This is a genomic window from Luteibacter aegosomatissinici (assembly GCF_023078495.1).
Classification (GTDB): Bacteria; Pseudomonadota; Gammaproteobacteria; order Xanthomonadales; family Rhodanobacteraceae; genus Luteibacter; species Luteibacter aegosomatissinici.
The window spans coordinates 461,374-576,305 of sequence record NZ_CP095742.1 but is presented as its reverse complement, the minus strand read 5'-3'; the positions used below and the strand labels follow the sequence as shown (position 1 = coordinate 576,305).

Genomic DNA, 114,932 nt, shown 5'->3' with positions numbered 1-114,932 from the left:
GCGGCGGCATCGTCACCGGTACGGCCAAGGCCGTGCACCTGGGCCGCACCACGCAGGTGTGGGAGATCCGCATCGAAGAGGAAACCGGCAAGCTGGTGTGCCTGTCGCGCCTGACCATGGCGGTGATCCCGTCGCCCGGTGGCGCGCCCGGGAACCTGCGCTCGTGACCCAGGCAGCGCCTTACGCGGCGCTGTCGCCCGACGTCGTGCTGGCCGCGGTGGACGCGACCGGTACGTGGAGTGACGGCCGCCTGCTCACGCTGAACAGCTATGAGAACCGGGTGTTCCAGGTCGGCCTGGACGATGGCGGCTTTGTCGTTGTGAAGTTCTACCGGCCCGGGCGCTGGAACGATGCCGCGATCGGCGAAGAGCATGCCTTCGCCCTGGAACTGGCCGCCGCCGAGATTCCGATGGTGGCTCCGCAGGTGTTCAACGGGCGAACCCTGCTGCGCCACGACGGCTTCCGCTATGCCGTTTATCCGCGCCGCGGTGGCCGGGCGCCTTCACTGGAATCAGCCGACCAGTTGGAATGGCTGGGCCGCCTGCTGGGGCGTATGCACGCGATCGGCGCGCGCGAGCCCTTCCACCACCGCACGACGCTGGACCGCGCCACGATGATCGATGGTCCTGCCCGGGCAGCACTCGGTTCGGACCTGCTCCCCGCGCATCTGTTCGATGCGTATCGCGCTGCCGTCATGCGCGTCGATGACGCGGTCTCCGGGCGTTTCGAAGCCGTGGGGCCCGTGCAGCGCCTGCGCCTGCATGGCGATTGCCACCCGGGCAACGTGTTGTGGACCGATGCCGGCCCGCATTTCGTGGACCTGGACGATGCGCGCATGGGGCCCGCCGTGCAGGACCTGTGGATGCTCGCCTCCGACGACGCCATGTTCGAGGCGCTGCTGGAAGGCTACGGCCAGTTCCGCGATTTCGACCCCACCGAGCTCGCGCTGGTACCCGCGCTGCGCGCCATGCGCCAGGTGCATTACGCCGGGTGGATCGCCGAGCGCTGGCACGATCCGGCATTCCCCGCCGCCTTCCCTTTCGCCGCCGAGCCGCGATGGTGGGAACAGCACATTACCGACCTGCACGAGGCCGCCGAGGCACTCTGAACGGCCGTTCGGCCAGCCGATAGCGCGGGCGGCCATAATGCGCCGTCCGCTACCTGGGAGTTTGCATGCATTCGTTCTTCACCCGCGTCATTGCCGTGTTCGAGATTGCCGGCGGCCTGTACGGCCTGGTGCGCCAGGTAGACCACCTGCTCGGATCGCGCATGAGTGGCCTGGATGCGGTGGTCACCGTGCTCGGCGTGCTGCTGTTCGCATTCATCCTGGTGGCCGGCGTGCTGCTGGCCAGCAACGACGCGCGCGGCACCCAGATGTCGATCTGGGCCCAGTTCCTGCAGGCGCCGCTGGTCGCCACGTCGTTCTTCAGCTACGCCCTCTCCTCGGGTGCCTATGCGAACCTTTCCATGACCCTGCAACGCTCACCGCGGCTGGGTTTTGACTGGGCGATCGCCGAGCACGGGTGGCTGCTGGCCCTGGGCGGGCCCTCCGCGGCGCACATCGGCATCAACCTGCTGGCACTGGTTTCCTGGCTCATCCTGCGCTTCGGGCGCTGAGGGCCGGTATCATTCACCGATGAATACCGCCGCAATCCCCCAGATCCAGCTTAAATCCGACCGCGTCCCCGGCCATCCGTGGGTGTGGTCCGCCCAGGTCCTGAAGCCCGCCGAGCGTATTCCGCCCGGCAGCGTCGTCGATGTGGTCGACGCGAAGGGCCGATTCGTGGGCCGCGGCTTCTGGAACGGCCACGCCCGCGTTGCCTTGCGCCTGCTCACCACGTCGCCGGATGAAGCCATCGACGCGGCGTGGATCGCGGCCCGGATCGCCCGCGCGGTGGATCTGCGCCGCCACCTGCTGCGCCTGGACGAGGTAAGCGATGCCTGGCGCGTCGTGCATAGCGAAGGCGATGGCCTTTCGGGCCTGGTGGTGGATCGCTACGCCAACCACCTGGTCGTCGAGTATTTCGCCGCGGGCATGTGGCGCTTCCGCGACACCATCCACGCCGAGCTGGAAAAGCATTTCCCGGGCGCATCGCTCTACTGGTTCGCCGAGCAGCACGTGCAGCGCCAGGAATCCTTCGACGTGCGCTCCAACGATGCACCCGCGGCGGTGGATGTGCACGAGCATGGCCTGGCGTTCCATGCGGCACCGGGCCTGGGGCACAAGACTGGCTTCTTCGCCGACCAGCGCGACAATCGCCGCCGCTTCGCCGAACTGGCGCGTGGCCGCCGCGTGCTCGATCTGTGCTGCAATGCCGGCGGTTTCGCGGTGCACGCCATGAAGGCCGGCGCGCTGGAAGCCACCGGTGTCGATGCGGACGCGGCGATCCTGGAAGTAGCCCGCGAGAACGCCCGCATGAATGGCGTGGAAGCACGCTTCGAACAAGGCGATGTCTTTGAGTGGCTGCGCGCGGCCATCGCCCGGGGTGAAACCTGGGATGCGGTGGTGCTTGATCCGCCCAAGCTCACCCGCGATCGCAACCAGGTGGTCAACGCGCTGAAGAAGTACTTCGCCATGAACCGCACGGCGCTCGATGTGCTCGCGCCTGGCGGCATCCTGCTCACCTGCTCGTGCACCGGCCTGGTGGGTGAGGACGATTTCCTCGAGATGATTCGCCGCGTGGCGCTCAACGCCGGGCGTGATATCCAGATCCTTCACGTGGATGGCGCTGGCGCCGACCATCCGGTAGCGAGCAACGTCCCCGAGAACCGCTATCTCAAGGCAGCATTCTGCCGGGTGGGCTAGTGCCTGACGGCGCGTTCACCGCGCCTTGATCGCCGGCCGGCACACACTGCCGGCCATGTCCCGACGACCTCCTGCCGATGCCCTCGTGGTGGCAACCGATGAGCGGGCCCACGCGAAAGCGGCGGGCCTCGTTTACGTGTGCGATACCGACGATGGCATCACCCGGTGCAGGCGCGGCAAGAGCTTTCAGTACATCGGCATCGATGGCAAGCGCGTCACCGATGAGGAGGTGCTGACCCGGATTCGCTCCCTCGCGATCCCGCCTGCTTACACGCAGGTATGGATTTGCCCCCATCCGCGCGGCCATTTGCAGGCCACTGGCAGGGATGCCCGGGCGCGCAAGCAATACCGCTACCACGCAAAGTGGCGCAGCGAGCGTGACCGCGGAAAGTTCACACGGATCCTCGAGTTCGGTGCCGCCCTGCCCGCGTTACGCCGCCGCCTGCGCAAGGACCTCTCGCTACCGGGGCTGCCCCGCAACAAGGTATTGGCGCTCGTGGTCAGCCTGCTTGAAGAAACCATGATCCGCGTGGGCAATGACGCGTATGCACGGCAGAACCACTCGTTCGGACTGACGACGCTGCGCTCCCGGCATGTGGAGGCGCGACGTGGGCGGATCGAGTTCCACTTCCGCGGCAAGAGTGGGCAGTGGCGTGACGTCGTTCTGGATGACCGGCGGCTGGTCAAGGCGGTGCGGCGGGTGCAGGAGCTTCCCGGCCAACGGCTTTTTCAGTATGTGGATGACGAGGGCCAGCGACAGCCCATCGATTCGGGCATGGTGAATGATTACCTGCGGGACGTGACGGGCGGGGAATTCACGGCGAAGGATTTCCGTACCTGGGGCGGCACGGTCCAGGCCGTCGCGGTGCTTGCCGCCACGCCCATACCCCATGAAGGCGGCGAGCGGGCGATGAAAGCGGCGCTTGCGCAGGCTGTGAAGGATGTGGCGGCGGTTCTCGGCAATACCCCTGCGGTTTGCCGCGCCTCGTATATCCACCCGGAAGTATTCCTGGGCTGGGCCGATGGCGAATTGCACCGCCAGGTTGCCCCGGTTGGCCCGCACCAGCCGCGCAAGTTGGAAGCGCTGACCCTGGCTTTCCTCCGCCGACGACTGCGTGCCGGCAAGCGCTCCCCATGAGGCATATGGACGGCTATAGTGCGCGCACGGGGTTCGCGTTCGATCTTGCAGGGGTTTTGGAAACGATGTGGCGGTGGAGTGTGATTCCCGTGCTGCTGGCCTTGTGCGTGGCCAGTTTTTCCGTGGGCGCGCAGGGCGCCCCCACGGCACCCCCGCTCGTGCCGGTGGATGCGCAGACCCACCGCGGGGTGGTGGACGATACCTGGATCATCGCGCCACGGCGCCTGGCCGATGCCACGCTCGAGGCCGTCAAGAACTACGCCGACGAGGGCGACATCGCGGCGGGCGTATCCCTTCGCTACGGCATCGACCATGCCGAGTGGGTGATCGCGGACGTGTTCATCTACCCGGCCGGCCAGGGTGATGAACCAAAGATGCTTGCGCAGGCCGTGCAGGATTTCCGCGAATCCGTAGCATTCGCGGAGCGCCAGGAAATCTACCGCAACGTATGGTGGGGCGACGAATCCCCCTACACCGCGAAGCTGGCCGGTGGTCGCCACCAGGATGGCCGCTTCCTGCCTATCGTGTTCGACGCGCAGCGCGACATGCTCACCTCGCGCACCTACCTGTTCTATCGAAAAATGTACTTCGTGAAGGTGCGCCTAAGCACCACGGTGGAAGCGGTGGATTCGCTCACCGAGAATGCAGACCGGTTCATCGCCAGCCTGCTCGATGGCATCGACATCATCAGCGTCGGCAGCTGCGGCCGCAAACTGGACGTGGTGGGGCTGGATGGGGGGCAGTCACCGCCTGCCGATATGCCGGACGGGGTAAGTCCTGATGGCTACCGCGTGGCGCTGAAGACAACGAAGGCCGGAACCCCGGTCTACGGCCCGCAGACAACGAAGACGATGGCACTGGCACTGAAGCGCCAGGTGGCCACCGGCTGCACGACGCTGCAGTACAACCCACCGCTGGAAGACGATAACCGGACGGTGCTGCACCTGCAGTTCAGTGCCGATGACTGGGGCGCCTCCGCGCACCCTTCGAACTGAAGCGGCCGGGACGCGTCCCACGCCCCGGCCGCTGCCGGGCAGTACCCGGTGGCCCACCCCTATCCGAGAGTGAACCACCGGGCTACGACGACCCGCGCATGATGCGGTGTCATCGTGCTTATTGGCTATGGAAGTATTCTGAAAAACGCGTCGGATTAATCTGGCACGAAGTCATCCAGCGTCACGGTCACCCTGTGGCCGTTCGCCATGCCCAGCACGACGCGATCACCCTGTTTCGCCCGGTCGAAACGGTCGCGCAAACCCCAGTTGCCCAACGTCGCCGCTGGCACCCCATCCACGCTGAGGATGGCGTCGCCAGCGCGGATGCCTGCTTTCCATACAGGGCTGCCGGTCATCACCGTAGCGACCGTGAAACGATCCGCGGAGGCCTCCTTGCGGGCGGCACGCATGCCGGGTTCGACGTGCGCGGGCGAAGGCGCGGTGCGCGGCGCGAGGTACATGGCGCCGCGGCGGTAGTTGACGTTGACGAGAAACCGCGAGAGCACATCCTGGCCGATGTTGCCGGCCTCGGAAACGTTGGCCGTCGCGCCCGCATGGGGCGGCGTCAGCTGCACCAGGTATCCCTTCACGCTGACCGGCCCGATATCGAGCTGGCGCGAACGCGACAGTCGCGAGACAAACGCGCCGCCCACGCCGCCACCCGCCGCGATCGGGAGGCCCTTGCGATACCGGTCCAGTAGGCCGCGCCGCTCTGCCCATTGCGGAAACACCAACAGGTAGCCGCTATTTCCCGTATCGATACCGAACACGCCAGGCTGACCATCCAGCGCGCCATCAACGACTGGCATATCGAACGTGAAGCGCAGCGGCACCGGCTCCCCGGCGCCTGGCAATGTGGGTTGCAGATCGAAGGGCACCAGTGAAAGCTGGCCGCGATCGTAGTCGAAGGTGGTGGCGAAACGCTCGAAGACCTCCAGGCCCAGGATCCCGGCAATCGGTTCGCGCGCACCGCGATCTGAAAAACCAAATCCAAAGGGCATGATCAGGAAGGTCTGGTCGGCGATGCTCGCTTCGCCCAGCCCAAGGTTCTTCACCTTCGCATAGGTGATCGACATCGAACCCGGGCCGGATCCGGTGCTCACGCCCTTACCCTGCCCCTGGATGCCCAATGCCCTGGCGGCAGCCTCGGTGAGGATCGCGTGGCCACCCGTATCGAGGATGAAGGGCATGGGCTTGCTGCCGTTGATCGATGCCTGGACCAGCAAGGCACCGCCCTCGAGAAGCATGGGAACCGACGCGACCCTTGCCGTGCCGCGTATCGTCACGTCTCCGGGTAACGCGGGGGGACGCGCCAACGAGGTCGCCAGCGTGCCCATCGACGGCGATGTGTACGCCGTAATCGTCACGGTTTCGCGGCTGTCTTCCGTGCCGCTGTCGATCGTCGTTGTGGTGTCCACGCGATACGGCAACGCCACGCCACCCGTATCCCGGTAATCCGCGAACTCGCGCGTCGCGGTGAGGAACGAGGTTCGCCAGCTGGCGCGCACGAGCTGCCCTGTGGTCTGGTCGAACCACAGGGTTACCTCCCGCCCGCCCTCCGGTTTCGCCACCGTTCGGCGCAGATCCATGCCGCGCTCGCGCGTCACCACCGATGGCCCCATGGCGACGCTATTCGTGTCGAGCCAGCCGAAGCGCAGTAGCCACGCCTCGGTGATGGCCACGGCCTTGGCTTCATCGGAATCCAGTGGATGCACGCCACCGGACATATCACGGTGCCAGCGGCCCGCCGCGTCGGCACCATCCGCGTAGGACCGGGCGGGGTGCGTCACATCGATACGCCAGGCCCCGCTTACCGGGTCGATGGTTTCGTGCCAGGCGCTGTCCAACCCTTCGCTGGACAGCGTGCCCCGGGCGTCGAGCGCACCAGGCAAGGCATTTCCGGCAGCGCTCGCCACGGCGGTGAGGCTGGCCAGCGCAAGGAACGTCAGGATGCGGTGCATTGGGGGGCGCCTTTGCCTGGGTCTGGGCCGATTCTAGAAGGCCTGCCGGCTATGCCTATCGGCCAGATGGTCGGGTATATGGCGCGAACCTACGAAATATCTCAAACTCCGCCCGCGGGACCTTCAGGGGAGGCAGGTCCGCGCCGGCGTCACGTACCAGGGGGTATGCGGGCCGCCACCACGCTTCCATGTCGCCTGCAACCGGCCCGCCACCGTGCCGGCACGGTCGCATGCGCTTATTTATCGAGGGAATCGCAATGAATCGTCTATGGAAGCACGGCATGGTCGTGGCGTGCGTCGCCAGTATCACCGCGTGTGCATCGATCACCGGCGGCCGCTACCAGAAGGTGGATGTGCACAGCCAGACATCGTCCGGCGTACCCATCACCGGTGCGTCGTGCGCGCTCACCAACAACTACGGCACCGTGAACGTCACGACGCCTGGCACGGCGAAGGTCCACCGCTCCGCGACGCCGCTTTCGGTGAACTGCACGAAGGAAGGCTCGGTCGTCGCGCAGCAGGTGTTCCCCGCCTCCATCCGCGGCATGGTCTGGGGCAATATCCTGATCGGTGGCCTCATCGGCATCGTCATCGATTTCTCGAACGGCGCGGCGCACCACTACAACAACCAGTTGCAGGTGCTCGGCACCGACGCCGGTGGCGTCGCCTCCGCGGCCACGCTGCCGGGTTCGCCCATGGCAGCGGCGCAGGCCGTCGATACGAAGCCCGCCACCGAGGCGCCCATCCCGGCCGACGCGCCGCAGCCGCATGAAGCGCAGATCGCGACGGCGCTGCCGCCGGGCGGCATGGCCAGCCTGGATCCGCGCGTGGGCAAGTCCATGTTCAACGCCGCGCAGGACGTGGCAGCCATCCAGCAGTGTGACCGCGGCATCCGCGTGCTCGAAGTGGACGGCCAGCATGCCGTGTTCTTCACCCAGTGCGACGGCCGCGCACAGAAGCTGCATATCGAGTGCAATGGCGCGGAATGCGTTCCGCTGTTGCCCCCGCAGAGCTAAGCGGCATGGACGGTGGCGAGCCCAACGGCTCGCCACCGTCGTACACGGATCGGGGTCAGCCGGCCACGCCCACCACGCGCTCCCGGCTCCACGCGCGCCAGCCCATGGCGGCCAGCACGACGAAACCCGCGTACAGCACCGCGGTAATGGGCAGCGATTTGTACACGTACTCACCCACGTAGATCACATCGACCGCGATCCATAGCCACCAGGCGGCGGCGTGACGGCGTGCCTGCCACCACTGGGCGACAAGGCTGAATGCCGTCAGTGCCGCATCCAGCCACGGCAACGATGCATCGGTCCAGCGATGCATGGCATAGCCGAGGGCGAGTGCGGCGGCCGTGCCGACAGCGAGGTGCAACGTGGCGCTGCGCGTATCCAGTGAAGCGACGCGCACATGGCCACTGTCATCCAGGTTGCGCAACCAGCGGTGCCAGCCGTAAAGGATGAGCAACGCGAAAACGACCTGCAGTAACGTATCGGAATACAGCTTCGCGTCCACGAAGATCCACGCGTACGCGATGACCGAGACCAGGCCCACCGGCCAACACCACGGACTGCGCCGCGCGGTAAGCCATACGCCTGCCGCGCTCACGATCGCGGCGGCCAGCTCGAAGAACGAAAGCTCAAAGTTCATACGTCACCGACAACCGGGCGAGCCGCGGCATGCCGGGGAACAGGTAGCTATCGCCGCCTGAGCTGCCCGTGTCGCGCCAGTAGAAGTGATTGAAGACATTGTCCACGTTGACGCGCCAGGTCATCGCATGGCCGCTGAGCGAGGTGGTGAACCGCAGGCCTGCATCGAACACATGGTAGGCCGGTACGCGGGTGGCGCCATCGGGTGTGGCCACGTTGCTGCTGGCATACCGCCAACCGCCCAATACGGCAAGGTTCGGCGCAAACGGCAGGGTGTAATCCGCGTAAACCGCCGTGCGGTAGCGCGGCACATTCACCACCTGGTGATCCTCGTACGACGGCGTACCGGTGTTCTCCGCACGAGCGCGAATCACGTTGGCGCTGGCCGTGAGCCGCAGGTTGTCGGTGACCCGGCCGGCGAGGTTCAACTCGACACCCGTGTGCACTTCCTGCCCACGCTGCACGAACGTAAACCCTTCGGCGGTGTTATCCGGTTGCGCGAACTGGTACGGCTGGCGGATGCGATAGACCGCTGCCTGCAGGTCCAGCGCGTCGCTGACCGCGTACTTCACACCGGCTTCCAGTTGGCGCGAGTGCAGCGGCGGCAGGGTCGTGCTTCCGTTGGAAGTCCAGTACGGTGCTTCGCGCCCGAGCGAGAGCCCTTCACCGTAGCTGACGTACGTGGTTAGTGCCGAAGCCGGCTGCCACAGGATCGCGGCCTGCGGCAGTGTCTTCGTCATGCGCGTATCGCGCTCGAGCACACCGCTGTCATCGTAGGCACGCTCATGCAGCTTCACGAATCGCGCGCCCGCCAGTACCTGCCAGGTGTCCGAAAGGTGGACACGATCGATCGCGAAGAGCGTGTGCTGCCAGTCGGTCAGGCGCCGTTCGGAGGGGCCGGGCTGGTTGGGCGACGAGGGAAATACCGGAACCACCTGGTCATCGATGTTGGCGGTGCCGACATAGTCATACACATACGCGCGCTGGTCGACCGTCCGGCGAAACGCGGTGGTGCCTACGTTGAGTTCATGATCGATGCCGCCCGTGGCGAACGTGCCCGTCAGCGACGCGCGTACTTCATCGTTCTGCCGGGTATCGTCCGGGCTACGGTAATCGTACACATCGTAATCGCCGTTCGGCGCGAAGAAGTACCCCGGCGTGACGCCGCTGGCACACGATTCGGCATAAAAGCAGCCGTAGGCGAACGCAACGTTGTCGTCGATCACGGTGTGGCTGTGACCCGCGGAGACCTGCGCGTTCCACTGGTCGCTGAAACGGTAGTTGAAGCGCAGCGTGGTGTTGCTGGAGTCGATGCCGACGGGTCGTTGCCAGGGCTGGTAACCCAACAAGCGTGTACGGCTGGGGTGCTCGGGAATCGCCGTGCCACCCAGCAACTGGTAGCCGGATACCGAGCGTCCGCCGCTGGTCTGGTAGTCCGTATCCAGCAGCAGGGTGGCCTGGTCGGTGATCTTCCAGTCCGCCGAGATCGAAAGGAAACTGCGGCGGGCATCGGTATGCTCGACCACGCCATGCGTACGCTCGTGGGCGGCGTTCACGCGCACGCCGAACGTCGGCGTGAACCAGGTGCCAAGGTCCAGTGCTTCGTACGCCGAACCATGTGAATCGGTACCGAGGGTCACGTTGCGCACCTCGGCCGGGCGCTTGCTGACGTAGTTCACCAGGCCGCCTGGCTCCACGACGCCGGCCTCCAGGCCGCCAAGGCCCTTCAGCACTTCCACGCGTTCCTTGCCTTCCAGCGCCATCAGCTGCTCGGCCGACATGATCATGCCGTTGAAGCGAAAGCCCGTCGCGAGATCGAGCGGGAAACCACGGATCGACACATCCTGGTAATAGCCCGCCGGCGCGTAGTTGTCGTTGATCGCCGCGTCACCGCGAACGAGTTCGCTCAGTGAGCGCGGCTGGCGGTCATCGATCTGCGCACGCGTGATCACGGTGATCGCGGCGGGCGTGTCATGCAGGGGAGCACTGCCGAAGCTGCCGAACGTATCCAGCTGTGTATCGGCTGCCTGGTACCCGGCAGCGGTGCTGGCATGCACGTCGATCGACGGCAGCGTACGTGCCTGTTGCGGGGCATCGTCGGCCGCTTGGGCGGTGGCGGCGAGCGAGAGCACGGCAAGGGCGAGCGGGGTGCGGATCAGGGTCATGGTCGTCTTCGTGGGGAACGGACGAAGCGACGGCGGGCACGGATTGCCCCCAAGGGGCAGGATCCGTGACTCTGCAAGCTCCCTACGCCGGTACTAACCGGGTCAGGTTCCAAGGGACTCTCTCAGCCTGGCAACGCCAGGCACCCCCGCTTCAAGACGTCTATTGAACCACGAATCCGCCGCCGGCGTGGCGGATCTGCTCCCGCAGGCGCTGGCCGGGTGGCGTGGCGAACCATGCGGCGTGCCCGTGCAGGAACGTATGCCAGGCCACGTCGGCGTGGTCCCGGCGCTGGGTAATGCCTTCGAAGTACTCGACCTCGGACAGCGCGAAATCGACGTGGACGATCGGCAGCAGGTTAGCCAGTACCGCCAGATCATCATCGCTGAGTGGGGACACGTGGTGGTAGCCCGCGATCAGGGCAAGCGCAAGGTCGACGCGGCCGATCTCGCCCTGCGCGATATCCAGCCACGCGATGGCGTTTCGCTCGATCGCCGTGGCCAGGTCGTACAGCGCGAAGGTTGCGGCGCTCAGCCCAAGGTCGAGCACATCGGTGATCTCGGCATCCTCGCCCGCATCGCTCCAGCAAAGGTTGGAGACGTGCCAGTCGCCGTGGGTCCACAGCCGGGGTTGGCGGACGATGCCGGCGTGCGCAGCGGCGTGCCATGGCGCCAGGGTGTCACGCAGTTCGCCGCGCCAGTCTCGGTCGCGCAGATAGGCCGCCAGGGCCGGCCGGCTTTCCAGCTGCTCGCCGATAGCGGTGACCGGATCAGCAGCCGAGATGATTTCCGCCCGTGCGACGAGGATGTGGGTCGTGCGCTGGGGCGCCTTGTAACCTGCGGCGGCCTGGTGGACGCGCGCCAGCATCCCGCCCGCCACCCACGCGTGCCGCGATCCGCCGGCGGGCGACCAGGAGAACGCATCGCGGTAGATATCAGCCCCGTGCGCCGGCGCGTGCACTTCGTACACCCACGCCCCGCGCCCCATCGCTGTCTGTCCTGTGTCGTCAGGGTAGAGCGCCGGTACCGGGACGCCGCGCGCCCGTAGCCGCCCGGCGAAGCGGTGCTCCTCGCTTAGCGCATCCACGGTCCGTACGCTCGCGTGGTGCCGTTTCACGAACACCGTGCCAAACGCCGTTTCCACCAGCGCCGCGGCGGATAGGGGGCGCGGCGATCGCCAGCGGATCGCCCGCGAAGCGCCAGCGCGCGGCACGCGCGCCAGTAGCGTCGCCACTTCGTCGTCGGTGAGAGCGGGCCAATCGGGCGGCAGCTCGTCGCCGGCCAGGCCGTGTGCAAGATGGGCATCGTCGATCATCGCCGCAGTTTAGCGGCGCCGGCACTGGCCACCGAAGGATCAGTCGCCGACCAGCGAATCGACGATGCCGTCCTCGACCCAGCTACGCAGCAGCGCACCGGCCTGACGGGCGGCCGTATCGGGCTCGTGCAGGCGGGTCAGGGCTTCGCACATCTCGCCGAACGAGGCGCCAGCCAGGGCCAGGTCGAGGCAAGCGCACTCCGGCGCGAGCATGCTGGTAAAGCGGGGCGAGAAGTCGCGGCGCCACACACGCACCCCGGCATCGACATCGAAGATTTCAGCGGCGGGCGGCATCCGCTCGCTGGCCAGGGCGTGCCAGATAGCCGCGGCATTGCTGCGGGTCCAGCGGAAGCGCAGCGTAGAAACGAAGCGAACCTCCACCGCTTCCCAGTCCGCCGACACCAGCCCATCCAGCCCGATCGGCCGACTGTCCGGGCCTGACAGGGTACGTCGCAGGTGCCAGTCCAGCCAGGCAAGCTCGGCGATCTCGGGGTCGGCAGGGTAATGCCCGTCCAACCAGGCGATATAGCTTTCGCCGTAGGCATCCAGGGTCCAGGAATCCGGCGGCGTAGCCGCCACGTAGGCCTCGGCCAGCTCATCGAAGACCCCGTCGCCAAGCCACAGGCGGGTTTTCGCGTAGGTATCGCGCAGGGAGGCAACCAGCTGGGACCGGTACTGGTTGGTGTACACGGCCATGCCACGGCCATCCAGGCCCTCCACGGCCGGCCCACCACGGAGCGTCGATGCGAAACGGGTCTGGAGGTCGCGAAGATTCATGGCCGGACGGTAACACTGCGTATGTGCAGAAACTGCGTGGTCCGCCACGCCTTCCCGACCGGAATGCTATTTCGGCAAATCTTCGTCGTGGCGCTGTATTCCGCCGAGGGACTGCCGCTATATCATTTACCAAGAAAGCGTCAGTCGTAACGGGACTCTTCCCGGCGGCGGCTTTTTCGAACGGCCGCCCCGGCGGCATCGAGGATGGCAGTGAGTACTTCACACAGGGATCCGCTCGCCTGGGGCCGCTATCTGGCGGTCGCGGGCGCGTATGCCGCGTGCTACGAGCTCACCCGCAACATCTCCTTTTCCCACTGGATGCTCCCCGCCGGCCTGCGCCTCGCCTGCCTGTTGCTGGTGCCGCGGCGGTACTGGGCCGCTTTGGCGGTTGGCGAAACGCTGCCTATCGCCGAGATGGCTGCCTTGCACGCCACCAGCTTCGGCGTCCTGTGGGCCTGCATGGCGGCACTGCCGCCCATCCTCGTCTGCATGCCCGCGATGGCCTGGCTGCGTAGCCGCTATACCGTGGTGCGCCCCGACGGCCAGGTGAACATGGGATACATCCTGGCGGCCACGCTGGTCTGCGCGGTGATCACCACGGCGGCCAATGCCCTGGTCCTTTCCACGGTGAGCATGGCTGACGGATCGCCGGCCCCGGCGATCACACTGCCATTGATGCTGGCCTGGGTCCTCGGCTGCTATCTGGGGGCCCTTACCCTCACCCCGTTGATCCTGGCGGTTCGTGAGCGGATCGCCCTGCTGCCCCAGCGCACGGTGACCTGGCTTGCCATACGCCAGAGCCCCCTGCTTCGCGATGCCCTGCTGTTCGCCGCCCCTTGCCTCGGCCTGCTGTTGCTGGTGGCTGGTGGCGCGGGGGAAGACGATGGCCTGCTGACCTGCGTCCGCATGGGCATGGCGGTACCGGTCATCGCGCTTACCTTGCGCCACGGCTGGCACGGCGCCGCCGTGGGTGGCATGTTGGCAAGCGTGGCCCAGGCCAGCACATCGTTCCACCTGCAGGACCCGGCCATGATCCGCTCACAGGCCGTCCTTGCGTTTGTCGCGACGACGGCCCTGATTTTTGGGGTCCGCATCGCCCATCGCGTCGCCGCCGCGCGCCTTGCCGCCCACCCGGGTGTACCGGTGCCCGCACCCGCCCCGACGCCATCCCCGCACCGCTGAGGTGGAAGAGCGTCGCCGGGCATCACCCGACGACGCTGCCAGCGTGGTTTTAGCGGGCCCGTGAGGAACACTCAATGGGGTTCTTGCACTCCACGCCTACGGCGCTGGCGTGGGACGACACGGTGGCCACATGACCGGAGCCCATGCTGGCGGGCGTGGAGCCGTGGATGGCATAGGCCTGGGCCGTGCCCATGCCGAACGAGAGGAAGGAGAGCGAGACAACAAGCGTACGGAGCGAGATAGTCATGGCGGAATCCCCATTCGTGATGCCGGGCCACCACACGACGCGGCGACAGCCGGCGGGTCGATGCTGGGGAGAGCGCCCCCTGGCGCGTCTCCCCGCACCGATCCTGCTGACTTTTGCCCGCCCACGCTGGGTTTAGCGTTGTTCCGTGCCGATTTCGCGCACCGATGGGGCGCCAGCGGCCCGCTATCAGGGAGCAGCCGGTTCGCGGGGTGAGGCATGCAACCGCACGACCCAGCGAACCAGCAGGGTGGCGACGCCAATATCCACCAGCACTTCGCTGGGCCAGACGTCGCCATAGAAGAAGCCATCCACGTTGGCGAGCATTCCGTAAATCCCGACGGTGTTAACGCAAGCGCCCGCCACCACCAGGGCACAAGCCACGCGCGCGAACCGCGAAAGCCGTTGATCGGTAATCAGCCATCCGGACATCAGCGTCACGGTGCAGCACGCGATCAGGTCAACCGCAAGCAAGGCAGCCATTACTTCCCTCCCCCCGCAATGCGCGTGATGACGCGATCGGCAATACCAACACCATGGCGATCAAGCACGCGCTGGATGATCCACGTGAGCTTGAGTCCAAAGCAGCCCACCAGGAACGACACACCTGCCTGTATCTCGACATCTTCCCCGGGCAGGAAATGCCGCTGGAACGCGGGCGCCACGAACACGGCAACCAGGGTTCCACAGATCACCTGCACGACAGCGCGCCACCTCGAATCAATCTTGCTCATGGCGACAGGCAAGACCGCGCCACCCACTGCGGCGAGCAGCAGCCAGAAGCGATTCAGGAGTAACGAATCCATGGCGCATCCTCACGGTTGGTGGATTGAAGTGAGGTTCCCCGACCAGCTTGCGCCAGCGCGCTGGAAACGCATGGAGGTACCCATTTCGCCGGGTGTAAGCACGAGATCGCCAGGGTAAAGGGCGTCGCAGAAGGCACCGCCGTTGAACGAAGGTCCGAAGCGGAAGTGCGCGCTTACGCCCTCCTCTTCGAGCAGCCCGGCGGTGACCGCACAGTTTCGCGGCTCGCCGAAGTGCACGCGCGCCGTATCACCCTTGCGCTGCAGGGTGGCGCGTACCGCGTTCGATCCGTCGCGTACGACGCCTTGCCATGTCCCATCGGCCGAAGCGGCGTGTCCAGTAACTGCCCCGCATGCCAGAAGCCCTATCGCGACGCACTTGATCGCGTTTCCGTGTGCCATGTTCGACTCCTTGTCAGAATGGGACGAGCGTCCCTGGGTAAGCGACGGCTTCGCCGTCGCAATAAAGGCGTGGCGTCCACTCATCGACCGCCACACAGCACACTCTCAATCGGTGCGACGCCTTGCTTCGACGCCACGTCAGTCGTCGCCGTGCAAAGACGACACGTAAATCGCCATCTGTATCGCGCGCGAGACGTCCGGCGAACTCAACTTCCAACGCGGAAACGTGCTGCTCTCCCGCCCACCTTGCGACCTTACCGACGTGCGCAAGGAGCATCGCGAGAGGCACGCTGCGCTTTCGAAACATCATTCGCCGATCCACGCCGGCTTGCGGTTGAAGCCCACCTGATAGCAAATCCACTGCAGCACAACCTGGTGCTCGCCGATCTGCAGGATAGTGAAACTCTTTTCGGTGGCGAGGATCCTCCCCCTCGGTGAATCATTGAGACACCGATTCAGAAGATCACGTGCCTCTTCGATCTGCACCTCGGAGCTCATCTGGTTCGGGTTGTTACTTCCAACCACGATCCGTTTTACGTACCGGACATCGGTTAGATCAAACATCAACGCTTCCTGGTAGACCGTGGCGCGGCTGCGCCACGGTCGTTTCTGACTTATCAGGATCAGGGCGAAGTGCCAGCACCAGTGCCGGTGCCGACACCTGCACCTGCACCTGCACCTGCACCTGGGGTGGTACCGTCAGGCGACTTCGCCGTGCCGGTCTTCGCCACTACCGCCGTCTGCAGGATATCCATCACACGCGCAAGTCCTTCAGGCATGCCACCATCGCGGGCCTGCACATTCACGTGATACTTGGCCGAGTTATCGGTGGTGCGAGTGTTCTCCTTGTGCGAGGCGACGGACCCCTGCACCGATACCTTCGCACCGAATCCGCCCCAGGACGCATTGACGGTCGCACCGACATCCAGCGAGCTCTTGTCGTGCGAGGCCGCCTTCACCTCCATATCGAACGTGATATCCACGTTCTCCACGGCCAGCGTAGGTACCTTCACGATGGAGAGCAGCGGCACATTCAGCTCGACAGCCTCATCGATCCATTCGCCCTCGGCGTTCTGTACGGGGCGACTGAACTTGAACGCGGAGGTTCGCGTCGTGCCCGTACTCTTACCCTCCGCGTTCTGCTCGAAGCCCACTTTGTTGATGAAGTCCGCAGTGGCCTGGGCCAGGCGTACCTGCGCCTCGCAGGCGGCCATAAGCGGCGCGCCCACCAGATCGCCCATCGGCAGTCCGCGGAACTGTTCTGAAATCGTCATAACGTCACTCCTTTACGTATCGACATTGACCCGCCGCGCCTCATGCGCCACGGGGTTCGACCGGGTGTGGGGGAGGGTTAGTCGCCCGGCCTGAACGTCTGGAAGACCCCTTGGGTCATCGCTAAATGGTTGGCGAGCCGCGCCACGCCGTCGCTGGGATCCACGCCCTCGACGCGTAGCTTTACCTGCACCTTGCCGAGCCCGTTATCACGTCGCCGTGCCGTCGTGTCCAGGGCAACCGATCGTTTGCGCACCTTCGACAGGAAGGCCCATCGGCTTTCTCCAACATCCGTCACGCCTTCGACGCCGCGCGCACTGGGATCCTCATCGTGAAATGGACCAAGCTCTGCATCGAAACAGATCTCGACATCCTTGATCCTCAAGGATGTACTTGGCACGAGGGGCAAGATCGGTGCGCGGTACAGATCCTCGTCCCCGTCCCGGGAACCGGGTTGCATCGATGGCATGCGGATAATCACGCTTTTCGGCCGGTTGTCATCGTCAAAGTAGTCGCCAAGCCTGGCTACCTGGGCCTGTTCGATCCGGGCCTGTGCCTCGACCACGGCACCGGCCATGGCTTCGATCAGGCCTTCCAGAGGTGTGGCTGTCATCGTCGCGTGCTTACGCCGTTGCACCCGGCATTCGTCGTCGTGGGCATCCGTGTCTCCTCTGGTCCGTGTATTTGGCCGTGTTTGCAGTATCGCCACGCTATCGAGCGAGGGCTATCAGCGATGGCCTGAGATGCGCCTCGCGCATGTGCGGATTTTTCCATCCGCGCTTAGCTGTCCAGCGTGACAAGGCCCACGCGCAAGGCAAAGCGCGTCAGGTCGGCAATGCCCTCCACGCCCAGTTTGGCCTGGATATGTTCACGATGGGTACCCACTGTCTTCATGCTGATATGCAATCGTTCGGCGATCTGCCGCGTGGAGAGGCCTTCGGCATAATGCTGCGCGATCTCCTTTTCACGCGGTGTAAGTACGGCCGCGGGATCATCGTCATGGCGAAATGCGCCGACGAGAATGTGGGCAAGTTCGGGACTGACGTGGTAACGCGCCGAAAGCACGCTGTCGATACCATCGATGAGATGCGCCAGCGTGCAGCGCTTCAGTACATATCCGTGCGCACCCGCATCAAAGGCTGCGCGGACGCAGGGCCGGTCCCCCGTCTCGGCGAGACATAACATACGCGTATCGGGGCAACGCGCCGCGACACGCCGGGCGGCCTCGATGCCGTTCAAGCCAGGCATGCTGTCATTGAAGACGAGCAGATCGGGTTTGCGATCCACGCACAGGCGCAGGCATTCGCGCCCGTCTCCCGTACTGCCGACCACCTCGAAGCGCGGCTGCGCCTCCAGCAGGGCGGCAAGCCCCTCGCGCATCAGTTCCTGGTCATCGGCCAGAACGACCCGCACGGGCCGCATCGCCCGCTGTGACAGAATGCCGTCCGCACGGTGGCCGCCTACATGGTTCCCTTGCATCTACCTACTCCTGGTTTGGGCAGGTGCCTACCGTCAGGGAGAGAACATTCTCACGTCCTTCCGGTAACCTTACGGACTTACAAAACCCCATCACTTCAAGTAGTTGCCTGCATCGGCAACCGCTCACGGCGGCATGCAGCACTCCCTCGCATCTTCTCCCTTTCTCATTGGCGACTGGATCGTGCACCCCAGGCAACGCTCTATCAGCCGTCGCGGCGAGGTCCTGTTGCTCGAACCACGACACATGGATGTCCTCTGCGCCCTGGCCAGCCATGCCGGTGAGGTCATCAGCCTCGAACACTTGCTGGATACCTGCTGGGGTGGCGGCTTCTACGGCGATAACCCGGTGCACAAGGCTGTCGCGATGCTTCGCCGCGCGTTAGGCGACAGTACAAAGGTGCCGCGATACATCGCGACGGTACGCAAACGTGGCTACGTGATGCTTGCACGCGTGAGGCCGCTGCGCCTTGCGGAAGCGCGCATCGAAGCGGCCATCCGGCGCTGGGGCGCGTCGCCTGCATTCCAGCGGCGGATGCGCGCGCTGGGCCCCGATGACGAGGAAGGATGGCGGGTGCTGACAGCCGTTCTGTTGCGCATCGCCTCGTCACTCGTGACCGCTGGCGCCCTGCGTGAGGCGCTGGGCGCCGTGGATGTCGCGCATGGGTGGCTAGCCGCTCAAGAGCAACGGGCAGCCGTCAGCCTTTAGACACCGGGCGGCGGCGCGGCATCGCACCACCCCGCCGTTCACCCTGCCACTGGTCCCAGTAAGGCGGCTCGCCAATCGCATCGCCGAGGAACTGAAGAAAGCTCTGGGTCTTGCGCGAACGCTGGCGGTTCGCGGGGTACACCGCGTGGATGCCGAGCGCGTCGGGCTCCAGTGCCCAGGTGTGTTCCGCGAGCACGGGAACCAGCTCGCCCCGCTCGAGGTACCGGCTGGCGAGCCACGTCGGGAAGCACACGATGCCTTTGCCACCACGCGCCATCTCGAGCAAGTACTCGATGTAGTTGCTCCGTACGTTGCCATCAGCTTCCGCTGCCACGAACGAGCTCTCGCCCTGCCGGTAGTGCCACTTTTGCGGCCCGTACGGCGCCTGGTACACCAGGCAATTGTGTTGTGCGAGATCGGCAGGCACACGCGGGGTCCCATGCGCTTCGAGATAGCTAGGCGACGCGCACAAGGCGAAGGTTTGCACGGCCAGCAACCTGGCCAGCAAGCGCGAATCGTTCAACGCACCGATGCGGATGGAGACATCGATACCTGCCTCGACGGGGTCGGAGAACGTATCGGTCAGCCACAGATCGAGCTCCACCCCCGGGTGGCGTTCCTGGAATGCCATGAGGATCGGGGCCAGGTGCCTGCGCGCGAATGCGGGCGGAGCGCTGATCTTCAGCCGCCCGCGCGGCTCGTCCTCTTCCCCGATGTGCTCGCCGGCCTGGTCGATCTGTTCGATCGCCTCACGTACGGACTCGTAATAACGCTGCCCGGCATCGGTCAGGCGTACGGCGCGCGAGTGGCGGGTGAACAGGGCCTGCCCCAGCGCGTGCTCAAGTGCGGCGATATGCCGGGACGCGGACGAAGGCAGCAGGTTCAGCTCCGCGGCCGCCTGGGAAAAGCTCCCATGGGTTGCGACGCGCACGAACAAACGCAGGGCGAGGAGGTTTACGTGCTTATACATGGCGGCCCCTGGTTGCCGGGTAGGCAAGCTTACTTTGTCGAAATAACAATTGTATGCCTGACAATGCAAGCGTAGATTGTCATTCAAGCAAAGCAGACGCGCCCGGCGCCGTCAAAACGGCATTTGGTCGCACCCCACGATCCTCCCCTTACGCGCCTGATTTGCATCCCAACCGGCGTGCACCCTTCCCCGGCCGTCATCCACGTGCCGGCTGGCGGCGTGCGGGCTGCGATATGCCAGGTGAGGTTTATGCAGTGCAGTTCACGGGCCCCGGCGCGCGTATCACGCCGCCGCCGGAAGGCGTTATGGAGCGCGAGCGTGTTCATGGCGATGGCGTCGTTTGGCGGCGGCGCCAGCGCAGACGATGCCGATACACCTACCGAGAGCGCCGCAGGCATTCGCAGCCGTTGGGAAAAGCACGGTGTGACGGTGCGCGGGGATTACGTTTCGGAGACCTTCCGCGTTGCCAGTGGCGGCCTTGAACAAGGCACGCGCTACGCACAGCAGCTGCGCGCCGGACTCGATATCGACATGCGCAAGGCGGCCGGCTGGGCGCAGGGCACGTTCCACATCACGCTCAATGATCGTGCCGGACGCGGCGTCACCACGGACCTGGCGGGCAACCGCATGCCGATCCAGGAGGTCTACAGCAGCCAGTTCCTCAAGCTGACCGAGCTTAGTTACGACCAGGATATCGCGGGCCATCGCGCCAACGTGAAGGTGGGCTTGTGGGCCATGGGGAACGACTTCGGTGGCCTGCCCATCCTGTGCGAACTGGTCAATGCCGCCTTCTGCGCGCATCCGCTGGCGATGTCGGCCGGCAGTGGCTGGGGCAATTACCCGAATGCCCGGCCCGGCATCCGCGTCCAGTGGCACGTGTCGCCACGGATCGATATTCGCGCAGGCGCCTTCCAGGTCAACCCCGGGTACAGCACCGAAGACCACGCCTTTTCCCTGCATGCGCGCGGCGCCACGGGCACGATGTTGCCCGTGGAACTGGATCTGCATAGCCGCGATGCACAGGAAGCCCATGCCGGCGAACTGAAGCTGGGCACTTATTACGACACCAGCCGCGTTGCGCGGCAGGGTGGACCCGGATACGCCAGGGGACGCTACGGCGTGTATGCGCTGGCTACACAACGTGTCTACCAGGAAACGCGCGATCCACGGCGTGGCCTGACGTTGGCCGCCGAAGTCATGAAGGCCGATGCACGCAGCGCGCAGATGACCGCGTGGTACTCCGCGGACGCGATCTACCAGGGCACGTTTCCCAGCCGTGACCAGGACACGGTTGCCCTCGGCTATGTCCGCGCCGTGATCAACCCAAGGATCGATCGCGCCTGGCGCGCCACCCAGGACGAGCCTGTGCAGGATGCGTTCCTCAACACACTGCCGGATGCGGAAAGCGTGGTCGAGCTGAGTTACGGCTGGCGCGTGAACCGGTGGTTCCTCGTGCGCCCCGATATCCAGTACGTGATGGACCCGGGCGCGTTCTCACAGCGCCGTACGCAGAACGTGATCGCTTTCGGCGTGCAGCTGAAAGCGACGCTATGAATCGAAAGGTGGTAACAGTGAACAAGAGCAAAGGGTTATCGGCCGTGCCGATCTGGCTGGCTCGCGCATTGGGCGTGCTTGTCGCGTTGATGGGTGCGGGCTTGCTGTGGGGCGGCATCACGCTGGCTGCGCTCGGTGGCAGCGTGTACTTCATCGCCATGGGCGTGGCGCTACTGGTGGCGGGTGCGCTGCTCGTCGCGGCACAGCCCCTGGGTGTGAAGGTGTACGCCGTGGCGCTGGTCGGAACGGCTGCGTGGTCGCTGTACGACACGGGCTTCGATTACTGGGGCCTCATCTCGCGGCTGCTTACCTTCGCCGGCGTGGGCGTGCTGGCAGGCGCGGTGTATCCCGCGCTGAAACGGCGCAAGGGGGCGCCGGTGAGCCGCAAGGCACCGCTCGCCACGGCACTGCTTGCCGTGGCCGTGGCGTTTGCCGTCGCATCGATGTTCACCCGGCACGGCGTGACGCTGGATGCCGCACAAGTACCTGGTACCGCGACGGCAGCGGACGCGCACGTGGCTGACTGGACAGCGTGGGCAGGAACACCTGCAGGCACCCACTACAGCGCGCATACCGCGATCAACAAGCAGAACGTACGGGATCTTCAGTTGGCCTGGACGTTCCGCACCGGCGATATCCCGAAGAGCAATGGCTTTGGCGCCGAGGACCAGGATACGCCACTGCAGATCGGCCATACGCTGTACGTGTGCACGCCGCACAACGAGGTGATCGCCCTGGATGCCGACACGGGCGAACAGCGCTGGCGATTCGATCCCAGGAGCGTGGCGCCTAACTGGCAACGCTGCCGTGGCCTCGGCTTCCACGAGGATGCCATTGGCAGCGCCAGCGCAACGCCGGCAGCATCGGCCACGATGGGCGAGTGCCGCCGCAGGATCATCGAGACGACGATCGATGCGCGGCTGATTGCACTGGATGCGGAATCCGGCAAGCGTTGCATCGGCTTCGGCACAAACGGCGAAGTGAACCTGCGCGAGGGCCTTGGACTCGTGAAGCCGGGCTTCTACACGATCACCTCCGCACCACTCGTCGCTGGTGATCTGGTGGTCATTGGTGGCCGCGTGGCAGACAACATCGAGACCGATGAGCCGACCGGTGCCGTGCGTGCCTTCGATGTGCATACCGGTGCGATGACCTGGGCATGGAACCCGGGCGATGAAGACGTCAAGGCGCCGCCCCGTCCGGACGGCACCTACACCCGGGCCACGCCGAACGTGTGGACGGCCATGGCGTATGACCCGAAGCTCAACCTCGTCTACCTGCCCACCGGTAACACCACGCCCGACCAATGGGGTGGTGAACGCACGCCGGCTGACGACAAGTACAGCTCGTCGGTGGTCGCGCTGGATGCCGCGACGGGCAAGGTGCGCTGGCATTTCCAGACCACGCATCATGATTTGTGGGACTACGACCTGCCCGCGCAACCTGCCCTGGTCGATGTGCCCGACGGCAGGGGCGGCACGTTGCCCGCGCTGGTGCAGGTGACAAAGCAGGGACAGATCTTCATGCTGAACCGCGCGACCGGCGAGCCGATCGCCGATGTGGTGGAGAAGCCAGTGGCCGTGGGCCATGCGAAGGGCGAACGGTATTCGCCCACGCAGCCGTTCTCCGTGGGCATGCCCATGATCGGCACGCAGCATCTCACCGAGTCCTCCATGTGGGGCGCCACGCCGTTCGATCAGCTCTATTGCCGCATCCAGTTCAGGAAGATGCGCTACGAGGGTCCGTTCACGGCGCCTGGCGAAGATATCTCGCTGCAGTGGCCCGGCTCACTGGGCGGGATGAACTGGGGTGGGGTCTCCATCGATGAGGCGAACGGCCTGATGTTCGTCAACGACATGCGCATCGGCCTGTGGACGCGGCTTATTCCGCGCGACGCCGTGAAAGGCAGTGGTGGCGGCGTGGAGATGGGCCTGGCCTCGATGTACGGCACGCCGTACTGGTCGGACCGCAATCGATTCATGTCGCCAGCGGGCATTCCCTGCCAGGAACCTCCGTTTGGCACCATGACCGCGATCAACCTGGCCACGCGCAAGATTGCCTGGCAGGTACCTGTCGGTACGGTACGTGATACCGGCCCGATGGGCGTGAAGCTGCACCTGCCAATGCCGATTGGCATGCCCACCCTTGGCGCATCACTGGCAACACGTTCGGGCCTGGTGTTCTTCGCGGGCACCCAGGACTACTACCTGCGCGCATTCGACGAATCCACGGGCAAGGAGGTATGGAAGGCGCGCCTGCCGGTGGGCAGCCAGGGTGGCCCCATGACCTACGTTTCGCCGAAGACCGGCCGCCAGTACATCGTGCTCACGGTGGGTGGAGCACGCCAGTCGCCCGACCGCGGTGACTACGTGATGGCCTGGGCACTCCCCAAGGCGAAGTAAGGGAAAAGGGCGCGGTGACCAACACCGCGCCCTCGTTACTCAACAAAAAACGCCGCATCCTCGGCACCCGCATACCCGGTCAGTGCCGTAAGCACCACGCGCCGCGTCTGCGCCAGGCGCTCTTCCACCCACGCTTCAAGCAATGGATCGTTCGGCAAGACGAATTCGGCGATGCGCGCCGGCGTCAACTTTCGGCCGTACGAGAAGCGCCATTTCTCCTCATGCAGGCACGCGGCCGCGATCACCAGCATGGCCTCGCTAAGCTTCTTTCGCGGCAGCAGCACCAGGCAGTCGTCATTGACCGCGCACGGTTCGAACTGCACGAAGGCTTCGCCGATCGAACCGGTCTGCGCCACCGTGACAAACGGCGGCTGCATCACCTGGCCGAACTCCAGCCAGCCATAGCAACCGTTGTAGGCCTCGGTGGGCGAAATGACGAGCGTTTCGCCATCGGCGATGCCATCGCGGCTGTGCAGCTCTTTCATGCCGTAAACGATATCGAACGCATCACCGATCGTGCCCGGCCGGGCAGCATCGGAAAGCGCCTTGGCATTGTCTTTTTTCGCCTGCGACATGAGGCTTCGGTAGCCCGACATGCGAATGCCACCCTGGCGAACCTGCTCACGCTGCACCGTCACCTCGCGCGAGTAGCGCGCGTAGAAGGAAGCAAGCCGGCGTAGATGCACATCCACCGCATCCTGCACTTCCTCGCGGCTGGGCGGCGCGGATGCGACGTAGGCACCCGCGGCCCACTCGCGCTCACCCGATACGTGGCCGAGCCCCGAGAACCCGGGGATGGCACGCTTGTTGACGATGGCATCCACCGCCTGCGGAATGTCGTTCGGCTCCGTCGGCCGCTCCACGCGGATACCCTTGCGCAGGGTCAGGCCATCGTGATGCAAGCGCACGAATACCGTGGCGATGTTCGGATCGTGCTTCACGCCCTTTTCGAGGACCACGACGGAGGTGGTTGCCGAGGCATAGGGCTGGAACAGCTCGTCCGGCAACTGGCACACGGCAAGCAGGCGGTGGTGCTTCAGGATCTTCTGCCGCCAGGCACCCTTGCTCTTTTTCACGATAAGGCTGGTCGGCAGCACCACGGCCACCTTGCCACGGTGCTTCAACGCCTCCAGCGCGCGATCGACGAAATCTTCCGACGGCGTATCGGAGGCCTTGTGCGGGAACGGCGGGTTCATCAGCACCACATCCACGTTCCCTTCCGGGAAATCGGGCGCGGTGAAGCAGTCTTCCTGATGGATCTGGGTGGCACCGTCACCGCGCAGGATCATGTTCGCGACGCACAGTGCCGCGGTGACCGGCTCGGTCTCAAAGCCATAAAGCTGCTTGCGCGCCACCTTCACCATCTCGGCGCGGCTCAGGTCATGGGCGCGCAGCAGGCGGTCCATCGCAGCGACGAGGAAGCCGCCAGTGCCGCAGGCCGGATCCAGCACATGATCCTTCGGCCCCACTTCGCACACATCGGCCATGAACTGCGCGATATGGCGGGGTGTGAAGTACTGGCCGATCGTGTTGCCGCCGGTGTAGCGGAAGAAGGTTTCGTAGAGCTGGCCCAGGTAATCGTGCTCGGCGGTAAGCACGCTGACGTTGAGCTTTTCGAGGATGCGGGCGATCTCGACCGCGCGCGTGGCGAGCTTGGCGTTTGCCTCCTCCACGTGCAGGCTGCGGCCGAGCGCTGGCTTACCGGCTTTCTCGAATGCACGCAGGCATTCGGCATTGATGTCGCTGAGGATGTGGTCCTCGTCGCGGCGAATCCGCCCCTTGGAACTGGCAAGTGCCAGCATGATGGCGGCGACAACGGCAGGGCGGAATTCGTCCTTGATCTTCGCCTCGCGCAGCAGGCGGTTGATCTCCTCCGCCCGGCGTGCCAATACCTCCGGTGGCGGAATGGTCGGGCGCAGTTCCGGGCGGCCGTGCGGTGAGGCGACGCGTTCCAGATCCGCGCGGTTCGGAATCCACGACACCGGCTTGCCGCCGTAAGTGACGATCGACCACTCGCCATCGGCATAGCGCGATACGCGCAGCTCGAAGCTATCGTCGGAGGTCCCCGCCAGGCCGATCGCCAGCGGCGCGTAGCCCTTGCGTGCAAAACGCTCGGCGTAATGCTGTGCCTCGCGCAGCGCCTTGCCGTGTTCGCTGCTGAGCTTCTTGGCCTCGACCACGGCCAGCACTTTTTCCGTGACCTTGTCGATCAGCAGCGCCTCGGGGTAGCCACTGCCGCCGCCGGTCTTGCTGGCCTGCTTCAGGGCTTTCTCGATCAGCGGGAAGGCAGCGTATTCGTTCTGCAGCAGCACATCGCCGACGGGGGGCTTCCTCGGGTTCCACCCCTGGGCGCCAAGCAGCTCATCGAGCAACTTTTCGCTGCGCCGTTCGGAGATACCCTTGGATTTGCTCATCACCACTCCGCTGCCGCCTGCCATGCGACAGAAGCCAATAACCTACGGTGCGGAGGTCTCAGGCGGCGAGATTGCCGGCGTGCGCCTCCGTTCCCAATGCGTTGGAAGCCACGCGCTGGCCCACGAACCACTGTCCGAGGCGCCGCAGCAGGGGCTTCTCAAGGTAATGATAACTGAGCAGGCCGATGCCCATGGCGGCTGCGACCATGAGGGCCGTCAGGGCGGCCGGGTTTACCGCCCCTACCCAGCCCAACCGCGCGTACGCGCCGACCATGGCGTCGAACACGATGACATGCCACAGGTAGATCGAGAATGAGGCATCGCCGAGGTACTGGAGTGAGCGCGGCATGATCCAGCGCCTGCGTACTTCGAGCGTGGCCACCCCATAGATAAACACGGCCGCCGGTATACCCCAGCAGAGCACCCGCAGTGGATAGGAGGCGGGATCGCGGGCGACGAACCAGGTACCGATAGCGATCCACGCCATCGCGACCAGGAACATCGCGCCGTGAAATACGCGCACGCCCCTTTCAACGAGCATCCCGACGGCCGCACCCAGGAGGAACTCGAGGAGGATAGGCGCGAACAGGTAGTCGAGGGGAGCTGACCAGGCGTGCCAGGCGCTAACAACGGCTGCTCCTGTGAGCACACTGAACCAGATCGCCAGCCCCCATTGCGCCCGCTTGCCCAGGATCAGAAGGCTTAGGGCTGCCACGGCGTAAAAGTACACCTCATAGGTGAGCGTCCAGGCGACCCCGACCACGTAGTTGGGAATGCTATCGACGAGGGTGAGCAACGCGATGATCGGCCTCTTCAGCGGTAACGCGGTCGGTGGCGACCAGACCATGACCAGGCACGCGACGGCAAAGGCAATCCAGTACAGCGGATAGATCCGGATAAATCGCTTTGCGGCGAAGGTAAACACCGCCCTGCCACGGCCAACCTGATCCATGCTCGCGATGGATCGCTGGATCACGTGGTAGATGATGAAGCCTGAAATGACGAAGAAGACATCGACGCCCGCGGGGCCTACGTCAGCGAAGAAGGGCTTGGCCCAGTGCGTACGCATGGGCACCAGGCTCCAGAACATGTGGCACGACACCACCATCAGCGCGGCGATGGCACGCATGCCCTGGATGTTGCGGTAACTCATGCCCGGTGGCTCCGGCCGACGGTGTCGTCGTAAGTGCCACAGTGCCGCGCAGGCGTTGCAAACGCATAGAGCAGAAAAAGAGAAAGGGCCCTGATTGCTCAGGGCCCTTTCCGGTTTTGGCTGGGAGACTAGGATTCGAACCTAGATAAACGGAGTCAGAGTCCGTTGTCCTACCGTTAGACGATCTCCCAAGAAACCTATCGAAGCGCTCTGACCTTCGTGCTTCGAATTGTAGCGCGTGATTAGCGCTTGGAGAACTGGGTTGCGCGGCGAGCCTTGTGGAGACCGACCTTCTTACGCTCGACTTCACGAGCATCGCGGGTCATGAAACCAGCCTTGCGCAGCGGCGACTTCAGCGCTTCGTCGTATTCGACGAGGGCGCGAGCGATGCCGAGGCGGATAGCGCCGGCCTGGCCGGTGATACCACCGCCGGCAACCGTCACCATGATGTCGAACTTCTCGACGTTGTCGGTCAGCTCAAGCGGCTGACGGACGATCATGCGCGAGGTTTCGCGGCCGAAGAAAGCGTCGAGCGGCTTGCCGTTGACGACGATGCCACCGGTGCCCTTGCGAAGGAACACGCGAGCTGCCGAGGTCTTGCGACGACCGGTACCGTAATTCTGCTGGATAGCCATGGCGATTCCTTAGATGTCCAGCTGCTGCGGCTGCTGGGCGGTGTGCGGGTGCTCGGCACCGCCGTACACCTTGAGCTTGCGGTACATGGCGCGACCCAGCGGGTTCTTCGGCAGCATGCCCTTGACGGCGATCTCGATCACGCGCTCCGGGTGCGTGGCCAGCAGATCCTTGAGACTCGTGGTCTTCAGGTTGCCGACGTAGCCGGTGAAGCGGTGGTACATCTTGTCGTCCAGCTTCGCACCGGTGACAGCCACCTTCTCGGCGTTGATCACGACGATGTAATCGCCGGTATCGACGTGCGGGGTGAACTCGGGCTTATGCTTGCCGCGGAGACGGCGCGCGACCTCGGTCGACAGACGACCCAGGGTCTTGTTCGTGGCGTCGATCACGAACCAATCGCGCTTGACGCTCTCCGGCTTGGCGCTGAACGTTTTCATTTCGAAAATACCTGGTTTGCCGCCCAACAAAGGGACGGAACACGGAATCGGTGAAAGCAAAGACGCGAGAGAATAACTGACTTATCCTGCGTCGCGCAAGCCCACCATGCAGGTGAGCTTCGGGCCAACAATGATAGCAGAATGACGCGGTCTTTACACAAGCCCTGCCAGTGGCAGGTACGCCGGGCGCGACAAGCAGCCGCAGCGCGTGCATCCCGGTAGGGTGCCCGGGCATTGTACCGTGTGCAGGTCCCCACATTCAAAGGAGCCACCCGTGGCCGTCCGTACCTTTACCCCGCTCGACCGCTTGCTGGCCGGGCTGGAGCGCGCCATGGAGGCCGTGTCGGGCTCCCCGGAGGCCCACCGCCGCTCCCCCGGGGACACCGTGGCGGATGCGCCCATGGAGGAAGCGGACCGCCGCCATGCGGCCGGCCTGATGCGGATCAACCATGTGGGTGAGGTATGCGCCCAGGCGCTCTACATGGGCCAGGCCGCGCTGGCCCGTACGGACGATACCCGCCAGCACCTGCTGCACGCCGCCCAGGAGGAGACCGACCACCTGGCCTGGTGCGCCGAGCGCCTGAAGCAGCTGGATAGCCGCCCGAGCCTGCTCAACCCGCTGTGGTACGCCGGCAGTTATGCCATCGGCGTGGCCGCCGCGGCCGTGGGCGACCCGATCAGCCTGGGTTTCGTGGTGGAAACCGAGAGACAGGTGGAGGCCCACCTGGCTGAACACCTGGAGCGCCTGCCCGCCCAGGACGATCGCTCGCGCGCGATTCTGCGGCAGATGCAGGAGGATGAGGTGCGGCATGCCGAGGCGGCCGAGGCACGGGGCGGCATTGACCTGCCCTTCCCCATTCCGCGGTTGATGCATGCGGCGTCGGCGGTGATGAAGGCGGTTGCTTACAGGATCTGACAAAAAAAGCCCCGCTTTCGCGGGGCTTTTTGTTACATCAGGTTGCGGCCGTGGAAGAGTTCCTCGATCTCGCGGCGGAGCAGCGATTCGATGCGCTGGCGCTCCTTGAACGAAAGATCGTCGGCCTGGGCCTCGAACAGGTACGTATCGAGGTCGAAGTCCTTGATGTGCATCTTCGTGTGGAAGATGTTTTCCTGGTACACGTTCACGTCGAACATCTCGTACTTCTGACGGATGTGCTTCGCCAGGTAATCCTGCACCGAGTTGATCTTGTGATCGATGAAGTGCTTCTTGCCCTTCACGTCGCGGGTGAAGCCGCGCACGCGGTAATCGGCGATGACGATATCCGACTCGAAGCTGTCGATCAGGTAATTCAGGGCCTTCAGCGGAGAGATAACGCCGCAGGTGGCCACGTCGATATCCGCGCGGAACGTGGCGATACCGTTGTGCGGGTGCGTTTCCGGGTAGGTATGGACAGTGATGTGGCTCTTGTCCATGTGCGCCACGACGGCGCCCGAGATCGTATCGCGGCCCAGCTTCTCGACCACCGGCTCCTCGGAAATGAGGATGGTGACCGAGGCGCCCTGCGGATCGTAATCCTGACGCGCGATATTCAGGATGTTCGCACCGATGATCTCGGCCACGTCCGTCAGGATCTGGGTCAGGCGGTCAGCGTCGTACTGCTCATCGATGTACTCGATGTAGTTCTGGCGCTGCTGTTCCGAGACGGCATAGCAGATATCGTAAATGTTGAAGCTCAACGCCTTGGTGAGGTTGTTGAAACCCTGCAGGCGAAGGCGGGGAAGCGGTTTGACCACAGCGACTCTCCGAGGCCGGTGATGACGGCCAGCAGCAGACACGGGTTAGCAGCAAGGGTCCCCGCAAAAAAGGAATTGGATGGCGATCGGCCAGACGATCAGTCTGCCCCTCGTTTATGAACAGCCTGAGACAGGGGTCCAGGCTCCGAGGGGGTAAAATTATGGGGCAAAGTGGCGAGAATTTGAACAACTTGGGACGGATCGTCATTTATGGTGGATTTTGTCCACCCTTTGTCTGCAATAATCCGGCCGGGGACATGGCGAGTCAGCGACGCCCGACGGAAAACCGTCGGCAAGCCGCCGATTTGGGGGCGCCATGCCATAGAAGGCTCAACGGAATCTGCTGTGGCTCAACTTAAATATCTGTTGCAACAGGCGTTCGAACGGTCGCAGGCTCCTTTGAGCTTCGCGCCAGACCCGGCGTCGATGGGTCGGTTCCTGGATGCCTGCCACCGGCGGCGCTACCCGGGCAAGACCGCGATCATCCGCCCGGGTGACCCGGCCAATACCCTTTACTACGTGGTGGAAGGCTCGCTGGCCGTCTGCACGGAGGACGAGGAGGGCCGCGAGCTGATTCTTGCCTACATCAACCGTGGCCAGTTCATCGGCGAAATGGGGCTGTTCGTCGAGCAGGCCCAGCGTGAATCGCTGGTGCGCACCCGCACGGCGGTCGAAATGGCCGAGATCAGCTACGAGCGGCTCTTCCAGCTCCTGGAGGGCCCGCTGGCCGCCGAATGCCCGAAGCTGCTCTTCGCGATCGGCTCGCAGCTCACCCACCGCCTGCTGCGCACGTCGCGCCAGGTCAGCCGCATGGCGTTCATGGACGTGACCAACCGCGTCTCGCGCACGCTGCTGGACCTGTGCACCGAGCCCGATGCCATGACCCACCCGGACGGCACCCAGATCCGGATCTCCCGCCAGGAAGTGAGCCGGATCGTCGGCTGCTCCCGCGAAATGGTGGGCCGCGTCCTCAAGCAGCTGGAAGAGGAACGGATGATCGACGTGTCCGGCAAGACCATCGTGGTGCGCGGCACGCGCTAACCGCGGACACAAGAAAGGGCAGGCACCTGCGTGCCTGCCCTTTTTTTGTGCCTCGGACCCGCAAAAAACGGCCCCGGGGAAGCCGTCAGGCCCCTTCGTACACCATGTAGACGTCCGCACGCTCATAGTGCGAGCCGGGGCGGATGGCCTCCTGCCGGCGGAATCCCGCGCGCTCGTACATGCCCAGTGCACGGCCGAGCCGGCTGTTGGATTCCAGGAACAACCGCGCACCGCCCTGCTCACGCCAGGCGCCGATGGCGGCATCAAGCAACTTGCGACCGGCGCCCAGGCCGCGGAAGTTCTCGTCCACGCCCATCTTCGAGAGCTCGTAGATCCCGTTTCCTTCATGCAGCAGCGCGCAGGTGCCGACCACCTCGCCCGCATACAGGGCGAAGAAGATGGCGCCGCCAGGCTTGATTACGAGGGTTTCGGGATCCGCGAACAGGGCCCTGTCCACGTCCTCGACACGGAAGTGGCGCTCCAGCCATTGCTGGTTGAGGCGACGGAAGTGGTCGGCGTAAGCCGGATCCCAGGGCACCACGCTCACACCCTCGCGGGCCAGTGCCGCACGCTGCTCGAGCACCGCGGCAACCAGCGGCTTCTCGGCCAGCGCCTGTTCGCAGTCATCGATCGCGTCGAGCAGCGCCGCCATGCGCGGCCCCATCGATTCGGCCATCCCCCGGCGCAAGGCCAGCCACACCGGGCCAAGGGCACCCAGGGCCCGCTCGCCCGCGTCGGTAAGCGCCAGCACGCTGCGGCGCCCATCGCCCGGGTCGCGCTGGCGGACCACCATGCCGGCTTCGACCAGGCGATCGGCCAGCTGGCTCACCGCCGAATGGGTCTGCCCGATCGCCGTGGCCACCTCCGTCACCGTCGTGGGGCCCACATCGCGCAGGAAGCGCATGACCGGAAACCAGCGCGATTCGATACCCGCCCCGCTCGCGCGGTAGACCTCGTCCACGGCCTGGTAGAAATAATCGCTCAAGGCCTTGAGGCGGCTGCCAATAGCAAGCTCGCGCAGTGAAGACAGGTACATCGGGCATCCATGGGGAGTACGGGGCGCAGGCGATCAGGCTAGCGTTCGCGGGATGCCGCACGCAAGCGACACCGCAACATCTTTCACCGCCCACGGCGTTCGCGGCATACCCTCGACCGCGGTCCACCCTTACTGAACCAGGCCCGGTTTTCCCGGCCAGCCCAAAACTGCGCCTGTAGGAGCGCGCTTGCGCGCGAAGGAGCTGGACTCAGTACCAGCCCAACACCTCAAGCTTGTCCCCCAGCGGCTTGCGCATCTTCTTCAATGTCCGCTTGCTTGGATTCACCAGCTTCGCCGCATCGGCAGCCTTCAGCATCGCCAGGTCCGATACGGAATCGCCATACGCAACCGCCCATGGCCGGGCAATACCCGCCCTTTCCACCGCTTTCACCTTCATGGCATCCACGTTATGGCGCACGAAGTGCACGCCAAGGACACCACCGCGGACCTGCGATGCGATGAGTTCGGGGCCCTGCAGGTTCACCTCATCCAGGATGGCCTGTACCAGGGTGCCGTCGTTGCCAGTGACGATGACGACCCGGTCGCCCGCCTCGATGTGCCGGCGTAGTGTCGCCACGCCATCACGCACGAACACGCCCGGCCGGCGCGCGTACGTGCGTGCAAACTCGGTGACCAGGCGTTTGTAGTTTTTTTCACTGCGCCCGAACGTCACCACGCGCAGGAAGACGCGCCCCAGGATGCGCGTCCCGGCGGCGCTACGGATCATGAATGGCACGAACGGGAGCCACGGCAACGCCAGCAGGAGGCGCCACCGGCCAAAGCCGGAAAGCCGCTCGCGAAAGTACAGTTCCAACGTCTGGTGGCGGACGATCACGCCATCGAAATCGAACAGCGCGACGCGTCGTGCATCGCCGGCGGCGGTGTCTGGCCCCCCCGCCTCATTCCCCTGTGTCATGCCGTGCTCAGTGTTTGTGCGTGTGGGTCGGCGCGTGCTTGCCGAACAGTTTCTGCAGCTCCGCGCCCGGATCGGCCGCGCGCATGAACGCTTCGCCCACGAGGAACGTATGGATGCCCTTCTCGCGCAGGGTGCGCACGTCTTCCGGCGTGTGGATGCCGGATTCGGCGACGATGGCGGTATCGGGACCCACCCGATCCTTCAGCTTCAGCGAGGTGCCGAGCGAGGTCTCGAACGTGCGCAGGTTGCGGTTGTTCACGCCGATCAACGGTGCAGGCATGCCCAGCGCGATTTCGAGTTCTTCCTCGTTGTGCACTTCGACGAGTACATCCAGGTCGAGTTCGGCGGCGAGCAGCGACAGCTCGGTGAGCCGGCTTTCGTCGTACACCACCTCACCATCGCCGTACTTCGAACCGAACGCGGAGACGATCAGCAGGATGCAGTCGGCGCCGATGACGCGCGCTTCGTACACCTGATACTCGTCGATGATGAAATCCTTGCGCAGGATCGGCAGGTTGCAGGCTTCGCGGGCCTGGCGCAGGTAATCCTCGTGGCCCTGGAAGAAGTCGGCATCGGTGAGCACCGACAGGCAGGTAGCGCCGCCGGCTTCGTAACTGCGCGCGATGGCGGCGGGATCGAAATCGGGCCGGATCAGGCCCTTGGAAGGGCTGGCCTTCTTGACCTCGGCGATAACCGCGGGCTTGCCTTCATACAGGCGGGCATCGATGGCGGCGACGAAGCCACGAGTTTCCTCGAGGTCCGCGATCTGCGCAGCCAGGTCGTCCATCGTGCGCGTGCGGCTGCGCTCGGCGATCTCTTCCAGTTTGCGGTCGAGAATACGGTGGAGGATGTCGGGCATCGGTGTCGCTTCCTAGGGTAAGGCCGGGGGTGGGGTAACCCGACGATATCAGGCGCCGAGCCGCTGCGTCGCGGCCACGAATGCTTCCAATTTTACACGAGCCGCGCCGCTGGCAATGGTCGCCCGGGCCAGGTCGATACCCGCCTGGATGCTGGGGGCCACATCAGCGGTATACAGCGCCGCGCCCGCATTCAGGCAGACGATATCGTGGGGCACGCCGGGGACGCCAGAGATGGCATCCAGCAGCATGGCCCTGGATTCGTCCGCATTTTCGACACGAAGGTTGCGGCTGGAGGCCATGGACAGGCCAAAATCCTCCGGCTCCACCTCGTACTCGGTGACCTTGCCGTCGCGCAGCTCGCCCACCAGGGTGGCGGCGCCCAGCGAGATCTCGTCCATGCCGTCGCGGCCCCACACGACCAGCGCGTGCTTTGCGCCAAGGGCCTGCAGGACGCGCACCTGGATACCGACCAGGTCGGGATGGAAGACACCCATGAGGATGTTCTGAGCGCCTGCCGGATTCGTCAGCGGGCCCAGGATGTTGAAGATGGTGCGGACGCCCATTTCGCGGCGTACCGGCGAGACCACCTTCATCGCCGGATGGTGGTTGGGCGCGAACATGAAGCCGATATCGACCTCATCCATGCACACGGCCACCTGGGCCGGCAGCAGCTCGATGCGGGCGCCCAGCGCCTCCAGCACATCGGCACTGCCCGACTTGGATGACACGCTGCGGCCACCGTGCTTGGCCACGCGCGCACCAGCAGCCGCCGCCACGAACATGGATGCCGTGGAAATATTGAACGACGAGGCGCCATCACCACCGGTGCCCACGATATCGATGAAATGCGGGTGGGGCGTCGCCTCCACCTTCGCCGAGAGATCGCGCATCACGCGTGCCGCGCCGGTGATCTCGCCCACCGTTTCCTTCTTCACCCGCAGGCCGGTCAGGATCGCGGCCGTCATGAGCGGGCTCACGTCACCGCGCATGATCTGGTGCATGAGCTCGATCATCTCGTCATGGAAGATCTCGCGGTGTTCGATAGTGCGCTGGAGCGCCTCGGAAGGAGTGATCGGCATGGAGCGTCCCGGAACGTGGATCAGGCGGCGAGCGGCAGCGGCATGCCAAGGAAGTTACGCAGCAGGTCGTGGCCGTGCTGGGTAAGGATCGACTCGGGATGGAACTGCACGCCCTCGATATCGAGCGTGCGGTGGCGCAGGCCCATGATCTCGTCGATGGAACCGTCCTCGCGCTCGGTCCACGCGGTCACTTCCAGGCAATCGGGCACCGAATCCTTCTCGACCACAAGCGAGTGGTAACGGGTGGCCTCGAACGGGTTGGGCAGGCCGGCGAACACGCCCTTGCCCAGGTGCTTCACCGGGGAGGTCTTGCCGTGCATGATCTCGCGCGCCCGGATGACCTTGCCGCCAAACACCTGGCCGATGGCCTGGTGGCCCAGGCAAACGCCGAAGATGGGCAGCTCGCCGGCCAGTTCCTTCAGGATATCGATCGAGACACCCGAATCATCCGGTGTGCCCGGCCCCGGGGAAATCATGATCCGCGAGGGCTTAAGGGCCCGGATATCGGCCACGGTCAGCGCATCGTTCCGGACCACCTTGACCTCCTGCCCCAGCTCGCCGAGGTACTGGACGAGGTTGAAGGTAAAGGAGTCGTAGTTGTCGATCATGAGGAGCATGGCGGGGCCTGCCGGGTCTGAATCGGGGGTGGGCCTGCCATTCTAGCCTCCTCCTGCCCTACCCTGCTCACAATGCTTTCGCCCGCCGGGCGACAGGATGCCGCGCATGCGAAACCTCGACTTCAGTTCCTGGCAGGGCCTGCTATCCACCCTGGTGGGGCTCGCCATCATCACCCTGATCGGTGTCGGCATCCGCCTGCTGGCCATGCAGACCGTGCAGCAGCGGCGCGAGCGGGCAAACCGGCAGATCAATGAGCGGCTGCGCACACTGATCGCGGCCTACAAGACGCTAGGGGGATCGTTCACCGGGAACCTGGCGGTCGATCCGACGCACCTGCGGCAATTGCGCGAGCGCGGTGACGGGGATCCAGCCGCGGCGCTGCTGCTCTCGGCTGCTTCCGGCAATGACCGGGCGCGGCGTGTGCGTGATGCGGTGGAGGCGGCGCTTTCGGACATCGTGCTGCTGGGCACGGAGAAGCAGGTGGAGTTGGCGGCGCGTGCAGCCAATGAGCTCGTCGCCGGGCGGCCCATTCATACCGATGAGCTGGTGATCTCGCTGCGCGACTTCATCCGCGAGGTGCTCGATCTCGATCCCATTCCCACAAGCGTGCCGATTCCGAAGCAAGGCCCCGCGCGGACAGCCGGCCAGGGTGGCAAGGGCGGCGGTAGCGGTGAAGGCGGCGGTGGGAAAGGTGGCGGCGGCGCCGGAGGTGGCGGCGGCATGGGCGGAGGCGGCATGGGTGGCGGCATGGCCGCCGGTGCAGGCGCAGGCATCGGCATCGGCCACGGCTTGTCCTCCACCGACGATGACGAGCTATCGCCACACCGATAGAAAACCTGTAGGAGCGCGCTTGCGCGCGATCGGGTGGTGCGGGATTGCCGCACCTAACCGCGGCGCTTTCGACACCCCGATCGCGCGCAAGCGCGCTCCTACAACAGCTGCTTCGTTAGCTGATCTTCGCCAGAAGCTCTTCAGTCGACGTGGTTTCGCCAAGGCGCGGGAAGATGTTCTTGATGCTGTTCTCGTGCGCATCGGCCTTCAGATCGGCCATGGCATCGGTCACGAGCACCACGTTGTAACCCAGCTCGCTGGCATAACGTGCCGTGGATTCCACGCCGATGCTGGTGGCGATACCGAGGATCACGACCTGCTCCACGTTCAGGCCACGCAGCGTGCGGTCTAGGTCGGTGGTCTGGAACGCGCCCCAGCGCTTCTTTGTCACGACGTGATCGGTGGGCGCCTGCTCAAGCTCCGGCACGAAGGCCTTGAACGACGGATCCTGCGGGATCTGCGGTACGCCGCTATCGGTGCGACCAGGTGCGGCTGCATCCACGTTCACGAGAACGACGGGGCGGCGCGTATCGCGGAACGCACGGGCAATGGACGCCGCCTTGGCGACGACGGGCGCGGCGGGCGTCGCCACGGGGAGGCTCACGATGCCCTGCTGCAGGTCGATGACGATCAGCGCGGCGTTGGCGTCGAGTTGGGTAAGTGCCATGGGGATGCTCCTTCAGGAGTTGGGTTTGGAAACGTCATCCACACGCGGGAGCGTGCGGTCGAAAAAGGTGGCTACGAGCAGCAGCGCGGAAACGCCGGCCATGGCCGCGGCGAGGGCATGCAAGCCGTGGTCGGTGGGTTGGTGGCCGTAGCAGGCACCGATCACCGCCGTGGCGGCCATCGCGCCGACGTAAGAGAACGTGCGCTGCAGGCCCGAGGCCGTACCGATCTGCCCCGGCGGCGCCTGGATGTACACCGCCGCCTGCGTGGTCACGGACACGAGGCCCTGCGGAATGCCGAACGCCGCCACGGCGGCTGCCATCAACCACAAGGGTGATGTAGCGTCGATACACAGCAAGGCGATAGCGCCCGCAATGGAGCAGGCAAACGCGAGGAGGAACGGGCCGCGAAGGCCTTTGGTGCGCGCACCGGCGACGGAGCCGACGCCGGCAAGAATCGATAGTGGCAACGTAGCGATACCGGCTTGCGCCGCCGAATAGCCACCGGCGCCTTCCACCCACTGCGCGAAGCCGTAAAACACACAGTAGACAACGGTGAACGCCAGCGTCGCGCGAAGGTACGTGATGCTGAGCGGTTTGTGCTTCGCCAGCATGCGCAGATCGATGAACGGATCCGCGCGGCGGAGCGAGTGCCACGCCAGAAGAACAGCGCACACCGCGGCGACGGGCAACGCCATCCTGCGCGGGTGGTCAATGTCCAGCAGGAAGACCATGAGCGCAAGCAGGGCGCCAGAGAACAGCCCGATACCGGCGATGTCCAGCTCCTTCCACAACGAGCGGCGCTCCCTGCGCGGCGGATCCTTCGGTATCCACGCGAGCACCAGGAGGAGCGTGAGCAGCGCCAGCGGCACGTTCACGGTGAAGATCGCATGCCAACCGAAGGCACCCGTCAGTACACCACCGAGCACCGGGCCGACGGCCGCCGTGGCGACACCCATGAGCGAGAGTAGACCCATCGCCGTACGTGGCGGCGGGCTTCCCGTCGCGTCGGCACGCTCACGGAACAAGCGCATGGCCGATGGGTAAGCACCCGACGTACCGATACCGAGCAGCATGCGCACGACCACCAGCCAGCCCAGCGACGGCGCGACGCGGCCGCCGATACCGGCGATCATGACCAGCACGAGCGATGCCAGATACACGCGACGTGCGCCGACGAGGTCCGCGATGCGCCCCAGGGTCGGCTGCGCGACGGCACAGACCAGGTACAGCGCCGCAATCAGCCAGCCGGTCTGCGCGACACTCGCATGGAACTCCGTCGCGATCGGCACCAGGGCCGTGGCAATCATCGTGGAATTGATGGGGTTGAGGCAGGAGCCCAGTGCCAGGGGCAAAAGGAAGCGCACGCCAAAAGGATTGGCAGCGACAGCGCTGCCAGCGGCCGTGGTCACGCCGGATCCTGCGTGCTCGTTTCCGCCAGGTTCCGGATCACGCGGGCGGCGACCGCAAGGTCATCGCGATCGTGCGGCGACATGCGCGAGATCGCCTCGGACAGCCAGGCATGCTTTGCCGCCTTAACGCGGCGCCGCGCTTCAATGCCTTCTTCGGTCAGCGCATAAAGGAACTGCCGCCCATCCGTCGGGTGCGGCTCGCGTGCTACCAGCCCATCCTGCTCCATGGTCGCCAGCGTGACGCCCATCGATTGCGGCTTCACCGCCTCGGCCCGGGCGAGATCCGCGGTAGACGTAGGCCCGGAAGCCTCCAGCCGTGCCAGCACGGCTGCCTGCGACCAGGTCAGGCCGAGGTTGTTGGATTCGGCACGCACACGGCGCACAAGGAGGCCGCATGCAGTAAGCAGGTCACTGGCGGCGATATCGACGGGCGACGGCGGGGACTTGGGCATGCCATAAAGTTAAGGCCGGCCCGGCGTGATTGCAAGGTAAACTTGCAAGTTAGGCTTCGAACGTTCCTGCCGTCGCCTGACCGGTCAGCGCGACGGCTCGTATGCAATAACCAATAGTTGGGCGTCATCGCCAAACTATTGACGAATTCACGCATGGGTTGGCGCCTACGTAGCGATAAAGCCAACTACACCCTTGATCTACACGCATTAATTAGGCAGCTTCGTCACGGACGCGCAAACTATGAGCGAAACGCAACTGGTAGACATACGTGTTTGCCCTCGCTATCGCCGACTGTTTCGGCCCTCAACAAGATGGTATGAGGCTGCCGGACACCGCGCTTTAAGCTTACCTATCAAATCGTCATACCCAAGCAGGTTGCTCCATACATTGAACCTTTTGCCATCGCCACTTATCAAGACAGCTCGAGGGCTCCCTTGATTTCTGATGTCTCGGATTTCTTTTATCTCTGCATACTGCAAGGCTAGTCGCGCGACCAAACCAATTTTGATGGAAGTGGCATCGAGTCGGACTTCATACACTGACCAAGTCAATGCGCAGAAAGAAGCAGCAACTCCGACAAAGGCCGGAACGCCTGCGTCGCCTCCATGACTCCCACCGTAATAGGTCGCTTGGAGCGATAGAAATATTGCAAGGGCGAGCATCAAGAATGATACGCACAGGCACGGATAGATGAGGGTCTTCTCCATCTTGTAGACCTCACCAAGGGACTTGTATCTCGACCTCTCTCTCCCCCTTAGTACGGATACGACAGAGAGCAGGACCGCCACCGCAGCTGCCGAAAGCTCAAAATGCATATCAGTTCCTCAAGCCTGACCATCAGAGTACTTTGCATAAATAGCGCCCATGACTTCGACAAATGAAAGCAAGCCGGACGATATCCAGCTCGTCATATCGATTCGCTGCAAGTGCGGCCAAAATATCGCGACCGGCATCAGGGCAAATCCGACGGCTCCGAGAGAGGAAGACCACCAACCCCGTCGAGAAGCGAAACACCGGGTGCGTCCTCTCGGGAATGCCACGAGATCTCGAAAAGATAAGCTGCAGCAGCGCGTACGACGACGCCACCAGCATCGGGAAAAGAAAAGCTCGCAACATCGACTAATCCCTATGCTCTGCTGCTTTTGAGGAGCGCATAGTGACGCAATCCGTGCCGCACGCAAAGACGGCCGGGCTGATGAGCCCGGCCGTCCGATATCGCAATTTCCTGCGTTACTTCGTCGCCAACCGCCGGCTCCCCTGGAACCGGTTAGCCGGCACAGTCGCCGTGGTGGTCAACGCCAACGGCGTACCAAACGCGTCGGCCACGTTCGAAGCGGCGAAGCCGCTCCCCGTGCCCTGCCAATCCACGAGGCGGTTGTTCGCACCACGCCACAGGATGTCGGCGATGCCATCGCCGTCGTAATCACCAATGCCTGCCAGCGTTGCACCTGCCGGAATGGCCTGGCTCTTCTGCGCGGTGACCGCGAAGCCGTTTATGGTCCACCACGTGAGCTGCGTCCCCGCGGCATTGGTCCAGAGCAGGTCGGTGGTGCCGTTACCATCCACATCACCCACGCCCTGCAGCACCGCGCCCGCCGGGTGATCCGGCAACGCATGGGCCACGTAGCCATCGCGACGATCATCCACCCACACGGCGGTACCGTTGGAGCTGTTGCGGGTCCACACGATATCCGTGTAGCCGTCGCCATCCACATCGGCCAGCACCGGCACGCCACCGGCGATGCCCTGCTTCGGCCACGACTGGCCGGTCACGATGATGTCGTTCTGGGTGACCGGATCCAGGTCCAGGGCCCACCAGACGATTTCCGACGTGGCGGTATCGAACCACACCAGCTTCTGCACGCCACTGGCATCGTGGACGCCCACGCCCAGCAGTTTCCAGCCCGCCGGGATATCGCGGTTCACCACGAAGGTGAAGTAACCACCGGTACCGGTCGAGACCCACACATTGAGCTTGTGGTTCGCATCCATCAACAGAAGTTCGCCGGACTTCAATGACAAAGCGTCCAGTCCCGGCACGACGTCACCGTAACCCACCACGGTTAGCGACGGATCGATCGCCTGCGCCTGGTCGTACAGGCTGACGGCGCCCTTCATCGATACCGAGTGCAGCATGCCGCCATCGACATAGGCAAAGTCGCTGTAGCCATCGTTGGTGAACAGGTTATTCAACGAAAGGAAATCCGCCGGCACGGCATAATTCCGCTTGGCCGGGGCACTCCACGCCTTCACCGCGTCGGCCAGGTTGGCCGCGTTGATCGAGCCCAGGCCCGTGGCCATGCTGTAGCCCACGTTGGTCTTCCACGCCGGCACCAGCGTGTGCGTGGTGGTGTCGCCACCTTCCACGATGCCCACGACGTTATTGAGCTTGGTGCCGCTATCGCAGTTCACCGAGCCCGCCGCGCACGGCTGCACGATGTCGCCTTCGGTCACGTTGTTGAACACGCAGGTGGAAGCAATGGTGTTGCCGTTGCTCGAATTGCACGCGGTGAGCACTGTATTGTTCGGCGAACCGACCGTGCCGAACTGGCGTGCGGCGATACCGTAGAACGCCGGCAGCGGGTTACCGACGCGGTCGCCATTCACCTGGTTGAGCAGCGCCTGCACCCCCGCCATGGCCGGCGCGGCGAACGAGGTACCGCCGGCCGAATTGGCGAACACCGAATCCGGATCGCGGAAGTCGCACGCCGTCCCGCCGTTGTCGGTATCCGACATGCAGAAGACCAGCGCGTGGCCATAGATGCCATTGGCCGAGAACAGCGAGATATCCGGGATGGTGCGCGAGGTGTGGTTGGTGGAACCGTGGATGCCGATCTGCGCTTCCGGCTGGGCGAACAACGTGCTGGGGCCACCGCCGCCGCCACCGACCTGCAGGAAGTCCGAACCACGGCCCTGGTCGTCGTTACAGGCGGTGATGCCGTCCTGGTAACCCAGCAAGGTGTACAGATGGCTGCTGGCGCAGCTGTTGTTCCAGGTCATCTCCGGGATATAGGTTACCGCCGACTGGTACTTCGGCAGGTTGGTCGAGGTCCAGTACGTCGACAGCTTGCCGCGATCGTTGAAGTCGGTGCCACCAATCGCTACGGCGGAGGTGGATGAGGCAAGGCCGTTGATCGCGGCACCGTTCTGCGACCAGAACAACGCACCCTGGTCACACTGGGTGGATCCGCCATCACCCGACGAGACATACACGGTCACGCCCTGCGCCGCGGCGGACGACCAGAGGATGTCGGCGAGGTAGGCGTCTGAGGCATCCGCGCTCTCACACGCGCCGTAGCTGAGGCTCCAGATCGGCGGCGGCAGGCCCGTCGTCGTATCCAGCAGGCGTGCGGCGGCCATGAACGGACCGAAGGTGGCACCCGAGTCGGCACACGATGCCAGGACGATGTCCGCATCTGGCGCAGCGGCACCGGCCCACTCGGCATCGAGCGCGGCTTCGCCCTCATCGCCGTTCAGACCCGGATCCGCGCACGGAGCGCCCTCCGCGCCGCTGGGATGGAGGATGGAGAACGTACCGCGCGCATCGTTGGGCAGGAATGCCGCACGGAAATGCGCTACATCGTCCGGCTGCACGTTGGTGCGTTCGAGCACCACGATGCTCTGGCCCGCGCCGCGCACCGGTGTATCGCGCTGCCAGAGCGGCTTCACGTTGTACACGGTGTTAAAGTCGGCCGGCACCATGTCATAGGTGGTGTTCGGATCGGTGGTGCCCGGCGGCACGGTGAAGTCCGGGTTGTCGGCCGCGGCCGTGCTCCACTTGCCATGTTTCGTGTCAAAGCGTGCCTTGGCGATGGCCGTGTGCTGCGGCACGGGGAAGAAGTTGTGCAACGACACGCCCTGGACGATCGGCGTCAGCGCCGAAGGGACGTGCGCATCCGTCGCATTGGCGAAATGCTGCTTGCCGTCGGCCTGATAGGCATGGATCTCGGTAGCAAAAGCCTTCGCCACGGCGGCTGCGTTGCCCGACACGGACACACGCATGCGATCCTGCGATACGCCATTGACGGTGAGACCCTGCCCCTGCAACCACTGGCGCACCGCCTGGACATCCTGCGTGGATGGCCCGAAGCGTTCACCGATCTGCTTGCCGGTCAGCCATTGGTGGAAGTCGGGCGAGGCGGGATTCGTCTGGCGCGCCAGCAGGGCGCGGAAGGCCTTCTCGTGGTCATCGTCGCGCTTGAGCACCAGCGTGATGTTGCTGATCGCCTGGCTGGACGGCACGGCGCCTGCGTCTTTCGCTGCAAGTGCCTGGCGTGGGCGCGAGCCGGCGATCGCCGCGGTGCTCGCACCGCTTATGTTGGACGTGAGCCGCGGTGTCGCCGGGTTGGCGGCGGATTTCACAGACGTACTGAAATCGGCCGCGGCAATGGGTAACGACAGGGCGCAACCTGCCGTCAGGCTCGCGAACGCGAGCCATGCTGAAAACCTGCAAGACATGCAATGAACTCCCTTGGGCGAAGTGAAGGATCTCCGCCGAGCTCCCTGCTCCCCATCCGGGCTCCCCACAGACACTGCCTGGCGTCAGAGTGATCAGCACTAGCAAATTACGATGCCTGCGCATGCACAGGTTTGACGCAGGTCACATTTGGCCGTCCAAATGTGCGAACCCGCGCAACAACGCAATTTTGTACGCTTAACGAACGCGCGTTCGTTCAGCTTTGTGCAACGCGTTTGTCATCGCATCGAGGCGCGCGGCGAGCAACGCATGCAACTCACGAACCGCCGGGGAAAATTGACGCCTGTGCGGGCATACGAGGCTTAATGGCGCTGCTTCGCCCGGTTGATCGGGCAGCAACACGTCGAGACGACCGGCGATGACATCCTCGCGTACGTCGAGCCACGATTTGTACGCGATACCACGACCGTCCACTGCCCAGCGCCTTGCCACATCACCGTCGTCGCACAGCAAGCCGCCACGCACGGTGATCTGCCGGCGCCCCTCCGGTGCGGGAAATATCCAGCGGTCGTACGTCTTGCCGCTCAGCGAATACAGCAGGCAACGGTGGGACACGAGGTCGTCGAGCGTTTGCAGGCGCCCGTGCTCAGCGATGTACGCAGGCGACGCCACGAGCACGCGCCGGTTATCCGCCACCAATGGCAGTGCCACGTAGCTGGCGTTGTCGGGGACACCGTAGCGGATGGCGATATCGACCGGATCGCGAAACACATCGGTCACCGAATCGGAGAGGAAGACCTTCAGGACCAGATCAGGGTGTTGATCACGAAAATCGGAGAGCCAGGGGAGCAGGACGTTCCTGCCGATGTCCGATGGCGCGGCGACGCGCAGGGTCCCTTGCAACGTACGTTGCTCGCCGTGCAACTGCTCGCGGCCTTCGCGCAGCATGGCCAGCGCCTCCTCCGCATAGGGTAGGTAACGTGCGCCCTCCTCCGTCAGCTTCAGGCTGCGCGTGGACCGTGCGAACAGCCGGATTCCCACCTGTTCCTCCAGGCGCTGGATAGCGACGCTGACCTGGCCAGGCGCCAGGGAGGCCTCGCGGGCGGCACTCGAGAAGCTGCCCAGCGCCGCCGCGCGTACAAAGAGCTCAAGATCGTCGGTTTTGATCATTTGTATGAAAACCGGATAAGTCCTGGCGGAGTTTATGGCTTTTTCCACAAACGCGGAGCACCGATGCTAAATGCCCGGCCACCCCAAGGACCCATCATGAAAGCCATCGTCTACACCCAGAGCGGCCTGCCGGCCACCGATCCGCACTCCCTGACCGAGATGGACCTGCCGACACCCGTACCCGGCCCACGCGATCTGCTGGTGCGTATTCATGCCGTATCGGTGAACCCTGTCGACACCAAGCTCCGCCGCGGCAGCCCCACCGACACGCCGCGCATCCTCGGGTGGGACGCTGCTGGTGTCGTCGAGGCGATCGGCCCCGGGGTCACCCTGTTCAAGCCGGGCGACGAGGTCTGGTACGCCGGCTCCATCGCGCGCCCTGGCTCCTATGCCGAGTTCGGGCTGGTCGACGAACGCATCGCCGCGCTGAAACCCACATCGCTGTCGTTCGGCGATGCGGCCGCACTGCCCCTCACCTCACTCACCGCATGGGAGCTACTGTTCGATCGGCTGGAGGTAAAGCCCGATGACGAAGGGGAATTGCTGATCGTGGGCGCCGCTGGCGGCGTCGGCTCCATCCTTACCCAGCTTGCATCTCGGCTCACGAAGCTGCGCGTGATTGGTACGGCCTCGCGCGCCGACACCCGCGAATGGGTGCGCAAGCTGGGCGCCCATGACGTGATCGACCACAGCCAACCGCTTCTCGAGGGCCTGCGCGCCGCCGGTGTGCCACAGGTCCGCTACGTCGCCGGCCTGACCCACACGGCATCACATTACCCGCAATTGATCGAAGCCCTGGCCCCGCAAGGCAAGCTTGGCCTGATCGATGACCCGGAGGTGCTCGACGTGGTGCCATTGAAGCGCAAGGCCATCTCGCTGCATTGGGAACTGATGTTCACGCGCTCGCTGTTCGAGACGAATGACATGATCCGGCAGCATCAAATCCTGACCGACGTCGCCCGGCTTATCGACGACGGCACCCTCAAGACGACGCTGGGCGAACACATGGGCAAGATCAGCGCCGAGAACCTGCGCAAGGCCCATGCGCTGGTCGAGAGTGGCCGCGCACGGGGGAAGCTCGTCCTCGAAGGCTTCTGAATCCGTCCGCGTTGGCTCACTCACGCGTGGCGCAGCCGCCTGCGCCACGCCCCGGGAGGCACACCAACCAGTCGCGTGAAAACACGAGTGAAATGGCTTTGTTCGGAGAAGCCGCACATCAGCGCAATATCGGTCAGCGATACGTTCGCATCGGGTAGCAACCCTTTGGCGCGCTCAACGCGGCGCTGCAAGATCCATTGCCGCGGTGAGATACCGTGAGTGATGCGGAACGCGCGGGTGAAGTGGCCCGACGACATGCCGAAGAGCGCAGCGACCTCGGCCGAGGTGAATGCGGAATCGAGTCGATCGTCCATCCAGGTCGTCGCGCGTTCGCTCTGCCAGGGCGCGAGGCCACCGGGGATGCGCCACGCCACAGTATCGACGCGACCCGGCGCGTGCGCTGCGCGCAGCGCCAACGCTACCTCGGCGAATACCGCGCCAGCGAAAAGATGCTGGTCGGCCAGCTTCGCCAGCAAGGCACACAGGGTATCGACGGGCGCGCGTTGCGCACGGTCGCATCGTTCAGGGCACTCCCTGAGCAGGATGCCCCACTCCGCCTCGGCCGCACCGTAGGCAACCAACATGGGTAAAGTGCCAGCGCTCCCCGGATAGTCGAGCACGTCCAGGGCCTGGCGCGCCTGCAGCGCGGCGAGCGTGCGATCCAGGAAAGCGTCGGAGCGGCAGGTCGTGGACAGCCCGTTCGGATCGACGAGGAAGCCAAGACGCGGTTCTACGGATGTTGCGAGTTGCATCATTCAGATAATCGTTGAAGCTCGCGATCATCGTCTCCGCAACACCTTGCACGCACAAGGAAAATGACGTTGCTATCAAGGCAACGCCAAGTTTCCTCAATCGATAGCGTGGCCACGCGCCATGCCCTCATTCGCCACTGGCACGACGCATGGTGGCGCATAATGGCTGCCTCGTCCGCCCAAGGAACCCCTTCTCATGCCCTCTCTCGGCGCCCTCACCTTCCTGGTCCACGACTACGATGAAGCCATCGCGTTCTTCACCAAGGCGCTGCGCTTCGATCTGGTGGAAGATACACCGCAGGGTAACGACAAGCGCTGGGTAACCGTCGCGCCGCGGGGCTCCCAGGGCACGCGACTGCTCCTGGCTCGCGCCATCAATGATGAGCAACGCGCGCACGTTGGCAAGCAAGGCGGCGGCCGCGTATTCCTTTTTCTGGAGACAGATGACTTCGCAGGCGATCATGCGCACATGCTCGCTCACGGCGTACGTTTTCGTGAGGAGCCGCGCCACGAGGTGTACGGCAGCGTCGTGGTGTTTGAAGACCTCTACGGCAACGGCTGGGATCTGATCCAGCCAAAGCGCCAGAGGGCATGAGCATGAACGAGCGCATTCGTGTAGCCGTGCTGGATGATTACCAGCACGTCGCCAGGCAGATGGCTGACTGGTCACCCCTGGATGCCGTGGCCGATGTCGTCGTATTCCATGACCACGTGGCCGACGAGGCCGAGCTGGCCCGCCGCCTGTCGCCCTTCGATGTCGTTTGCGTGATGCGCGAGCGCACACCGATGACGGCATCGCTGCTCAGTGCCTTGCCGCGCTTGAAGCTCATTGCGTCCACGGGTCGGGCGAACGCGTCGATCGACCTTGAAGCGGCCGCAGCGCACGGTATCGCTGTGTGCCACACAAACTATGCCTCGACACCCACCATCGAGTTCACGTGGGCGGCCATCCTTGGCCTGGCTCGCAACCTCGCCAACGAGACGGCATCGGTGCGCGCAGGCGGTTGGCAGCAAGGGGTGGGCATGGAACTGTCGGGCAAGACACTGGCCCTGCTCGGGCTGGGCCGGATCGGATCGGCCGTGGCGCGTATCGGCCAGGCGTTCGGCATGAACGTGATCGCGTGGAGCCAGAATCTCACTGCCGAGGCCGCCGCGGAACACGGCGTGGAGCGCGTGGAGAAACGGGATCTGTTCGCGCGTGCCGATGTGCTCAGCATCCACGTACGCCTGAGCGAACGCACGCTGGGTCTCGTCGGCGCGGAACAGCTGGCGTGGATGAAACCCACCGCGCGCCTCGTGAACACGTCGCGCGGCCCCATCGTCGATGAGGCCGCGCTGATCGAGGCACTAACCCGTGGCGCCTTGGCCGGCGCTGCGATCGATGTCTACGATCCCGAACCGCTCGCCGCCGACCACCCCTTCCGCCGCTTGCCCAACGTGCTCGCCACGCCGCATGTCGGCTACGTCAGCGAAGAGATGTACCGAACGTTCTACGGCGATACGGTGCGCAACGTGGTCGACTGGATCGGCAAGCTCAATAGCTAGCGACGTCCTTGCCGTCCTTTTCCTTCGGCTTGATCGTCATCAGCTCCAGCGGCTTGCCATCCGGCAGCCGGATCTTCCAGCCCTGCTGGAGGTCCGCCAGATCGTTCAGGCGCGGGCAGATGCCATTGGCCCGGGCCTCAAGGTCCTTCGAGCGCTTGTCCATTTCACGGTTGATGCTCTTGTCGAGCGCATTGGCGCGCGCCGTGAGGGCTTCCATCTTCGCGCTATCGCCTGACAGGGCCGCGGAGACGGCACTCGAAGTGACGGAGCCCACCAGTTCGCCCACGGAATCGGACACGGAGCCCGCCACGGTCTCGGTCATGCGATCGGATGACCAGTGGCCGCTGCCCACGCCTTCGTCGATTTCCTTGAGCGCCTGGGCCTGCTTGCGCTTCAACTTGGCCAGGATGGCTTCGCGCTGGTCCGCTTCCGCGAAGGTCATGGTCACGGTGGTCATCGCATCAAAGCCCATGGAAACGCCAGCCCGGGATACCGCGGCGATCTCGGGGAGCAGCTTGCGCACCGTGTCCTCGTAGCGGCGCAGGGCCTGTGCATCGCTGGCGGATACCGCCACGTCGCGGCCATCCACCTTGAGAGCGCCGTCGTGCAGGAAGATCTTCGTCGGGGCGCCTTCCGTCCGGTGGAAGCTGAGCCCGCCCGGGGTCACGTCCACGTCGTAGCGCGTGCTGTAGTCGTGGTTGCAGCTATCCGTGCTGAAGTTGAAATTGCCTGACGCGGCGGCGGTCCCGGCACTCAGGGCAAGGGCAGCGGCGAGGCCGGCAGTGGCAAACAGATGACGCATGGTCCTTCTCCCCAAGGTGGTCGCCGGCTCTGATGCCCGTGGCGCAGGTATGGTTTAAGCCTCCGCCCACCTGATTGCATGGGTGGTTGGTCACCCCCTGACTTCCGGCAGGGTCAGGACGCCAGGCCGCGCTCCCGGGCGTACTCGGACAGCCGGCTGTCGTGGTCGACACCCAGCTTGCGCATCGCATCGCGCTTCTGCCGGCTCACCGTCTTCACGCTGCGACTCAGGCGCTCTGCAATCTGGGTGATCGACATGCCGCTGACGTAAAGGCGCACGACCTCGATCTCACGCGCGGACAGGCGAACGTCATCCAGCGCGTTCCCCACGAAGTATTCCTCGAACTGCTGGCGAATGGTGTCGCTCAGGAAGGTTCGGCCCGCCACGGCATACCGCACCCCGACTGCCACCTCACGCAGCGGCGCACGCTTGTCACACAGGCACGACGCGCCCCGCGCGCGCATGGTCTGCAGGACAGCGGTGTTGGTCACCATGGTGAGCACGACGATGGGCAGGCGCGGATACCTGCGACGGATGGTGTCGAGGAGGAGCAAGCCATCGCCGTGGCGGCCACCGGGCATCGAGAAATCGGTGACGATGACATCGCAGGGACGGCTGGCGAGCAGATCCAGCAGATGATCGCCATTGGCGGCCTCGCCAACGACTTCGATCCCGGCTGCTTCCAGCGCGGCGCGCGTCCCCATAAGTACGACAGGATGATCGTCGGCAATGATCGTTCGCAAATGCATGGATGCGGCTGCCCTCCGTGTGCCCGATGCGTGAAGAGCGCGGAGAGTAGCGCAAACACATCGCGCGCATTTGTTTCGTGCCGCTAATGCATGGACTGATGCACGGCGCGTACGAAATGCCTCAAATATCGCTGCGATTTTTCAGACTAGTCTGATTTTATTTGTGCGCTGGAGAAGGAATCCTGTAACGAGCGGACAAAGGAATCGTGCTTTATGAGCGGGCAATACATCGAATATCACATCGCGGCCATGGGTCACGCGTGGGGCATCTTTCGTGATGGCACGCAAATTGGCGTGCGTGAGGACGAAGTGGATGCGATCGCGTTTGCGAATTTCTTTGCCGATCGGGAGACGCTGATCGCACCGGTACCGGTGAGAGTGACGGCGGATGCGGGATTGCATCGGGCATTGCGGGAGTTGCGGGCTGCCGCGTAGGCGCGCGACCTGGTACTCAGCGACCGGTGGCGCCGCCCAGGTTGGTCATGTCCAGGTGCAGCAGGCGCAGGCGAGCGATATGGCGGCCGATGGTGGCGCGATCGGGCGATGTCGCCTCCAGGCGCAGGAAGACATCGAGCAGGCGGCGCTCCATGTGTTCCAGGGTGCGGATATAGGTGACATCGGGATCGCTGGAGAGCTTGACCGAGGCCTCCATCATGGTGCGGCGCACGCCGCTCATGGGGCCACCGGCCCGGGCCGGCCGGCCACCGGTGGCCTGGACGGCGCCCTGCAATTCACCGGCGATGGTGGTGAGCGATTCGGCCGATTCCTTGAGGATGGCTTTCAGGCCGGGCTCCCGGACACCCCGGGCAGCCTGCTCATACAGGTCACGATCCGCAATGACTCGGCGGATGAGGCCATTCACGACACGGATCGAGCTGCGTTCCATGGGGTGAAACGTTAGCGCTGGCGGACTTAGCCGCCCCTAAACGGCGAAACCGGTGGTTATCCGCCGGTCATCCACCGGTTTCCAGCAGGAGTAGGGGCTTGCCCGCCGCGTCGTGAAGGCCCGACTGGAGTTCGCCCAGCTGGCGGACCTGCGGGCAGAGGGCCTGGACCCGCGGCCGCAATGCCGAGGTGACCTTGGCGGCCACCCGGCCCTGGGCCCCCGTGGAGACTGCACTGACGCGGTCACGCAAGTCGGCCGCGCCCTGCAGATCGCCGTTCATGGCCAGCTGCATGGCTTCGCTGCCGACATCCTGGGTCAGCAACGGCATGATGTCCGAAACGATTTCCTGGGCGTACTCGCGCATGGCATCTTCCTGCCAATCGCGGGTGCTCTGACTGGCGGCGATCCGCCGCTTGATGTCCGCCACGCGGGTATTCAACACACGGTCCAGCTCGCCGCTGGCAGCGGCACCCGGAGCCGCCGTAGCCGCCTCCTGGCGCACGGCGCGGGCAGCGATATCCACGCCGTCACTGGCGATGGCCTTCACCTTGGGCAACAGGGCCCGCACGTTGCTCTCGAACAGGGCTACCCGGTCCTGTTCATCAGGGCGCAGCGAAACCGCACGGCCGTCCGTGGTGAGGCTGCCGTCATGCATGCGCACGTTTCGTGGTGCCACGTCAGCTCGGTCGAACGCCAGGCTATCGGGGCGCACCGTGAGGTCGTAGGTGCTGGCGAGGTTGCAGGTGGTGCCCAGGTCCTGGGCGGCCGCGCCGCCTGCAAAGCAGGCGGCGACAGCCAGGGCGAACAGACGTGCGGTCATGGGCGATCCGGGGCGAAACCCCTTCGATAGCGCTGGCCGGGCGAATGCCCGCTGAACCATCACAGGGCCGGTGCGGCGAACTGCTGGCGAACACGAACGGTACCGAGCACCCAGGACAGCCAGGCCAGGACGGGCACCGACACGGCCTTGAGCAACAGCCCGACGAACAGGATGTTGCGGTGCTTGGTCCCGGCGGCGAGCAGGTCGGGCGGAAGCCCGGCCTGGCCCAGCACGACGCCAAGCTGCTCCCATTGGCCGAACGCGATCCACGCCGTCCAGGCGGCCCAGACCGCGAGGAGGGTGGCGATGACCCGCATGACGCCGCGGGCGCGCTCACGCCAGCGAAGCGTCGAAAGCGCAATGGCCATCGTAATGAAGGCGGCGATGGCATAACCCACGGACCAGGCCAGGGCAATCTTCGGGTTCATATCCGCGGCGACCGGATCGGACATGGCGAGCACCGCCTGGCCAATCACCACGGCGGCATAGCCATTGATCACGAAGCCGACGGCAGCCAGCAGCATCACCAGCCACACGACGATACGCCAGGGTGCGAAGGGGCGGCCCTGGCCGGGGCCTTTTTTCGCTTCGAACACGCTCAGGCGCCCTTGGCCTTCAGGGCGGCGATGTCAGCAAGCACCTGGCCGGAGTTCTTTTCCGGGTCCACGTCCTTGTACACCTTGACGATCTTGCCGCTGGGATCGATCAGGAAGGTTTCGCGGCGGGCGTACTTCATGCCCATCTTTTCGGTGAGCACGCCGTACTTCGCTGCCACGGCGCTGTCGGCATCGGACAGCAGCGGGAACGGCACGTGGTACTTCTCGGCGAACTCGGCATGCGACTTCACATCATCGAGGCTCACGCCCAGCACCTGGGCGCCGGCCTTGTGCAGCTTGGCGGTGTCATCGCGGTACGTGCAGACCTCGGTGGTGCAGCCGGCCGTGAAATCCTTCGGATAGAAGTAGAGCACCAGCCACTGGCCTTTCTCGGTATCCAGGGTATGCCACTTGCCGTTCTGGTCCTGCAGGTTGAAATCGGGGGCCTTGTCGCCCTCGACGGGGGCAGCGGCCCAGGCCGTGGCGGTTACGAGGCAGAGGGCGACGAGGCTAAGGAAACGGCGCATGGGGAGGCAACCTCAGTGGGGTGGGATCGCGTGAGTGTACTCGCCGCGCCGCAAAGGTTGCGACGTGGGCCGGGCAAAGAAAAGGGGCGCCCGCGTGGACGCCCCTTTTCTTCGAACCGCACCCGCGATTACTTCAGGCGTTCGATCTCGAAGCTGCTCAGGTCCACGCCGAGGTTGAAGCCACGGCCCGTACCGGTAACGGCCAGCGAGACTTCGCCCTTGGTCATGGCGGCGCTCTCGGCGCTCTTTACGACGCCGGCGTTGGCACCACCGCTGGCATAGGAGCCGTAGATCTCGCTGATGCCCTTGACGTTGGTGAACTCGCCCTTGCCGCCTTCGATGCTGAACTTGCCGGCCGTGAGGCCACCGCCGCGGACGTGGATGATCACATCGGCGCTCTGGCCGTTATCGCAGCGCACGTGGCCGCGGCCGTCGGCCTTCTTGTAGATGGCTGCCCAACCCGAGGTGCTGAAGGTCATGTGGCATTTGGTCGCCGCTTCCGCCGCCTGCGCCGGCTGGGCCGCGAAAGCCCCTGCCGCCGCCAGAGCCAGGACAGCCATACCGGTAATGCGCTTGATCATGAGGGTTCTCCGTGTGTGTTGGTGGCAGGAAACTGCGGTGGGAGGATTCTCCACTCACGAATGTGAAGAAACTTGGAGGCGCCTTCCGCCTGTTCAGGAATGAAACGGTTTGGTGGACTCCTCGTGAATCCACTCGCCGGAGACGGGCGTCCGGCCTACCATCGGGCCAAGTCTCACGAAACAGGGAGCGCAGCTATGCCCAAGCACATCCTGGTCGGTTACGACGGCTCGGAAACCGCCCGCCGGGCTTACCTTTTTGCCCTGGAACTAGGCGCTTGCGCCGGCGCCCGGGTCTCCGTCGTGTCGGTCTACCAGATGGAAAACGGGGCTGACACCGCCGCGCTGATGATGGCCGACAGCAGCAAGGAGCGTCTGGCGGCCATCCAGGCTGAGCTTGCCGCCCTCAAAGCCAGCCCGGGAGTCGACCTGGATGTCCAGTTGGTACACGGCAGCCCCGGCGATGCGTTGCTGAGCTATGTGGCCCAAAACGGGGCCGACCATATCGTGATCGGCCATACCGAACGGGGGGCCCTGGCCCGCTGGTTGGTCGGGTCCACCTCCACGGATGTCCTGGCCAAGGCCCGGGTGCCGGTCACGGTGGTTCGGTAAGTCGCCGCGGACGGGGTGCGGCAAGGGGCTCATAGCCACGTTCGCGTGGCTTTGTCACAATTCGGTCAGACGCCCCCCAGAGGGCGAACCAGCTAAGCGATCGAGGAACACCAGCAGTGAGCTACGTTGCCACCTTGCCATGGACGCTCGAATCATTGGACTTCTCGCAGATCGACGTCTCGAAAGTCCGGGAAAACGAAGACCTTTTCTTTCTACTGTGCAGCTCATCGTTCGTGGAGAGCGGCTCCGACCTTTACACGCATAACCTCGTCGACCATTTTGCCGGCGATGACGAACTCCAGGGGTGGCTGCGCGACCACTGGGAACACGAGGAGCTCCAGCACGGTCGCGCGCTGGCGGCTTACGTGCGCCATGTCTGGCCCGAGTTCGACTGGGATGCCGGCTTCAAGGCGTTCTTCGCCCACTACGGCTCCGTGTGCACGTCCGAAGAGCTGGAGCCGAACCGCGGGCTCGAACTCGCGGCGCGCTGCGTCGTGGAGACCGGCACGGCCAGCCTGTACCGGGCGCTCAACGACGTGACCGACGAACCCGTGCTGCGCGACCTCACCAATCGCATCAAGAGCGATGAGGTGCGCCACTACAAGCACTTCTACCAGGCGTTCCGCATTTACCGCGAGCGTGACCGCATCAGCCGCTTCAGCACGTTGCGCACGCTGCTCAAGCGCCTGAGCGAGATCAAGAACGAGGACAGCGATATCGCGCTACGCCACGTGTTCAACACGCGCTACCCGGACAAGGCCCACGACGATGCGGAATTCCGCCGCGTCACGACCAAGGCCGAGGGCATGTTGAAGCGGCATATCCCGGCGGAAATGACGGTAAAGATGCTGCTGCGCCCGCTGGATCTGCCGGCGCGCGTAAACAGCTTCCTCGAGAAGCCGCTGACGCGCATCACCGAAAAGCTGTTCCTGCACTAGATACGCCACCCGTAGGAGCCCACCCCGTGGGCGACATCTTTTCGCGACAATACCGCAAACCTGCGGTGCTTCCGCGAACAGCCTCGCTCACAGGGTGAGCTCCTGCATGCGGCTATTTTTTCTTCTTCGGCAGGTCCTGCCACTTCGCCGAATCGTACCCGCCGGTCTCAAACACCAGCGTGGTCTCGCCGCGGGACACCGTCACCACGTTGATCTCCAGGCGTTTCGTGCCGGCCAGATCCTTCAGGAACTGGGCATCGTTGCGGAACAGCAGCGCCGGCTCGCCGGTCGGCGGGCGGAACGCCTTGATCACCTTGGCCTTGCCATCAAAGCTGGCCTTGAGCGAGCAATCGCCCTTGCACACGAAGCCCTTGCCGGCCACCGCATACAGGAACACGCTCTGGCCCCAGTCCGTATGCCTGCGCAGGATCAGGCGTACCTGCTCCTCGCCCGTGGGTCGCGATGACTGGATGGTGGCCGTACTCTGCGTACCGCCCTGCATTGGCGACACCTGGTAGAGCCACAACGCCGCCAGTCGATTCTTCTCGGTCGTTTCCTTGTAGGCCTTCTCCATCGGCTCGAGCGTCTTCTTCACCTCCGCCGCCGCTGGCGAATCGGGGTACTTGTCGACGATCTCGTGGCCGGCCTGCACCGCCAGGCCATCGTTGTGCAGCTTCAGAAGCTGGTTGTAGGTCTCGAGCTTCTTCGCCGCCTCGGCATTGGCATCTTCGGCCGGGGCCTGCTGTTGGGCAGCTTGCTGGTCCGCTTGCTGCGAACAGGCGCTGGCGAGTGCGGTAAGGGCGATGATGGCGGCGATGCGGCGCATGATATTGCGGTTCCCGGCGTGAAAGGCCGTAGCTTCGCGCGCAAACGGCGCCACTGGCAAGGCGTGGCCTAAAACGAGCGTAAAATCGGCGGACGCCCCAAGGACGCCCCATGTCGTCGACTTCCCAAGAGACCTCCCTCTTCCGCTACCCCGCGTTCATCCAGTTCTGGTTTGCCAAGAACGCCTCGAGTTTCGGCTTCCAGATGATGTCCGTCGCCGTGGGCTGGCAGATCTATTCGATCACCGGCCGCGCCCTGGACCTGGGCCTGATTGGCCTGGTGCAGTTCATTCCTTCCGTACTGCTCGCGCTGCCCGCCGGCCACGTAGCCGACCAGTTCGACCGCCGGCGCATCGTGCGCACGTGCCAGGCGATCGAGTGGTTGGCTATCGCCCTGCTCGCCGCTTTCACGTTCAGTGGCCACATCAACGAAGCAGGCATCCTCGCGCTGGTCTTCGTGGTCGGCGTGGCCAAGGCCTTCGAATTCCCGGCCATGCAATCGATGTTGCCGGCGCTGGTGCCGCTCACGATCCTGCCACGGGCCACCGCAGCCAGTGCCGCCGCAGGGCAGGCCGCCATGATCGCCGGCCCCGCACTGGGCGGCTTGCTCTACGTGGCCGGCCCAGCCGTCGTGTATGGCGTCTCGGCGTTTCTTTATCTGGGTGCGTTGGTCTTCATGTCGCGCCTGCGCTACGACCACGCCCCGCCGCGGCGCGAACCGGCTACGTTGAAAACGCTGTTCGCTGGCGTGCACTTCATCCGCAGCCGCCCGGCTGTCCTCGGCGTCATCTCGCTGGATCTGTTCGCCGTATTACTTGGCGGCGCCACCGCGCTGCTTCCCATCTTCGCAAAAGACATCCTGCACACGGGCCCCTGGGGCCTGGGCCTGTTGCGCGCGGCGCCGGCCGTGGGCGCCCTGCTCATGTCGATCTGGCTCTCGTCGCATAGCCTCAAGCGACGCGTGGGACCGATCATGTTCGCGTCCGTCGCCGGCTTCGGCGTCGCCACCCTGGTATTCGCGGTATCCACCTCGTTGTGGCTGTCCATGGGCGCCCTGTTCGCCCTCGGCGCATTCGACATGGTGAGCATGGTGATTCGCGGCGCACTGGTGCAGCTGGATACGCCCGATGACATGCGAGGTCGCGTCAGTGCCGTCAATGCCATCTTCATCAATACCTCCAACCAGCTGGGTGAGTTCGAGTCCGGCATCCTTGCCGCCGCCCTCGGTGCCGTAAACGCCACCCTGATCGGTGGTCTCGGCACCCTGGTAGTGGTGGGCCTGTGGATGTGGTGGTTCCCCTCCCTGCGCCGCCGCCAGGGCCTGGCCGATGACCCCGAACCGGTCGAGGGCGCCAGCAACACGATCTGACAGGGCGCAAAAAACGTGGTATGACATGGACGTCTATACCGCCAAGGGGAAGTTCGTCATGAAGTACGTGCTCGCCGCCGCCCTGCTCGCTGCCGCCGCCCCTGCGTGGGCAGCGCACGAAGGTCCCGCCAGTCTCGATGCCGCCCTTGCCCAGGGCAAGCGCGAGCACAAGCCGGTCCTCGTCGATTTCCAGGCGGTGTGGTGTTACTCGTGCTACTTCATGGCCAGCCACGTGCTTAACGGCAAGGAGTGGAATGATCTTTCGAAGAAGGTGATCTTCTACGAAGCCGATGCCGACAAGCCGGCTGACCAGGCGTACATGAAGAAATGGACCGTGCATTTCCTTCCCACGTACGTCGCCATTGGCCCGGACGGTGAAGAGCTCGGCCGCATCCTTGCCGAACGCCCGCGCGACAAGTTCTACCCCGAGATCAACGGCATCCTTTCCGGCGATGCGAAGCTTTCAAAGCTCAAGGCCGATGCCACCAAGGGATCGATGGCTGCCGTGGCCGAGGTGCTTGAAACCTACAACCTGCGCTATGCCGGCGCGGAAGGCATGGCCTGGTTCGAGACGCTGCCACCGATGGTTCGCAACGTATCGGACAAGGACAAGCGCGTCGCCGTGGCCAAGCAGCGGTTGCTGCTTCTTCAGGCCAAGGCCAACAAGGACAATGCAGGCATCAGCGATGCGGCCACCAGGCTGCTGGCGGGCGATATCGGTTGCGACCGTGCTTACGTGCTCGACGACCTGATCGGCGCCACCGAAACGCAAGCGGCGGATGCACGCAAGGCGCTCCTTACGCCCCAGAAAGCAACCTACGATCAGTTCCTCACCACCCAGGTGTTCTCGCCCTCGCCGGCGTGCGCGGACGAGCGTAGCTCGGTGCTTGCCGGCGCGGATCTGGATGCGGCCATTGGCGATACGGCCGCCGAGCAAGCGGTGCTGCGCAAGGGCGTCGATTCCAGCAAGGCCAAGCTGCACGGCGATCTAAAGAGTGATCGCAACGCGGCGGACAACCTGCGTGTATACCTCGTGCGCGCCAAGGCCGGCGATGAGCTGGACACGCTGGAGAAGCAGCTGATCGCGGCCTATCCGGAAGACTACGTCTACAACTACCGCTACGGCCGCCGGCTTGTCGAAAGCGGCAAGGCGGCCGAAGGCCTGCCGTATCTCGAGGCCGCTGCAAAGAAAGCCTACGGTGCGAACCGCTTCTCCGTGGCCACGTATCGCGTGAAGGCACTGCGCGCGCTCAATCGCGATGACGAGGCGAAGAAGCTGGTCGCACAGACGGTCGCCGCCGATGGGAAAGCATTCCCTGAGCAGACGAAGAAGCTGGAGGATACGTTGAAGTCGTGAGTTAGCCGCTTGACCGCTTTACCGGCTGTTCGCAGGCAAGCGCGTGAACAGCCGGTAAAGCTGGTGGACTCACGTCTGCGATGTGCCGTAGGCCACGCTATCCAAGTGCTCCACGCGGAAAATGGTATCCAGCGACACCATCGCTGACCAGTCCGGCCTGTCGTTGTCAATCAGCTTCACCACGCCGTTGATGCCCTCGGTGCCATGGGCATCAACAAAGCTCTGCACCGTAGGCACGACGGCAACGATGCCTGTCATGCTGGACCCATCACGCAGGTGCACCCTGACTTTCGCGTTGTCCCTTAACTCGCCCACCAGGGCTTGCAGCCGCTGTATGGACCCCGGATCGGTGTGAACGGTATCGGCTTCGCGGCCCATGGCCTGGCTCCTCGGGAAGGCAGGCCCAGAAGCTACTCCGCTGGTGTCGATGGAATGTCGACGTAGTGCACTGCTACGCTGCGCGCGCCTTTTCCGTATCGAGCGTCGTCATGATCGTTGTCCACCACCTGAACAACTCCCGCTCCCAGCGTGTCCTCTGGCTGCTGGAGGAGCTTGGCCTTCCGTACGAGATCATGCGCTACGAGCGTGATCCGAAGACCATGCTGGCTCCGAAGGCGTTGCGTGACATCCACCCGCTGGGCAAGTCGCCCGTCGTGGTCGACGGCGACCTGGTCCTGGCGGAGTCCGGTGCCATCGTGGAGTACCTGGTGGATCGCTATGGCAACGGCCGGCTAAAACCGGCGCCCGGCACACCCGAAAGCCTGCGCTTCACGTATTTCATGCATTACGCGGAGGGATCGGCCATGCCGCCCCTACTGCTCAAACTCGTCTTCGTACGGATGGAGACCGCCCCGGTGCCGTTCTTCGCCAAGCCCGTGGCGCGCATGCTCGCCCGCGGCGCCCAGAAGGCCTTCGTCGATCCCCAGCTCAAGACCCACCTCGACTACCTGGAAGGCGAAATCGGCAAGACCGGCTGGTTCGCAGGCAGCGAATTCAGCGCTGCCGACATCCAGATGAGCTTCCCCATCGAGGCGGCCTCCAGCCGTGGCGGGTTGGACGCCTCCCGCCCCCACCTGTGGGCGTGGCTGCAGAAGATCCACGCGCGCCCCGCATTCCAGGCCGCCCTGGCGCGCGGCGGTGAGTACGCATTCGCATCCCCTCGATAAGGCTGAACGCCGCTCAACCCGCCCCTAGCCTGTTTACACGGCAATCACGGACGGCCCAGCAAAGTCGTTACCCGACCGTAACGCTTTGCAGAGGAAGCCGTCCGATGAGCAGAAACCGCGAATTCGCGCGTCAGGTCGAGAGCGCCGTCAACGGTGTATCGGGTCGCGTCCGTCACTACGGCGATGAGGCCTATGACACCGGTCGCGACCTGCTCGACCGCACGCGCCGTGTCACCAACAAGTTCGCCCGCAAGAACAGCGGCCAGAAGATTCGCTACATGGCAGAGGATTTTGCCGACGAGGCGACCTACCAGTACCGCCGCCTCCGCAAGCAGGTACGCCGCAATCCGGCGATCACCATTGGCATCGCCGCGGCGGCCATCGGCACCTTCCTGCTCATCCGTCACGCGCTGCGCGACGACGATTGAACCTGTCGCTAGGGACAGGGGAAGGCCGGGAGCAATCCCGGCCTTTTTTTGTGCGTACGTGGTAGCTACAGAAGAGAGAAATCCCTTACAGATTTCATAGCTCATGGCTGACTTGTTCGGAAGCCGAGCGCCATTACGATCCCTTGCTCCTTCGCCAGATCACGAGCGACAGCGTGGCAACCCTTTCCTTCCGCCGCATGGCTCTCGTGGTAGCGGTACTTTGGGGCGCTCTTCACCTCCCCCTTCTTCTTGGCATACGCGTTCTGCCGGGGGACGCGCTATTCGAATTCTTCCCCATGGCATACTTCAATGCTCACTCCCTTCGTGAGGGTGTAGCGCCATGGTGGAACCCGTATATCTTCGCCGGTTACCCACAGATCGCCGATCCCCAGGCGATGCTGTTTTCGCCACTCCTCACGGGCTGGATGCTGCTGCGATCTGAGCCCACCATGTCGTGGTTCGTCATCGGCGCCCTGCTTCATCTCTATGTCGGCGGCCTGAGCATGCTGGCCTTGCTACGGCAGTTGAGGGTGAACGATGTCGGGACATTAGTAGGCACGGCCGTTTTCATGGCAGGCGGCGTAGCCGCTTCGCGCATCCAGCATGTCCCCATCCTCATCGTTTATAGCCTTGCCCCGCTGGCGATGTTCTGCGTCCTTCGCCTGGCAAACGCACCCACCTGGCCTCGTGCGCTGGCCCTAGGTGCTGTTGCCGCCATGCTCCTGGTCGTTCCAGTGCAACTCACGTACCTCACCGGCATCATGCTCGCCGGCTTCGCGGCCGCACTTGCCATACGGCGATGGCCCACCTGGTGCAGACGGGCGCGAGAGACGTATCTGGGTGGTCTTGCATTCGCCGCTGTCGTAGCGCTCCTGCTGGCTGCGCCACAACTTCTGTTCACCTACGCCTTCGTCGCCATATCGAACAGGCCAGAACTGACATTGGGCGCAGCGACCGAGTTGAGTATCACGTGGTCGACCCTTCAGACGTTCCTGTTACCGAACGCACTACACAATCTTCGGGGAAGCTACGCGGGGCCGGCCGATGCTATCGAGACCTTTTACTGGATTGGCGCGCTCCCTTTACTTCTTTCATTGCTAGGGGCAAAGAAGGCGTGGAGAGAGTCATCGCACCGGGGCTACCTCCTCTTCTTTCTCGCCGTCGCCATCACCTCGATGCTGTTCATGCTCGGAAGACACACGGGATTTTATGAGGCTCTTTACTATGCACTCCCCGGCGTAAAGCAGTTCCGGCGGCCGTCCGATGCGGGCTATCTTCTGAACCTCGCGGTGGCGCTAGCCGTTGGCATCGCATCAAGTCACGTTGACCTGAGCTCCCGCAGCGTCCGTGTAGCCACCCTGACCGGCACGACTGCGTGGCTACTCCTGGCTAGCCTGACGATGCGTGGCGAGCTAGAAGGCTGGCAGGCAGCAACCATCGTGGCCCCCATCGTCTCGCTCTCAGCGGCCATCCTCCTTCGGCGCCAGATAAGCCAGCAAGGGGTCTTGTGGGCCGTGGCTTTCGTTATCGTGGCCGACTACCGTGCGTTCAGCCTGAACGGTGAATTCAATCAACGTGGCGATCGGACAGCCAAATTCATGAAGAACGGTGCGGCGGGAGCGGTCGCCGCCGCTTTGGCATCGGGTGGATCCGACGGACCCGCGCGTTTGGCGCTCGGCCCTCGCATAGAGGCCGCAGATCTGCCAGCCAACTGGAAGAACAACGTCATCCTCAGGGCCATCCCCGCAACGCAAGGATACGGTCCGCTCCGATGGGCCATGTGGGACCGATGGTACGGGCCCTACGCGGACGGAAACGGGCCCCGGCCGACCTCCCCCTATAACCCTGACCCGACGAGCAACCTCAACCGGCTCCTGGGGGTCCGCTACATCGTTGCGCCGGCGGCGGCGGACATTTCGGCGTGGACATCGCCGCCGTTGCGACAGATCCACGCCGATGCACATTCTCAGGTCCTGGAGGTCGACGCTTTGCCTCGCGCATTCAGTCCTAGGAACGCGACGATCCTGGACGTGCGGCAAAATCCTTCGCCCGAGGCGTTCGCCAGCGCGAACCTTGCCAACACCGTCTTCCTGACACCCCGATCACAGGGAGAAGTCGCGAACCTGCGTCAGGCGGTCGAGAACTGCGCGGGCGGCTCAGCCACCGTGAAGAATGGGCATACGACAAACGTCCGCGTGACCTTGCAGGTTGAAGCGCATCGTGCCGCGTGGATCGTCCTGTCAGACCTCGACTTCCCGGGTTGGCAGGCCGAGGTCGACAGCGTTCCAGCAAGCCACTATCGCGCAAATGGGCTGTTGCGCGCGATCTGTGTGCCAGCGGGACGACACGAGGTAACGTTTGGGTTTAATCCCTGGCGCATGGTCCGCCTCGTACTCGACGATGCCGACCAATGGCGTTGAGCGGCGGTCACATAACGGTGAGTGCCTTCGTTTGGGCGCAAGCGCCGGCCCTTACGGCACCGGTGGTTTATCAACAGGATGCTGCTCCACGATCTTCTCCACGCGCCAGTGAATGCGTGATGCGTCTGCCGGGGGATTCTTCACTTCCAGTTCGGTGATCTTCACCAGGTACTCGTTGCCGGGCTTCCAATCGAAGTTATCGATGGGTGCGTAGTTCAACTGCCAGGGTTGATTGGGCTGGTCGCGGTATTGCAGGCACTCGGTCTTCATCACGCCGGCGCTGCAGGGTGCCTTTTCCGCAGCGATGTAGACAAGCCGCTCGCGCGAGCCGTGGTGATCGCTGGTGGTGGCGCAGGCGGCGAGTGCCAGGGTCGCCAGGGAGATGAGTGCGTGACGCATCGGCGGTGATTCCTTGAGAGCTGGTATCAGGAATACCAGCAACTCGCTTACAACACCATGCACGCAATGTGACGTAGATGCATGCGCGGACATGCCGCGCCACCGCTGTGTCGGCGACTGGGCAAAGAAGCGCGCCCCTACAGGTGGCGTAATGAACAAAAAAAGGGCGCCGAAGCGCCCTTTTTTCGCCCTGCACCGACTGATTACGCGTACAGCGGGTTCGGCTTGTCCTGGTCCAGCTTGTATTCCTTGATGGCGCGGCTGACGTCCTTCGCGTTGACCTTGCCATCCTTCGCGAGGGCGGCCAGGGCGGCGTGGGCGATCCAGTAGCGGTCCACTTCGAAATGCGAACGCAGGTTGGCTCGGGTATCGCTACGGCCGTAGCCGTCGGTACCCAGCACCGTGTAACGCATGCCGTCCGGCATGAATGCGCGCACCTGGTCGGCGAACTCACGGACATAATCCGTGGCAGCGATAGCCGGACCCTGGCGATCGGCCAGCAGGCCGGTGATGTACGGCACGCGCTGCTCCGCTTCCGGATGCAGGCGGTTCCAGCGCTCGGCGTCAAAGCCTTCGCGACGGACTTCCGAGAAGCTCGGCACCGACCAGATATCGGCGCTGACGCCGAAATCCTTCTCCAGCAGTTCAGCGGCAGCGATCACTTCGCGCAGGATCGTGCCCGAACCCAGCAGCTGCACGCGCGGCTCGTTCTTCTTCGCCTTGCCCGCATCCTTGAACAGGTACATGCCCTTGATAATGCCTTCCTCGCTGCCCTTGGGCATGTCGGGGTGGGCATAGTTCTCGTTCATTACCGTCAGGTAGTAATAGACGTCTTCCTGCTCCTGCATCATGCGGCGGGTGCCATCCTGCAGGATGACCGCCAGCTCGTAGGAGAAGGTCGGGTCGTACGAGATCACGTTCGGGATCGCACCGGAGAGCAGGTGCGAGTGGCCATCCTCGTGCTGCAGGCCTTCGCCGTTCAGCGTGGTGCGGCCCGAGGTACCACCGATGAGGAAGCCGCGCGCGCGCATGTCGCCAGCGGCCCAGCAGAGGTCGCCGATGCGCTGGAAGCCGAACATCGAGTAGTAGATGAAGAACGGCAGCATCGGGGTGTTGCTGATGCTGTAGCTGGTGGCAGCTGCCAGCCAGGCGCTCATGCCGCCGGCTTCGCTGATGCCTTCCTGCAGCACCTGGCCCTTCTGGTCTTCACGGTAGTACAGCAGCTGGTCGGCATCCTGCGGACGGTACTTCTGGCCGAACGGCGCGTAGATACCGATCTGGCGGAACATGCCTTCCATACCGAAGGTGCGGGCTTCGTCGGCCACGATCGGCACGATGCGCGGACCCAGCTCCTTGTCGCGCAGCATGAGGTTCATGCCACGGACCAGAGCCATGGTGGTAGAGATCTCACGATCGCCCGTGCCCTTGGTGATCTGCTCGAAGGCTTCCAGCGCCGGTGCGCTGAACGACTTGTCGGCCTTGCGGCGACGCTGCGGCAGTGCACCGCCCAGCGCGCGACGGCGCTCGAGCATGTACTGCACTTCCTCCGAGTCCTTGCCCGGGTGGTAGTACGGCACTTCGTCGAGCTTGTCGTCGGGCACCGGGATGTTGAAACGATCGCGGAAAGCGCGGATCGCATCGGTGTCCATCTTCTTCTGGTTGTGCGCCGGGTTCTGCGATTCACCCGCGGCGCCCATGCCGTAGCCCTTCACCGTCTTGGCGAGGATCACGGTCGGCATGCCCTTGGTGTTCACGGCAGCGTGGTACGCGGCGTACACCTTGTGCGGGTCGTGGCCGCCACGGTTCAGGCGCCAGATGTCGTCATCGGACATGTTGGCGACGAGCGCGGCCGTCTCCGGATACTTGCCGAAGAACTTTTCACGCGTATAGGCGCCACCGAAGGCCTTGCAGGCCTGGTACTCGCCGTCGACGGTTTCCATCATCAGCTGGCGCAGCTTGCCCGTGGTATCGCGGGCGAGGAGCGGATCCCAGTAGCTGCCCCACACCACCTTGATGGCGTTCCAGCCGGCGCCACGGAACACGCCTTCCAGCTCCTGGATGATCTTGCCGTTGCCGCGCACCGGGCCATCCAGGCGCTGCAGGTTGCAGTTGATCACGAAGATGAGGTTATCGAGGCCTTCGCGGCCGGCCAGCGCGATCGCGCCGAGCGATTCCGGCTCATCCGATTCGCCATCGCCCATGAAGCACCAGATCTTGCGATCGGACTTCGGAATGAGGCCGCGATGCTCCAGGTACTTCCAGAACTGGGCCTGGTAGATCGCCTGGATGGGGCCGAGGCCCATCGACACGGTCGGCACCTGCCAGTAATCCGGCATGAGGTACGGGTGCGGGTACGACGACAGGCCCTTGCCCTTGCCGGCCACTTCCATGCGGAAGAGGTCCATCTGGTCTTCGCCAAGGCGGCCTTCGAGGAAGGAACGCGCGTACACGCCCGGGGCCGAATGGCCCTGGTGGAAAATCAGGTCGCCCGGGTGGTCTTCGCTCGGGGCGCGCCAGAAGTGGTTGAAGCCCACGTCGTACAGGGTGGCCGACGAGGCGAAGCTCGAGATGTGGCCGCCCAGGTCGCCCGGCTTGCGGTTGGCGCGCACGACGGTGGCCAGCGCGTTCCAGCGGATCAGCGAACGGATGCGCCATTCGATGGCGGCATCGCCGGGGCTGCGCGCTTCCATGTGCGACGGGATGGTGTTGACGTATTCCGTGGTCGGGTCGAACGGCAGGTAGCCGCCGGCACGACGCGTGGAGTCGACCATCTTCTCCAGGAGGTAATGGGCGCGCTCCGTGCCATCGTGGTTGATGACCGCATTAAGCGATTCAACCCATTCCCGGGTTTCGGTGGGGTCGAGGTCCTGGTTGAGCACGTCGTCGATCTGGTCCATGGAAGCTCCGGCTGCGCCCTTGGCGCGCACATGGGGGACTGAAAGAGCCGCTGGGGTGCGGGAAAACCTGCTGATGATATCGCATCGATCCGGCATACGCGGCCGTACGGCCCACCTGAATCGATCAAAATTGACATAACTGCCTTGCGGCAGCCCCTGTAGGAGCGCGCTTGCGCGCGATGGGGCTGGTGGCAACCCCGATCGCGCGCAAGCGCGCTCCTACAAGAGCCCGGCGGTGTTTAGTCCGCCATTTCAATAGCTTACGACTGGCGAACCTTGGGAGCACCCGCGCGGATCTGAGCTTCCACGCAGGCTACCGAGGTCATGTTCACCACCCGGCGGACCGTGGCCTGCGGGGTGAGGATGTGCGCCGGCTTGGCCACGCCCATGAGGATGGGGCCAATGACCACGCCATCGCACAACACGCGGACCATGTTGTAAGCCGTGTTGGCCGCGTCCAGGTTCGGGAACACGAACACGTTGGCCTTACCTTCCAGCCGCGAGTTCGGGAAGATCCGCTCACGCAGTTCGGGGGTCAGGGCCACGTCGGCCTGCATCTCGCCTTCCACTTCCAGCTTGGGCACGCGCTCGCGGATCAGGCTCAAGGCCTCGCGCATCTTGCGTGAGTTACGCGTCTCGCGGCTGCCGAAGTTGGAGTTGGACAGCAGCGCGATCTTGGGCTGGATGCCAAACAGCTTCAGGCGCAACGACGCCTGCAGGGTCGCTTCGGCAATCTGCTCGGCGGTCGGGTCTTCCTGCACGTAGGTGTCGAGGAAGAAGAACGTGCCCTTCTCCGTCGCCACGGCCGCCATGGCGGACGCCTCGCACACACTGTCGTCCAGCCCGATGATGTCGCGGATGTAATCGAGCTTGCTCTGGTACGTGCCCACCAGGCCGCAGATCATGGCATCGGCTTCACCGCGCTCCACCATCAGCGCCGCGATCACGGTGGGACGCGAGCGCACCACGGCCTTGGCCGACGCTGGCGTGACGCCACGGCGCTCCATGATCGAGTGGTACAGCTTCCAGTAGTCTTCGAAGCGCGGATCCGAGTGGATGTTGCACATCTCGAAATCCACGCCCGGCTTCAGGCGCAGGCCCGCGCGCGCGATGCGCTTTTCGATGACATCGGGGCGGCCCACCAGGATGGGACGGGCCAGGCCTTCATCGACCACGGTCTGCACCGCACGCAACACGGTCTCTTCTTCGCCTTCGGCGTACACCACGCGCTTCGGATCGGCTTTGGCGCGATCGAACACCGGCTTCATGAGCAGGCCGGTGCGGAACACGAAGCTGGTGAGTTTCTCGACGTACGCCGGGAAATCCTCGATCGGACGCTCGGCCACGCCCGAATCCATCGCGGCCTGGGCGATCGCCGGCGGCAGCTGGATCAACAGGCGGGGATCGAACGGCTGCGGGATGAGGTACTCGGGGCCGAAGCTGGGCGGCTTGCCGCCGTACGCACGCGCGCTGACATCGGAAGACTCGCGGCGGGCGAGTTCGGCGATGGCTTTGACGCACGCGACCTTCATCGCTTCGTTAATGACCGACGCGCCGACATCCAGCGCGCCGCGGAACAGGTACGGGAAGCACAGTGCGTTGTTCACCTGGTTCGGGTAATCCGAACGGCCCGTGGCCATGATGCAATCCGGGCGTACCGCCTTCGCGTCTTCCGGCAGGATTTCCGGGTTCGGATTGGCCAGCGCGAAAATGATGGGGCGCTCGGCCATGGTGGCCACCATCTCCGGCTTGAGGATGCCGCCGGCGGAAAGGCCCAGGAAGATATCGGCGCCTTCGACAATCTCGGCCAGCGTGCGCTTGTCGGTATCGCGCGCGTAACGCTGCTTGTCCGGATCCAGATCGGTGCGACCGGTATGCAGCACGCCATCGCGATCGAACGCCAGGATGTTTTCCTTCTTCATGCCCAGGGTCACGAGCATGTCGACGCAGGAAATGCCTGCAGCGCCCATGCCGGTGGTCGCGAGCTTGACGTCTTCGATCTTCTTGCCGGTAACCAGCAGCGCGTTGAGCACCGCGGCACCGACGATGATGGCCGTACCGTGCTGGTCATCGTGGAACACCGGGATCTTCATGCGTTCGCGCAGCTTGCGCTCAACGACGAAGCACTCCGGCGCCTTGATGTCCTCGAGGTTGATACCGCCGAACGTGGGTTCGAGGCTGGCGATGATATCGACCAGCTTGTCCGGATCGGTTTCGTTGATCTCGATATCGAACACATCGATGCCGGCGAACTTCTGGAACAGCACGCCCTTGCCTTCCATCACCGGCTTGCTGGCCAGCGCGCCGATGTTGCCCAGGCCGAGCACCGCGGTGCCGTTACTGATCACCGCCACCAGGTTGGAACGCGCGGTGAGCTCAGCGGCTTCACGCGGATCGGCGACGATGGCATCGCACGCGGCGGCGACGCCGGGCGAATACGCAAGCGACAGGTCGCGCTGGGTGAGCAGCGACGTGGTCGGCGTGACCTTGATCTTGCCCGGACGGGGAAGGCGGTGGTACTCGAGGGCGGCTTGCCTCAGTTCCTCTGAAATGGCCATGGGATCCTGTGGGACTGATAGGTAGCAGGGGGCGCGGCCCGGCCGCGCGGCAGACCCCGATGTTAACACCGCGCCAGCGCCCGCCATGCGGTGCGGTGTGTTGCTTTGCGACAAGCTGTGATACGCAACCCCTACGCATCATCGGGCTGCATACCTGCATTGCGGAACCGTGCGGGTGCGTACGCTGAATGGCCTCCCACAGACGCCACGAGGCCCCCATGCGACGCCCTGTCCACGCTTTTCTCCTGCTCCTTCCGTGGTCGTGTGCCGCGGCCGCCGATTCGCTTGGCGATGCTCGCGCCAGGCTTTTTGAACTGGCTGCCGATGGCAAGGCTCGTACCGTGATTTCGCTCCCTTTGCCCGATGGCGCGACCTCGGCATTCACGCTGTGGGATTCGCGCACGCTGCCGCGCGACCTGCTGCGCCGTTACCCCACGATGCGCAGCTTCCGCGGCAGCGATACCGCAGGGCGCAGCGTGCGGCTGGACTACGCAGGTGGCCAGGCACGGATGAGCCTGCGCGAAGCCGACGGCCAATGGCAGCCAACGGCCGCGTCACCATTGCCAGCGTTTTCGCCGCCACCGTCCGCTGCACCGGCATTGCTCACGCTTCCCCAGCCAGCGACCATGGACACCTTGGCCCCTTCGGCTGCCGGTAACGTCAGGTACGAATTCCGCCTCGCGCTGGCCGCCGGCAGCGCGTTCACTGCCGCGAACGGCGGCACGCGGGAGGCGGCGCTTGGCGCGGCGGCTCACCTGGTTAACCGGGCGAACGAAGTGCTCGAGAACGACCTTGGCGTGCACCTCACCCTGGCGGCGCACGACGATCGCCTCATGGTGGCGGACCACCGCCGTGATCCCCTGCGCGAGGGTGAGCCGCGTTCTGCAGCGGCCAACCTCATCACCCGACGCCTCCCCGCCAGCGGCTACGACCTCGGCCATGCATTGCTGGGGCTCGACGGGGGCGAAACCGAGACCGGAACCAGCTGCAGCGATGCCATGGACGCGGACTATCTCGCCACGCATAAGGCGGCGGCGTGGAGTGGCGGTGCGGATCCGGATGCCGCCTTTGCCAACTTCCTCCTGGTGCTCGGTAATCAACTGGGAGCCCCGTTTCGTGAGACGCGTTGTTGGCACTGCCTTGCGTTCGATGGGGTGAGCATCGCCCGGGTTCGCAACTGGCTGGCCTCGCGCGGGGGCGCGTGCGCCAGGAAGTACATGATCAACGCGATCGCGCCGTGGATCGATCCGGAATCGCTCGCGGATCCGCCGGTGATTCCGGCGCGCACGCCTTTCTGGCTCGATGCGACCGTGGAGCCCGGCATCGCGGGGCGTCGCCTCTCCTACGCCTGGGATGACCTCGACGGCCAGCATGGCTTCCGCGCGGCGGCCCCTGGGCCGACGGCTCGCCGGGTATTCACATCCGGCCTTCCCCAGGGATCACGCTGGCTGTCGTTCCGGCTGACAGTGCGCGACAACGGCGGCGAAACGGCCACCGTGGCGACCGACGACGCACGCGTGCAGGTGGTAGATACCGGCCGCGCCTTTGCCATGGAACCCGTACCGGACGGCAGCGCAGGCCAGCCGCTTGGCATTCGCTGGGATCCTGCCGGAACGTCGCTGGCGCCGATTTCCTGCCACTTCCTGGAGGCATCGCTTTCCCTGGATGACGGATCGACCTGGCAAGCCGTAGCGCGCGACGTGGCGAATACAGGCAGCGCGGCCATTCCACTACCGGCCGGTACGGCGACACAGCATGCTCGCCTGCGCCTGTCGTGTGACTGGCGCCCGTTCTTCGCCGAATCGCCGGCGCCGTTCCGTATTCGCTGACGCGTTTACAGGCCGAGGGAAATTTCCTCGGCCTCGACCCCCGCCATGTGTATGTGGTTGACGAACAGGGAAAATGCCAGCTTTCCCGCAAGGCCGTGCACGTGCTGCATCCACGGCGGCAGGTAGCGGGGCGAGGCGATATCACCGTTCTGGAAATGGGCTTCCAGTGACATCACATCGTGCAGGGCGAGCTTGCCGGCAAACAGGTTGCGCAACAGGTCCAGGCGGCGCTGGCGGAGGGCCCAACGGAAGAACGTGTGCACCGCCAGCAAACCGGTCAGGTACACGTTGTCCTTGGCGAACGCGGAGCCGCCGGTCAGCGGTACGCCACGGAACACGCGCTGGGCCGAATGGAAGCTATCGGGAACATTCTGTCCGCACACACGGAAATAGCGGAACACCTCGACGAAATCCGCGCCATTCATGGCCATGTCGATCGCCAGGATGCGCAGGCTGATGCGCTTCAGGCGAGAGATATCGATGGCGCCCGACATGAGCTCGGCGAAGACGGCCAGGCCTTCCTGAGTGGCTGTAACGCGCGGCGAGGTGCGCGCCAGCGACGCCAGCACGGGCTGTTCGCGGCCATTCAACGCCGTCAGCGAGTGAACGAAGGCTTCGTGTGCGAGCAACTGGTGGCGGTCGTACTCGGTGAAACGGGCGCCGCCACGCAGGCGGATGCGGGTCGCACCGGCGGCCGCCTTGGCGGTGAGTTCCGGGTCCACTTCAACGGCGATGGTGCCCGGGGCAAAGAATGCATCGAGCTTCGCCGTCATGTCGCGACGGAGTTCTTCGGCACTAATGTGCCCAGCGGCATCCTCCGTTTCGAGATCGGCGCCCAGCTCATCGGCCAGGTTCACGAAGTACGCGGCGGCATCCAGATTGCTCCGGCTGCTACCGGGAATGGCATCCCCCGGACGGCCATAAAGCAGCACGGAGGCCTCGGTAACGCCGTCGGTGCCCGCAGCATCGAGCATCTGGGTGGCGATCCGCCACGATTCGGCGGTCCGCCGCAGGTACTCGGCAATCGGGTGGTCCTCGCAGGCCTCGGCTTCAATCGCCTCAAGCTCGCGCCGGGTCTCGCCCAACTCGGGCCGGTGGTAGCGAATATCGGGTAACGAGAGCCGACCTGCGCCGAACTCCTCGATAAGGCGCTCCTCCACCGATGCCGGCCAGGACACCGTGGGAAGGATCCGGATCGTGCGCACCGCGGCCAGCAGGCGCTGGTCCAGCTCGGCATAGCGGCGCATCTCGGGGGAAAGGGGGGCGGTTTCGGCCTTGGCGTGCATGGGCGGCAGTATATGCCGCCCGGGACGGCGCCCGCGGGGACGCCGTTCGCGCCCGTGGCCGCCAGGCCATCGATCAGCGTGAGCTGATGTATTTCTCGCGGCGGATGTGCTGCACGGCCAGGCCGTGTTCCTTCAGCGCCGCAAACGCCGCATCCACCATGTTCGGGTTGCCACACAGGTAGGCGATATCCTGGTCGGCGGTAGGCTCCAGCTCGGCCAGCATGTCCTGCACGTAGCCCAGACGGTCGTGCGGGCGTGGATTGGGGCGGGCACCGCGACTGAAGCACGGGTGGAAATCGAAACCCTCGTGCTTACGGGCAAAGGCATCGAATTCCTCGCCATAGAGCAATTCGGTCTCGTTGCGGGCGCCATAAAGCAGCACAAACCGGCAACCACGGGCGGCTATCAGGGCCTCGATCTGGGGCAGCATGGCCCGGTACGGGGTCACGCCGGTACCCGTCGCGATCAGGATATAGCGCTTGTTCTGGTCGCCATCCATCAGGCAGAACCGGCCATAGGGGCCGCTGGCATCAATGGTCCCGCCCGCTTCCAGGCCGCTCAGCAGCGCGGTGGCGGCCCCACCTTCCACGTAGGAAACGGCGATTTCGATTCGCTGGACCGGCGCCGCGCCGTCGCCGACAGTACCTACCGAGTAGCTGCGTTTGGTGGCCTTGCCGTCGTCATAGTGGAAATGGACCTGGAGAAACTGCCCCGGGACGAAGGCCAGGGGTTGGCCGTCCACCCGCTCGAAGGCCATGTGCCGCACCGCGGGGGCGAGCATGAAGCTATCGGCGAGGCGGAGCTGGAATTGTTCGGCCATGGAAAGTCTCTGTTGACGCCAGGGAACAAGGTCGCCCGGCAAAGCCCGGTATAATAGGCGGCTTGTCATTCCGGCGCAGCCCATGACCACTCCTGCCTTACACGTCAAAGATTTACGCAAGACCTACGGCAACGGCGTCGAGGCCCTGAAAGGGGTTTCGCTTACCGTTGAGCCGGGGGATTTCTTCGCCCTGCTCGGCCCTAACGGCGCCGGCAAGTCCACCCTCATCGGCATCCTGTCGTCCCTGGTCAACGCCTCATCGGGCGATGCCGAGGTATTCGGGGTCTCGATTCACAAGCGCCGTAGCGAGGCCATGCGCCTCATCGGCCTGGTGCCCCAGGAAATCAACTTCAACCAGTTCGAGAAGCCGTTCGATATCTGTGTGAACCAGGCCGGCTTCTACGGCATTGGTCGCGCGGAGGCCTCGGAGCGGGCGGAGAAGTACCTGAAGGAGCTGCGCCTGTGGGATAAGGCGCACCATCAGGCGCGCATGCTTTCCGGTGGTATGAAGCGCCGCCTCATGATCGCCCGCGCGATGATGAACGAGCCAAAGCTCCTGATCCTCGATGAGCCCACCGCGGGCGTCGATATCGAGATCCGCCGCTCCATGTGGCAGTTCGTCAGCGGCATCAATGCCGCCGGCACCACCGTGATCCTGACCACGCACTACCTCGAAGAAGCGGAGCAGCTCTGCCGCAATATCGCGATCATCGACCAGGGCCGCATCGTAAAGAACACCACGATGAAGAGCCTGCTATCGACGCTGGATGTCGAAACCTTCGTGCTGGATGTGAACCGCGCTGGCGGCGACCTGCCCGCCCTGCCCGGTGTCACGTTGCGCGTCATCGACGACCATACGCTGGAAGCCGAGATGTCGCGCGCCCACGATCTCAATTCACTGTTCGCCGCCCTATCGGCGAACGGCATCACGGTCACGTCCATGCGCAACAAGGCCAACCGCCTTGAGGAACTGTTCGTCCGCCTGGTGGAACACGGCCGGGAGAGCGCCGCATGAGCAACCATCTTGTCGCCCTGGGCACCATCGTCCGGCGTGAAATCGTGCGCATCCTGCGCATCTGGACGCAGACCCTGATCCCGCCGGCCATCACGATGACGCTGTACTTCGTCATCTTCGGCAAGCTGATTGGTAGCCGCATCGGCACCATGCATGGCTTTACCTACATGCAGTACATCGTGCCCGGCCTGGTCATGATGAGCATCATCACCAACAGCTACGGCAATATTTCGTCGTCGTTCTTCGGTGCCAAGTTCGGCAGGTTCGTCGAAGAGATGCTGGTTTCGCCCATGCCTAACTGGGTGATCCTGCTCGGCTATGTCACCGGCGCGGTCACCCGTGGCCTCATTGTTGGCGCACTGGTGCTGTTCATCGCCCTGTTCTTCACCGACCTGCACGTCGCACACCCGCTCACCACGTTCTTCTCGGTGTTGCTGGGGGCCACGGTGTTCTCGCTAGCCGGTTTCGTCAACGCGGTGTTCGCCAAGAAGTTCGACGATATCGCCCTGGTTCCCACCTTTGTGCTGACCCCGCTTACCTATCTCGGTGGCGTGTTCTATTCGGTGGACCTGCTTAGCGAACCGTGGCACAGCATCTCGCTGGTGAATCCCATCCTGTACATGGTGAATGCGTTCCGCTTTGGCGTGCTAGGCGTGAGCGATGTACCCATCGTTACCGCGTTCGTCGTCATGCTGGTGTTCGTCGTGGGCCTCACGGCGGTCGCTTTGCGCCTGCTCAGCCGTGGCGTGGGGCTGCGCTCCTAACGCCATGCGGGTCAACAAGTACATTGCAGAATCCGGCCTGTGCTCCCGCCGTGAGGCGGATGAGCTGCTGCAGGCCGGCCGCGTCATGATCAACGATGAAGTCGTCGGCATGGGTTCGAAAGCCCTGGACGGTGACGTCGTCAAGGTGGATGGCGAGGTTGTCGTAGCGCGTACGGCGGCCCCGGAATCGGCGAAGAACCGCGGCGTGTACATCGCCCTGAACAAACCCGTCGGCATCACCTGCACCACCGATACGACGGTCGACGGCAACATCGTCGACTTCGTCGATCACGCACAGCGTATCTTCCCGATCGGCCGCCTCGACAAGGACTCCGAAGGCCTGATCCTGTTGACTAGCAACGGCGATATCGTCAACGAGATCCTCCGCGCGGAAAACCACCACGAGAAGGAATACCTCGTGGCGGTGAACAAGGCCGTGACTGACGAGTTCCTGGCCGGGATGGCGCGTGGCGTGCGTATCCACAACCAGATGACCAAGCCGTGCAAGGTACGCAAGATTGCCAAGTTCGGCTTCGCCATTACGTTGACCCAGGGCCTGAACCGGCAGATCCGCCTGATGGCGGCGGCATTCGGTTACCGCGTCACGCAGCTGCGCCGGGTGCGCATCATCAATGTGAAACTGGGTCACCTCAAACCGGGGCAGTGGCGAAACCTGACCGAGGCGGAGCTGAAGGGGTTGTTGCCGGGCCGTACGCGCTGGTAACGGCCCGGCACACCCATTAGAGACAGGAACGGCCGCCGGGTGACGGATGGCGTTCGAGGCTCGACCCAGGCTTCCCTATGGCCTCCAAGGCACGGTTTCGCTTCAGGTTGAATTGGGCCGAAGGAGCGCCGAGGTCACGTTTGGCATTAGCTGGAAGATAGCGGACCAAGATTCGATTACCGGGTATGACGCGGGTATCGAGCTGCTTCAGAATGGTATTACAGGACGCGCACGGAGCCTGACTCACCCACATGTAAACGTCACCGGCGCTGGGGACCTTTGCCGTCGTCTTAAGATAGTCAATGGTTCGCGCCACCTTGAGTTCCGCATCGACGACCGCCTTGTCTAGCCCTGGCGAGTGATGAACCTGATGGATAAACTCGCCGTGTGAGGCCCGGGCGATGATTTTCCGATCGGACCCGACATAGTTCTTCGGGTCCCATGGCGCATCGTCCGCACCCGACCGGGCAAAAATGGTGTAGGTCACGGACTTACCCGCTTCTAAGGTTCGGTACTCGGCCGTGGCGTAGGTCGCCCTTCGTCCCTTGGCGATATAGTCCCTGGTCTTTTGTGAACTCAGTTCATTGTCCGTGCCCTTCAGCAAATCACGTCTATCAGTGAATAGGGCGATTTCCGCGTCAACGGAGCTGGCGAGGGTATTCACGACGACGGTCGCTGGTTCGTCGGTGGGCACTGCCTGCACATCGAGCTCCGCGTGTGCTGCCTGAGCCGCAAGCGCCAGCACAATGACGCTCGCGCGCTGCATGAGGACCCTGGGGGGAAACTGGCTCATAGCTTGCACACCTTCTGGCCGATGTTGCCGTACATGTTCCGTACGGGCTTCGAGGGGATCATCCCCTTGACCCACGCACGGATACCCGTCGCGAAGTTGATGAAAGACGCAATCCCGGCCACTTCGCCAATGATGGCGATAGGTCTCAGCAGCTTCGAAAGTGCCGATTCCTTGGTGCTCTCCGGATAACGCTTCACCCCATCGAGTTGGTTTTGTAGCTGGCCGACATACCACGCGTGGACGTCCTGATCGTTTGCATCCACGAAGCAAAGGGCACGTGTATCGCCTTCCTCGCCCGTACCAGCGAAGGCGGGGTTGAGTCGTCCATCCTTCTGGCAGGGAAATCCACCGAAGTATCCGGACATATCGTGATAGGCAGCCGCGATCCGTGCCGCTCGAAACGGTGCGGGAATGTAGGGTACGGCCATGGATGGCGATATGCCGGGTCTGAAGTCGAGAACCTGACTGTTGTATAGCCTCTGCAGGTATTCACCGTCGTAATCATCAATCACATCGGAAGCCGTCAGCGCCATGAAGCGTTCCAGCACGTCAGGCCGCAGGTTTAGCCCCTCGTGCTTCGAGGCCGGCACCGTCCGGAGCTGGTCGCGAAGTACCTGCGCGCCCACGGCATATGTTGCGACGATCGCCGCGGAACTATAGCCTGCGTATTCCAGCGCCTGCCGGAAAATGTCTTCGTCAATGGCCGCCTTCGTCGCCTGGGCGCCAATGAACGCATCGTATCGCGCGTAACCCGGATGAACAGGGACGTCTATGCCGGGGCGAGCTTTGGTTAATCCCATCCTCCGCGCGTAAGCCAGCACAATTTCGTGATCACTGACGGCCGCCATCGCTGGCACGCCTTGCCACCCAGCATCGCCGACGATGTCATCAGCGTCACGCCTGTCGCTATAGGGTGACGCCGGATTAATCAACAACAGATTGCGTGCGAAGTCGTCCTCCAGGATCTTCGGCGTATCGCCTTCCTTCTGGACGGAAAGTTGCACGAGGAGCTCAGGAAGATCATCTGTCACGGTTGAATCGGCCATTGCGGCCGCCGGCCCCAGGCACACGGCCAGGCATAGCCTTCGTGCGTATATGGTCATGGTTAACAATCCTTGTCTTTCCATAGGTATGGGCTGCATGGCACAGCCCATGCCTATGGAAGCACAGCTGAGGCGACGCGCTCTGTAGGAAAAGACTGAAGGGACCGTAAGCGGATTCCGTAGGTGAATCCGCGAACCCCTACTCGCCTAGGGGAGACATCCTGTCCTACCCGTTACCCCGGAACCCGCGCGGCGCCACGCCCTCAATGTCGAACTTCCGAGCCGTCGATGCTGGTCAAGCTTGCGAAACAGGCTTACGTCATCGGGGCCCACGGACCGCCGCCACTGAAAAATCGTCGTGTCGATCACGTACGATGTCTCGAAAGACGACGCCATGGCCCGGCAGGACGAGCAGATCGGCTGACTGATCCAGATGCGGAGACGGCCACGGGCGGGAACCTTACCCTCCACCAGATCACGCTCAAGCGTACGAAACCCCTTTACCTCTGCGTCCAGCCGATGCCCAGGCTCCGGCACGGCGAGTTGGCTACCGGCTGCCGCTTCGATCGATGCCCGGCGGCTCGCCGCTATGCCCACGTACTGGCCCGAAGCCTCACTTACGGGCAGGCCGAGGATCTCATCGGCTTCACGCCCCGACATCGCGTGATACACCCTCGTACGCTCGCGCCCGCCTGCGTGATACGTGTACTCGAAGCGAGCCACCGTCGCCCTGATCCAGCGGTGGGCCAGGCGGTTCAACTCGGGGGTGGCAAGGTTCGCACCCGCAGCGCCCTGAAGCATCCGCCCTGCCGCCTCGACATGGATGTCATAGGATTCGCGAAGCATGGCTACGGTCGCGCCGCCACTGTCGTCAAGGACATCCGTGACAGTGACGGCGTGCACCGGGCTTGTAGTGAGAAGCACGCCGAAAGCATGCGAAAACGCATGGGAGACACGCGTCATACATCGCCCTTTAGTGGTCATATGCACATCGGCGTCATGACGGTTAGCGAACAAAAAGGCGCGCGCACATGCCCGCCGATGGCGGCGGCGTGGGATGCGGATGACCGGGGCGTTGAATACGCACAAGCACCGTATCCATATACCGATTAAGCATCAGCCGGAACTGCCGGTACGCCTGGCTCAGGTTTCCTTCCAGGTGCACCACGTTGATATCGATATCGTAGTAGCGCCCGAGCTGATGCATGATGTGCTGGCAGGAGTCGCACATGGGTTGGCTGATGAACGCGTGCAGTGTGCCACCACGGGTAATGATGCCACGCTGGATATCACGCTCGATTGAGCGAGCGGCTTTCAGCTCTGCATCACGCTGGTGCAGGCTCTCCGTCGGCTCGTCTTCCAGCTGCGTTGGTACAAGCCTCGTGCTGTCGTCGGCCAGCAGGTGGGCATGGATGCGCGTGGCATCTTCCACCATGTAATTGACCAGTGGACTGGGTGATGTAGCCAGCCCCGTGGGTGGGTTTGCCGGTCCGGACATGGCGTAGTAGATACGGGTGACGCTCTCGCCGTCGCGCAGGTAGGTGTACTCGAACGCTGCGTAGGTCGCCCGGGCCATCGCGTAACTGAACGTATCGAACCGCCTGCGGCTGACCAGGTCACCATCCAGTTGCTCCAGGTACCACACGGCGGCTGGCTCCGCGTGGAAACGGAAAGCCTCGATAAGCGGCGCCATGACCACGTTGCGCGGATCCGACTCAAATGCGTTCACTGTCCACTCGTAGGCCTCCACCGGTGGCACAGCTGTAAGCCCTGCCATGGCGAGAATAATCAACACCTTCTTCATCCTTCGATATCCTTATCGCAGAGAAAAATGGCCAAGCGCTCGTTGTAGCGCTCCGCGCGACTCTCGGTCGACTCATCATCCACCAGCTGGCTGGCGACGAGGGCTTCGGTCACTTCCACGTGCGAGCCGTAACTTTGCAGGTCCTTACCGAGCACACCGAGCCAGAGCGGCCGCATGGGCCGGAGGAACCTGCTCATGCGCAAGGCTACCGCAGTGACAAAGTTAACCCGCACCGGATCGGTCTGGCGATCGAGGCTTTGCAGGTACCAACGGAGTACTGCGCGATCGGTTGCAGCGACCATGCACATGGCGTTGGTTGCGTCGTCCGGGTGGGTCGCCGCGACACCGAGGCGAGCTGACCCGTCAACATTGCAGGGATCGGCGACGTATCCTTGCATGTCACGGAACGCGGCGGCCACACGCGCTACGCGTAGCATCGTGGGTAATTCGCGACGGCCTGAGGAGGCGATCTCGCCGGCGTGCCACGTGGAAAGTTCGCCTTGCAAAAGCCGAACGAGGTACACCAGGTCGTAGTTGCGCAGATCCGCCGCACTCGTCGCGAGCATGAAGCGCTCAAGCACATCCTTGCGCAAGCCCAGCGCGGGCCATTGCGTCGCATCGAAGCACGCCAGTTTGTCGACAAGGATCTGCACGGCCACGGCATAGTTCGCAGCGACCGCGGATGCACCGTGTCCAGTCAGTGCCAGGGCTTTGCGCGCAATTTCCTCCGTCACGCCCGCCTTCGCGAGCTGGGTGCCCGCCCAGGCATCGCCCATGACGGGTACCGGGAAGACCGGATCGACAATTCCGGGATAGCCGTTTGTCATTCCCAGGTCCCAGGCGATGGCCTGTGTGGCCTCGGCACGTGTCATGGGTGTGCCGTTCGTTGCCAGCGACGAGAAGGCACGTGTCCAGACACTGCCCCGAAATCCGAGGGGCTGGTTGCGGACCCATGTGTAGATCGAATCGGGCAGCGTCACCATATCGCGCGTAACGGCGTTATCGGCTACCAGTTGATCGTGCGCCGGTACGTCGGTAAGGCGCTGCCGCACCCAGGCTGAGAGGATGTCGCCGGCCGGTGGCCCCACCCGCGAACTCGCGAAGCTGGAGGCCGGTGCGGTAGCCAGCATGGTCAATAGCGTGGCCGCGATGGCGCACGCCCCTGTGTTTCTCATGGCAGGTATCACTCCTTTTATGGCCCTGGTGCACTTTCGGCACCGCTCCGGGCGGGGGAATCGTCAATTTCATTCGACTGGTCGTTAGCGGCATCATCCGAGCCAAGGCAGGCGCGGTCACACAGCGCGACGGTTGACTCGATGTGCAATGTATTCCGTTGACCGCCATTGGCAGCCACCTGGATCGTCGTCATGAATGCCTCGCGCTGCCGCTGGAAGCGTCTATAGGCGGCACTGCCACGACCCAGGTACGCGATGTGCACACTTATGTCGGCCTGGCGTGATAGTTCCAGCAGAGCCTGCTCGCACGAACCACACGGCACCTGGCTCGCGTACACATTCAACCACCCGCCCATCGCTACAACGCCGGCGCGGATATCCGCCTCGATCCGGCGCGCGATCTTCAGTTCGGCATCGCGTCGGCGAGCGTCCGCGTGCCTCCCGTCGTCAAGGGGGCTATGCGTGACGTGGCTGGACGGCGGCGGCATCTGATCCCAGGCGACGACGCCCGGCTGCGTGGCATCAACGTAATCCCTGTAGCTACGCAATGCTTGCACGCCTGGCAACCCGGTATCAGGCTCGTTGCGGCCACTTCGCGCGTGATATATCCGGTGGCGCGTTTCACCCCCCACCGTGTAGGCATAGGTGGCGCTCACGAACGTCGCGGTCTCCATTTGGCGGGAGAAGGACGCGTACTCACCCGTGTTGACGTGGCGCCCGCCTAGCGCATCGATGTACCAGCGCGACATCGGCTCTGCATGTGCGTTGAAGGCCGAAAGTAGGCGGGCGATCACACTGCCACGCGGGTCGTCGCGTATTTCGCGCTGGATGAAGGCCTGGGCCGACGCGAGTTGCGGGAGCGCCAGGAAGGCCGCAAGGACCCCTCGCGCGAGCGTGCGTCGCAAGCTCATGGACGGTCTCCTGGGTAGACAAGGAGATGGGCCCGCTGGAGAAGATGCAGGTACGCGGTATCGCCCGGTGCACCTGCGTCCACATCCTGCGCCATAAGCAATTCAGCGACCTCGGCGTGATTGGCGTAGCGCATGACAGCGCGTGGGAACGCACCCATCCAGGTGGGGGCCACGCTTGCGAAGGCCCGGCGCAGCCGTTCGCACAACACCGGACCGCCTTCACAGGTATCCAGCGTCGCGGCCAGTTCCCGGTTTCGCTCGGCCAGATACCACGCATACACTGCCCTGTCGGTCGCGTCGGAGAAGCACATGGGCCGCGCAGGATCCTCCGGGCGCGAAGCCGCGTGCGAACGATTCACGCTGCCATCCTCGTGGCATTCGGGTGCTGCCGATGTTCGCACGGCCAACCAGCTGGCGGCCGCCGCGCGTGCGATACGCAACGGCGCGGGCAGCTCGCGTTGGCCGAATATATTCACGTTTCCCGCGCGGAACATCGATAACTCGCCGCGCAGGATATCGGCCAGGTACGCCAGATCGTCCGCCGAAAGCGGCTCTCGATCACCTGTCGCTTCGAATCGACGCAGCACATCGATACGCACACCCACCGCATCACGAAGTGATTCCGGTGTCGAATCCACCCAATCGCGGAGAGTCTGCGCCGCGACGGCCAACTCGGCCGTCAGCGCAGGATAGCTGGCCCCGCCCCCGTGCTCGTGGGCCCGGTGCAGGTAATACGGCTTCACACCGGCCTTGATGATATGCGGTCGCACGGCAGGCCACTGCGTTTCAACGTCAGCCGAAAAGCGCTGGGCACGGGCCTGGTATCCGGTAAGCGCCTTGTCGAGGCCCAGGTCCCATGCGATGGCCCGGCGCTTTTGCATGGACCCGGGTAACCCGCGAATCACATCCGAGGAGAACACGGCGGGACGAAGATCGCTGTATGGCGAGGCCGGTTCGTCAAGAAGTGCAGCAACCCATTGGGGGTCAGGCATGAACGGCTCGAAGCTCGCGGACGGCGTCTCGGTCAGTTGATGAAGCGCTGCGCGCGTCCATGCCTGGTATGCGTCCCCGGCACGCGGTGCAAGATGAAACCGGTTGGCCGGCTGGGGGGGCGATGCCCAGGTCGGGCAAGCGACCAGCATGACGCCCAGGAAGGCGATGGTGACCGAAGCGCGTGCACGCACGGAAGCCGATCGGGAAGAGGCCACGGGTTAAACATCCATGTCGAGGGATGTTCCATTTCACCGATTCACGGCGCGTACCGATACCGGTGTTTGCCGTCTTAGCTCGTGCGTTCGCGCCCGGTCGTCATGTAGGAAGAATCCGATACGCTGCCGCGGTCGTGTCACGTCCCGCGTGGTTTCGCCCGGTGCGTGGCGGTGGCGGTCCAGGGATCGTCGGGCCACGGATGCTTGGGATAACGCCCCTTCAATTCCTTCTTCACTTCGGGATAAGTACGGTTCCAGAAGCCGGAGAGATCTTGCGTCACCTGGATGGGCCGGCCAGCCGGTGAGAGAAGATGCAGCGTGACCGCAACGCGTCCGTCGGCGACACGCGGCGTATCGGCCAGGCCAAACAGCTCCTGCAGCTTCACGGCAAGCACCGGCGATGCACCCGGATCACCATCGCGCACGCCGTATTCCAGCCGACGCGTCATGCCGCTGGGCACGGCAAGGTCTTCAGGCGCCTGCGCATCAAGTGTTCGTCGCTGCTCGTAGTCAAGCAGCGAGGCCAAGGCATCGCCAAGGTCCGATGCCTGCAATGCCTCCAGGCGACGCTTCCCCGTGAGGTACGGCGCAAGCCAGCTTTCCAGGGCATCCCCCAGGGCTTCGTCGCCGACATCGGGCAGGCCCAGCTCCGGACGCCACGTGCGCAGGGCATTGATGCGCGCGCGCAACCGCAGGGCGTGTTCGGTCCATGGCAGGCTGGCAACGCCCTTCGAACGCACCGCGGCCAGCAATGCGGGGAGTGCATCATCGCCCTGCACCGGCACTGGCTTCCGCGCAACCACCAACGCATCGAAGCGGCGCTCCTCGAAGGCCTCGGCAATCTGGCGCGTATCATCCCAGCGCATGACACGCTCAGTGACGAAACGATCGGCGTGCTCGCGCTCAAGCACGTCCGGATCGAGGGGGGCCGCCGCATAGATCAGGCTATCACGTGCCTCCAGGCGAAGATCGAGCACCACCAGCCACGGCTCACCGATGAGCGCACTGTTTTCGTGAAGGCGCGCGCCGCGTCCGCTCGCAAGTTGATAACGTAGCGGCTGAGTGTCGTCACGTCGCGCGACGCGATCGGGAAACGCGTGGGCCAACAGGTCGCCGACAGCGTGGGCATCGGGTACACCGCTGGCCGCGGTCTTGATATCGAGACGGCGACGCCAGCCGGTCGCCGCCTTGTCGATGGCGGCGAGCGCGCCGGTATCTGCCGAAGCAAGCCGCGCCGCACGTGCACCCCCATCGCGCCACATGTGCAGCGCATGTACCCGCTGGCGGAAATCATCGTTACGCGCGGCATCGCCACGCAAAGGGGAACGTGCTTCTGCCAGGGCCAGAAGATCGGCTACCAGCGGCCGTTGTTCGACGTGCGCGCGCATAGCCGCCGCCCCGAGCCTTGGCGTCGCGCCGAGCGCCAGCATCTCGCGTCCAAGTGCGGTGATCTTCAGGGATGGGTCCATGGCGCCGAGCCTGCGCAACAGGTCCCGCGCCTGGCCCATCGCGCCCGCAGGCGGTGCATCGAGCCATGGCAGCGCATCGCTGCCCCAACCAGCCAATTCCAGCGCCAGGCCAGAGAGTTCGGCCTGCTCGATCTCCGCCGTGCGGGAAGGTTCGAGCCGGCGGCTCTGCGGCCACAGCCGGTAAGCACGCCCGGCGGCCACGCGGCCGGCACGCCCCGCACGCTGGTCCGCGGAAGCTTGCGAGATCGTGACGGTATCGAGTCGCGTGAACCCTGAGCTGGGATCGAACCGCGGCTCGCGCGCGAGGCCGCTGTCCACCACGGCACGAATGCCTGGCAACGTTACGCTGGATTCGGCCACGTTGGTTGCCAGCACGACACGCCGCGTGCCGGGATCCGCCGGTGCAAGGGCCAACTGCTGCTCGGCTAGGGAAAGTTCGCCATGCAGCACCACGACATCGACATCGCCATCGAGCCGCTCGAGCATGCCACGAGTGCGTTCGATTTCGCGACGACCCGGGAGAAACGCCAGGACGTCGCCGTCGTTTTCACGCAGTGCCAGTTGCACGGTTCGGGCAAGGTGCTGCTCGATGGATTCCTGCGCGCGCGCGGGCGGGTACGTGCAATCGACGGGAAAGCTGCGCCCCGGGCTGGTGATGCGTGGCGCATCGAACCACTGCGCAACGCGCTCACCCTCGAGTGTTGCGGACATGACGAGCAAGCGGAGGTCAGGCCGGAGGCTTGCCTGGACATCGAGCGCCAGTGCCGCACCCAGGTCGCCTGCGAGGTGCCGCTCGTGGAACTCATCGAACAGCACCGCGCCGACACCCTCAAGCGAAGGGTCATCCTGGATCATCCGCCCGAGGATGCCTTCGGTGACCACTTCGATGCGGGTACGCGGGCCAACCCGGGATTCGAAGCGGATGCGGTAACCCACCGTTGCGCCCACCTCTTCGCCGAGCTGGCCGGCCATGAAGGTGGCTGCCGCGCGGGCGGCGATACGTCGCGGCTCCAGCATGAGGATCCGCTGACCTGCCAGCCATGGGGCATCCAGCAAGGCCAGCGGCACCTGCGTGGTTTTACCTGCCCCTGGAGGGGCCTCAAGCACAAGCCGGGGCCGCTCCGCGAGCGAAGCGACGATATCGGGCAGAAGCGAGGTGATGGGGAAAACGGCAGCCATGCGGCGTATATGTTACCGCCCTCACCCGTCGCCCGCCGCCTTCTTTGCAAACGGCTCAAGTGAACGGAAGCGCCGCCGGTAATCGTCGGCTACGCGACGGGCGTCCTCGGCGCTGGCGATCACCCGGGGCGTAATAAGGACCAGGGTCTCGGTGCGCTGGTTGTTATCCCAGCGGTTGCCGAACAGGTGGCCCAGCAGCGGTATTCGCGACAGCCCCGGTACGCCACTTCGGCCATGCGCTCCCATCTCGCGGATCAGGCCCCCTAAGAGCACCGTCTGGCCACTTTGCACGGCCACTTCGGTCTGCAGGCGTCGCTTCTCGATCGGTGCATTGCCCGAGGCGTTTGTCGTCTCACCGACCTTGCTAACCTCTTGCGTGACATCAAGGTATACAAGACCGCCAGGGTTGACCCGCGGCCGAACCTTCAGGATGACACCTGTTTTCTTGTAGCTGACCTGCCCCACTTCGTTGCTGCCACCCGACTGCGTATTCACGTAGGTCTGGGTAACCGGCACCTCGTCGCCAACAAGGATTTGCGCGTGGCGGTTGTTGACGACCACAAGCGAGGGCGCAGAAAGCGTCCGTGCATGCGTATCCTCTTCAAGCGCACGCACGACGGCCTGCAAGTCCTTGTTGATGAATGAATAGAAGAACGTATCGGCGCCGCCACGCGCGGGCGGGTTGCGGCCAAGGCCCCAGCCTTGCTGGTTACCGGGCTGTGTAGGTTTGCCGCTGCCGCTGCTACCCGCCAGGCCCTCGAGATACCACTGCACGCCGAAGCGGAAGTTGTCCTGCAGCGACACTTCGAGAATGCGCGTTTCGATCTGCACCTGTAGAGGTAATGCGTCGAGGCGCTCGATCGCATCGCGGATCCCCTTCCATTGGGCTGGCCTTGCATGAACCAGCACCTGGTTGTTTGCATCGACGGCGGTAATGCGAAGGTCATGGTTGGCACCACCCAGGCCTTGGGACGGCGCCTGGTAAAAATCCGGATCCGGATCGACTTGTGGGCGTTCAGCTGCGTTGTCCTCCGCTTCATCATCCAGCCCGCCTTCGACTCGGCCGGACGCCAGGCCGGGAGCCACGCCGCCAGCGGAATCGCCAATGGAGAGATAGCCGCCGTATATCTGGCCGATATGCCGCGCAACATCGCTCGCGGGCAGGTTGCGCACATCGTAGACGTAAAGTCGCGGCTCGTTTCCTCCGCCTTGATCGATGCGCTCGATCCATTCGCCAACACGCGCGAGATAGTCCGCCTGGGTGGAGATCACGACCACCGCGTTGCTTCGCTCGATGGGCAGGAACCTCACGAGACCTGCCGCGGGCGATTTGCCCCTCGCCCCGAACATCTGCTCCAGGCCAGGGAGAATCTCGCGCGTCGTTGCGTGATTGAGCGGGAATACGCCAACCGACATGCCGCTGACCCAGTCGACATCGAAGGTTTCGATGCTCGCCGCGTAGTTGTCGAGTTCTTCCGGAGTGCCCGCCATCACGAGGAAGTTGCGAACCGGGTCCACCAGGAGCATGGCATCGGCGCTTGCGAACGGTGCGACCAGCTTCTCCATCTCGTTCGCGCTGACGTAACGCAATGGAAACAGCCGCACGGCATGGCCATCCCTGGGTGCCGCTGCCGCAAGCTTAGGCACGGCACGGCCCGCGACGGCGTCGCGGCGAGGCATCACGTCGTAACGTTCCTCGCGATGCACCAATGCATTCCCGGTCCAACTAAGCAGCGTCTCAAGAATGGGCAAGGCCTGCTCGCGGTGAACAGGACGTGCTGTAGAAAATGAGACCGTACCTGTGACGCCAGGCGTAATCGCATAGTTGGCGCCCAGTACATCGCCCAGGATCGCACGTACAACCGCCTCGACGGGTTGATCTTCAAAGTTGAAGGTCAGGGTGCCCTCGCCTTTGGCTTCAGCCCTGGGTGTGTCGAGGGTTTTAGGACGCCATACGGTGGCGGCCCCATGCATGACCGAAGGCGAGGGCTCTCCCGGCTCGGTGCTGGCAGGCGCCGCTGGCAACGGCAATGGCGCCGGAACGGGCCGTGCCAGGTCGGCGAGTGATTCCCGCTCGAGATTGCCTGCGAGGCGTGATGGCGCCTGTGCACAGGCGGTCGCGAGCAGGGCGGTGGCGATCGCCACCCCCAGTTTCTTAGCTTGCATGGTCGTGTTCCTCTTTCCATGAGGGGGCGCGATGCGCCGATTAACGGACGTCCTGTTGCCTTTGCTGCTCCTGCTGCTGCTCCATGCGGCGCTTCTGTACCGCCTGCTTCAAGGCTTCGATACGCGCCCGCTGCAGATCGGCATCGTCCTGACGCGGTGGCGGACTACGCGTACCGGAGGACGCCGGTGGATGGGGTAGCGCCGGGCCGGTCATGCCACCGCCCTGCGGCTGGACAACCCTGACGCCATCATCGGCGCTGGCTTGCGGCGGCCGTGGCGGCTGCGCGCCCGGCGGCGTCGGGCCACCCGGCTTCGCATTGGCGAGCGGATCGGGGGCCGCCACCTTCAACGTGAGCTCGCGTCGCTGGCCACCGTTATCAAACACGGCACTGCGCGGCGTGAGCGAGGCAAGCGTCCAGTGCCCCTCCTGCAGCGCGGCGCCTTCTTTCACGCGTACGGCGGTACCCTTGTCGCGGTCACGCAACAGGGCCATGTGCAGGCCATCGGTCATGATGATGCCTGTCAGTTCCAGATCACCGATGTTCGCCGCGTTATCGTCGCCCCCCGTCGAGGCGACCGGCTTGCGATCGGCCATGAACAACGGACGCTGCCAGGTCTCGGCGAAGTTCGCCAGTGGCGATGGCGCCGGCATGCTTGCGGCACGCACGGGCGGTAACGGCTCGGGTGCGTTTGGATCATCCCAGTGCACGCCACGGCCCACGCCGACGGCAAAAGCGGCGGTGGTACAGGCAAGTGCGATGGCAATGCCGGCGAGGATGGGCGTCAGGCGACGCTGGCCCGCCGCGTTCACGAGGCCGCCTTCGCCGCGCGCGCGGCATGGATGTAACCGGATACGGTGAACTGGACTTCGAGGGGTGCATTGCCGCCGTTGCGCGCGGCGACCGGGTTGCGATAAATGCTGAAATCCTCGATGAACAGGTAAGGTGCCTCTTCTTCGATATCGTGCAGCACCGCGGCCATGGGCTGCATCTGGCAGCGCAGGCTGATGTTCACGGTGACCTTGCGGTAAGGATCGCCTGCCTTGTCCTGCGCAGGCACGGGCATTTTCTGCACCACGTCGCAGGCACCATCTTCCTTGTGTGCCGCCGCCACATCGACGACTCGCTGCATGAGCCCCGCCGCTGCGGCGTTGGTGTCATCGCCCGCGAGGAACGCATCACTGCGCGTCTGCCCCTGCTCCAGGGTGGCTAGGCGCTTTTCCAGCTGCGGGCGCTCGGCGATGGCTGCCGCGTAACGCCGCTGCGTATCGCGCAGGTCATCCATCTCATCGGCCATGCTGAGCTGCGGGGCGACAAACCACCAGTGTATGAACAGGAAATACACGGCCGTGAGCGCAATGAGCAGCAACACGATAGCCGCGATACGCGACTCGCCCGGCTTCATCTTTGCCACGGTGATCATGGTGCGGCCCCCTTCGGGCCCGCGGTGCTGGCCGACGGCACGGGTGCCCCCGCGGCGGCCGGCTTCGGCGTCAATGCCTTCGCTTGCATGTAAAAGCGCTCCTTGCCTGAGGTCGGGTCGGTCTGGATCGTGCCCTGGAAGCTGGGTTCGGCGATGGTCTTCGCCCCCTTGAGTGCATCGATAAGACGCGCTGCCTGGGGACTCTGGCCCTGGAAGCCGATCTGCCCACTGGCGTTCAGCGTGAAACGCTCCAGCCACGTGTCATCCGGCAGGCGAGCCGTAAGTTCGTTCAGTACCGGCAGGATGGCAGCCGATTCGGCCTTGCGCCTGGCGAGAAAGCCCGATGCCCCTGCACTCTCGGTGAGGCGCTGGCGTAATGCGCCGACGCGTTTTGCATCGGCCTGCATGGCGTCAACCTCTGCGCGCATCGCATCCAGCGCGACCGCACGGTTATGGAGCCAGGTAGCCATGGCTGCCACGGCCAGGATGATGACGCCCACGGCAAGTGCGATGTTGATGCGGCGTCGGCGATCGACGCGGCGTGGTGCGCGCTGCGGCGGAAGAAGATCGACCCCAGCCAGCCCATGGCCTTTTGCGACATCGACCCGGTCGGGCGTGATGCCAAGCGCACCGAGCTCATCGAGCAGGGGATCGAGCGCACTGCGCGGCGTCGCCGCCAGTTCCGCCGCGAACCGGTTTTCGCCTGCCGGTTCACCCAGGTCGCGTACACCGAAGTGCACCTCGTCGGCGCGGAACGGTGTTTGCCGGTCCACATCGAACCCGACGACCTGGCGGAGGTTGTCGCGCGCGGCGACAGGCAATACAAGCCGGCGGCGCAGGACATGGCCCGCCGGCAACACCAGGGCGACGCGGCGGTCGGCCGGATCCGCCTCGGCCAGGACGCGTGAAAACTGGGCCGTGCGGTGTTCGACGGCATCGATGTCATCGGCAGTGGCGAGCACTGTGGCTTCACCAGCCCGGCGAAGTATCCACCCGTCCTCGCCGCGCTCGATGATGTACCAGCGCTGCCCACCGGTAAAGGCATCCCGCCAACGCGCAGGGACGAGGTTCGCCAGCTCGCCGAACCACCAGCTCAGGAAGCCCGGCAACGCGCTGCCGCGCCATGCGCGACGGAAGCGTTCGAGCTGTAGCTGGGAGGCATCCTGCAGGGCCGTCATTCGCTGTCTCCTTCGCGCCAACGCAAGATCGCGTAGGGCTGGTTTCCGGATCTTATCCCACGAAGTCTGATCGTTGATGTCAGGGAACTCCTCGTTCCGTCGTCAAGGATCGCCTCCGCGTGGATCGTGTGGGTGACGCCATTGCCGCCCGCGACCGCGGCACCGCCCGCCTGGGCGCGCGTAGCGAGAATGGCCGTGGCGCCGGCACTCCCCAGGCCGGGGATGGCGGCCAGTGCGAGCGGCTGCGCGTGTTCGGTGTTGGGCCGTTCGCGCCCCGACCAGATGGTGATGGCGGGCGCGATAACGGTCCACAGCTTCGCGTCCATGCCAAGCACCATGCGGGCCTCTTCGACGGTCGCGAACGGGCCATTGCGCGGGCCGTAATCCAGGCCTGCCGCTTCGTACTGCGGTCGCTTTGCCCCGTTAGGCAATGCCGCGTCGCCGGGTCGACGCCAGTCCTGCACGGCGGCGGACAACTTCTGCGCCCGGTCGTCGTCGGCGCCAGCGGCCTTGAACAACCCGGATAGCACGTCCGCCGAGGCGGCATTCAAGTCGACCTTGCCGTCTTCATCGACGATGGTGATGTCGACCTTCGCATCGTCGAAGGCAAACGTGTAGCTCCGGCCATCGGCGATCCAGCGTGCCTGCGGATCAGGCGTCTGCAGGCCATCGATGGCCCGCATGATGCCCGCCTCGGCCGCGTAGTGCGCGCGCGTCTGCGCGAACTGGTAGCGCGCCTGAAGGCCCTCGGTACGTGCCAGGGCGGCGAACCCGCCCAGCATGATGGCGAGCAACGTGCAGCCCCACAGCACGATGAGCAACGCCACGCCGCGCTGAACCCGCAGCGTACTCATCGCACCACCGGCCCGCGCGACCCGCGCGACAGTGAGAAACCGTTGCGGGATGCCGATGGATCGATACGTAGCGGGGCGATCATCGTGGGAAACGCGGTCGTCCCGTCGAGATCGAGCGCTATGCGTACCAGCGAGGGTGTCCGGCGTCCATCGGCCCATTTTTCCTGCCAATCCATCGGCTTGTTCTGTTCGTCCATGCCGCGATAGCTGAAGGTCCCCTTGTGGATGCCGCGGAGCAAAACCTGCGGATCGCCCAGCGCCTTTGGCTCACTGCCATCCGGGGGCAAGAGGAACAGGCTCACCTCGAGCCGGTAGTCGTCACGACCATCGGCCACCAGCGCCACCACCTGCATTTGCGGACCCAGCCGCGACAGATAGCCCGGCATGGGAGCGACGAACGTGATCTTGTCCGATGCGCCAGCGAAGACGACCGGATCGCCGTCGTCGGTTTCACCGAAAGGCATGACCAGCGCCTGCGCCAGCTCACTACGCAGGTACGCCTGGGTGGAGCGAACCTCATCCATGCGTTCGATGGCGCGATCGCCGCTGCGGACGATACGCCCCGCGGTACTGATGCCTGAGTACACGCCAAGCAGCACGATGGAAAGCAGCGCGAGCGCCGCCAGTACCTCCATCAGGCTGAAGCCATGCGAGCGCTTCATGGCCCACTACCTTGCGGAACACCAAAGCGCAGCGTGGAAAAATGGGCACGACGCTCGCGCCCATCGTCGCCCCACAGCACGTCCAGGTCGAGGCGGTACATGCGCGCGCCGTTGCCGGTATCCGTGGGCGCATCGCCAACGTTGAACGGCGCCACGTTCAATCGCCAGCGGTACGTGTCGTCAAATCGTCCTTCGCTGCTGCCTTCCTGCACCGGCTCCATGATGAATGCACCATCGAGCAGGCTGCGCGCGCGCAGCGCGGCCTGCGTGCGCTCGTTGGCGCGCGTGGTGAGGCTTATGGCGCTGCCCGCGACCTGCATAAGGGCGGCAAACGTGATCGCCAGCACCGCAATGGCCGCAATGACCTCGAGCAGGCTGAAACCCGCCGCACGGCGGCGGGCGTGCATGCCATGCCGGATCATCGTGGCGCCACCACACTGACCGCGCCGGTGAGCCAGCCCACGTTGACATGCCATTCGCGTTGGCCGCGCGTCAACGTGATGCGCCCGCCGGTGGAGCTGCCATCGGGGAAGAAACGAATACGACCCGTGGTGGCGTTGGCCTGGTCTTCGCGCGCGCTGGTAATGGCGACGCGCATGTCACGAGGCAGGTGCACATCGCCCTTGCCGGGTGGCCGGTACGTGGCGGCACGCACATCGACCTCAAGCGCCTGGCTTTCGCCCTTTACGATGGCCTGGGTGCGCGTATAACGCAGCGCCGCGGCGAGTTCGCCGCTCGCCGCATTGACGCGCGCACTGGCCAGGCCCTGCGTGACCGGTATGGAAACGGCGGCTGCGGCGAGGCCGATCAGCAGGATCACGGCCAGCATCTCGAACAGCGTGAAACCGCGCACGCGCATGGCCGTGAACCCCGCCTGCCTTACTGCCAGTTACCAACGTCGGCCGAATAGCCGTCGCCGCCGGCCTTGCCATCCTGGCCATAGAACACCAGGTCGTACTGGCCATGCTCACCCGGGAAACGGTAGCCGAACGCGTGGCCCCACGGATCCTTCAGGTCAGACGCCTTGGCGTAGGGGCCCTGCCAGTTCTGCGCATCCGCGGGCTTGGTCACCAGCGCATCAAGCGATGCGGGCGGCGCGCCATTATCGAGCGAGTAGTTGTCGATCTTCTGCGTGAGCGTGGTGAGCTGGGCCTTGCCGGCGCCGTACTTGCCCTTGTCGACGTTCTTGCCGACCTGGGTGACGACGATGGCGCCGATGATGCCGATCAGCACGATCACCGCGAGCATTTCCAGCAGCGTGAAGCCGCGGGCGTGGCTGTGTCGGAGGGTACGGGTCGAGCGCATGGGCAAAACTCCTGGGGAACGATTCGGTCAATTGATATTGCTGGTGAGGCTGAGCAGCGGCAGCAGGATCGCCGCCATGATGAAAGCCACGAGGACGGTCATGACGATGGTGAGCGTAGGAACGAGGGCGGCCAACAGCCGGTCGATCGCGCGCTTCGCCTCAACATCGAACGTATCCGCTACTTTCAGCAACATGGTGTCCAGCGCGCCGGCCTCCTCACCCACCTGGATCATCTGCAGGGCAAGACGGGGGAAACGCTCTGTCTGTGACAACGCGCTGCCCAGCCCCGTTCCCCCCTTCACGCGATCGGCGGCCTGTTCGAGGGCCATGTCGAGTGCCCGGTTACCGGTCACCTGGCGCGCAATGGAAAGTGCGCCGAGCAAGGGCACCCCGTTTTTCAACAGCGTGCCCAGCGTGCGTGCGATTCGTGCTGTCTCCACCTTTAGCAGCAGCGGGCCAGCGACACGCATGCCGAGCAGGCGCGCGTGGAAGCGCAGCTTCGCATCCGGGTCACGCAGGCGCATCTGCAGGAACACCACCAGCACGACGATCAGGAGCGCGATGGCCCACCACCAGTCGCCAATCACCGTACCGATCGCCAGCACGATCTGGGTGATGAGCGGAATCGGCACCTGCATATCGGCAAAAATCGGAACGAACTGGGGCACCACGTAAGCCAGCAGCAACACCAGCGAACCAAGTACGCCGACCATGAGGAAGGCCGGATAGATCAATGCATTGATGATGCTGCCGCGCAGCGCCTGGGCGCGCTCGAGGTAATCGGCAAGCCGGCGCAGGGTTTCGTCGAGCGAACCGCCCGCCTCGCCCGCACGAACCAGGCTGATGTACAGGCGCGGGAACACGCCGTTTTCTTCATCCAGCGCGGTAGAGAGCGTGGTGCCGCCGCGTACGCGGTCGCGGATCCGCTCCACCATGTTCTTCGCACGCTCGCCTTCGGGCAGGTCGAGGAGGATGCCAAGGGCGCGATCCAGTGGCTGGCCGGCACCCAGCAGCGTGGCGAGCTGGTGCGTGAACTGGGCCAGCTGGTCACCTGTGAAGGGCCCTTTGCGAAACAGCGCGGCGAGGCTGCCGCCGCCGGCGTCGCCTTCGGCCGGTGCCGCTTCGAGTGGCACATGGCCCTGCTCCTGCAGCCGTGCCACGACGTCCTCGATTGACGTGGCTTCCATGCGTCCCGCCAGCATCTCGCCGGCGGCGCTGATCGCGCGGTAGCGGAACTGGCTCATGGTCAGCTCTCCTGCGTGACGCGCAGGACTTCCTCAATGGTGGTGACGCCCAATACGGCCTTGGCCAGGCCATCCTCATACATCGTACGCATGCCTTCGGAGCGCGCCTGCCGCTCGATCTCGCCCGCATCCGCGCGCTGCATGACAAGCCGGCGGATGGGATCGCTCATCACCAGGAACTCCATGATGGCGCGACGGCCGCGGTAGCCGGTGGGATTGGCCGCGCTCGAACCGGGTTTCCACAGCCGGATCGGGCGCTCGTCGGTGTACTTGTGTAGCTGGAACTGCTCGATGACCTCGGGCAATGCCTCGTATGCAACGGCCGTCTCGGGATCCAGGCGGCGTACAAGGCGCTGCGCAAGGATGCCGTTGACCGTGGAGCCCAGCAGGTAATCTTCCACACCCATGTCCAGCAGGCGGGTCACACCGCCCGCCGCGCTGTTGGTATGCAGCGTGGACAGCACAAGGTGGCCGGTCAGTGCGGACTGGATGGCGATTCGGCAGGTTTCCAGGTCACGCATTTCGCCGATCATGATCACGTCGGGATCCTGGCGCACGATCGAGCGAAGCGCACCGGCAAAATCCAGGCCGATCTGCGGCTTCACCTGGATCTGGTTGATGCCCTCGATCTGGTATTCCACCGGGTCTTCGACGGTGATGATCTTGACGTCGGGCGTGTTGATCTGCGACAGCGCGGTGTACAGCGTGGTGGTCTTGCCTGAGCCGGTGGGACCCGTGACCAGCAGGATGCCGTGCGGGCGATCGAGCACCTCGACGAAGCTGTCGCGGAAACTGTCGGTGAAGCCAAGCGATTCGAAATCGAACACGACCGATTCGCGATCGAGGATACGCATGACCACCGATTCGCCGAAGCTGGTGGGCACGGTGGAAACGCGCAGGTCGAGCTCCTTGCCCTGCACGCGCAGCTGGATGCGGCCATCCTGCGGCAGGCGGCGCTCGGCGATATTCAGCCGGGCCATGATCTTGACGCGCGAGATCACGGCGGCGGTGGAACTCGAGGGCGGCGCTTCGACTTCGTGCAGCACACCGTCGATGCGATAGCGCACCTTCAGGCGGTTCTCAAACGGTTCGATGTGTACGTCGGAAGCACGCTGCTCGACGGCGCGCTGCAGGATCAGGTTGACCAGCCGGATGACCGGGGCCTCCGAGGCCAGGTCGCGCAGGTGTTCCACGTCGTCTTCGACCGCCGCGCTGCCATCGAGGCTCTCGACGATGCTGCCCATCGCCGAACGGCCCTGGCCGTAATAGCGCTCGATCAGGTCATCGATCTCCGAACGCAGGCCCACGCGCAACTGCACCTCCCGGCCGGTAGCCAGCGCGACAGCCTGGAGCGGGTAAGGATCGGCGGGGTCGGACACCAGCAAGGCCAGGCCATCGTCGCCCTCGCGCACGGGCACGACGTGGTACTGCTTCAGGAAGCGGACCGAAAGTTCGACATCGGCCGGCGGCATCTCGGGGGCGTCCTTCGCGGCCAGCAGCGGCAGCCCCAGCAAGGCCGCCCAGGCATCCGCCAGGTCACGCTCCGACACCAGGCCGAGGCGGGCCATCAACGCCGTGAGGGTGCCCTCGGGCGTCTCGTCGTGCAGGCGCCGTGCCCGGGCGAGGTCAGTGTCTTTCAGGCGGCCATGCGCGACCAGGTGCGCGCAGACCTGGGCTTCGCCCGGTTCGCCGGTAAGCATGTCCCTATGCTCGGTCATCGCAGACATGCTTTATCACGCTCCGTACGTTGCGGTATCGATGCCCCCGTTCCTGGGGCCATGGGCCGCTATTGGTAGCACAGACCATGCTTCCGGGGCGACCGTGCGACGCGCATCCTGCGACGCGCTGCAACAAAGCGAAGGCCGGCGTCGCCGCCGGCCTCGCAAGGTTTCGGCGGCCCCGTGTAGGCGGCCGCCTAGTCAATTACCAGCCGATGCCTACACCGACACCACCGGAAGTCTCACCTCCGCTGACGGCGGCGCCGAAGGTCAGCGCCGCGTGCGACGACAGTGCCCGTGAGTAACCCACCGACAGCGCGCCCTGGCCCTTGTAGCCGCCCGCGCCGACACCCAGCCGGTTATCCCCGCTGACGCCCTGGGCGCTGAAGGCCATCTGCGACATGGCCGCTCCCATGGCGCCGACCTTGTTCAGACGATCGTTGAGATTGTTGAAACGGTGGTCGACCTCACGCTTGTACTCATCGAACGCACCGCCACTCACGATGTCGCCGAACTTCTGGTCGGTGTACGCCTTGGCCTGGGTCAGCGTGCTGGCATCGCCCTGGTCGGCATACGACTTGGCCGTGGTCAGGGCCTGGTCCACCTGGCTGACGTTGGCCGCGTCGGTCGGCGCGGTACCGGCCGCGACGTTCGTCACCCGCCGCTCGGCGCCGGCCGAACCGACGGACACCGTGTTCGGCTGATCGGCCACCGAGTTGGCACCCAACGCGACACTGTTGGTTGCCGCCGCCGTCACCGTAGCGCCCGTACCCACCGCCGTGCTGTCGGCCGCACCGATGGTTGCGTTGTTGCCGATGGCAAGGTCGGTCGGATCCTTGGCGTAGCTGCCCGTACCGATCGCCGTGCCATCACCGGTGCCTTCCACGATGGCCTGCGCCTGGGCGACCGGTGCCACCGCCGCGGGCGTGGCGGCAGCCGGTGCAGGGGCGGCGGCCACCGCCGCGTTCACGCGCGGACGGGTCGGGCCCGTTCCGGGCGAACCTGCCGTTCCCGATTCCAGCTTGCTGACCCGCGTATTGATCGAGCTGAGTGCCCCGTCCAACGCACCCACCGCATCACCCACCGTCCCGTACGAGCTCCCCTGGACGCGGTACACCGGACCAATGAACCCGTTGGCGCCCATGGTGGCGCCGCCACCGAGGGCCAGCGCCACCGCATTGCCTGCGGCGTTGCTGGTACCGGCAAACGCACTGCTCAAGGCCGAATTCAGCTGGGTGAGGTTGACCGCATCCGTGCCCTGGGTACCTGCCGCCACGTTAGTGATCTGCCGGTTACCGCTCGCCGAACCGACCGATACGGTGTTGGCGCGGGTCGCGACCGAACCGCTACCGAGCGCCACGGAGTTGGCCGCGGTCGCACGCGCGCTGTCGCCTATGGCTGTGGCGCCCGCACCGGCGGCGTTTGCCGAGGCGCCGATCGCCGTGCCGGACTCCTTGCTGGCGGTAGCGAACGAGCCTATCGCCGTCGACAGGTCACCCGCTGCGCTGCTGCCGGCGCCCACTGCCGTTGCATACGCTCCGGCCGCGCTGGCGTCATCCGATCCATCGTTGGCGCCCGTGGCAGACACATAGTGCGCCGCACTGCTCACGCTGTCCGCCAGGGTATCGAGCTGGCCCTTGTTCACCGCATCGGTCGACTGCGTGGCAGCCGCGACGTTGGTGACCTGGCGTTCGGCGCCCGCCGAACCCACGGATACCGTGTTGTCCCGCTGCGCCACCGACCCGGCGCCCAACGCCACGCTGTTTGCGGCGCTGGCTTCGGACTGCGCACCCAGCGCGGTACTCGCCGCGCCCGTCGCCGTCGACGTAGTGCCGATGGCGGTGGCGTTGCCCCCGTTGGCGAACGCGCCACTGCCGATGGCACTGTCACCGGTGCCGCCAGCAAACGCACCCGAACCTGCGGCGGTAGCGAACTGGCCAGCCGCCGTGGCGTCGTCCGATCCGTCGCCCGTGCCGGTTGCCTTGAAGAAATGGCTGGCGTCACTGACGCTGCCGGCCACGGCATCCAGCTGGGATTTGTTCACCGCATCCGTCGCTTCGGTGCCCGCGGCCACATTGGTGATCTGACGCTCACTACCCACGTCACCCACCGACACCGTGTTGTCACGGTCGGCGGAAGAATTGGCACCCAGGGCCACGCTGTTATCGCCAAGGGCCCATGCCCCGGCACCCAGTGCGGTGCTGCTATCGCCAAGCGCCCAGCTGTTCGTGCCCAGCGCCACGGCATTGGCCGATTCGAGGCCGAAGAGCGCGAAGCCGGTCTCGGCGTACTGGCCGATCGCGACGCTGCCGGTACCCGCCGCGCTCGCGCCACCACCGATCGCTACCGCGCCGTCGCTGTAGGCGGCCGTGCCGTAGCCCACCGAGGTGGAGAGCGCGCCGGCCGCGTAGGCCTGGCCACCCAGCGCGGTCGCACCCTGGCCGGAGGCTTCGGAGAGGAACCCGCCGGCCAGCGACTGCTCTCCCTGCGCGAACGCCGCTGTGCCCAGTGCCGTGGCGAACTGTCCTTCGGCCTGCGCGCTCGCACCCACCGCCGTCGCGGCCAGGCCCGATGCTGTTGCCGGCCCCACGGCTTCACCCGTCGCGTTGTAGGTGATCAGCGGATCGCCATTCTCATCCACCGCCTGGCCACCGATCGCCGTGGCGCTGTTCGCCGTGGCCTGTGCACCACTGCCGTACGACGCCGTGTTCTTGCCTTGCGACGTCGCACCGTAACCGCCAGCGATGGCGCCATCACCCTGGGCGAAGGCTCCCGCACCCAGCGACGATGCACCCACGCCATTCGCACTGGCGCCGTTGCCCACCGCCGTCGCGTAATCGCTATCGGCCACGCTGCTCGCACCTACCGCCGTCGCGCCGCTGCCATCGGCGATCGCGCTGTAGCCATTCGCCGTGCTGTCGTCGCCGAACGCGGCGCTCGATCCACCCGTTGCGGTCGAACGTGCACCCGAGGCTTCGCTAGCCTGGCCCACCGCCGTGCTATCGCTGCCCGTGGCCGTCGCCAACCCGCCAACCGCGGTCGCGTTCGTGTTGCCTGCGTAGCTGCCGCTACCGACCGCCGAGGCGAAATCACCTTGTGCGACGGCCGCGGCACCTACGGCCGTCGACTGCGTACCGCTGGCCAGCGACTGCGCACCCAGGGCGCTCGAGCCCAGGTCCTGCGCGGTCGCGCTTTCGCCCAGCGCCGTGCTGCTGTCGCCGCTGGCTTCACTCTGCGTACCCACGGCCGTCGACATCTCGCCCAGCGCATTCGCTACCGCACCGACCGCCACCGATTGCGTGCCATTGGCAAATGCACCGACGCCGAAGGCCGACGCGGCGAAACCACCGGCCTGCGCACTCGCACCCACCGCGGTGCCACCGACATCGGCGCTGGTCGCACCGGTATCGACGGGGACGCCACCATTCGTGATCAGCGGATTGCCGTCTTCATCGACGGCGACACCACCCACGGCCACACTGCCCGGGCCATTGGCCTGCGAGCCCGCGCCGTACGCCGCGCTGTTCTGGCCGGTTGCTGTTGCGCCGTAGCCGGTCGCCGTGCTGTTGACGCCCGATGCGAACGAACCACTGCCGTAGGCGCTTGCGCCATTCGCACCGGCAAACGCGCCGGAACCCGAGGCTACGGCATAGTCACCTACCGCCGTCGCGTCATCGCTGCCATCGTTCGCACCCGTGGCCTTGAAGTAACGCGTCGCGTCGGTCACGTTATTCGACACCGCGTCCAACTGGGATTTGTTCACCGCATCCGTCGCTTCGGTGCCCGCGGCCACATTGGTGATCTGACGCTCACTACCCACGTCACCCACCGACACCGTGTTGTCACGGTCGGCGGAAGAATTGGCACCCAGGGCCACGCTGTTATCGCCAAGGACCCATGCCCCAGCGCCCAGTGCGGTACTGCTATCGCCAAGCGCCCAGCTGTTCGTGCCCAGCGCCACGGCGTTGGCCGATTCGAGGCCGAACAGTGCGAAGCCGGTCTCGGCGTACTGGCCGATCGCGACGCTGCCGGTACCCGCCGCGCTCGCGCCACCACCGATCGCTACCGCGCCGTCGCTGTAGGCGGCCGTGCCGTAGCCCACCGAGGTGGAGAGCGCGCCGGCCGCGTAGGCCTGGCCACCCAGCGCGGTCGCACCCTGGCCGGAGGCTTCGGAGAGGAACCCGCCGGCCAGCGACTGCTCTCCCTGCGCGAACGCCGCTGTGCCCAGTGCCGTGGCGAACTGTCCTTCGGCCTGCGCGCTCGCACCCACCGCCGTCGCGGCCAGGCCCGATGCTGTTGCCGGCCCCACGGCTTCACCCGTCGCGTTGTAGGTGATCAGCGGATCGCCATTCTCATCCACCGCCTGGCCACCGATCGCCGTGGCGCTGTTCGCCGTGGCCTGTGCACCACTGCCGTACGACGCCGTGTTCTTGCCTTGCGACGTCGCACCGTAACCGCCAGCGATGGCGCCATCGCCCTGGGCGAAGGCTCCCGCACCCAGCGACGATGCACCCACGCCATTCGCACTGGCGCCGTTGCCCACCGCCGTCGCGTAATCGCTATCGGCCACGCTGCTCGCACCCACGGCCGTAGCACCGCTGCCATCGGCGATCGCGCTGTAGCCGTTCGCCGTGCTGTCGTCACCGAACGCGGCACTTGATGCACCGGTCGTCGTCGAACGGGCACCGGAGGCTTCGCTGTTCGCGCCTACCGCTGTACTGTCCTCGCCGGTCGCGCTCGCCAGGCCACCTACCGCCGTCGCGTTGTTTGCTCCCGCATAGCTACCACTGCCAATCGCCGAAGCGAAATCGCCATTCGTCGTCGAGACAGCACCCACCGCTGTGGACTGCGTGCCCACGGCGATGGCTTCCGCGCCCAGTGCGCTTGAGCCGAGATCCTGTGCCGATGCCGACTCGCCAAGCGCCGTGGAACTATCCGCCGCTGCGTACGTATTCCAGCCAATCGCCGTTGCGTAGTCCGCCGTCGCCCAGGCGCCCGCACCCAGCGCAGTCGTCGCGTACCCAGTCGCCTGTGCCGTGAAGAAACCAAAAGCGCTGCCGCCGACAGCCACGCTCTCGTCGCCCGTCGCCGTTGCGCTTTCGCCCACGGCAACGCTGCTCGTGCCACCCGCCGTGCTTTGCGTACCCACGGCGGTGGAGTAGTCACCCAGCGCGTTGGCCACGGCGCCGAATGCCGACGACTGCGCGCCGCTTGCGTACGCACCGACACCCACCGCCGAAGCGGCGAAACCACCGGCCTGCGCACTCGCACCCACCGCGGTACCACCGACATCGGCGCTGGTCGCACCGGTATCGACGGGGACGCCACCATTCGTGATCAGCGGATTGCCGTCTTCATCGACGGCGACGCCACCCACGGCCACACTGCCCGGGCCATTGGCCTGCGAGCCCGCGCCGTACGCCGCGCTGTTCTGGCCGGTTGCTGTTGCGCCGTAGCCGGTCGCCGTGCTGTTGACGCCCGATGCGAACGAACCACTGCCGTAGGCGCTTGCGCCATTCGCACCGGCAAACGCGCCGGAACCCGAGGCTACGGCATAGTCACCTACCGCCGTCGCATCATCGCTACCGTCGTTGGCACCGGTCGCCTTGAAGTAGCGAGTGGCGCCATTGACCGCATCGTTCACCTGGCCGACGTTCGCCGCATCGGTATCTTCCGTACCCGCTGCAACGTTCGTGATCTGCCGCTCGGCACCGACATCGCCGACGGAAACCGTGTTATCGCGATCGGCGACCGAGCCCGCGCCCAGTGCGACGCTGGCGACGCCCGTCGCCACGCTTTGCGTACCGAGCGCCGTGGAGTAATCACCTATCGCGTTTGCCACCGCACCCACGGCAGCCGATTGCGCACCGCCAGCATAGGCGCCCACGCCGACCGCCGATGCGGCGAAGCCAGCCGCCTGCGCGCTGGCACCAACGGCAGTGCCCCCCACATCCGCGCTGGTCGCACCGGTGTCGACCGGAACACCACCGTTGGTGATCAGCGGATTGCCATCCGCATCCACGGCGACGCCACCCACGGCCACACTGCCCGGGCCATTGGCCTGCGAGCCCGCACCGTACGCCGCGCTGTTCTGGCCGGTCGCCGTCGCGCCGTAGCCAGCGGCGGTAGCATTGCCACCAGTGGCGAACGCACCGCTGCCGAATGCACTGTCACCAGCGCTGCCAGCGAAGGCACCCGATCCCGCGGCGGTGCTAAACGTTCCCGCGGCGGTGGCATCATCGCTGCCATCACCCGTACCCTGGGCCTTGAAGTAATGCTGTGCATCCGCGGTGGCCGCATCGACTGCGTTCACCTTGCCGGATACGGTCGCGACGTTCGCCGCCACGGTGTCGACACGGCCATTCACCGTATCCACGCGCCCATTGACGGTATCGACCCTTCCGTTGACGGTCGTGACGCGTGAATTGACGGTATCGAGCTGGCGCTTGTTCACCGCATCGGTGGCCTGCGAACCATCGGCGACGTTCACGACCTGGCGCTCACCGCCGCTGCGGCCTACCGATACCGTGTTCGCGCGGTTGGCCACGGAATCCGAACCCAGTGCCACCGCGTTATTGGCAATGGCGCGGGCACCCCGTCCCACCGCCGTGCTTCCCGTGTTGGCGGCGTTCGCGCCCTGGCCGAGCGCTACGCTATCCGTCGCGCTGGCGCGGGCACCCTGGCCAAGCGCCGTCGCGAAGTCCCCGGCTGCTTGCGCATCCTGGCCAACGGCGGTGCTGTAATCCCCTTTCGATGTGGCTGCGTTGCCAAGCGCGACGCTGTAATCCCCCGCCGCCTTCGCCTGGGCCCCGCACGCGAAAGCCTGGTAGCCCTTGGCGACCGGCGCGAGCAAGGAAGAGAACCCGCTGCAGATGTTGCCGGCCTGTGCGTTGTTGCTCCCGGATGAACCCGCATGCGCCGCCGGGCTGGCCAGCGCGAACACCGCGCCCGCAAGCAGCGGCAACGCGGCCATGCTCGCGCGGAGGCGTCGGGAGGCGCCGCCCTTGCCGTTCGCACGGGCATGTTCCGATGCAACGACCAGGATCCCGAGCGACTTTTTCCATACCTTGCTGTAGATCGTATTCACGTAACTTCCTCCCGTGGGTGCCGCTATGTGCGGCCAGCGACGGGGCGCGCCGCGCGCTGCCTCCAGTGCCTGCCGCCTGAATGGAACCCGGGCCGCGCGTGGCGGCCCGGGTGTGTCGCGCTTACTGCGTGTAAACCGCCTGCACCGTGACCCCGCTGTAGGCCTTCACCCCAGTGACCTGGAGATACCAGGTGCCCTGCGCCGGGCTGGCCTTGGTGTACACCTCGGCGTTGCCGGTACGGTTGGCGACCGCGGTGAATGCCGTGGCGCCTGGTGCCTGCACGGCGATAGACACATCACCCGAGCCGCCTGCCGTACGGAACGTCAGCGACTTCGCGCCAGCCGGCACCGAGAGCGAGTACACCTTGGTGCTGCCCGCCGCGCCCGACTGGTTGCCGAGGCCAACGTTGTTACCCAGGCTGATCGCATCGGGTACCGCGACATGCCACGCGGTGTACTGCTTCTGCGTTTCCGCATCGCTCAGGCACGCATTCAGGCTGGATGCCTGCGCTGCAGTGATCAGGCCCGAGCTGGCGAGGGTGGACGCGTAGGCCCGCACGCCGGTGCGATACACCGCGAGCGTGGCGGCATCGCCGGCAATCGTCTTCGCATTGGAGATGACGTTCGCACCCACGATCACGCCGCCCGGTACCAGCGTCGGGATACCCGTATTGCAGGTAAGCAGCAGCTGCCCGGTGGTGTTGAGGCCCCAGCCTTCATCCTTGAACAACGCAGGGGTCAGGTCGACATCGATCTGGCCCATCAGGTCCTGGTTGATCGCGTATTCCATGATCGCGTTCGGGGTCAGGCGGGTGTCGTAATGCGAGAACGACGAGCCCTGCGCAAGCACCGTCGGTGCATACAGCTGCACATTGCCCTGCGCGTCGGCGCCGGCCAGGCCCGTGCCCTTGCCCACCGCGCCGGTCAGCCCGGTGAGGTTGGCCTTGAGCTTGTTGCCGTCCACCTGGCTGATGGCGATCGTCGGGATGTTGATCGTGGTCGTCGGTGTGCCGCCCGGGGTGATCGCACCGGCCTGGTTATTGGCGATAAGCACGGCCTTCGCACCGGCGGTCTGCGCGTTCGCCACCTTGTCGGTGAAGTTGCAGGTGCCGCGATCGATCAGCGCGATCTTTCCGCTGATGGCGGAGCCATTGGTGATGGCCGCGCAACCATCGGCCGGCGCGGCCTGCACCACGCTGCCGCTGAAGTTCGAAGCCGTGGCGAGCGGGCCAAACGCACCCTGCGCGTACTGGTAATCGCCCGCGGCAGCGGCCGGTGCCGTCACCCGGAAGATATCCGGCAGCCCTAGCGCGAGCGGCGCTTCCGCCTTGACCGTGGCGCCGGTGAAGACCAGGTTGCCATCATCCAGCGCCGCCGTGACACGTTCGGCGTTGGTCAGGTCATACCACTTCTTCATCTTCGTATCGTTGAAGACGAACGTGGAATAGATATCGGGGCGGGCCACGCCGTCGTCGCCGACGTAGGGGGAGCCCGTAGTCAGGCTGTTGAAGCCGGAGAAGCCCAGGCCGTGCGCCATTTCGTGCAGCACGACGTTGAGGAAGTTGATCGATCCGGCCGGCGTCTGCCCATCCAGGCCGAAGTACCACTTCGAACCTTCAAGGCAACCGGTGGAGCCCAGCGCACCATTGAACTGGCTCTGGATATCCGCTTCGCCCGGGATGCCGTCGGAACCACTCAGCGCATCGAACAGGGCCGAGTGGTACCAGGTGTTGCGCACGGCGCGCGGCGGCAACGTGCTGGTGTCGTCGAAGTAGAAAATGTAAGTCGTGCCCGATGAACCCAGCACGCCGGAGGTCGCGTCGCAGGAAAGTTTCTCGAACGTCGCGTTATTGACGATGGTGACATCGCTCTGCAGCACGGCGCCCCACACATCGGCGGCGAACTGGTAGACGTTCAATGCCTGCTTGCCCACCGTCGTACCCGGGTTGCCGCCTACCGGCGTTGCCGGGGTCGGATCATCCAGGCCCTTGCCGGTACCGACATCCTGGTTGACGATCTTGATCTCCGCGGCACTGGCGCCCATGGCGTAGAAGAGCCCGGCGGCGGCGATAGCGGTAAAGAGAAGATTACGGCGGATCATTTCACCACCTCCGGTGCCTTCGGCGCGGCCTGGACGCCGTGATCATCGTGGTGAATGCTGAGGCTGCCATCCGGCTGACGTTCGGCAACCACGCTGCTCATCAGCTCCTGCGGCACCCGCACGGCCTTGGCGCGGACGCCGTTATCGAGCGAGACGCTGCGGAAGGTGGATTTCGCTTCGGCCGCGGTACGTGGCTGGCCAGCGGAAAGCTTCGCCGCCGATACGTTTTGCACACCAAACGCCCTGGACAGCGCAGCGCGCTCTTCAGCGGTCGGTTCACGCAACCGGCCCGTTGCCGGATCGATCGCCACCTGTACGCCTTGGACGACGACGGTCTGAGGCGCGGCGGTCTTCGGTGCCTCGGCGGCATGTACCGCTGCCGCGAGGGTGAAGACGCCCGTCAGCACCAGGCCCGCGGCCTGTGCCAGTGTTCGTGAATACATTGCCCTTACCTCCCTTATACGGCGGCAGGGACCCCTCCCTGCACGCCACGCCAGCGAAGACCCCCTCGCTGGCGCAAGACGAGAAGCCCGCCCCCTGGCCAGGGCTTCCCCGGCCCGCCGGCACACGGCCGACGGGCCATTTCCATCAAGGTGCGACGAAGCGTGCGAGGACGCTGACGTTGGCGTACGCCGCCGGGCTGGTCACCGTGAGGTACCAGGTGCCCGCCGCCGGCCGTGCGACCGTCACCGTCTCGTTGTTCGTGGCTTTCTTGGCCGACACCGTCTCGGTGCCTGCCGTACCGTTCTTCACCGCGATGGACACATCACCCGTGCCACCCGAGGTCGTGAATACGAGCGTGCGCGCACCGGAGGGCACATCGATCGAATACACCTTGGCCGACCCATCACCCGACGCCTTGACGCTCGTGCCGTTGGTGAGCGCGGTGACATCCGGTTCCCCCGGGTTGCCCGAATCGTTGCCAAGCGCCTTGTTGACCGCGGCGTAGGCATCGACGATGCCGGCACCGATCGCCTTGTCGGGCGTGGACGGGAACGGATGGGCGGTGGACGTGAGCAGCGTGCGGATCTGTGCGGGCGTCGGCGTGGGAAGGTTGGCCCCCTTCACCGCCGCAAGCATCAGTGCCACCGTGCCGGTGACGTGCGGCGTGGCCTGCGAAGTGCCCGCCATGCCGCCGTAATCGGCGGTGGTCGGCTCATGCGTGCCGTCGTTGATGGCCGACCACGAGAAGCCGGCGGACACGACGGTGCCCGAGGCCGCATCGTTGGCGTAGACACCGCCGCCCGGCGCGGAAAGCGTTACGCCCGTGCCGTAGTTCGAGTAATACGCACGCTTGCCGGTGATGCCGTTGGAGGCGACCGCGATCACACCCGGGCAGCTCGACGGCGAGTAGTTGGCGGTATCGTCGTTCTCGTTGCCGGCGGCAACGACCACGGTGGTGCCGCGACCGATGGCACCCGTGATCGCGTCGGCCGTGACATCATCGTCGCTGCACTTGCCTTCGCCGCCCAGGCTCATGTTGATCACCTGCGCCGGGTGGGTGTTATCCGGCACACCATCGACATGGCCGCCCGACGCCCACACGATCGCATCGGCGATATCGGAGCTATAGCCACCGCAGTGGCCCAGCACGCGAACCGGGAGCACCTTCGCCTTGTAAGCGATACCCGCCATGCCGGTGGTGTTATTGGTCAGTTCGGCGACGTTGCCCGATACGTGGGTACCGTGCCAGCTGGAATCTTCCGCCGGGTTGTTCGCATCCACGCAACCGCCGTTGGTGGCGAGGTACTTGTCATCGGTGGTCCAGTCACCCAGGTCCCAGCCGCCGGGCACGCGCCCATCGGTGGCACGACCGGAGACATAGCTATCGATGATGAAGTCGTAGCCGGCATCGGCCAGCGAGAGATCGATATCCGGGTGGTTGGTAATGCCCGTATCCAGCACCGCCACGGTAACGCCGGTGCCGTCGGAAAGATTCCACGCGTTAGCGACGTTGCTGCCGCCCTTGTTCGCGTAACTGCTCGCATCCGAACCAATCTTCTCGGCGGTCCCGTCAGGGGCACGGAAATGCCATTGGTAACGCGCGTAGTACTGGTCATTCACGACGACCGGCGTAGGCGCCGCGGCGGCGGCCAGCCCGGTCGCGGAAATGTCACGTACCTTCTGCATCATCACGTCGGCCTGCACGTGCGCGACGGCGGGATCGGTGGCGATCTGTCGGATCAGCGCATCGGCCTCGCTCGCCGTGAGCTTGCGCGAGATACGCACCAGATCGGCACCGGTGCCCAGCTTGCGCGAGTAGCTGGCCAGCGGTGCCGCCGACTTGCCCGCGCGCAGTGAACTGGTGGTGGCGGCAGCGCGTGAGAGCGCGGCGCTGACGGCCTGTGCGGCCGCGGCGTGATCCGTGCGCTGCGTGGTGCCATCGCGGTACTTGATGATGAAGCGGTCGTAGCCGCTGGATGCACGCAAGGTGCTGACGTTGAACGTGGCGTGGGGCGCGGCGGCCCCTGCTGCGAAGATCGCTGGCGCGGCGGCCAGGACGAACGAGGCGACGAGCGACCTCGCGAGGATACGATTTCCCATCTGCACTACCCCTTAGCCCGTGGTACTGCCTGGGCGACCACTTGCGGGCCGCCTTCCTTTTGATGCCCGTGGCGGGCATCCCCTGCAAAAAAGAATTTGAGTTCCCTTTCGAAAAACCTCCATAAGACGACTTCTTGGCGAGATTTCGCCAGCCGTCGCAGGAACCTAGCAGTAGGAAAATGCGACCGTCAATAATTTGACGCGTTATTTCGTGTCGTCCGAACGGCCTATCCGGCAAACCCCGTGGAAACCCTGACCGGATGGCCATATGTGTTCTAATTCATGGCTTTGCGCGGCGATAACGCATCAACCGGCCGCACAACCGTCAACCACTTTGCGAACTAAATCATGGACTTGATCGACATCGGCGCGAACCTCACCCACGAGTCGTTCCACCAGGATCTGGACGCCGTCCTTGCCCGGGCTTTGAGCCATGGCGTAGGCCGCATGATCGTTACGGGCGCTTCGCGGGAAGGGAGTGAGCACGCGCTGGCGCTGGCCAGGGCCAGCGGGGGCCGTTTGTTCGCGACGGCCGGCGTTCACCCGCACCATGCCGTGGACTACGACGACGCGACCGACACCTTCCTGCGCCAGCTGGCCGCCGAGCCGGAAGTTCGTGCGGTCGGTGAAACCGGCCTGGATTACAACCGCAATTACTCACCCCGCGACATCCAGCGCGAGGTGTTCGAGCGGCAGCTGGCGATCGCCGCCGAGTTCGGCATGCCCCTGTTCCTGCACCAGCGCGACGCACACCACGATTTCCTCGCGCTACTCAAGCGCTACCGCGATCGCGTGCCCGCCGCAGTCGTGCATTGCTTCACGGACACCGGCGAGGCGCTGCGTGACTACCTCGACCTGGATTGCCACATCGGCGTCACGGGCTGGATCTGCGACGAACGCCGTGGCGCGCACCTGCGCGAACTGGTGAAGCTGATCCCCGCTGACCGGTTGATGCTGGAGACGGATGCACCTTACCTGCTGCCGCGCACGCTGCGCCCGATGCCCAAGGATCGCCGCAACGAGCCGATGTACCTCGCGCACATCCGCGATGAAGTAGCGAAGGACCGCGGCGAGACGCGCGACGCGGTGACTGAGGCCTCCACGCGCACGGCGGAAGCGTTCTTCCGGCTGCCGTGAGCGCCTAGCCCGCGTGCAGGCCGGTCAAGGCGGCCTCGGCCAGATCCACTTCGCGCATCAGCGTACGCAGCGTCTCATCGTTGATCGTGTGGTCGCGACGCAAGTGGATCAGTTGATGGCGCTCGGCGCGCAACGCGGCCAGGCGCATGACGCGCTCGGTGCCTGCTTCGGCACGGGCCTTACCGGGCACGTCACCCTCTTCCGCCGCCGCCTCGAGCCTTTGCTGGTAATCCGCCATCACGCGTGCCGCTACGCGCGAGGCGAGCGCGATCGCATCGGCGTCACCGCTCTCCTCCACCTTCTGCTGCTCATCGGCAATGCCGCGCAGGGCCGCTTCCGCCGTCAACGCCCGTGCCTTGCGCTCCTCGCGTACCCGTGGATCTTCGCCCGGCAACTTCAACCCTTTCACCGATAGCGGAAGCCCCACCGCACCGAACAGCAACGTGCACAGGATGACGCCAGTGGCAAGGAAGATCATCAGGTCGCGGACGGGAAAAGGCACGCCAGGTGCCTTCATGAAGGGGAGCGACAACACACCAGCCATGGTGATCGCGCCACGGACACCGGCCAGCGCCGTCGTCCACATCAGGCGCGTGCCTACCTTGGGACGCTGCTCGCCGCGGTGCAAAGCGCGCATCAGCACGAACCGCAGCGACACCCACACCCAGATGAAACGCAGCACGACGAGCGCCAGCGTGATGGCGACGACATACGCGCCGAGGTACCAGAGCTCACCGCCACCGGCTTGCTGCAGATCGGCTTTCGCGCCATCGATAATGCCCGGCAACTGCATGCCCAGCAGGAGAAAGATGAGCCCGTTGAAGATGAACTCCACCATGGACCACACCGCGCTGTTCTGCATGCGCATGGCCACATAGCCGCCCTTCAGCACATCGGTGTAGTTCATCAGCATGCCCGCTGCGACGGCGGCAAGGATGCCCGATACGTCGAAGTGCTCCGCCAGCAAGTACGCGGCGAAGGGCAGCAGCAGCAACATCGCAACCTGGCTGGCAGGATCCACTTCGCCGCTCCAGCGCACCAGCCGACGGCGGAACGCGCCAAACGTAAAGGCAACCAGGGCGCCAGCAGCGACACCGCCCAACGCGGTGATCGCAAAGTCGCGCGCCGCGTGCAACGCGGAGAAGTGCCCCGTCACCTCCGCCGCTACCGCGAACTGCAGCGCCACGAGTCCCGATGCATCATTGAGGAGCGCCTCGCCGGAGAGGATATGCATCAGCCTGGGTGGCATCCGCGTACCGCCCGTGACCGACGATGTCGCGACCGCGTCCGTCGGCGACAACACCGCGGCAAGGGCGAACGCGACAGCCAGTGGCACGGTGGGAATCATCCAGTGCACGAAGTAGCCCACGCCGACGATCGTGAAGATCACGAGCCCCACGGCAAGCGCGAGGATCGGGCCACGCAGGAGGAACAGTTCTCGCTTGGGAATGCGCCATCCATCGGCAAACAGCAGCGGTGGAATGAACAACAGGAAGAACAGCTCGGGGTCGAATTGCACGTGCATGCCGAACGGACGGGCCAGTAGCGCACCGAGTGCGATCTGTACCAGCGGGAGGGGGAGCCGGATAGGCAGGATCCGGACCATCGCGCCGGAGAGCGCGACGACCAGCAGCAATACAAGAATGGTGATGACAAGGTCCATGTCGTTAACGCTACCGGGGCACGCGCGCGAGCGGCAAGCACTGAGGCCTCCCGCGGCGCATGGATTTGCGATTCGATGCGTAAATACCTGCTTAGGACTTATTCCTATTGTTTACAGGTATTTCACAGGTTTACGTTGGTTTCACGCGCCGGACTCCGGTGCTGTCGCAGCTGTTTCCAGGGGGTACAAACGGAACAGCGCGTCTTCCACGGCAGAACCTTTCTTGTCGTCTTTTTGGGGAATCCAACATGCCAGCTTCGCTCCGGTTTGTAGTCCCTTCCAAAGGTGCGCCTCGTCGCTCGCCTTGACCGCGTGATGCCGCCTGCTCACCAGAAGGCAGACGGCACCGCGTAGCCGTGCATATCGATCAGCCCCCGCCGCACTCGCGGCGAACGTCCGCGTGCCGCGCGGACGCGGGCCCGCTCGTTCCGACATTCGTCACATGCGTCCTTTAGGAGGGTAGGTTCATGCAGTCCGTCTCGCGTATCGCGGTTCCACCGCGCCGCAAACTTACACTGGCCGTGGCGTTCGCCGTCGCGGCAGCCGCCAGCGGCGGCGCACTCGCGCAGAGCAACGCCACGGGTGCCATCTATGGCTCGGCCAACCCTGGCGACGTCGTGCACGTCGAAAACAGCGCCACCGGCCTGAAGCGCGACATCACCGTGGACAGCAGTGGCCGTTACCGCGCCAACTCGCTGCCCATCGGCACCTACGATGTCACGCTGATGCGCAACGGCACCGCTGTCGATACCCACAAGGGTGTACAGACCCAGATCAGCCAGGGTACCGATGTGTCGTTCGCCGCCACGGCGTCGGCAAGCAACGCCACCGATCTCGGTAGTGTGCAGGTCACGGCCAACAGCCTGCCCAGCATCGACGTCAGCTCGGTCGACTCACGCACCGTGCTCAGCTCCGATCAGCTGGCCAAGCTGCCTATCGCACGTACGTCCATCAGCTCCATCGCGCTGCTCGCCCCGGGCACGACCTCGGCAGCCCGCGGCTATGGCAACGCGCTCTCCTTCGGCGGTTCGTCAGCGTCGGAAAACGCGTACTACATCAACGGCTTCCAGGTCACCAACCCGCTGACCGGCGTGAGCTCGCGCCAGCTGCCGTATGACGCGATCGACCAGGAACAGGTGCTGATCGGTGGCTACGGCGCGGAATATGGCCGCTCCACCGGTGGCGTCATCAACGTCGTGTCCAAGCGCGGCTCGAACGAGTGGAAGGGCGACGTGCAGGTGCTGTTCTCGCCGTCGTCGCTGGCCCAGGAACCGCGCAACATCTATTACCGCGACGGAACCAAGTACCAGCGTGGTAATCCGTATACCTGGCGCGACCAGGAGAACCTGCAGTACTCCGGGTCGATCGGCGGTGCGCTGGTCAAGGACAAGCTGTTCTTCTTTGCCGCCGCCGACTGGATCAAGCAGACCGGTAATTACACCGCCCCGAGCGGCGCGAACGATGATGAACACGATACCGGCAAGACCAAGCGCTGGTTGACCAAGATCGACTGGAACATCACCGACAACAACATCCTGGAACTCACCGGCATTGGTGATACCGAGACCACGGACGCCTCGATCTTCGGCTACAACTACAACACCGGCCGCGGTGACTACCTGGGCCACCAGTACACAAAGAACTACAACAACACGCAGACCAACGCGACGCCAGGTGGCGATACGTATATCGCGCACTACACCGGCTACATCACCGACGACCTGACCGTCAACGCGATGTACGGCCGCGCCAACTCGAAGCACTCGCAGGTCGTGGACGAAGCCAGCGGCCTCACGTGTACCTCGATCTCCGACCAGCGTGCCGCCTTCAAGGGCAACCCGCAAAGCGGCTGTCTGGTGGGTGCATCCACCCAGCTCGCCCCGGGCTCCAAGGACAGCACCAAGGGCTGGAGCGCCAACATCGAATACCGCCTGGGCGACCACGACCTGCGTGGCGGCGTGGATAACTACGTGCTTCGTGCCAGCTGGGGTGCGGCACCGGTCGGCGGTACCGGCTACATTTACAACGACATCGGCGATGGCTCATCCATTCGTAATCGCCTGAGCAATCTCGGTCTCGACCCGAACCTGTATAACCCCGCTGATTTCGCGAACGGCTACTACGTCGAATCCACCGCTCTCTCCACGGGTACCTCGGCACGTACTAACCAGCGCTCGCAGTTCGTCGAAGATAACTGGCAGGTCACCGACCGCTGGCACAGCTACATCGGCCTGCGTAACGAGCAGTTCTCCAACTACAACGGCGTGGGCCAGGCCTATGCCCGTTCGCGCCACCAGCTCGATCCGCGCCTGGGTGTGTCGTGGGACGTGTACGGCGACAGCTCGCTGAAGGTGTACGCCAATGCCGGCCGTTACCATCTCGGCCTACCCACCTCCGTGGCGGTCCGTGGCGCCGGCCCCTCGACGTATCCGTCGCAGTACTTCGGCTTCACGGGCATCGATCCGGTCACCGGCGCGCCGACCGGGCTGGTCACCGGTCCGTTCTCGCAGACCTACTACCTGAACGGTGCCAACGGTACGCCGCCGGATGCCAAGACGGTGTCGGCCCAGGACCTGCACTCGTACTATCAGGATGAATACATCCTGGGCTTCGACAAGCAGCTGGAAGACAACTGGGTGGTCGGTGCCAAGGGCATGTACCGCCGGCTACGCAGCCTCATCGACGATATGTGCGATCCGTCCTCGTTGCAGAAGTGGGGCGACGAGAACGGCCTGAGCGACGAAGTGGCGGCGGGTATCGGCCGAAGCACGGGTTGCTGGCTGTTCAACCCGGGCCGCGCAAACACCTTCACCTTGTCCCCGAGTGACGGCCAGTACCTGAGTGTGCCTCTCAGCGCAGCCGACCTGGGGTTCCCGAAGCCCAAGCGCCACTACTACATGCTCGATCTGTACGCCGAACACCAGTTCAGCGACAAGTGGTACGGCAAGATCGATTACACCTACTCGCGCAGCTACGGTAACTCCGAAGGCCAGCTGGACTCGAACATCGTCCAGGCCGACGTGTCCACGACCGAAAGCTGGGACTTCCCGGCCATCATGGAGAACACCAACGGCGACCTGCCGAACGACCGCAAGCATCAGTTGCGCGTGTACGGCACCTACGCGCCGACGGACGAGTGGCAGTTCTCGACGGTCACCCGCGTCACCTCCGGTGCACCGGTTAGCTGCCTGGGTACCCGCCCGGAGTCGGCCGGTGGCGACCCGTACGGGTACGGCGCCAACTACTTCTGGTGCAACGGTGAGCCGGCCCCGCGCGGCTCGTATGGCCGCACGCCGTGGACGTACACGATCGATGTGAGCACCGCCTGGAAGCCGGCCTTCGCCGATCACAAGCTGACGTTCTCGGTGGACGTGTTCAACCTGCTCGGTAAGCAGCAGGTCACGCAGTACTACGAAACCGGTGAGCTTGCGTCGGGCGACCCGAACCCGCAGTACAAGCGCGCCCGTTCGTTCCAGGACCCGCGTTACGTTCGCCTTGGCGCGCGTTACGACTTCACCCTCTGATGCACCACGCATAACAACAACAGCAGCATTTCCCCGGATCTTGGCTGGTTCCCTGGAGGGAACCAGCCATTTTTTTGCCCGCTTTTCCCCGCAAGAACCCGCGTAAAAACTCGTGCTGGATGAAACCTTTTTCATCCACGCATTAACGAACGCCGCAAAGGCGTGCGTCATGAAAGGTAATACCCGCCTTAAGGGCCGCCTTGCTCTCGCAAGGCCGCCTTCCGGCCTTTGCGAATGGCGGCAACGCAAGCCGTCCAAATCCCTGCGTTCATGAATGTCGCATTGAGTGCGATTTGCAGCCCGGCGTAGTTTGCGCTCGCTTGTTGCGGTTTTGTTAACGCCACGGCAGCGCACACACCATCCGTCCGCACCCCGCCAAGGTCCGCGGCACGGTTTGCATGATTTGGCCTAGGGCCGGGGAGAAAAAATGAATACGCGTTCCATCAACAGGCAGCCGGGGCGGCGTACGCTCGCGCTTGCCGTCGCTGTGGGCCTGGGCTTTATCAGCACGGCCACGCTCGCACAGAGCACCGCCGGCAGCATCTTTGGTACCGGCCAGCCGGGCACAACGGTTACGGCCACCAACACCGGCAGTGGCGTGAGCCGCTCTGCCACGATCGGCAGCGACGGGCGGTTCAACATCGTCTCGCTGTTACCTGGCAACTACAAAGTCACGACCAGTGGCGGCGGTGGCGCCGCGACGACGCGCGACGTCTCGGTCGTGGCCGGCCAGGGATTCAACGTGAACCTCGCTGCGGCACCGACGACGGCGGGTAACGCGGAAGATCTTTCCGCCGTTTCGGTGACCGCGAACGCCCTGCCTCCCATCGATGTGGCTTCGGCGCAGACCAGCACGGTCATGACCGCCGAGCAGATCAAGCAGCTGCCGCTGGCGCGCAACCAGACGGCGGTGGCCCTGCTCGCACCGGGCGCGACCAAGGGTGACAGCGCGTTTGGCAACCTGGCTTCGTTCAGCGGTGCATCGGTCGCCGAGAACAGCTACTACGTGAATGGCTTCAACGTCACCAACTTCTTCCAGAGCCTGACCTACTCGCAGGTGCCCTTCGAAGCCATCGATTCGGAAGATATCCAGGATGGCGGCTACGGCGCGCAGTACGGTAACTCCACCGGCGGCGTGATCTCGGTGAACACCAAGCGCGGTACGAACACGTGGCAGGGTGGCATCGACTTCACCTGGAACCCGTACCAGCTGCAGGCGAACCAGCCCAACATCTATCTGCAGAACGGCGCGCTGCTGCAGAACAACCGGCATAACAGCAATTACCTGGTTGGCAACAACCAATCGGGTAATGCGACAGACTTTGGCCAGCGCTGGAACGCCTGGCTCGGCGGCCCGCTGATCAAGGACAAGCTCTTCATGTTCGCGCTGGTCGGCGGTACTCGCACGGCGGATGAGCATTACGGTGATACGACCGGTGGCGGCAACTTCAACAAGACCACGATCAAGGACCCGCGTTACCTGGTGAAGCTGGACTGGAACATCAACGACAGCAACATTCTCGAGTACACCGGCTTTAGCGACACCAGCACGCAGCAGCAGAGCATCTACGGCTACAGCTACGACGACAACGGCCAGCCGCAGCGCAGCGACTACCTGGGCCAGGTGTACGACAAGACGGGTGGCATGACCAACATCCTGAAGTACACCAGCTATATCACCGATGATTTCACGGTGACAGCGCAGTACGGCAAGAGTGTCAACAAGCGCGTCAATACCGCGACCGCCGCGGACGGCACGGTCGAATCCTACGACGGCAACATCTTCGATGCCGCCAACTCGCCTGGCTGCCCCGCCATCACCGATTCACGCACGCCCGTCACGAACGGCGCGGCAGGCTATCCGCACTGCTCGTTTACACCCACCGGGTCGCTCGATACACCGAACGGCGAAGACCGGCGTGAGGCAGGCCGCATCGACTTCGAGTACCACCTGGGCGACCACGAACTGAAGGCGGGCTGGGCCCGCGACCACTTCAAGACCGATACCGGTACCGCCTATGAAGGCGGCGCGCTCTATCAGTACAGCTCGATCCCCGAAGACATCCTAGGACATGCGCCGGGCCTCGATCCGGCTGACAGCGTCGTTCGGCAGACCGTATTCGCGACCGGCGCCAAGGTCGGTATCACCCAGAAGTCCTACTACCTGGAAGACAACTGGCACGTCACCGACAACTTCATGGCGCGCATCGGCGTGCGCAACGACGGCTTCGAGAACAGCAACAGCCTGGGCCAGACCTACGTGAAGCAGGTGCACAGCTGGCAGCCGCGCCTT

At 64.7% G+C, this 114,932-nt stretch carries 99 protein-coding genes, 1 tRNA gene, 1 pseudogene and 1 riboswitch (2 of these 102 only partly in view); of the genes and pseudogenes, 32 read left to right on the top strand and 69 right to left on the bottom strand.

Annotated features, from left to right (window positions below):
• The 6 genes from L2Y97_RS02575 to L2Y97_RS02550 form a co-directional block, all read left to right on the top strand.
• Positions 1-167: the 3' end of a hotdog fold thioesterase gene (locus L2Y97_RS02575; protein ID WP_247432588.1), read on the top strand. 286 nt of this gene lie to the left of the window's left edge; only the last 167 of its 453 coding nucleotides appear in the window; its start codon lies beyond the left edge, outside the window; its stop codon occupies positions 165-167.
• A complete protein-coding gene (locus L2Y97_RS02570) occupies positions 164-1,108 on the top strand; it encodes a serine/threonine protein kinase (RefSeq protein WP_247432585.1) in 945 nt (314 codons plus the stop codon). The genes L2Y97_RS02575 and L2Y97_RS02570 overlap by 4 nt, the downstream gene beginning before the upstream one ends.
• A 65-nt stretch (positions 1,109-1,173) precedes the next feature.
• A complete protein-coding gene (locus tag L2Y97_RS02565) occupies positions 1,174-1,617 on the top strand; it encodes a hypothetical protein (RefSeq protein WP_247432582.1) in 444 nt (147 codons plus the stop codon).
• A 19-nt stretch (positions 1,618-1,636) separates the two neighbouring features.
• Positions 1,637-2,806, top strand: a complete 1,170-nt coding sequence (locus tag L2Y97_RS02560; RefSeq protein WP_247432579.1) for a class I SAM-dependent rRNA methyltransferase — start codon at positions 1,637-1,639, stop codon at positions 2,804-2,806.
• Positions 2,807-2,861: 55 nt separating this feature from the next.
• Complete coding sequence (locus L2Y97_RS02555; protein ID WP_247432577.1) at positions 2,862-3,944, top strand: DNA topoisomerase IB; 1,083 nt, start codon at positions 2,862-2,864, stop codon at positions 3,942-3,944.
• Between the two features lie 80 nt (positions 3,945-4,024).
• Positions 4,025-4,939: a hypothetical protein gene (locus tag L2Y97_RS02550; RefSeq protein WP_247432574.1), complete on the top strand. Its 915-nt coding sequence runs from the start codon at positions 4,025-4,027 to the stop codon at positions 4,937-4,939.
• A 155-nt stretch (positions 4,940-5,094) separates the two neighbouring features.
• Here the strand turns inward: L2Y97_RS02550 and L2Y97_RS02545 are convergent, their stop codons facing one another.
• A complete protein-coding gene (locus L2Y97_RS02545; RefSeq protein ID WP_247432571.1) occupies positions 5,095-6,900 on the bottom strand; it encodes an aspartyl protease family protein in 1,806 nt (601 codons plus the stop codon).
• A 257-nt stretch (positions 6,901-7,157) separates the two neighbouring features.
• On the opposite strand from L2Y97_RS02545, the gene L2Y97_RS02540 reads away from it, so the two are divergent.
• Positions 7,158-7,916, top strand: coding sequence for a hypothetical protein (locus L2Y97_RS02540; protein ID WP_247432569.1), 759 nt, complete (start codon positions 7,158-7,160; stop codon positions 7,914-7,916).
• A 55-nt stretch (positions 7,917-7,971) separates the two neighbouring features.
• Here the strand turns inward: L2Y97_RS02540 and pnuC are convergent, their stop codons facing one another.
• From pnuC to L2Y97_RS02520, 4 genes are all read right to left on the bottom strand, one after another.
• Positions 7,972-8,553: a nicotinamide riboside transporter PnuC gene (gene pnuC / locus L2Y97_RS02535; protein ID WP_247432566.1), complete on the bottom strand. Its 582-nt coding sequence runs from the start codon at positions 8,551-8,553 to the stop codon at positions 7,972-7,974.
• Positions 8,543-10,717, bottom strand: coding sequence for a TonB-dependent siderophore receptor (locus tag L2Y97_RS02530; RefSeq protein WP_247432563.1), 2,175 nt, complete (start codon positions 10,715-10,717; stop codon positions 8,543-8,545). Before L2Y97_RS02530 ends, pnuC begins: the two co-directional genes overlap by 11 nt.
• Before the next feature lie 62 nt (positions 10,718-10,779).
• A riboswitch (TPP riboswitch) is annotated at positions 10,780-10,875 on the bottom strand.
• A 2-nt stretch (positions 10,876-10,877) separates the two neighbouring features.
• Positions 10,878-12,029, bottom strand: coding sequence for a phosphotransferase enzyme family protein (locus tag L2Y97_RS02525; RefSeq protein WP_247432560.1), 1,152 nt, complete (start codon positions 12,027-12,029; stop codon positions 10,878-10,880).
• A gap of 39 nt (positions 12,030-12,068) precedes the next feature.
• Positions 12,069-12,806, bottom strand: coding sequence for an HvfC/BufC N-terminal domain-containing protein (locus tag L2Y97_RS02520; protein ID WP_247432557.1), 738 nt, complete (start codon positions 12,804-12,806; stop codon positions 12,069-12,071).
• A gap of 210 nt (positions 12,807-13,016) precedes the next feature.
• On the opposite strand from L2Y97_RS02520, the gene L2Y97_RS02515 reads away from it, so the two are divergent.
• Positions 13,017-13,988: an MASE1 domain-containing protein gene (locus tag L2Y97_RS02515; RefSeq protein ID WP_247432554.1), complete on the top strand. Its 972-nt coding sequence runs from the start codon at positions 13,017-13,019 to the stop codon at positions 13,986-13,988.
• A 49-nt stretch (positions 13,989-14,037) separates the two neighbouring features.
• Here L2Y97_RS02515 and L2Y97_RS02510 read toward each other — a convergent pair whose 3' ends face one another.
• The 8 genes and pseudogenes from L2Y97_RS02510 to L2Y97_RS02475 form a co-directional block, all read right to left on the bottom strand.
• The gene (locus tag L2Y97_RS02510; protein WP_247432551.1) at positions 14,038-14,235 is read right to left on the bottom strand and encodes a hypothetical protein; all 198 of its coding nucleotides are present in this window, start codon (positions 14,233-14,235) and stop codon (positions 14,038-14,040) included.
• Between the two features lie 186 nt (positions 14,236-14,421).
• Entirely contained in the window at positions 14,422-14,715 is a 294-nt protein-coding gene (locus tag L2Y97_RS02505; protein WP_247432548.1) for a hypothetical protein, read from the bottom strand.
• Positions 14,715-15,038, bottom strand: coding sequence for a hypothetical protein (locus L2Y97_RS02500; protein WP_247432545.1), 324 nt, complete (start codon positions 15,036-15,038; stop codon positions 14,715-14,717). The genes L2Y97_RS02505 and L2Y97_RS02500 overlap by 1 nt, the downstream gene beginning before the upstream one ends.
• A gap of 9 nt (positions 15,039-15,047) precedes the next feature.
• Complete coding sequence (locus tag L2Y97_RS02495; protein WP_247432543.1) at positions 15,048-15,437, bottom strand: hypothetical protein; 390 nt, start codon at positions 15,435-15,437, stop codon at positions 15,048-15,050.
• 306 nt (positions 15,438-15,743) lie between these two features.
• Positions 15,744-16,001 (bottom strand): hypothetical protein, encoded by a 258-nt coding sequence (locus L2Y97_RS02490; RefSeq protein WP_247432540.1) that lies wholly within the window; start codon positions 15,999-16,001, stop codon positions 15,744-15,746.
• Positions 16,002-16,138: 137 nt separating this feature from the next.
• A pseudogene (locus L2Y97_RS02485) lies at positions 16,139-16,711 on the bottom strand (DUF2589 domain-containing protein); the annotation flags it as partial.
• A 77-nt stretch (positions 16,712-16,788) separates the two neighbouring features.
• A complete protein-coding gene (locus tag L2Y97_RS02480) occupies positions 16,789-17,322 on the bottom strand; it encodes a DUF2589 domain-containing protein (RefSeq protein WP_247432534.1) in 534 nt (177 codons plus the stop codon).
• A 167-nt stretch (positions 17,323-17,489) separates the two neighbouring features.
• The gene (locus L2Y97_RS02475) at positions 17,490-18,188 is read right to left on the bottom strand and encodes a response regulator (protein ID WP_247432531.1); all 699 of its coding nucleotides are present in this window, start codon (positions 18,186-18,188) and stop codon (positions 17,490-17,492) included.
• A gap of 244 nt (positions 18,189-18,432) precedes the next feature.
• Here L2Y97_RS02475 and L2Y97_RS02470 point away from each other — a divergent pair, with 244 nt between their 5' ends.
• The gene (locus L2Y97_RS02470; RefSeq protein WP_247432529.1) at positions 18,433-18,894 is read left to right on the top strand and encodes a winged helix-turn-helix domain-containing protein; all 462 of its coding nucleotides are present in this window, start codon (positions 18,433-18,435) and stop codon (positions 18,892-18,894) included.
• Here the strand turns inward: L2Y97_RS02470 and L2Y97_RS02465 are convergent.
• A complete protein-coding gene (locus L2Y97_RS02465; RefSeq protein WP_247432526.1) occupies positions 18,884-19,864 on the bottom strand; it encodes a LysR family transcriptional regulator in 981 nt (326 codons plus the stop codon). The genes L2Y97_RS02470 and L2Y97_RS02465 overlap by 11 nt on opposite strands.
• A 324-nt stretch (positions 19,865-20,188) precedes the next feature.
• Here L2Y97_RS02465 and L2Y97_RS02460 point away from each other — a divergent pair, with 324 nt between their 5' ends.
• A complete protein-coding gene (locus L2Y97_RS02460) occupies positions 20,189-21,418 on the top strand; it encodes a carbohydrate porin (RefSeq protein ID WP_247436989.1) in 1,230 nt (409 codons plus the stop codon).
• Positions 21,419-21,435: 17 nt separating this feature from the next.
• On the top strand, positions 21,436-23,820 hold the full coding sequence (locus tag L2Y97_RS02455; protein ID WP_247432523.1) for a membrane-bound PQQ-dependent dehydrogenase, glucose/quinate/shikimate family: 2,385 nt from the start codon (positions 21,436-21,438) through the stop codon (positions 23,818-23,820).
• A gap of 35 nt (positions 23,821-23,855) precedes the next feature.
• On the opposite strand, the gene L2Y97_RS02450 is transcribed toward L2Y97_RS02455, so the two are convergent.
• The 5 genes from L2Y97_RS02450 to rplM all read right to left on the bottom strand — a co-directional run bounded on the left by L2Y97_RS02450 (position 23,856) and on the right by rplM (position 28,460).
• The gene (locus L2Y97_RS02450; RefSeq protein ID WP_247432519.1) at positions 23,856-26,234 is read right to left on the bottom strand and encodes an HsdM family class I SAM-dependent methyltransferase; all 2,379 of its coding nucleotides are present in this window, start codon (positions 26,232-26,234) and stop codon (positions 23,856-23,858) included.
• A 58-nt stretch (positions 26,235-26,292) separates the two neighbouring features.
• The gene (locus L2Y97_RS02445; protein ID WP_247432517.1) at positions 26,293-27,387 is read right to left on the bottom strand and encodes an acyltransferase family protein; all 1,095 of its coding nucleotides are present in this window, start codon (positions 27,385-27,387) and stop codon (positions 26,293-26,295) included.
• Positions 27,388-27,504: 117 nt separating this feature from the next.
• A tRNA-Gln gene (locus tag L2Y97_RS02440) sits at positions 27,505-27,578 on the bottom strand.
• A 51-nt stretch (positions 27,579-27,629) separates the two neighbouring features.
• Positions 27,630-28,022, bottom strand: coding sequence for a 30S ribosomal protein S9 (rpsI, locus tag L2Y97_RS02435; RefSeq protein ID WP_247432514.1), 393 nt, complete (start codon positions 28,020-28,022; stop codon positions 27,630-27,632).
• A gap of 9 nt (positions 28,023-28,031) precedes the next feature.
• Complete coding sequence (rplM, locus tag L2Y97_RS02430) at positions 28,032-28,460, bottom strand: 50S ribosomal protein L13 (protein ID WP_045828717.1); 429 nt, start codon at positions 28,458-28,460, stop codon at positions 28,032-28,034.
• A 331-nt stretch (positions 28,461-28,791) separates the two neighbouring features.
• On the opposite strand from rplM, the gene coq7 reads away from it, so the two are divergent.
• The gene (gene coq7, locus L2Y97_RS02425) at positions 28,792-29,376 is read left to right on the top strand and encodes a 2-polyprenyl-3-methyl-6-methoxy-1,4-benzoquinone monooxygenase (RefSeq protein ID WP_247436987.1); all 585 of its coding nucleotides are present in this window, start codon (positions 28,792-28,794) and stop codon (positions 29,374-29,376) included.
• Between the two features lie 32 nt (positions 29,377-29,408).
• Here the strand turns inward: coq7 and speD are convergent, their stop codons facing one another.
• Complete coding sequence (speD, locus tag L2Y97_RS02420; protein ID WP_036109987.1) at positions 29,409-30,194, bottom strand: adenosylmethionine decarboxylase; 786 nt, start codon at positions 30,192-30,194, stop codon at positions 29,409-29,411.
• A 426-nt stretch (positions 30,195-30,620) separates the two neighbouring features.
• Here speD and crp point away from each other — a divergent pair, with 426 nt between their 5' ends.
• Entirely contained in the window at positions 30,621-31,235 is a 615-nt protein-coding gene (crp, locus tag L2Y97_RS02415) for a cAMP-activated global transcriptional regulator CRP (RefSeq protein ID WP_247436985.1), read from the top strand.
• Positions 31,236-31,320: 85 nt separating this feature from the next.
• Here the strand turns inward: crp and L2Y97_RS02410 are convergent, their stop codons facing one another.
• The 5 genes from L2Y97_RS02410 to L2Y97_RS02390 form a co-directional block, all read right to left on the bottom strand.
• Positions 31,321-32,271, bottom strand: a complete 951-nt coding sequence (locus L2Y97_RS02410; RefSeq protein ID WP_247432511.1) for a bifunctional helix-turn-helix transcriptional regulator/GNAT family N-acetyltransferase — start codon at positions 32,269-32,271, stop codon at positions 31,321-31,323.
• Positions 32,272-32,479: 208 nt separating this feature from the next.
• Positions 32,480-33,187 (bottom strand): haloacid dehalogenase-like hydrolase, encoded by a 708-nt coding sequence (locus L2Y97_RS02405; RefSeq protein ID WP_247432508.1) that lies wholly within the window; start codon positions 33,185-33,187, stop codon positions 32,480-32,482.
• 7 nt (positions 33,188-33,194) lie between these two features.
• The gene (gene trpC, locus L2Y97_RS02400; RefSeq protein WP_247432505.1) at positions 33,195-34,046 is read right to left on the bottom strand and encodes an indole-3-glycerol phosphate synthase TrpC; all 852 of its coding nucleotides are present in this window, start codon (positions 34,044-34,046) and stop codon (positions 33,195-33,197) included.
• Between the two features lie 48 nt (positions 34,047-34,094).
• Positions 34,095-35,126 carry an anthranilate phosphoribosyltransferase gene (gene trpD, locus L2Y97_RS02395; RefSeq protein ID WP_247432502.1) on the bottom strand — a complete coding sequence of 344 codons (1,032 nt, stop codon included), beginning with the start codon at positions 35,124-35,126 and terminating at the stop codon, positions 34,095-34,097.
• Between the two features lie 20 nt (positions 35,127-35,146).
• Positions 35,147-35,743 (bottom strand): anthranilate synthase component II, encoded by a 597-nt coding sequence (locus tag L2Y97_RS02390; protein WP_139979323.1) that lies wholly within the window; start codon positions 35,741-35,743, stop codon positions 35,147-35,149.
• 106 nt (positions 35,744-35,849) lie between these two features.
• Between L2Y97_RS02390 and L2Y97_RS02385 the strand changes: the two genes are divergently transcribed.
• Complete coding sequence (locus L2Y97_RS02385) at positions 35,850-36,575, top strand: hypothetical protein (protein ID WP_247432499.1); 726 nt, start codon at positions 35,850-35,852, stop codon at positions 36,573-36,575.
• Positions 36,576-36,690: 115 nt separating this feature from the next.
• Here the strand turns inward: L2Y97_RS02385 and L2Y97_RS02380 are convergent, their stop codons facing one another.
• The 5 genes from L2Y97_RS02380 to L2Y97_RS02360 all read right to left on the bottom strand — a co-directional run bounded on the left by L2Y97_RS02380 (position 36,691) and on the right by L2Y97_RS02360 (position 44,692).
• A complete protein-coding gene (locus L2Y97_RS02380) occupies positions 36,691-37,242 on the bottom strand; it encodes an isochorismatase family protein (protein WP_247432498.1) in 552 nt (183 codons plus the stop codon).
• 12 nt (positions 37,243-37,254) lie between these two features.
• Positions 37,255-38,652, bottom strand: coding sequence for an MFS transporter (locus tag L2Y97_RS02375; protein ID WP_247432495.1), 1,398 nt, complete (start codon positions 38,650-38,652; stop codon positions 37,255-37,257).
• Positions 38,649-39,104 carry a MarR family winged helix-turn-helix transcriptional regulator gene (locus L2Y97_RS02370; protein ID WP_247432492.1) on the bottom strand — a complete coding sequence of 152 codons (456 nt, stop codon included), beginning with the start codon at positions 39,102-39,104 and terminating at the stop codon, positions 38,649-38,651. The genes L2Y97_RS02375 and L2Y97_RS02370 overlap by 4 nt, the downstream gene beginning before the upstream one ends.
• Before the next feature lie 1,231 nt (positions 39,105-40,335).
• The gene (locus L2Y97_RS02365; RefSeq protein WP_247432489.1) at positions 40,336-43,563 is read right to left on the bottom strand and encodes a protease pro-enzyme activation domain-containing protein; all 3,228 of its coding nucleotides are present in this window, start codon (positions 43,561-43,563) and stop codon (positions 40,336-40,338) included.
• 196 nt (positions 43,564-43,759) lie between these two features.
• On the bottom strand, positions 43,760-44,692 hold the full coding sequence (locus L2Y97_RS02360; protein WP_247432486.1) for a LysR family transcriptional regulator: 933 nt from the start codon (positions 44,690-44,692) through the stop codon (positions 43,760-43,762).
• A gap of 96 nt (positions 44,693-44,788) precedes the next feature.
• Between L2Y97_RS02360 and L2Y97_RS02355 the strand changes: the two genes are divergently transcribed.
• A complete protein-coding gene (locus tag L2Y97_RS02355) occupies positions 44,789-45,790 on the top strand; it encodes a zinc-binding alcohol dehydrogenase family protein (RefSeq protein WP_247432483.1) in 1,002 nt (333 codons plus the stop codon).
• Between the two features lie 20 nt (positions 45,791-45,810).
• On the opposite strand, the gene L2Y97_RS02350 is transcribed toward L2Y97_RS02355, so the two are convergent.
• Entirely contained in the window at positions 45,811-46,545 is a 735-nt protein-coding gene (locus L2Y97_RS02350; protein WP_247432480.1) for a helix-turn-helix transcriptional regulator, read from the bottom strand.
• 193 nt (positions 46,546-46,738) lie between these two features.
• Between L2Y97_RS02350 and L2Y97_RS02345 the strand changes: the two genes are divergently transcribed.
• Positions 46,739-47,137: a VOC family protein gene (locus L2Y97_RS02345; protein WP_247432477.1), complete on the top strand. Its 399-nt coding sequence runs from the start codon at positions 46,739-46,741 to the stop codon at positions 47,135-47,137.
• Between the two features lie 2 nt (positions 47,138-47,139).
• Positions 47,140-48,087 (top strand): D-2-hydroxyacid dehydrogenase family protein, encoded by a 948-nt coding sequence (locus L2Y97_RS02340; protein ID WP_247432474.1) that lies wholly within the window; start codon positions 47,140-47,142, stop codon positions 48,085-48,087.
• Here L2Y97_RS02340 and L2Y97_RS02335 read toward each other — a convergent pair.
• The gene (locus tag L2Y97_RS02335) at positions 48,077-48,889 is read right to left on the bottom strand and encodes a DUF2884 family protein (protein WP_247432471.1); all 813 of its coding nucleotides are present in this window, start codon (positions 48,887-48,889) and stop codon (positions 48,077-48,079) included. The genes L2Y97_RS02340 and L2Y97_RS02335 overlap by 11 nt on opposite strands.
• Positions 48,890-49,002: 113 nt before the next feature.
• Positions 49,003-49,638 (bottom strand): response regulator, encoded by a 636-nt coding sequence (locus tag L2Y97_RS02330; protein WP_247432469.1) that lies wholly within the window; start codon positions 49,636-49,638, stop codon positions 49,003-49,005.
• A 213-nt stretch (positions 49,639-49,851) separates the two neighbouring features.
• Here L2Y97_RS02330 and L2Y97_RS02325 point away from each other — a divergent pair, with 213 nt between their 5' ends.
• Positions 49,852-50,073 (top strand): hypothetical protein, encoded by a 222-nt coding sequence (locus tag L2Y97_RS02325; protein WP_247432466.1) that lies wholly within the window; start codon positions 49,852-49,854, stop codon positions 50,071-50,073.
• A gap of 16 nt (positions 50,074-50,089) precedes the next feature.
• On the opposite strand, the gene L2Y97_RS02320 is transcribed toward L2Y97_RS02325, so the two are convergent.
• From L2Y97_RS02320 to L2Y97_RS02300, 5 genes are all read right to left on the bottom strand, one after another.
• A complete protein-coding gene (locus L2Y97_RS02320) occupies positions 50,090-50,524 on the bottom strand; it encodes a PA2169 family four-helix-bundle protein (protein WP_247432463.1) in 435 nt (144 codons plus the stop codon).
• Positions 50,525-50,591: 67 nt separating this feature from the next.
• Positions 50,592-51,344 carry a DUF2884 family protein gene (locus L2Y97_RS02315; RefSeq protein WP_247432461.1) on the bottom strand — a complete coding sequence of 251 codons (753 nt, stop codon included), beginning with the start codon at positions 51,342-51,344 and terminating at the stop codon, positions 50,592-50,594.
• 59 nt (positions 51,345-51,403) lie between these two features.
• Positions 51,404-51,940: a hypothetical protein gene (locus tag L2Y97_RS02310; RefSeq protein WP_247432459.1), complete on the bottom strand. Its 537-nt coding sequence runs from the start codon at positions 51,938-51,940 to the stop codon at positions 51,404-51,406.
• 2 nt (positions 51,941-51,942) lie between these two features.
• Positions 51,943-52,467: a peroxiredoxin gene (locus L2Y97_RS02305; protein ID WP_247432456.1), complete on the bottom strand. Its 525-nt coding sequence runs from the start codon at positions 52,465-52,467 to the stop codon at positions 51,943-51,945.
• 128 nt (positions 52,468-52,595) lie between these two features.
• On the bottom strand, positions 52,596-53,048 hold the full coding sequence (locus L2Y97_RS02300) for a hypothetical protein (protein WP_247432453.1): 453 nt from the start codon (positions 53,046-53,048) through the stop codon (positions 52,596-52,598).
• A gap of 195 nt (positions 53,049-53,243) precedes the next feature.
• Here L2Y97_RS02300 and L2Y97_RS02295 point away from each other — a divergent pair, with 195 nt between their 5' ends.
• Positions 53,244-53,657 (top strand): universal stress protein, encoded by a 414-nt coding sequence (locus L2Y97_RS02295; protein ID WP_247432451.1) that lies wholly within the window; start codon positions 53,244-53,246, stop codon positions 53,655-53,657.
• Positions 53,658-53,773: 116 nt separating this feature from the next.
• Entirely contained in the window at positions 53,774-54,595 is an 822-nt protein-coding gene (locus L2Y97_RS02290) for a ferritin-like domain-containing protein (RefSeq protein ID WP_247432448.1), read from the top strand.
• A 112-nt stretch (positions 54,596-54,707) separates the two neighbouring features.
• Here the strand turns inward: L2Y97_RS02290 and L2Y97_RS02285 are convergent, their stop codons facing one another.
• Positions 54,708-55,421 carry a hypothetical protein gene (locus tag L2Y97_RS02285; protein WP_247432445.1) on the bottom strand — a complete coding sequence of 238 codons (714 nt, stop codon included), beginning with the start codon at positions 55,419-55,421 and terminating at the stop codon, positions 54,708-54,710.
• 110 nt (positions 55,422-55,531) lie between these two features.
• Here L2Y97_RS02285 and L2Y97_RS02280 point away from each other — a divergent pair, with 110 nt between their 5' ends.
• Together L2Y97_RS02280 and L2Y97_RS02275 are read left to right on the top strand one after the other, a co-directional pair.
• Complete coding sequence (locus tag L2Y97_RS02280) at positions 55,532-56,788, top strand: MFS transporter (RefSeq protein WP_247432442.1); 1,257 nt, start codon at positions 55,532-55,534, stop codon at positions 56,786-56,788.
• 25 nt (positions 56,789-56,813) lie between these two features.
• Positions 56,814-58,145 (top strand): thioredoxin family protein, encoded by a 1,332-nt coding sequence (locus L2Y97_RS02275; protein WP_247432439.1) that lies wholly within the window; start codon positions 56,814-56,816, stop codon positions 58,143-58,145.
• Between the two features lie 69 nt (positions 58,146-58,214).
• Here L2Y97_RS02275 and L2Y97_RS02270 read toward each other — a convergent pair whose 3' ends face one another.
• Positions 58,215-58,523, bottom strand: a complete 309-nt coding sequence (locus tag L2Y97_RS02270; protein ID WP_247432437.1) for a DUF3247 family protein — start codon at positions 58,521-58,523, stop codon at positions 58,215-58,217.
• A 110-nt stretch (positions 58,524-58,633) separates the two neighbouring features.
• Between L2Y97_RS02270 and L2Y97_RS02265 the strand changes: the two genes are divergently transcribed.
• From L2Y97_RS02265 to L2Y97_RS02255, 3 genes are all read left to right on the top strand, one after another.
• Positions 58,634-59,311 carry a glutathione S-transferase gene (locus L2Y97_RS02265; RefSeq protein WP_247432435.1) on the top strand — a complete coding sequence of 226 codons (678 nt, stop codon included), beginning with the start codon at positions 58,634-58,636 and terminating at the stop codon, positions 59,309-59,311.
• 104 nt (positions 59,312-59,415) lie between these two features.
• The gene (locus L2Y97_RS02260; protein ID WP_247432432.1) at positions 59,416-59,739 is read left to right on the top strand and encodes a hypothetical protein; all 324 of its coding nucleotides are present in this window, start codon (positions 59,416-59,418) and stop codon (positions 59,737-59,739) included.
• A gap of 296 nt (positions 59,740-60,035) precedes the next feature.
• Positions 60,036-62,159, top strand: coding sequence for a hypothetical protein (locus L2Y97_RS02255; RefSeq protein WP_247432429.1), 2,124 nt, complete (start codon positions 60,036-60,038; stop codon positions 62,157-62,159).
• A 51-nt stretch (positions 62,160-62,210) separates the two neighbouring features.
• On the opposite strand, the gene L2Y97_RS02250 is transcribed toward L2Y97_RS02255, so the two are convergent.
• The 3 genes from L2Y97_RS02250 to L2Y97_RS02240 form a co-directional block, all read right to left on the bottom strand.
• Positions 62,211-62,558: a DUF4377 domain-containing protein gene (locus L2Y97_RS02250; RefSeq protein ID WP_247432427.1), complete on the bottom strand. Its 348-nt coding sequence runs from the start codon at positions 62,556-62,558 to the stop codon at positions 62,211-62,213.
• A gap of 203 nt (positions 62,559-62,761) precedes the next feature.
• A complete protein-coding gene (gene aceE / locus L2Y97_RS02245; protein ID WP_247432425.1) occupies positions 62,762-65,455 on the bottom strand; it encodes a pyruvate dehydrogenase (acetyl-transferring), homodimeric type in 2,694 nt (897 codons plus the stop codon).
• A 260-nt stretch (positions 65,456-65,715) separates the two neighbouring features.
• Positions 65,716-68,013, bottom strand: coding sequence for an NADP-dependent malic enzyme (locus tag L2Y97_RS02240; RefSeq protein WP_283248298.1), 2,298 nt, complete (start codon positions 68,011-68,013; stop codon positions 65,716-65,718).
• 218 nt (positions 68,014-68,231) lie between these two features.
• Here L2Y97_RS02240 and L2Y97_RS02235 point away from each other — a divergent pair, with 218 nt between their 5' ends.
• On the top strand, positions 68,232-69,842 hold the full coding sequence (locus tag L2Y97_RS02235) for a zinc metalloprotease (RefSeq protein WP_247432422.1): 1,611 nt from the start codon (positions 68,232-68,234) through the stop codon (positions 69,840-69,842).
• A 5-nt stretch (positions 69,843-69,847) separates the two neighbouring features.
• On the opposite strand, the gene L2Y97_RS02230 is transcribed toward L2Y97_RS02235, so the two are convergent.
• Entirely contained in the window at positions 69,848-71,128 is a 1,281-nt protein-coding gene (locus L2Y97_RS02230) for a peptidase MATCAP family protein (RefSeq protein ID WP_247432419.1), read from the bottom strand.
• A 73-nt stretch (positions 71,129-71,201) separates the two neighbouring features.
• On the bottom strand, positions 71,202-71,948 hold the full coding sequence (locus tag L2Y97_RS02225) for an FAD-binding oxidoreductase (RefSeq protein WP_247432417.1): 747 nt from the start codon (positions 71,946-71,948) through the stop codon (positions 71,202-71,204).
• Between the two features lie 82 nt (positions 71,949-72,030).
• Between L2Y97_RS02225 and L2Y97_RS02220 the strand changes: the two genes are divergently transcribed.
• The 3 genes from L2Y97_RS02220 to L2Y97_RS02210 are packed head-to-tail and all read left to right on the top strand — an operon-like array spanning position 72,031 to position 74,451.
• Positions 72,031-72,963: an ABC transporter ATP-binding protein gene (locus L2Y97_RS02220; RefSeq protein ID WP_247432414.1), complete on the top strand. Its 933-nt coding sequence runs from the start codon at positions 72,031-72,033 to the stop codon at positions 72,961-72,963.
• Entirely contained in the window at positions 72,960-73,727 is a 768-nt protein-coding gene (locus L2Y97_RS02215; protein ID WP_247432411.1) for an ABC transporter permease, read from the top strand. Before L2Y97_RS02220 ends, L2Y97_RS02215 begins: the two co-directional genes overlap by 4 nt.
• 4 nt (positions 73,728-73,731) lie before the next feature.
• A complete protein-coding gene (locus L2Y97_RS02210) occupies positions 73,732-74,451 on the top strand; it encodes a pseudouridine synthase (protein WP_247432408.1) in 720 nt (239 codons plus the stop codon).
• Positions 74,452-74,467: 16 nt separating this feature from the next.
• Here the strand turns inward: L2Y97_RS02210 and L2Y97_RS02205 are convergent, their stop codons facing one another.
• From L2Y97_RS02205 to L2Y97_RS02090, 23 genes are all read right to left on the bottom strand, one after another.
• Positions 74,468-75,244 carry a hypothetical protein gene (locus L2Y97_RS02205; RefSeq protein WP_247432405.1) on the bottom strand — a complete coding sequence of 259 codons (777 nt, stop codon included), beginning with the start codon at positions 75,242-75,244 and terminating at the stop codon, positions 74,468-74,470.
• Positions 75,241-76,290, bottom strand: a complete 1,050-nt coding sequence (locus L2Y97_RS02200) for a hypothetical protein (protein WP_247432402.1) — start codon at positions 76,288-76,290, stop codon at positions 75,241-75,243. Before L2Y97_RS02200 ends, L2Y97_RS02205 begins: the two co-directional genes overlap by 4 nt.
• Positions 76,291-76,494: 204 nt before the next feature.
• Positions 76,495-77,133, bottom strand: coding sequence for a hypothetical protein (locus L2Y97_RS02195; RefSeq protein WP_247432399.1), 639 nt, complete (start codon positions 77,131-77,133; stop codon positions 76,495-76,497).
• Positions 77,134-77,293: 160 nt separating this feature from the next.
• A complete protein-coding gene (locus L2Y97_RS02190; protein ID WP_247432396.1) occupies positions 77,294-78,091 on the bottom strand; it encodes a hypothetical protein in 798 nt (265 codons plus the stop codon).
• Positions 78,088-79,266, bottom strand: a complete 1,179-nt coding sequence (locus L2Y97_RS02185; protein ID WP_247432393.1) for a hypothetical protein — start codon at positions 79,264-79,266, stop codon at positions 78,088-78,090. Before L2Y97_RS02185 ends, L2Y97_RS02190 begins: the two co-directional genes overlap by 4 nt.
• Before the next feature lie 17 nt (positions 79,267-79,283).
• The gene (locus L2Y97_RS02180) at positions 79,284-80,177 is read right to left on the bottom strand and encodes a hypothetical protein (RefSeq protein WP_247432391.1); all 894 of its coding nucleotides are present in this window, start codon (positions 80,175-80,177) and stop codon (positions 79,284-79,286) included.
• Positions 80,174-81,385 (bottom strand): hypothetical protein, encoded by a 1,212-nt coding sequence (locus tag L2Y97_RS02175; RefSeq protein WP_247432388.1) that lies wholly within the window; start codon positions 81,383-81,385, stop codon positions 80,174-80,176. Before L2Y97_RS02175 ends, L2Y97_RS02180 begins: the two co-directional genes overlap by 4 nt.
• Positions 81,386-81,522: 137 nt before the next feature.
• Positions 81,523-84,033: an ATP-dependent helicase HrpB gene (gene hrpB, locus L2Y97_RS02170; protein WP_247432385.1), complete on the bottom strand. Its 2,511-nt coding sequence runs from the start codon at positions 84,031-84,033 to the stop codon at positions 81,523-81,525.
• 21 nt (positions 84,034-84,054) lie between these two features.
• Positions 84,055-86,199 carry a type II secretion system secretin GspD gene (gspD, locus tag L2Y97_RS02165; RefSeq protein ID WP_247432382.1) on the bottom strand — a complete coding sequence of 715 codons (2,145 nt, stop codon included), beginning with the start codon at positions 86,197-86,199 and terminating at the stop codon, positions 84,055-84,057.
• 40 nt (positions 86,200-86,239) lie between these two features.
• A complete protein-coding gene (locus tag L2Y97_RS02160; protein WP_247432380.1) occupies positions 86,240-87,010 on the bottom strand; it encodes a general secretion pathway protein GspN in 771 nt (256 codons plus the stop codon).
• The gene (gene gspM / locus L2Y97_RS02155) at positions 87,007-87,621 is read right to left on the bottom strand and encodes a type II secretion system protein GspM (RefSeq protein ID WP_247432377.1); all 615 of its coding nucleotides are present in this window, start codon (positions 87,619-87,621) and stop codon (positions 87,007-87,009) included. The genes L2Y97_RS02160 and gspM overlap by 4 nt, the downstream gene beginning before the upstream one ends.
• Positions 87,618-88,799, bottom strand: a complete 1,182-nt coding sequence (locus L2Y97_RS02150; RefSeq protein ID WP_247432375.1) for a type II secretion system protein GspL — start codon at positions 88,797-88,799, stop codon at positions 87,618-87,620. Before L2Y97_RS02150 ends, gspM begins: the two co-directional genes overlap by 4 nt.
• Positions 88,796-89,653, bottom strand: coding sequence for a type II secretion system minor pseudopilin (locus L2Y97_RS02145; RefSeq protein ID WP_247432372.1), 858 nt, complete (start codon positions 89,651-89,653; stop codon positions 88,796-88,798). The genes L2Y97_RS02150 and L2Y97_RS02145 overlap by 4 nt, the downstream gene beginning before the upstream one ends.
• Entirely contained in the window at positions 89,650-90,315 is a 666-nt protein-coding gene (locus tag L2Y97_RS02140; protein ID WP_247432369.1) for a prepilin-type N-terminal cleavage/methylation domain-containing protein, read from the bottom strand. The genes L2Y97_RS02145 and L2Y97_RS02140 overlap by 4 nt, the downstream gene beginning before the upstream one ends.
• Positions 90,312-90,722 (bottom strand): type IV pilus modification PilV family protein, encoded by a 411-nt coding sequence (locus L2Y97_RS02135; RefSeq protein ID WP_247432367.1) that lies wholly within the window; start codon positions 90,720-90,722, stop codon positions 90,312-90,314. The genes L2Y97_RS02140 and L2Y97_RS02135 overlap by 4 nt, the downstream gene beginning before the upstream one ends.
• A gap of 11 nt (positions 90,723-90,733) precedes the next feature.
• Complete coding sequence (locus L2Y97_RS02130; RefSeq protein WP_247432364.1) at positions 90,734-91,174, bottom strand: GspH/FimT family pseudopilin; 441 nt, start codon at positions 91,172-91,174, stop codon at positions 90,734-90,736.
• Positions 91,175-91,194: 20 nt separating this feature from the next.
• Complete coding sequence (gene gspG / locus L2Y97_RS02125) at positions 91,195-91,620, bottom strand: type II secretion system major pseudopilin GspG (RefSeq protein ID WP_247432361.1); 426 nt, start codon at positions 91,618-91,620, stop codon at positions 91,195-91,197.
• A 27-nt stretch (positions 91,621-91,647) separates the two neighbouring features.
• Positions 91,648-92,865: a type II secretion system inner membrane protein GspF gene (gspF, locus tag L2Y97_RS02120; protein WP_247432358.1), complete on the bottom strand. Its 1,218-nt coding sequence runs from the start codon at positions 92,863-92,865 to the stop codon at positions 91,648-91,650.
• 2 nt (positions 92,866-92,867) lie between these two features.
• Positions 92,868-94,583 carry a type II secretion system ATPase GspE gene (gene gspE, locus L2Y97_RS02115; protein ID WP_247432355.1) on the bottom strand — a complete coding sequence of 572 codons (1,716 nt, stop codon included), beginning with the start codon at positions 94,581-94,583 and terminating at the stop codon, positions 92,868-92,870.
• Positions 94,584-94,788: 205 nt separating this feature from the next.
• Complete coding sequence (locus L2Y97_RS02110; protein WP_247432353.1) at positions 94,789-101,670, bottom strand: ESPR-type extended signal peptide-containing protein; 6,882 nt, start codon at positions 101,668-101,670, stop codon at positions 94,789-94,791.
• Positions 101,671-101,791: 121 nt separating this feature from the next.
• Positions 101,792-103,771, bottom strand: coding sequence for a PA domain-containing protein (locus tag L2Y97_RS22420; protein ID WP_283248297.1), 1,980 nt, complete (start codon positions 103,769-103,771; stop codon positions 101,792-101,794).
• A complete protein-coding gene (locus L2Y97_RS02095) occupies positions 103,768-104,214 on the bottom strand; it encodes a post-PEP-CTERM-1 domain-containing protein (protein WP_247432350.1) in 447 nt (148 codons plus the stop codon). Before L2Y97_RS02095 ends, L2Y97_RS22420 begins: the two co-directional genes overlap by 4 nt.
• Positions 104,215-104,359: 145 nt before the next feature.
• Positions 104,360-106,315 (bottom strand): S8 family peptidase, encoded by a 1,956-nt coding sequence (locus L2Y97_RS02090; protein ID WP_247432348.1) that lies wholly within the window; start codon positions 106,313-106,315, stop codon positions 104,360-104,362.
• Positions 106,316-106,663: 348 nt separating this feature from the next.
• Between L2Y97_RS02090 and L2Y97_RS02085 the strand changes: the two genes are divergently transcribed.
• Positions 106,664-107,452 carry a TatD family hydrolase gene (locus L2Y97_RS02085; protein WP_247432345.1) on the top strand — a complete coding sequence of 263 codons (789 nt, stop codon included), beginning with the start codon at positions 106,664-106,666 and terminating at the stop codon, positions 107,450-107,452.
• Positions 107,453-107,456: 4 nt separating this feature from the next.
• Here the strand turns inward: L2Y97_RS02085 and L2Y97_RS02080 are convergent, their stop codons facing one another.
• Positions 107,457-109,115, bottom strand: a complete 1,659-nt coding sequence (locus L2Y97_RS02080) for a Na+/H+ antiporter (protein WP_247432342.1) — start codon at positions 109,113-109,115, stop codon at positions 107,457-107,459.
• Positions 109,116-109,582: 467 nt separating this feature from the next.
• On the opposite strand from L2Y97_RS02080, the gene L2Y97_RS02075 reads away from it, so the two are divergent.
• A complete protein-coding gene (locus L2Y97_RS02075; RefSeq protein WP_247432339.1) occupies positions 109,583-112,639 on the top strand; it encodes a TonB-dependent receptor in 3,057 nt (1,018 codons plus the stop codon).
• Between the two features lie 427 nt (positions 112,640-113,066).
• A protein-coding gene (locus tag L2Y97_RS02070) for a TonB-dependent receptor (protein ID WP_247432337.1) crosses the window boundary here: on the top strand, positions 113,067-114,932 show its 5' portion. The gene runs 1,254 nt beyond the window's last position; the window shows 1,866 of its 3,120 coding nt (coding positions 1-1,866); its start codon is at positions 113,067-113,069; its stop codon lies off the right edge, out of view.

Excerpts from the sequence above, each read along its gene's own strand:
- L2Y97_RS02565 (WP_247432582.1), top strand. The coding sequence starts at position 1,174 with ATGCATTCGTTCTTCACCCGCGTCATTGCCGTGTTCGAGATTGCCGGC.
- L2Y97_RS02560 (WP_247432579.1), top strand. The coding sequence starts at position 1,637 with ATGAATACCGCCGCAATCCCCCAGATCCAGCTTAAATCCGACCGCGTC.
- L2Y97_RS02555 (WP_247432577.1), top strand. The coding sequence starts at position 2,862 with ATGTCCCGACGACCTCCTGCCGATGCCCTCGTGGTGGCAACCGATGAG.
- L2Y97_RS02545 (WP_247432571.1), bottom strand. The coding sequence starts at position 6,900 with ATGCACCGCATCCTGACGTTCCTTGCGCTGGCCAGCCTCACCGCCGTG.
- L2Y97_RS02540 (WP_247432569.1), top strand. The coding sequence starts at position 7,158 with ATGAATCGTCTATGGAAGCACGGCATGGTCGTGGCGTGCGTCGCCAGT.
- pnuC (WP_247432566.1), bottom strand. The coding sequence starts at position 8,553 with ATGAACTTTGAGCTTTCGTTCTTCGAGCTGGCCGCCGCGATCGTGAGC.
- L2Y97_RS02530 (WP_247432563.1), bottom strand. The coding sequence starts at position 10,717 with ATGACCCTGATCCGCACCCCGCTCGCCCTTGCCGTGCTCTCGCTCGCC.
- L2Y97_RS02525 (WP_247432560.1), bottom strand. The coding sequence starts at position 12,029 with ATGATCGACGATGCCCATCTTGCACACGGCCTGGCCGGCGACGAGCTG.
- L2Y97_RS02520 (WP_247432557.1), bottom strand. The coding sequence starts at position 12,806 with ATGAATCTTCGCGACCTCCAGACCCGTTTCGCATCGACGCTCCGTGGT.
- L2Y97_RS02510 (WP_247432551.1), bottom strand. The coding sequence starts at position 14,235 with ATGACTATCTCGCTCCGTACGCTTGTTGTCTCGCTCTCCTTCCTCTCG.
- L2Y97_RS02505 (WP_247432548.1), bottom strand. The coding sequence starts at position 14,715 with ATGGCTGCCTTGCTTGCGGTTGACCTGATCGCGTGCTGCACCGTGACG.
- L2Y97_RS02500 (WP_247432545.1), bottom strand. The coding sequence starts at position 15,038 with ATGGATTCGTTACTCCTGAATCGCTTCTGGCTGCTGCTCGCCGCAGTG.
- L2Y97_RS02495 (WP_247432543.1), bottom strand. The coding sequence starts at position 15,437 with ATGGCACACGGAAACGCGATCAAGTGCGTCGCGATAGGGCTTCTGGCA.
- L2Y97_RS02490 (WP_247432540.1), bottom strand. The coding sequence starts at position 16,001 with ATGTTTGATCTAACCGATGTCCGGTACGTAAAACGGATCGTGGTTGGA.
- L2Y97_RS02480 (WP_247432534.1), bottom strand. The coding sequence starts at position 17,322 with ATGACAGCCACACCTCTGGAAGGCCTGATCGAAGCCATGGCCGGTGCC.
- L2Y97_RS02475 (WP_247432531.1), bottom strand. The coding sequence starts at position 18,188 with ATGCAAGGGAACCATGTAGGCGGCCACCGTGCGGACGGCATTCTGTCA.
- L2Y97_RS02470 (WP_247432529.1), top strand. The coding sequence starts at position 18,433 with ATGGATGTCCTCTGCGCCCTGGCCAGCCATGCCGGTGAGGTCATCAGC.
- L2Y97_RS02465 (WP_247432526.1), bottom strand. The coding sequence starts at position 19,864 with ATGTATAAGCACGTAAACCTCCTCGCCCTGCGTTTGTTCGTGCGCGTC.
- L2Y97_RS02460 (WP_247436989.1), top strand. The coding sequence starts at position 20,189 with ATGGCGATGGCGTCGTTTGGCGGCGGCGCCAGCGCAGACGATGCCGAT.
- L2Y97_RS02450 (WP_247432519.1), bottom strand. The coding sequence starts at position 26,234 with ATGAGCAAATCCAAGGGTATCTCCGAACGGCGCAGCGAAAAGTTGCTC.
- L2Y97_RS02445 (WP_247432517.1), bottom strand. The coding sequence starts at position 27,387 with ATGAGTTACCGCAACATCCAGGGCATGCGTGCCATCGCCGCGCTGATG.
- rpsI (WP_247432514.1), bottom strand. The coding sequence starts at position 28,022 with ATGGCTATCCAGCAGAATTACGGTACCGGTCGTCGCAAGACCTCGGCA.
- rplM (WP_045828717.1), bottom strand. The coding sequence starts at position 28,460 with ATGAAAACGTTCAGCGCCAAGCCGGAGAGCGTCAAGCGCGATTGGTTC.
- coq7 (WP_247436987.1), top strand. The coding sequence starts at position 28,792 with ATGGAGGCCGTGTCGGGCTCCCCGGAGGCCCACCGCCGCTCCCCCGGG.
- crp (WP_247436985.1), top strand. The coding sequence starts at position 30,621 with ATGGGTCGGTTCCTGGATGCCTGCCACCGGCGGCGCTACCCGGGCAAG.
- L2Y97_RS02410 (WP_247432511.1), bottom strand. The coding sequence starts at position 32,271 with ATGTACCTGTCTTCACTGCGCGAGCTTGCTATTGGCAGCCGCCTCAAG.
- L2Y97_RS02405 (WP_247432508.1), bottom strand. The coding sequence starts at position 33,187 with ATGACACAGGGGAATGAGGCGGGGGGGCCAGACACCGCCGCCGGCGAT.
- trpC (WP_247432505.1), bottom strand. The coding sequence starts at position 34,046 with ATGCCCGACATCCTCCACCGTATTCTCGACCGCAAACTGGAAGAGATC.
- trpD (WP_247432502.1), bottom strand. The coding sequence starts at position 35,126 with ATGCCGATCACTCCTTCCGAGGCGCTCCAGCGCACTATCGAACACCGC.
- L2Y97_RS02390 (WP_139979323.1), bottom strand. The coding sequence starts at position 35,743 with ATGCTCCTCATGATCGACAACTACGACTCCTTTACCTTCAACCTCGTC.
- L2Y97_RS02385 (WP_247432499.1), top strand. The coding sequence starts at position 35,850 with ATGCGAAACCTCGACTTCAGTTCCTGGCAGGGCCTGCTATCCACCCTG.
- L2Y97_RS02380 (WP_247432498.1), bottom strand. The coding sequence starts at position 37,242 with ATGGCACTTACCCAACTCGACGCCAACGCCGCGCTGATCGTCATCGAC.
- L2Y97_RS02370 (WP_247432492.1), bottom strand. The coding sequence starts at position 39,104 with ATGCCCAAGTCCCCGCCGTCGCCCGTCGATATCGCCGCCAGTGACCTG.
- L2Y97_RS02365 (WP_247432489.1), bottom strand. The coding sequence starts at position 43,563 with ATGTCTTGCAGGTTTTCAGCATGGCTCGCGTTCGCGAGCCTGACGGCA.
- L2Y97_RS02360 (WP_247432486.1), bottom strand. The coding sequence starts at position 44,692 with ATGATCAAAACCGACGATCTTGAGCTCTTTGTACGCGCGGCGGCGCTG.
- L2Y97_RS02355 (WP_247432483.1), top strand. The coding sequence starts at position 44,789 with ATGAAAGCCATCGTCTACACCCAGAGCGGCCTGCCGGCCACCGATCCG.
- L2Y97_RS02350 (WP_247432480.1), bottom strand. The coding sequence starts at position 46,545 with ATGATGCAACTCGCAACATCCGTAGAACCGCGTCTTGGCTTCCTCGTC.
- L2Y97_RS02345 (WP_247432477.1), top strand. The coding sequence starts at position 46,739 with ATGCCCTCTCTCGGCGCCCTCACCTTCCTGGTCCACGACTACGATGAA.
- L2Y97_RS02340 (WP_247432474.1), top strand. The coding sequence starts at position 47,140 with ATGAACGAGCGCATTCGTGTAGCCGTGCTGGATGATTACCAGCACGTC.
- L2Y97_RS02335 (WP_247432471.1), bottom strand. The coding sequence starts at position 48,889 with ATGCGTCATCTGTTTGCCACTGCCGGCCTCGCCGCTGCCCTTGCCCTG.
- L2Y97_RS02330 (WP_247432469.1), bottom strand. The coding sequence starts at position 49,638 with ATGCATTTGCGAACGATCATTGCCGACGATCATCCTGTCGTACTTATG.
- L2Y97_RS02325 (WP_247432466.1), top strand. The coding sequence starts at position 49,852 with ATGAGCGGGCAATACATCGAATATCACATCGCGGCCATGGGTCACGCG.
- L2Y97_RS02320 (WP_247432463.1), bottom strand. The coding sequence starts at position 50,524 with ATGGAACGCAGCTCGATCCGTGTCGTGAATGGCCTCATCCGCCGAGTC.
- L2Y97_RS02315 (WP_247432461.1), bottom strand. The coding sequence starts at position 51,344 with ATGACCGCACGTCTGTTCGCCCTGGCTGTCGCCGCCTGCTTTGCAGGC.
- L2Y97_RS02305 (WP_247432456.1), bottom strand. The coding sequence starts at position 52,467 with ATGCGCCGTTTCCTTAGCCTCGTCGCCCTCTGCCTCGTAACCGCCACG.
- L2Y97_RS02300 (WP_247432453.1), bottom strand. The coding sequence starts at position 53,048 with ATGATCAAGCGCATTACCGGTATGGCTGTCCTGGCTCTGGCGGCGGCA.
- L2Y97_RS02295 (WP_247432451.1), top strand. The coding sequence starts at position 53,244 with ATGCCCAAGCACATCCTGGTCGGTTACGACGGCTCGGAAACCGCCCGC.
- L2Y97_RS02285 (WP_247432445.1), bottom strand. The coding sequence starts at position 55,421 with ATGCGCCGCATCGCCGCCATCATCGCCCTTACCGCACTCGCCAGCGCC.
- L2Y97_RS02280 (WP_247432442.1), top strand. The coding sequence starts at position 55,532 with ATGTCGTCGACTTCCCAAGAGACCTCCCTCTTCCGCTACCCCGCGTTC.
- L2Y97_RS02275 (WP_247432439.1), top strand. The coding sequence starts at position 56,814 with ATGGACGTCTATACCGCCAAGGGGAAGTTCGTCATGAAGTACGTGCTC.
- L2Y97_RS02270 (WP_247432437.1), bottom strand. The coding sequence starts at position 58,523 with ATGGGCCGCGAAGCCGATACCGTTCACACCGATCCGGGGTCCATACAG.
- L2Y97_RS02265 (WP_247432435.1), top strand. The coding sequence starts at position 58,634 with ATGATCGTTGTCCACCACCTGAACAACTCCCGCTCCCAGCGTGTCCTC.
- L2Y97_RS02260 (WP_247432432.1), top strand. The coding sequence starts at position 59,416 with ATGAGCAGAAACCGCGAATTCGCGCGTCAGGTCGAGAGCGCCGTCAAC.
- L2Y97_RS02255 (WP_247432429.1), top strand. The coding sequence starts at position 60,036 with ATGGCATACTTCAATGCTCACTCCCTTCGTGAGGGTGTAGCGCCATGG.
- L2Y97_RS02250 (WP_247432427.1), bottom strand. The coding sequence starts at position 62,558 with ATGCGTCACGCACTCATCTCCCTGGCGACCCTGGCACTCGCCGCCTGC.
- aceE (WP_247432425.1), bottom strand. The coding sequence starts at position 65,455 with ATGGACCAGATCGACGACGTGCTCAACCAGGACCTCGACCCCACCGAA.
- L2Y97_RS02240 (WP_283248298.1), bottom strand. The coding sequence starts at position 68,013 with ATGGCCATTTCAGAGGAACTGAGGCAAGCCGCCCTCGAGTACCACCGC.
- L2Y97_RS02235 (WP_247432422.1), top strand. The coding sequence starts at position 68,232 with ATGCGACGCCCTGTCCACGCTTTTCTCCTGCTCCTTCCGTGGTCGTGT.
- L2Y97_RS02230 (WP_247432419.1), bottom strand. The coding sequence starts at position 71,128 with ATGCACGCCAAGGCCGAAACCGCCCCCCTTTCCCCCGAGATGCGCCGC.
- L2Y97_RS02225 (WP_247432417.1), bottom strand. The coding sequence starts at position 71,948 with ATGGCCGAACAATTCCAGCTCCGCCTCGCCGATAGCTTCATGCTCGCC.
- L2Y97_RS02220 (WP_247432414.1), top strand. The coding sequence starts at position 72,031 with ATGACCACTCCTGCCTTACACGTCAAAGATTTACGCAAGACCTACGGC.
- L2Y97_RS02215 (WP_247432411.1), top strand. The coding sequence starts at position 72,960 with ATGAGCAACCATCTTGTCGCCCTGGGCACCATCGTCCGGCGTGAAATC.
- L2Y97_RS02210 (WP_247432408.1), top strand. The coding sequence starts at position 73,732 with ATGCGGGTCAACAAGTACATTGCAGAATCCGGCCTGTGCTCCCGCCGT.
- L2Y97_RS02205 (WP_247432405.1), bottom strand. The coding sequence starts at position 75,244 with ATGAGCCAGTTTCCCCCCAGGGTCCTCATGCAGCGCGCGAGCGTCATT.
- L2Y97_RS02200 (WP_247432402.1), bottom strand. The coding sequence starts at position 76,290 with ATGGCCGATTCAACCGTGACAGATGATCTTCCTGAGCTCCTCGTGCAA.
- L2Y97_RS02195 (WP_247432399.1), bottom strand. The coding sequence starts at position 77,133 with ATGCTTCGCGAATCCTATGACATCCATGTCGAGGCGGCAGGGCGGATG.
- L2Y97_RS02190 (WP_247432396.1), bottom strand. The coding sequence starts at position 78,091 with ATGAAGAAGGTGTTGATTATTCTCGCCATGGCAGGGCTTACAGCTGTG.
- L2Y97_RS02185 (WP_247432393.1), bottom strand. The coding sequence starts at position 79,266 with ATGAGAAACACAGGGGCGTGCGCCATCGCGGCCACGCTATTGACCATG.
- L2Y97_RS02180 (WP_247432391.1), bottom strand. The coding sequence starts at position 80,177 with ATGAGCTTGCGACGCACGCTCGCGCGAGGGGTCCTTGCGGCCTTCCTG.
- hrpB (WP_247432385.1), bottom strand. The coding sequence starts at position 84,033 with ATGGCTGCCGTTTTCCCCATCACCTCGCTTCTGCCCGATATCGTCGCT.
- gspD (WP_247432382.1), bottom strand. The coding sequence starts at position 86,199 with ATGCAAGCTAAGAAACTGGGGGTGGCGATCGCCACCGCCCTGCTCGCG.
- gspM (WP_247432377.1), bottom strand. The coding sequence starts at position 87,621 with ATGATCACCGTGGCAAAGATGAAGCCGGGCGAGTCGCGTATCGCGGCT.
- L2Y97_RS02150 (WP_247432375.1), bottom strand. The coding sequence starts at position 88,799 with ATGACGGCCCTGCAGGATGCCTCCCAGCTACAGCTCGAACGCTTCCGT.
- L2Y97_RS02145 (WP_247432372.1), bottom strand. The coding sequence starts at position 89,653 with ATGAGTACGCTGCGGGTTCAGCGCGGCGTGGCGTTGCTCATCGTGCTG.
- L2Y97_RS02140 (WP_247432369.1), bottom strand. The coding sequence starts at position 90,315 with ATGAAGCGCTCGCATGGCTTCAGCCTGATGGAGGTACTGGCGGCGCTC.
- L2Y97_RS02135 (WP_247432367.1), bottom strand. The coding sequence starts at position 90,722 with ATGCACGCCCGCCGCCGTGCGGCGGGTTTCAGCCTGCTCGAGGTCATT.
- L2Y97_RS02130 (WP_247432364.1), bottom strand. The coding sequence starts at position 91,174 with ATGCGCGTGCGCGGTTTCACGCTGTTCGAGATGCTGGCCGTGATCCTG.
- gspG (WP_247432361.1), bottom strand. The coding sequence starts at position 91,620 with ATGCGCTCGACCCGTACCCTCCGACACAGCCACGCCCGCGGCTTCACG.
- gspF (WP_247432358.1), bottom strand. The coding sequence starts at position 92,865 with ATGAGCCAGTTCCGCTACCGCGCGATCAGCGCCGCCGGCGAGATGCTG.
- gspE (WP_247432355.1), bottom strand. The coding sequence starts at position 94,583 with ATGACCGAGCATAGGGACATGCTTACCGGCGAACCGGGCGAAGCCCAG.
- L2Y97_RS22420 (WP_283248297.1), bottom strand. The coding sequence starts at position 103,771 with ATGATCCGCCGTAATCTTCTCTTTACCGCTATCGCCGCCGCCGGGCTC.
- L2Y97_RS02095 (WP_247432350.1), bottom strand. The coding sequence starts at position 104,214 with ATGTATTCACGAACACTGGCACAGGCCGCGGGCCTGGTGCTGACGGGC.
- L2Y97_RS02090 (WP_247432348.1), bottom strand. The coding sequence starts at position 106,315 with ATGGGAAATCGTATCCTCGCGAGGTCGCTCGTCGCCTCGTTCGTCCTG.
- L2Y97_RS02085 (WP_247432345.1), top strand. The coding sequence starts at position 106,664 with ATGGACTTGATCGACATCGGCGCGAACCTCACCCACGAGTCGTTCCAC.
- L2Y97_RS02080 (WP_247432342.1), bottom strand. The coding sequence starts at position 109,115 with ATGGACCTTGTCATCACCATTCTTGTATTGCTGCTGGTCGTCGCGCTC.
- L2Y97_RS02075 (WP_247432339.1), top strand. The coding sequence starts at position 109,583 with ATGCAGTCCGTCTCGCGTATCGCGGTTCCACCGCGCCGCAAACTTACA.